The following is a 100,970-nucleotide window of genomic DNA, read 5'->3' as shown; positions in this document are numbered from 1 at the left end:
GCTTAACTGACTGGCATTACCCAATAGGAGCCTCTAAAATCATCACTTTTCAAAGTAGTCGTTTGAAATTCTAGGAGAGCACGCGGAGCTTACGAATGTAAGTGAGCATGCTCGACAACGAAGTACCTCAAAAACAAAAAAGGCCCCTATCAAGGAGCCTTTAAAATCATCATTTTTCAATCAAATAGCTTAAGTTCAAGGAACAGGCGCGGAGTTTTCAGCACCTTTCCCTAAAACAAAAAGAGACTCAATGAGCCCCTTTAAAAGTATTTTTCAAAGTAGTCGTTTGAAATTCTAGGAGAGCACGCGGAGCTTACGGATGTAAGTGAGCATGCTCGACAACGAAGTTCAAATTACTACGAAGAAAAATTAAGCGTAAACCGGTAGACGCTTACAGATATTTAGTACTTTTGCTTTAGTCGCTTCGATAACAGACTCATCGCCCATGTTATCTAGGATGTCACAGATCCAACCTGCTAGCTCTTTCGCGTCTGCTTCTGAGAAACCGCGACGAGTGATAGAAGGAGAACCGATACGGATACCTGAAGTAACGAACGGGCTACGTGGATCATTTGGTACTGAGTTCTTGTTTACTGTGATGTTTGCTGCACCTAGTGCTGCGTCTGCTTCTTTACCTGTGATGTCTTTGTTGATTAGGTCAACTAGGAACAGGTGGTTCTCTGTAGAACCTGAAACGATGTTGTAACCACGCTCAAGGAATTCAGCAACCATTGCTTTTGCGTTAGCAACTACACGTGCTTGGTATTCTTTGAACTCTGGCTCTAGAGCTTCTTTGAACGCTACTGCTTTACCAGCGATAACGTGCATTAGAGGGCCACCTTGACCGCCTGGGAATACTGCTGAGTTCAGCTTCTTGTAAAGGTCTTCGCCTTCGTTAGAAAGGATTAGACCGCCACGTGGGCCTGCTAGCGTTTTGTGCGTTGTTGTTGTAACAACGTGCGCGTGTGGAACTGGGTTCGGGTAAACACCTGCCGCGATTAGACCCGCTACGTGAGCCATATCTACGAATAGGTAAGCACCTACTTTGTCAGCGATTTCACGCATGCGCTTCCAATCACAGATTTGAGAGTAAGCAGAGAAACCACCGATGATCATCTTAGGTTTGTTCTCGATAGCCAGCTTTTCCATCTCTTCGTAATCGATTTGGCCTGCTTCGTCGATACCGTAAGGGATGATGTTGTAAAGCTTACCAGAGAAGTTTACTGGAGAACCGTGAGTTAGGTGACCACCGTGCGCTAGGCTCATACCTAGAACTGTGTCGCCTGCGTTCAGTAGCGCCATGTATACAGCGTTGTTTGCTTGAGAACCTGAGTGAGGCTGTACGTTCGCGTACTCGGCACCAAACAGCTCACATGCACGTTCAATTGCTAGAGTTTCAACTTTGTCTACGTACTCACAACCACCGTAGTAACGCTTGCCTGGGTAGCCTTCAGCGTATTTGTTTGTTAGCTGAGAACCTTGAGCTTCCATTACACGTGGGCTTGTGTAGTTTTCTGAAGCGATAAGTTCGATGTGCTCTTCCTGACGAAGAGTTTCTTCTTGGATAGCTGCGAATAGATCCGCATCGTAATCAGCAATGTTCATGTCACGCTTAAGCATCTGTATCTCCTGACTCAGATTGTACTGAAAGTTTCAAAAAAACCACACAACGACCGAAAGCAAACGTTTCCGTCACCGTTTTGATGTGACGCATTCTACATAATTTGATCTAGGTCATAAAGAGCTAATTGCAATTTTATCATGCAGTTTTTTCATAATCACAAATAAGATTCATCATGGTTATTGGGCTTATCCAACCAAAGATGTTCCTTACTGTCAATTTTACGATTTACACCCTGTAAAACGCAGATTACATAGGTTTACCTTAATTTTGCCCCTCTAGCTACCGAAAGCTTAAGTTTTTCTCTACTATGCACGCCTTTATTGATTAGGTAATTATTAAAACGATGGAAAAATACTCACGTAAAGAAGATTGGATTGCAGTCCTGACGGGCACGTTTTTAGTGGCGTTAGGCGTCTTCTTTTTACAGTCTGCGCACCTGCTTACCGGTGGTACTACTGGTTTGGCTCTACTGTTGAGTCAATTTTTGCCTGTAACCTTCGGTATTCTATACTTTGTCGCTAACTGTCCATTCTATCTATTGGCGTGGAAACGTTTTGGTCGCAGCTTTGCGATCAGCAGTGCGATTTCCGGCGCTTTAGTGTCTGTGTTTGCCGATCATTTATACTTGGTTATTTCGCTCGAAGTTCATAATGAGATCTACTGTGCAGTAGCCGGTGGTTTATTGATGGGCTTGGGTATGCTGATTCTATTCCGTCATCGTTCGAGCTTAGGCGGCTTCAACGTCTTGTGTCTATTTATTCAAGATCGCTACGGCATCTCAGTGGGTAAAACTCAAATGGCGATCGACGCGTGTATTCTGTTTGCCTCGTTCTTCTTTGTATCGCCTTGGGTGATTGCAGTGTCAGTGCTAGGTACAGCAGTATTGAATATCGTACTAGCGATGAATCATAAGCCTACACGCTATTCGGTGAACTACGCGTCTTAACGCCAGCTATCCAATCAATGAATTACTAGCTGTTTTTCATAACGAAAACAGCTAGTATTTAGCTTTTATAAGCTACCCCTCTTTCGTTATGCAAGATTACCTCTCCAGCGCCAAAGACACTCAAACCTCGATCTTCATTGAAGGTTTAGAATTCAACCCAATGACACGTGTCTTGAGTTGCAACGAGCAGGTCATCGATTTAGAGCCTCGTTCTATCGAGTTACTTGAGCTATTTCTCACGAGCGTCGGAGAGCCATTAGCGGCAGAGCAAATTATCGCGACGGTTTGGCAAAGTAATTTCATATCCAAAAACGTACTCACCAACCGAATCAGCACACTTCGCTCGGTACTACAAAAACACTTGCCAGAGAACGACGCTACCAAAATTTTGGTCACTTACCCACGCAAAGGCTACTTTCTTAGCCCTAGCTCGGTCAGTTTATCTAATGCAGCATCTGAAACAGCAGAAACAGTTTTGGAAACAGAACAACCTAAAGCGCGAAAGACTCCGACGCTAGTGACCTCTGTTCTCCTGTTAACGACTCTGGTGTTACTGATCACTACAGCAAGCTTGGGTTACATGTTATGGCATTCGTCGAACCATGCCTCTGAGGTTGAACGTGAACAGAGGTTAATTCCTAAGGTTGAGCTGCTACTCAATCGCATCGATGCGGTCGGTGACAATGCAAGACATTATCGCAAGATGGTTAAAGCTCTGTTGCTTCAACAACAAATTGAGTACGCCTATACCGATTTAGCCAACCAAGATGCCCCAAGTTACTTCCTAGACCCGGTAGATAGCTCTCCTTTCTTCCCTGGCGCAAAGAACATGCGCACCAGTGACTATCTGCTTAATATTCAGCTGAAGGACCAAGAGGTCGACAAACGACTCGCAGCCAAGGTCAGCCTTATCTACCCGAGCTCAGGTAAGCTTGCCTTTCGTGGCGTTTACTCTATTGAGATAGATAATCTCAGCGAGAGCTTGATGGAGATTAACCAAGAACTTGCGAGCTACTTTGCTCTGCCTGCTCCGCTCTATCCGGAATGGTCTGTCGACAATCACGCATTAAGTGCTCTATTGAATGGCACGACTATCGATCTTGAGAACGTACCACTCAACGTGATGACCTCAACGCTGATCGCTCGCCAGCTAGCGCTATTTGAGACAGATCACCAGCGACTGATTCGATTTACTAGCCTAGTGCAAACCCACTTTAAGTTGATTCCAGACGAACTTAAGCTGTGGCTGGGGATTATTCACTTCAAGTTGAGAGATCTGCAAACTTCGAAGGAATTCTTAACCAACACCGCCGGAAACTCGACTATCGAAAATGCTCTGGTTTATATGGTGGTATCTCACATCGCTTATAAGCAAGGAGACATGGATAAGTTTCGCCTCAACTACATGGAGTCTTTGGTTGCCTTACTACGAGTCGTTCCATCGGAAGAACTGTTTGCGCGCTTATCCAAGCCAGAGTCAAAATCGACCTGCCTTCAGCCTTGGAAAAATCTAAAACTCAGTGTCAATGAGCCGCTGATCATCAAGCAGTGGGAGAATCTGATGCTAAATTACTGTACCGCTGTCGGGCATCAACTATCGAACTAAATAATATAAAATCATTAATAACAGCAACTTAAATATAAATTAAGGTTTCATGTATCTTCATTTTTTGCCCTACAAACCCTCATATCAATAGCATTCCTAAAAACATCCGACCGCTCACGGTCAACAACATTATTAGGAATGCTTCACATGAAAAAAACCATGACGCTGCTTGCGACTTCTCTTTTTGCTCTTTATGGCTGTGGCGGCGGAGGCGGCTCTTCGTCTGGTTCAACCAATGGCAATAAAGGCCCAAGCAATCAAGTCGATTACCCAATCAATGACTCTCAATTCGCGCCTCAAGCAAGCACAGCATTAAAATACGCATTTACCAAAGATGGTGAAACTGAAGGCTCGATGACGATGAACTTCACGCCGTTAAGTGGTGAGCTCGTCATTGCAGGTTTAGAATCAGAGTCAGGCAATGAAGCGGAAATTCAAGTTATCAACGACCTGATCAATTACGGCATCACCGAGTTTTATGTCTCTGAAGACATCATGACGAATGCTGAAGGCACACAAGAAGACGGCAGCATTTATTTTGCAGGTCCTGACCGTGGGTTACACGAAATCACCAATGCTTACTTCATTGGTAGCCAATACATCACAAGAATGATGTACAGCAGCCCACTGTTCCGTTTGAAAGGAACAGACGTAAAAGAGAGCAACCCAATTATTGATATCAGCGAAGAAACCATTTCAATGCAAATTACGCTTGATGGAGAAGCCGTCGCGAATATGTTGAGTGACTTTGAGGATCACCAGTGGGTGCAATCACTGCCAACTGATGCGTCATGCCAAGTTACTTGGCAGCAAGAAATCAATGAAACAGGTGTACGTAAAAGCTTCACTGTTTCGGGTAAATCGATCGAAGCTGCGAATCTTACGGAGAAAAACACTTACTACATTGGCTGTGTCGGTATGGATTCAGCAGAGTTTGGCACATCGTCTGAGCGCTGGTTCAACCCAACGATTGGCCTGATTGAGCAGATTGAATTGATGTCAGTGGAACAATCTACTATTGAGGAATCAGCAGCTAAGCTGACAGCAATAGAAAAAACGTAGTGATACTAACTGCAGCACACTGATGTAAAAAAGGCTTTGGGGAGCAATCCAAAGCCTTGTTGGTAAGCTTATGACCTACTGGGGTACTAAAGGTCATGAGCTTTATTTTGTGTTTAGATATACCTTAATAAAGTGACCTAGCTACCTAGCCCTCAATCAACAAAATACGAGTCTCATAAGGGCGCAATACTTGATGATGCGATGTTACTGAGTCGTCTGTCTCTTGATAGTTAGCAAGCAAGCACTTGGCATTCGTCATATCAAAACGTTCCGGTAAAACACATTCCGTCTCTTCACCATAATAGTTATTAACACACAGCAGAGTCTGCCCTTCGCTCTCGCGAGAATACGCAAATATAGATAGGTGCTCAGGTAGCAAATCTTGATAACTACCATGAGTAATCACAGGCACCTCTTTACGAAGTTCAATCAAACTCTTGTAGAAATAGAACACCGAGTCTTTGTCTTCCAGAGCTTGCTCAGCATTGATCTCAGGGTAGTTGTTCGCAACATCCAACCATGGCTGAGCCTTCGAAAAGCCCGCGTGCGCTTCACTGTTCCACTGCATCGGCGTACGAGAGTTATCACGAGATTTCTGTGCAAGAATCGCCATCATATCTTGATGAGCCACACCATCACGGTTAACCATGATGTCATACATGTTGGTGCTCTCTACATCACGATACTGGCTTATCTCAGTATAACCCGGGTTAGTCATGCCAATCTCTTCACCTTGATAGATATACGGCGTGCCTTGCATCATGTGTACAGACGCAGCCAGCATCTTCGCCGACTCAACACGATACTGCTGATCATCACCTAAGCGGCTCACCACTCGCGGTTGGTCGTGGTTACACCAGAACAATGCGCCCCACCCTTTGCCGTTCAAGCCTGTTTGCCAATGATTGAAGATCGACTTGAGCTGTAAGAAATCAAACGGCGCATTAGTCCACTTCTCACCATTGGTGTAATCGACCTTAAGGTGGTGGAAGTTAAACACCATTGATAGCTCGCTGTTATCAACATTTGAGTATTGCTGACAATGCTCCAACGTAGTTGAAGACATCTCACCTACAGTCACGCTGCCGTACTTCTGGAATACTGCTTCGCTGATCTCTTTCAGGTATTCGTGTACACGTGGGCCATCAGTGTAAAAACGACGACCATCACCGATATCATCGTTAGGAAAATCTTGTTGTTTCGAAATAAGGTTGATCACATCCAAGCGGAAACCATCAACGCCCTTCTCTGCCCAAAAGCTGATAACGTCTTTCACTTCTTCGCGTACAACTGGGTTCTCCCAGTTGAGGTCAGCCTGTTCTTTAGCGAATAAGTGTAGGAAGTATTGCCCAGTCGCCTCATCTAGTTCCCACGCATTACCACCGAACTTAGACTGCCAGTTAGTTGGTGCTTGACCATCTACTGGATCTTTCCAGATATAGTAGTCGCGGTATGGGCTGTTTTTGTCACCCAATGCCGACTGAAACCACGCATGTTCTGTTGAAGTGTGGTTTACCACGATGTCCATCACGATACGAATACCACGTTGGTGCGCTTCAGCCAGCAATAAGTCGAACTCTTCCATGGTGCCGAATTGCGGGTTAATCGCGTAGTAATCTGAAATATCGTAGCCGTTATCGATCATTGGGGATGCGTAAACTGGGGTTAACCAAATTGCATCCACACTCAAGTGTTTAAGATAATCCAGTTTTGAAATGATCCCTTTGATATCGCCAGTACCTTTACTGCCACTGTCACAAAAGCTCTTTGGGTAGATTTGATAGATGGTTGCGGTTTTCCACCAACTTTCATCATGCTCAGTCATCGCCATCTCTAACACTCACTTACCAGAAAATATAAAATAAAAATCACCATGCAAATCATGGTCGAATAGCCGTTATAACTAAAAGAAAAAGCTATAACTAAGAGAAAAAGCGATGGCTCACTTTGGAGTCATCGCTTATTTAATGCATTACGCGTTGGCGGTTTCTAGCTCGCCTTTCATCTGTGCTCGTTTATAGAAGAACAGTGTTAACGTGACGGGTAGTACAATCGCCACCAGCATCGCAATTAAGTAAACAGACCAATATTGCGGTTGAATCGATAAGATACCCGGCAAGCCACCAACACCGATACCATTCGCCATCACACCTGCACTACCACAGATTGCAGCCGCTGCAGCACTGCCGATCATTGCGCTCAGCATTGGGAATTTGTATTTAAGGTTGATGCCGTACATCGCAGGCTCCGTCACACCTAAGTAGGCAGAGATTGCAGCTGGAACCGAGATGTCTCGTTCACCTTCGCGTTTGCTTAAGATGATGATGCCAACAACCGCTGAAGCTTGTGCAATATTAGATAGCGCAATCAAAGGCCAGATTGGTGTGCCGCCTAAGTCTTGCATCAGTTGTAGGTCGACTGCGTTGGTTGTGTGGTGAATACCCGTAATAACCAAAGGTGCGTATAGGAAGCCAAATACCACTGAACCAAGAATCGCAAAATCACCCGTCATTGCTGCTTTAGCCGCGAATGCCACGCCATCACCTAACATACGGCCAAATGGACCAATGAAAGCGTGAGCTAAAATCACAGACAAAATAATCGATACAAATGGCACGACAACAAGGTACAAATAAGAAGGTACAATACGCTTAAGGTTAGTCTCAATGAACGCCAGAGCCACACCCGCTAGCATCGCAGGGATCACCTGTGCTTGATAACCGACTTTCTCAATCACGAACAAGCCAAAGTCCCACACCTCAGGTACCGATTTACCTATCATGTAAGCGTTCATCAATTGCGGGGAAACCAAGGTCACACCGAGCGTGATACCCAAAATAGGGGTTCCGCCAAGCTTCTTAACCGTCGCCCAACACACACCAACCGGTAGGAAGAAGAAAATCGCTTCGCCAATCAGCCATAAGAAAGAGTGAACAGTTGCCCAGAATTGGCTGATTTCAACGAGGGTTTTGCCGTCGAACATACGAATGTCGCCAATCACATTACGGAAACCAAGAATCAAACCACCAGTAATGATGGCTGGCAGCAGTGGTACGAAAATTTCGGCTAAATGGGAGATACCACGCTCAAGGAAGTTCATATTTTGACGAGCAGCCAGCTTCGCCTCATCTTTTGATGATGCCTCTTTACCTGTCTGTTCAATCAGAAGTGCGTACACTTCATCAACTTCAGTGCCAATCACAACTTGGAATTGGCCTGCGTTCGTAAAACAGCCTTTTACTAGCTTCAATTTTTCGAGTTCAGCTTTGTTGGCCTGCTCTGTATCGTTCAATACAAAACGCAGTCGAGTCAGACAATGGCTGACACTCGCAATATTTTCTTTGCCACCGACTAACTCGATAAGACGCGCAACGTCTTGCTTCGCTATCTTACTCATACTACCCCACCCTGGTTTCATTCAATTACTCATCTAAACCATGCAGTGATAACCACTCAAGATTCAGACTTATGGGAACATTCCCAATCACAGTTATTATAATGCCCGCACGAATGATAAATTTAAATGGGAACAGTCCCATTAATTGAAAGAGATCACACTCTAATTTTAATCTAAGCGGTTCAATTTCGCTTAATTGAGTGGATTATAGAATCGGAGATTGAGTGTGATGAGAGATCTCTGAATTGCCTAAAAGCTGAGAGATCAATAGATTAGCCGCCAACTTACCTGCAGATTGATAGCCTGGATCAATACTAAATACGCGAGGGAACAAGAAAGAGAGAAGATCATTGCCACCAACGCCTGTTACAACCACATCTTCACGTTGTAGTTCTTGTAGACGCTTGATCACGCCAAGAGCCAATGTGTCACTAGCACAAACAAGTGCTTGAGTTGTAGGAGTCAGTACCTCATCCACCAGCTGATAAGCGCTTTCATGATGAAGTTGGCCAGTACGATAGTTCGCAATCACTCCAGTGCTTTCACACCAATCGAGGTAAGCCTTAAGACGCAACTCACCGGTTGATTTATCGCTAGGATCAACACCAATAAAACCGACATCTAAGATACCCTGATCCGATAGATGCGCTAACGCACTATTGATCACCTGTTGGTTATCATAGTTAATCGACGTTACGTTCTCGGTATCCAGAGCGATAACAACGGCTTTGTGTTCCCACGCTTCGATCGCTGGAATGTCACAGTCCGTAAAGCCAAACACAATAATGCCATCAACGTTACGACGCTTAAGAACCTGAAGATGCTCGTTGGCTTTATCTCTATCGAGTTGGCTTTCCATGATCACCACGTCGTAATCCGCTCGATACAACTCAGCTAGCATGGTGCTAACGGCTTTGTTTTCAGAGGGAGAATCTAAACGAGAGATGATCACGCCGATGACTTTTTGACTGCCACCACGCATTGATTGCGCAGACTTTGAAGGCGTGTACCCAGACTCTTGAATTACTCTTTCCACCCTTTCACGGGTTTCAGGTTTCACTTTTGGATCATTGGTCAGAACGCGAGATACGGTTGACTTACCAACACCGGACAGCTTAGCAATATCGAGAATAGTGAGTTTTTTGCTCATAAAAAGTCTAACGTTAAAGGGAAGAGAAGAAAAAGTGAGGGTAGATTCCCTCACTTAACTGTTTGTAAATCTTAGGAGTTAACTATGACTTACTTTCGACAATTTTTATAGACGACACGACCAAGTTCTAGACGTGCGTTGTCACCTTTGGTACGTAAAGTGACGCTATTGATCAGTTCAGAGGTTCCATCATCTAAGATGTACTTCGTTCCTGAACCTGCCGCTATTTGAGTGAGGCGATATTCATTCTCTGGCAAACGTAATACCGCTTTTTCATTACCAAGGTAAGCGACCTTAAATGAAGCGTCAGACTCACATTGATAAGTCACGAATTGATCGTCCGATACTGCACCATCAGGCGCTGCGGATTTAGAACACCCGAATAACGCTACCGTACATAGAGATGCTATCAACAATGCTTTCATACTGCGTTCCTCATCTTTATATAGTGAACAACACTTATATCTAAGTGAAAGAGACTTAGTGTCTTAACCTTTTAAGAATGCTGGTACATCTTTAATACTGTCAAGCACGACACTTGCAAGTGCTTCACCCTTTTCAGTGATTGGCTTACCGGTTCTTACCAGTACTTTTGTGCCAACACCTGCCGCTTCTGCAGCCATCATGTCTTCAGCTTTATCGCCGATCATGACCGAGTTAGCCATATCAATCTTCAGAAAGTCACGAGCAGAAATGAACATACCTGGCTTTGGCTTACGACACTCACAATCTTGCTTGTAGTCACCAATACCGTGTTCAGCGTGGTGCGGGCAGTAATAGATGCCATCAAGCTCAACGCCGTTATCGACAAAGTTCCAATCCATCCACTGCGTCAGAGAAAGAAAACGGTCTTCACTAAACATGCCGCGAGCAATACCAGATTGGTTGGTCACTAGCACCAATAAATAACCCATATCTTTAAACGCTCTCGCCGCTTCAAACACACCATCGATGTATTCAAAGTCATGCTCATCATGTACGTAGCCGTGATCAACGTTAATCACACCATCACGATCTAAAAAAACAGCAGGTTTAGACAAAATTTTGTTCTCTATCAACTCTCTATTAATCATTAATTATTACACGCTTTATTTGCTTCATCACTATCTATTTAGTTTTGCGTTCGTTAACGATTTGTTTCTAGCTTATCAACACAATCGACGTTTAGCCGTCTAGACGTAAAAATATCTATTGACTTAGATCATAGAACACCATAGCATCGTCTGTAAATCGAGCGAGCTATCGAGATATTATTCTGTTCTACCTGCACGGGTTTCTCTATGATTAAAGTGAATCAAGTCAACAAGGTTTTTTATCAAGGCACTAAAGAAATCAATGCCTTAATTGATATCAACCTCCACATTCCTCAAGGTCAAATCTTTGGAGTCATCGGCTCTTCAGGTGCAGGCAAAAGTACCCTAATCCGCTGTGTAAATATGTTGGAAGCCCCGACTTCAGGTGAAGTGATTGTTGACGGTATCGACCTGACAAAACTCAGCAAATCTGAACTTAGCGAAGCGCGCCGTAATATCGGCATGATATTCCAACACTTCAACCTGCTGTCTTCTCGTACTGTATTTAACAATGTAGCACTGCCTTTAGAGCTTGCTGGTAAAGATAAAGCAATTATTGAAGCGAAAGTGAGTGAGTTACTTGAACTCGTTGGCTTAGCTGATAAGCGTGACACTTACCCTGCAAATCTAAGTGGCGGTCAAAAACAGCGTGTTGCGATTGCTCGTGCCCTAGCCTCTGATCCGAAAGTACTTCTGTGTGATGAAGCGACCAGCGCACTGGATCCTGCAACCACTCAATCGATTCTTGAGCTACTGCGTGAAATCAACCGTAAGCTGAACATCACGATCCTGCTTATTACGCACGAGATGGATGTAGTTAAGAGCATTTGTCACGAAGTGGCGATCATCGGCGGTGGTGAATTGGTAGAGAAAGGCACAGTTGGTGACATCTTTGCTCACCCTAAAACTGAGCTTGCGCATCAATTCATTCGTTCAACGCTGGATCTGACGATTCCCGAAGATTACCAAGCACGCTTGCAACAGACTCGTGTAAACAGCAGCTACCCGCTGGTACGCCTTGAGTTTACAGGCGCAACGGTTGATGCTCCGCTGATGACGCAGATTGCACGCAAATTCAATATCGATGTCAGCATCCTAAGCTCTGACCTTGATTACGCCGGCGGTGTGAAGTTCGGCATGATGGTTGCTGAACTGTTCGGTAATGAAGCAGATGATAATGCTGCTATCCAATTCTTACGCGATAACAATGTAAAAGTAGAGGTGCTTGGTTATGTCCTTTAGTTTCAACGAGATTGCTGACTGGATCAGCCTTAACGGTAACCTTCTATTAGGCGCAACAGGCGAAACACTTTACATGGTTGCTGTCGCTGGCATTGTAGGCTTCGCTGTCGGTATTCCACTAGGCGTGATTCTACACACGACTAAAAAAGGTGGCCTGTTAGAGAACACCAAAGTAAACAAGATTCTAGGTGCGATTGTGAACGTGGGTCGTTCAGTGCCTTTCTTAGTGTTGATGGTTGCGATTATCCCACTGACTAAGATGCTGATTGGTACCTTCATCGGTACAACAGCAGCGATTGTTCCACTGACAATTGGCGCTATCCCATTCGTAGCTCGACTTATCGAAAGTGCACTACTTGAAGTACCAACAGGTCTAGTAGAAGCAGCTCAATCGATGGGCGCAACACCAACACAAATCATCAATAAGGTTCTGCTTCCTGAAGCACTACCGACGATTATCAACTCAGTAACGATTACGCTAGTGACGCTGGTGAGCTACTCGGCAATGGCAGGTACTGTAGGCGGTGGTGGTCTAGGTGATGTCGCGATTCGTTACGGATTCCACCGTTACGATGTGACCATCATGGCTGTAACGGTAGTGATGTTGATTGTGCTTGTACAAATTATTCAATCAATCGGTGATTCATTAGTTCGCCGCGTTGACCACAGATAAAGACTCAACGTTTAAACGCAAACTATCTAAGACAAGAGTCGTCTGAACCAAATTAAATAGATTTATTAAAAGGAGATTATTATGAAATTTAGCCTTAAAGGTTTACTTACTATCGCAGCAGCAGCATCAGCGCTAGTACTAGCAGGTTGTGGTGATAAAGAATTGGATACTTCTAAAGTAAAAGTTGGCGTAATGGCAGGTGCTGAAGCGCAAGTTGCTGAAGTTGCAGCTAAAGTAGCAAAAGAGCAGTACGGCCTAGACGTTGAACTGGTTACTTTTACAGATTACGTAACACCAAACGCAGCACTGGATGATGGCTCTATCGACATCAACGCATTCCAACACGCTCCGTACCTAGATCAGCAAGTGGCTGACCGTGGTTACAAACTGACTATCGCTGGTAACACGTTTGTTTACCCAATTGCTGGTTACTCTAAAGAAGTGAAATCTGTCGACGAAATCCAAGACGGTGCTCGTATTGCAGTACCAAACGACCCTACAAACCTAGGTCGTTCTCTTCTGCTTCTTGAGCAACAAGGTCTTCTTGAGCTTCGTGAAGGTGCTGGTCTTCTAGCAACTGTTCGTGACATCGTTAAGAACCCTAAGAACCTAACAATTGTTGAACTAGACGCAGCACAACTGCCACGTTCTCTTGATGATGTAGCGCTTTCTATCATCAACACAACTTACGCGAGCTCTATCAACCTGACTCCACAAAAAGATGGCGTATTCGTTGAAGACAAAGATTCTCCTTACGTAAACCTAATCGTTTCTCGTGAAGACAACCTAAACGCTGAAAACGTACAGAACTTCGTTAAAGCTTACCAAACTGAAGAAGTGTACAACGCAGCTTCTGATATCTTCCAAGGTGGCGTAGTTAAAGGTTGGTAATCACCTAAACTGCAGCATCGTATAGATACCCGAAGGGGCTGACATAACGTCAGCCCCTTTTTATTTACGGCAGTTTTTTATGTACCGCAATTAGTTAAAAAGGCTCGACTTACCACCAAGCTTCCACTTGCATACCAACGCTCATTTCACTGTTTTTTCCTTCACCGAAGGCATTGTCGTTTTCTGCATCATTTAGGTAAGTGGCGAAGATACGAAATTCAGGACGAGACCAGAAACCCACTTGTGGAACCCAAGCCTGAGCGATTGTAAATTTACCACCCGCCCCATCTTTGTTATCAATCGTTTCTACAAAACCACCAATTTCAAGAATGGTACGCATGCGCTTGTCCCACTTATAAAGCGGACGGATTACAGCACTGAACGACTCGTCATCACTGTTATTCGCACCAACACCCGATGACGCGGCATAACGAACCGTGTGACCAAATTCGATGTTCTCACCGATAGCAAGCACACCCCAGTTAATCAATCGGAAGCCATCCGCATCGTTGTTATTTACATCACGAACGATGCCCTTACCTGTACCAAAGGTTGTCATCTGCTCCGCATAACCAGAGTTAGCCACTTGGAGAATGGTTTTGTTGAAACCACCCGCTAGTTTTTGATTTAGGCTGGCAGTCAGCATCACGCTATCATCCGCGTCCACCGTTTGGCCCTGCTTTTCATTGGCGAAGTTCATATCAATACCGACCTCAAGATCAGCATTTTTCCACAATGGAATACCCGCATAACGTATATCAGCAATCATGGCTGTGGTTTCTTTGCCATCAAACACATCGCCAGTAACCGTGTCTTGAATCAAAGCCACCGATAATTTACCTGGTCCCATATTGATGTGTTCAACCCCCGCACCAATACCGCTTACATCCCAGTAGTAGTTATCAACGATGTGAACATCATGGCGTTGGTAGTAGCGCTCACCCGCCCAAATACCAATATCTTTATCTTCAAAAAGCCCTACTGCTTGAACATTGAGTTGAACTACATCAACGCTTTTATCCGCCGCGTTCTCATCTTGGCCTTGCCAGTACGACAACATGGAATCAACTAAAAATGAAACGTCGTCCTCAGCATACACTTCTTTTCTAAAACCAAACTCGCCATACAGGTCATTTTCGTTGCCGAGTCGTCCAACTTTACTCACCTCCCACTTGCTGTTTGAGCCGCCTTCATTACTCAGGCCAACGCCTCCGCGCATGTAACCATTGAACTCCAATGGCTTGGTTTCATCAGCGTATAAATTAGGGGCAAGTAAAGCAGTAGAGAGTGCAGCAGCAATAGGTAACAGTTTCATCGTCCATTCCTTTCAGATCTAGAATCAGGTTATTTTTATAAATGGGAACACTCCCATGGGATCGATCCCATTTATATTGAGAAGAATATAAATTGAAAGAGAACTGATTGATTATTGTGATCAGGCTAACTATTGAGGTAACTAAAAGTTGATGGGTGTGGAATTATTTCTGTGAATACATGAGGACTACAGAGATAGACATACAGCACAGAATGAGCGTACTTAAGGGCGAAATAGATTCGACAATATTGGAAAAGCCCAATACTGATTAATGCTCAATATGGAGGTCAAAGAAAGAGAAACAGACGAGAAGCTAGCAGAGAGAAAACAGAGGAATAAGTATCGAAGTATTGATCAACACTTCGATACCTTGAATCGAAAATTAAGCTTTATGGATTACTTAAGATGATCCCAAGAGATGTTTGATACCAGACGGCAGTCATCACACTTGAAATAGAAAATATCGTGGATAGGCGCATCTAGCAGCCATTCGCCACCACATTGCGGGCATTTGCGCTCTTTTTCAGCTTTTAAGCTAATGCCACCCACGCGGTACAAGTAGTAATAAGTCGGGATCTTCGTGAGATATTCAATGCGTCCTCTCAAGCCCCAACCGCGTTTGAACAACACACTTTTAGTATCACTAATCTCTGTCAGAGTTGCGTGTTCAGCACGACAACCACCACCCATTTGGACTTCATCACAAGCTTGCCATTCAGTCTGCCATTTCAATACGGCTTTATGGTCACCATTGAAGGTTGGCGGGTTGCGATACAGAGGGATCGGCAACAAGCTGTCACCACTGCGTAGCGGCGAACAGGTATGAACGAACGTCGTGTACAACACCTGCCAGCTTGGCGCTTCGTCTTCGGCCACTTCTTCAGAGTTAAGATCTCGCCCCAGTAAACGCATTTTAGGCGCAAGCAGGCTCGCGTTAGACAAGCGATCAAAACACACTTTTACGAAATCTGAGTGGTTACGCGGGTGCAAGCTGTCTTGCTCTGGGCAGACAACGCGAACATAAAATTCGCCGTCACCCATCACGATAGGAAATTCACGACCCAACACTTGCCCGTTATAACGAAGTGCATCCATTAAGCCATTAACAGCCTTGTCGACAGCGCTTACCGTTGTGTTGTCAAAACACTCAAATTGAAGTTCTAGTACGTACATCTATTTATACCGCTGGTTGTAGCTTTTCTAAAAACTCTGCCAATGTCTCGGCTAGTACATCACGATTTTTGGTGCCTAAGCGCTCCAAAATCACGTTACCCGTTAGGTTACAGATAGAGATAACATCCAGCTCTGCATCGGTCGCGGCAATGAAAACCGTAGGCTTTAGCTTCAAGCGACGCTGAGTCACTAGGTGACCCAAAATGTTTTCTTGTAGGCATTCGAAGTCTTCATCACTCCAAATCTGTAATAGAGTCAGCTCGTTACCATCAAAAGTCGCATTCATATCTGCGCTGAATTGTGCGCCATAGAAAGTCTTGATGTCTTCATGCAGAGTCAACTCAATACCGGTTTCAACGTTGGTGAAATCCGCGAATTGCTCACGTGGATAGTGCTTCCACAACACGGCGTCGCCACTCTTTTCTTCTACGCATGGCGATACGATGTCCACCAACTCCTCATTACGAGGTAAGCTTTGGTGTTGCTGCTGCCACGCGTCAACGTATCGCTGACTGAAAGAAAGTAGTGCGTCTTGAGCACGTTGAGTCATGAAAATCTCCTAAACACATAATAATAAATAGAATCTGGGCCTTTCCTTGCCGAATAAGCGATGACTTAATGACAGGGTAATGGGGATTCAGTAAAATCGACCCCATTCTAATCGAATTTGAAACGAAAGTATGAGCAAATATTCTGACGCAAAAGAGCTAGCGGGTTTAACCCTAGGCCAAAAAACTGAGTACTCTAACCAATACGATGCAAGTTTATTGCAACCAGTGCCTCGTAGCCTTAATCGCGATGATCTTGCGCTAAACGGCGAGCTGCCTTTTGTTGGTCATGATATTTGGACTATGTACGAGCTTTCGTGGCTAAACACCAATGGCCTACCACAAGTGGCTGTTGGCGAAGTTTTCATCCCGGCAACCAGCCCAAATTTAATTGAATCAAAATCTTTCAAACTGTACCTGAACAGCTACAACCAGACTCAATTTGAAAACTGGGAACAAGTCACTGAGCGCCTGACCCAAGATTTGTCAGCATGTGCAGGCGAAACCGTCATTGTGAATGTAAACTCAGTAACCGACTACACCAACCAACCTATCGTAACGATGGAAGGCGAATGTATCGACAACCAAGACATCCACATCACTAGCTATGACTTTGAAGCATCACTGCTTGAGGGCGCTGCTGGCGAACAAGAAGTCGAAGAAACACTGCACAGCCACCTATTGAAGTCGAACTGTTTGATCACTAATCAACCGGATTGGGGCAGCGTTGAGATCGCATATTCAGGTAAGCAAATTGACCGTGAAGCTCTGCTACGCTATTTAGTTTCTTTCCGTGAACACAACGAATTCCACGAACAATGTGTCGAACGTATCTTCACTGACATCATGAAATACTGTGGCCCATCGAAGCTAACCGTATTTGCTCGTTACACGCGTCGTGGTGGTCTGGATATCAACCCGTACCGTTCAACAGAGCAAGATAGACCAAGCCACAACAAGCGTATGGCTCGCCAATAATAGGCATACAAACCACACACTTATTGGAACCTACCTCATCTTTAAAGGGACATTGAAATGCGTTGGTTATACGTCGTTAGCCTATTTATTTTAAGCTTAAGCACATCGGTTAATGCGTCGGTCTACTCGTCGGCGCTGCTCAATGAAGCCAATAACTTGGTTGAGATCGAGCCGAGCCAAGCAAAACAAATGGCCAACAGCTACCTCACGCTTCGTGTCCTTTCCGATCAACGCGAGAAAAGCCCTTCTGCTATTTCTCGCGAAGAGACAGACTCTTCTATTCGAACACCAAACAGCAGTATCGATGCGTATAAGATCTTAGCTAAAGCAGAGTACAACCTTGGCAATATTCGCATTGCTATCAAGCACATCGAAAAGGCCTCTGAGCTAGCGAAAACCTATAAGCTTGATTACCTAAAGCTGGATCTCCAGATCCTAAAAGTTCGCTTGGTTTGGCTTAATGATAGAAAATCAGCCAAAGCAAAATCAGAGCTAGCAGGTATTGAAGCAAACCTAGAATCGGTGAATAAAACCTTACGCTTGACGGAAGGCATCACCTATCGCTTGATCATGTTAAAAGCCGACATCGCCTCTTACGACAACAAGGTCGACGAAGCTGAGAAGTTCTATCAAGAAGCCAAAACCTACCTCGACCAGCGCTACTCTGAAAAAGTCACCATCGACTACCACATCTCAGTCGGTGAGTTTTATCTGACCCACAAAGAGTACAACCACGCGCTGTCTGAGTTGTTGTATGGCTATTGGAAATCAGTCGAAGGCAACCTGAGTTCACGCTTGGCCAAGGTAAACCGCCTACTTGCTCAGCTTTTCTTTGAGCGCCAAGTTTTAGATAAAGCGCTAGAGCACCTTTCTCAAGCTGCTGATTTCTATGATAACTTTGAAAACTCACCTGTCTTAGCGCAAGTGCTTAAGAAAATGGGTGACGTGTACTTCTATCAAGGGAAATATAACCTTGCCCTGGTGCACTTCTTCAACGTTCTTGATCACGAAAGTACTGACCGAGATATCCACGAAGTCATTGATATTCGCCTAAGCCTATCAGCGACTTACCTACGCCTTTATAATTACCCTTTAGCAGAACAGTACCTAACACGTGCCCTTGAGCTGCTGGAATACACCGACATACCAAAGCTGGAAGGTCGTGCCGCACTGTTATCGGCTGGGTTGGCTTATCACCTGCAAGAAAGCGAAGACGTGATTAAGCATGCAACACGCGCACTTGAGATCTCACGCCAGATAGAAAACATGCGCCTTTCACAACGCTCGTACTACTTACTTTCTTTAGGTTATGAGCAGGCTGGTCGTCCACAGCAGGCGCTAGCAAACCTCAAGCAGTACAACAGCCTTGTTTCTTTAGAGCAGCAAAAACTTAACCGTGTTGGCGAAGATGCATTCCGCCAACAGAAAGAGTTTGCCGAGCAGACCTTGCACTATGCAGGCCAAGCGCAAGAGCTAGAAAAATACAAACTGGAGCATCGTAAGTTCCAAAAAATATCGTTCGCCCTATTCTTGTTCAGCATTGTCTTGTTCTTCTTTGTGCTACGCCGAGGCTACCTCATTCAAACCTTGGCCAAAGAAGTGGACTCACTACGCACAGATCTCTTTACGCACTCGCGTTCGAAGCTTCCTAACCTAAGAATGCTCAATGCGAAGCTCTCAAACTCTTTGGAGCAAACCAGCCAAACCTTTGAGCAATGGCAGATGGGTGAATTGATTCATGAACCACTGAACGACCGTTTGCGCTTTGTGATGATTGATTTGCCGTTCTTGCGCAACATGTACACGCAGAACGGTTACAAAGCCGGTTTAGAACTGGAAGATGCTTTCGGTGAATTCCTCAAATCTAAGCTTGAAGGTCCAGCTCGTGTTTACCACTTCTCGGATGCGAACCTGCTTTATATCGAGCCCAACGCCGACCGTGATTTATCGCCTGAGGCCATGTTCAGAAAAATTCAATCTTGGGTGAATGACTTCGAAACAGAGCGTAACATCAACCGAACGGTCCGTATGGGCATCGCTGACTACCCGTTTTTACCACGCGCTTACACCGCAATTAACGATCAAGAGTTGCTCGACGTATTATTGATGTCGACCAATCTAGCTCGTGAGATCAGCCTCAAAGAGCGGAGTAGCCAATGGGTATACCTAAAAGCTATCGATAATGCACCAGCAGCGAGCCTTGCAACTGGTAACATAAGAGAAGCGTGTAAACATGCGATTAATCAAGGGTTAATAAAAATACAATCGTCGTACCAGAATGAGGACAACATCAAAAAAATGCTAAAAGATGACTGATTTGCGAGCGGTTAAGAGCGGCAAGTCGTGACCTTATTTTTAGTTTTGTTATTATCGATGTAACGGAATTTCATCAAAATGATCGAGATCGGTCTACGCGGCGCTAATTAATACATCTATGGGCATTCTTGAAAAAGACATTCAGGCGCAACTCCACCAGCTGAAATCTCAGTTGGAGCAGGTCCGTTTGACGCAAAGAGACACTTCGTTCAAGTTTATTAGAGAACAGAAAGTTCTAAAGCGTATCGTCACATCTTTAAGTGATGCATGTGTTGGCAGTAACAGTCATTTAGATGAAAATCTCATTGCCCTTAGGGAAGAGCTAGAAAAGCAAAAAGACATTAGCTCGATGATCCCAAAGCTGGCAGTATTAGAAAGGATGCTTAAGCAGAAAACGTTGGCTATGGATAAACAGAACGGATATCTGGACGATAGCATTAAGCACAGTGGGGAAACGCTGCAGCGCATAACAGGCCTTCCAGCGCAGCTTAAACGCGACCTACGAAACTTACTTAGCTTCTCCGAATGCAATGGCAGTCAAAAAGTCGATCATGCCATGAAACTTCTCGGTATTTATGAGCGTGCCATTAAGATTATGGCGAATAACTCACGCACTCATTTTGCCGACGCTACGTATTCTCCGGAACAAGAGCTCCTTTCCGACCTATCAAATGAATTACAACATCTGATCACTGAACTTGATTTCGAGGGTGAATCGGGTGATCTCCTTACCGATATTCGAGCGAAGCTGCTGCTTGGTGTTTCCACACAAAACCTACTTGAGTTGACACTTCAGATCCTCAAACTGGTCATTGAAGGCACCAACCTAGAACGTAAGAAGTCTGAACAATTTGTTGATCAGCTTAATTCATCTCTAGCTTCCAGCATCAAAACGGCAGACCAAAATACCGACCAGAGCCAAAGCTACTTTGAGCACCGCCAAGGGCTTAACTCTGAGTTAAATGAACTTGTCACTAAGAGCCAAAACTCTGTAGAGAAAGCAAAAGATATTGATAGTTTAAAGCGCTCGATTAACCCGCTGCTCAGTGAAATAGCCTCTCTTTCGGAAAGATTGAACCACGCAGAGCAAAAAGAACAAGCTCTAATAGAGAGAATGAATTACGGAAAGACTCAGTTAGATTCACTGTATGAAGTCACCCAAGATTACCGTAAGCGTTTGGAAGATCAGGCTCAACGCATGCTGCTTGACCCGCTAACAAAGGTTTACAATCGCACCGCCTTTACTGACCGCTTAGAGCTTGAGTATCGCCGCTGGATCCGCGCACAACACTCACTGCGCGTAGTACTGCTCGATATAGACAACTTCAAAGCGATTAACGATAGCTTTGGTTATACCGCGGGCGACAAAGCACTCAAAATCATCGCAAGAACCATCACCAAAGAAGCAGGCACCACTGATACTGTGGCGCGTTTTTCAGGTGAAGAATTTGTCTTATTGCTGCCAGAGCAAACTGATGAATATTGCCACCAGGTCATTCAAAACATCCAAACTCAAGTAAGTCGTTTGCCCTTTAAGTTCCGTGACCAACAAATCACGATTACCTTGTGTGCGGCAAGCACTCAGTTTAAAGAGTCAGATACACCAGAAGAAGTATTGGAAAGACTCAATAAGACGCTAAACAAAGCAAAACAACGCGGCACTAACCAACTTGTTTGGCACTAAGCCAACCTTAGATTTAATTTATTTCATTTTTTCAAATACTTATCACATACCATTTCCCTCAATGTTTGCTAAGCTAATGATTAACATTCGCTTAACAAGCATTCTTGGCAAGCAACGCTGTCGTATCCGTTTCGTCTGGTTAACTCTCTCCCACCTTTAACCAAACACTTTCAACGTTTGCTTCTCACTCTCGAGCCAGAGGGTCACTTCAACGTCCCCTGCTCTTTTCAACAAGGAGGCACTATGATCACTCATATCAGCCCTGCCGGTAGCATGGATTTACTCTCTCAACTTGAGGTTGAGCGTCTTAAGAAAACCGCGTCTAGTGATCTGTACCAACTGTATCGTAACTGTACGTTAGCGGTACTCAACTCAGGTAGCCACACCGACAACTCCAAAGAGTTACTCGACAAGTATCAATCGTTTGATGTTGAGGTAGTGCGACGTGAGCGTGGTATCAAACTCGAGCTGAGCAACCCTCCAGAGCATGCCTTTGTCGATGGTGAAATCATCAAAGGTATCCAAGAGCACCTATTTTCAGTGCTGCGTGACATTGTTTACGTCAACATGCACCTCGCAGATAACCAAAGGCTCAACCTGACTAATGCCACTCACATTACCAACCTCGTATTTGGTATTCTGAGAAATGCAGGCGCACTTACACCGGGTATCGAGCCTAACCTGATTGTATGTTGGGGTGGTCACTCTATTAATGCCACTGAATACCAATACACTCGCGAAGTGGGTAATGAACTTGGCCTACGTGAGCTGAACATCTGTACCGGTTGTGGACCGGGTGCGATGGAAGGGCCAATGAAAGGCGCGGCTATTGGTCACGCTAAGCAACGTTATACTGATCATCGTTACTTAGGGCTGACAGAACCTTCAATAATTGCCGCTGAGCCACCAAACCCAATCGTGAATGAGCTGGTGATCATGCCAGATATCGAGAAACGTCTTGAGGCATTCGTTCGTATGGCGCATGGCATCATCATTTTCCCAGGCGGCCCCGGCACGGCCGAAGAGCTACTGTACATCTTAGGGATCATGATGCACCCGAATAACGCCGAACAACCAATGCCGATTGTCTTAACCGGCTCGAAAGAGAGTGAAGCCTACTTCCGCTCTATCGATAAGTTCATCGGTGAAACCTTAGGGCCTGACGCGCAGAAACATTATGAGATCGTGATTGATGATCCTGCTCGCGCTGCGAAAATCATGAAACAAGCGATGCCAGATGTGCGCTCTCACCGTAAAGAGACCGGCGATGCCTACAGCTACAACTGGTCACTGCATATTGAGCCTGAGTTCCAACTGCCATTCGATCCGACACACGAATCTATGGCGGCGCTTGATCTTCATATGGACCAAAAAACAGAGAGCCTAGCCGCTAATTTACGTAAAGCGTTCTCAGGTATTGTCGCAGGTAACGTCAAAGCTGAGGGTATTCTGGAGATCGAGAAGCACGGTCCATTCCTGATTGATGGCGACAAAGAGCTAATGACCAAAATGGACCAACTGCTGAATGACTTTGTGGAGCAACATCGAATGAAGCTACCGGGTGGTACGGACTACGTGCCTTGCTATAAGATTGTGTCTAGTAGCTAATAATAGCAAGCGACTGATAACAGGTGACAAGCGTAAAACTAAACAAGTCCTGACGTATACGTCGCTAACGTTTCAACTCACCAAGTGATACGTTACTATAAGGGGCTAGCAGCCCCTTTTTTATTGCCTATTTAGTGGAAACTTATGTCTATCCATCTTGTTATTATCGATGCCTTAAACCTCATCCGACGCGTGCACTCTGTTCAGCCGGACCCAACCGATATAGCAAGAACCATCACCACGACAACTCGCACTCTCAATAAGATTCTGAATGAATCAAAACCCACCCACATCATCGCGGTATTTGATCACCATTTACAAGACCGTGGCTGGCGCGCAGATGTGCTCCCTGCTTATAAGCAGAACCGCAAACCGATGCCAGAGCCATTAATGAAAGGCCTTGATGCTATCCAACAAGCTTGGTGGGAATTAGGCATTGATTCACTGCTGTCTGATGGCGATGAAGCGGATGACCTAGTCGCAACACTGGCAAAGAAAGTGGCTGACCACGGAGAAACCGTCACCATCATCTCGACAGATAAAGGGTATTGCCAACTGCTATCACCTACTCTACAGATCCGAGATTACTTCCAGCACCGTTGGCTAGACAAACCCTTTATCGAAGCTGAGTTTGGCGTTAAGCCTGAACAACTGGCGGATTACTGGGGGTTAACAGGTGTCAGCTCTAGCCAAGTACCGGGAATTCCAGGTGTCGGACCAAAAGCAGCCAAAGAGATATTAACCACCTACCCAGATATTGAAACGGCCTACCAAGCAGAAGATCTACCGAAAAAATACCGTAAGAAGTTCGACGAGCACATCGAATCCGCTCGTGTATGTAAGCAAGTATCGGCACTCAAAACCGATATCGATTTAGGGTTCAATCTGCAAGATATTCGCTACGAAGCACACGCTTAAGTCGCTGTGACTCGATGGTATTGATACAAAAAATGCTCCTTAAAGGAGCATTTTTTCACTGACACCCTAACGTAAATATTAGTGCGGTGAGATGTTTGAAAGCGCCTGAATGTGAACCGTGATCTCTTCGCGATCGTGGTAAAGGTGCTTAGCCTGCATCTTGAACTTCACTTTATTCTCAATAAGGAACACTTTTAGGTTCTCGATATCTTGCAGTACTTCATCGTAACGGCCTTTCATAGGCAGTTTAAGGTTGAATAGTGCTTCTTTCGCCCAGCCTTTGATGATCCACTCACCCATAAGGTGTGCAACGCGCGCTGGCTTCTCAACCATGTCACAGATAATCCAAGTTACGTTCTTACGGTCTGGTTCAAACTTAAAGCCATCCACCATGTGGTGCTTAATTTGACCCGTTTCCATTAGGCTGTCTGCCATCATGCCGTTATCAACACAGTGAACGAACATCGAGCGCTTAACCAATTGGTAAGTCCAACCACCTGGACATGCACCTAAATCAACACCCCACATACCTGGAGCCAGACGCTCGTCCCACTCATCACGAGGTATGAATACGTGGAATGCTTCTTCTAGCTTCAATGTAGAACGGCTTGGCGCATCTGATGGGAATTTCAGACGAGGGATCCCCATAAAGAACTGTGAGTTATTGGTTGGGTAAGAGTAACCCACAAAGCAGTGACCCGGAGCGATGAAGCATAAATGAAGCACAGGCTTCTTAGCGTTATCTTTCGCTGTCATCAGGCCTTTACCACGCATCGCTTGACGCATCGGCACAGTAAACTTACGGCAGAACTTCAAAAGCTCTTTTGCTTCGTTAGTATCTGGTGTTTCGATACGGATATCACCACAACGAGGGAAACCTTCTTTTTCAGAAAGCGCTTCAAGAATTGGAGAGATACGGTCATCGGTTGGCAGGTCTTTGATTTCAACTGCCACTGCTAGCATCTGACGAGCAAAGATCAGTGATTGGAAATCGATCTCTTTGATCAACTTATCCGCTTCACCTGCTTGGTAACATTCAAACAATACAAAGCCTGTATTGTTCTTTAGGCGAGGAAAACCAAACACTTCCAGTTGTGTTGCCTTGTCTTGAATTTCGCCAGCACATTCTTTTTCAAAACCAGAGCGACAATAAAGTAGTACGTGTTTCACTGAGTTACCTCTTTTATATTCAAAGCAGCGAAGGAGAAGACTCCCCAACCAATGATAAATAGTAGACCACCAAACGGTGTTATAGGGCCAAACCATTTTATTCCTGTCAGTGCTAAGCCATAAAGGCTGCCACTAAAACAAAGGATGCCGATGATAAAGCAAATTGCCGCAATGAAAAAATATTTTTGTGATTTAGCGCCAAGTTTCATCTGTAGCAGAGCACCACACGCCAATATCGCTAGAGTATGGATAAATTGGTACTGAACACCGGTCTCGAACACACCCAAAAGATACTCTGGCAAGATAGCCTTCAAACCGTGCGCGGCGAATGCCCCAAGCATCACAGCGATCGCACCAGAAATGCCTGCAAAAGTGAGTAAATACTTACTTTTCATTGAGCACCTCTTTGATAAACGCTGACAACTTCTCAACGGTTAACGCAATATTCTGCTGTTCGGTGTAACCAGAACTCTTACGAGGCTTAAAACTATGGTCGCCATCGGGAATAAACTCAACTCGAATTGAATCCGATAGATTGAAGTCAGCAAACTCTTCACGCTTACCAAAGGTATCGCGCTCGCCCTGTAAAATAAGACATGGCTTAGCTAACTCAGCGAGATGTTCGCCTTTGTATTTCTCTGGTTTGCCCGGAGGGTGGAAAGGAAAACCCAAGCACGCCATCGCTGCCACTTTATCCAGTTCAGACAAATGACTCGCCATGCGCCCTCCCATCGACTTACCACCAATCACAAGCTTATCAGCGTCGCATTGCTCTATGATCTCTTGGTAGGCTTCAAGGAGCTTAGGGGCTCTGTCAGGTGGGCGACGTTTGCCATCTTCAGCACGCTTGATCATGTAAGGGAAGTTGAAACGAATCACTCGTACCCCTTTAAAGGCTAATCCTTTAGCTACCGACTGCATGAACTCGTGGTCCATGCCAGCACCCGCGCCGTGAGCGAAAATAAAGGTGATTGGGTTGTCTTCACCATCAATAATGACGTTATTCATCGAGTAAGTCCTCTTGTTCACTTTGCGCTTTCGCTAGCATCCAGTCACGGAAAGTAGCGATACGCCCCATGTCAGCTTGTTTCTCGTGACAAACCACATAGAAAGCGTTCTTACTCACCAACACTTCATCAAAAGGCGCAATCAAACGACCTGCTTCGATTTCAGGCTGCGCCAACACATTGTTACCAAGAGCAATCCCCTGGCCGTGAGCAGCCGCCTGCAGCACCATGGTTGAGTGACTGAAGATAGGACCGTGATTAACATTAACCCCGTCAATGCCATTTTGCTTAGCAAACTGTTTCCAATCCTTTCGAGAAGTATCATGCAGTAACGTATGACATGCCAAATCGCTGAGAGATTCTAATGGTTTAGCTCCTAGCAGCACGGAAGGTGAGCAAAGAGGGATCAAGTATTCTTGGTAAAGCTTATCGGCTCTAAGCCCTGACCAATTACCTCGGCCATAGTAAATAGCCACATCTACATCATCAGTCAGCGAACCTTCATCCATATCAACGGCTTTGATTCTTACATCAATGTCAGGTTCTTGCTGATTAAAGTCGGCAAGCCTTGGTACCAACCATTGAATGGCAAAACTCGGCGGTAAACTGATGGTCAATGCGCCCTTTTCACTTCGCTCAAGCACTTTGTCCGTCGCTTCTGCCAGTGATGTGAAAATATCTTTGATATCCAAGAAGTAGCTTTGGCCTTCTTCAGTCAGCAGCAAAGAGCGGTTTCTTCGGCGAAACAGCTTCAAAGATAAGAATTCTTCAAGCGCTTTGATCTGATGACTGACCGCCGCTTGAGTAACAAACAACTCTTCTGCGGCACGCGTAAAACTCAAGTGTCGAGCAGCAGCTTCAAACACTCTTAGCGAGTTTAATGGGGGTAATCGACGAGACATAGTTACTCTCTAAATAAGCATTAGTTTTTTTTATCTGAAACATTATAATTTGTCCATTGCCTAGCGGCCAGAGAAATTCTATATTTCATCCCGCAGCAGCTAGCCTGAACGGCTTGATTCTCTCTAGAATCAATTGGCTTAGCTCCTGCGATGTTGTGTTTGCAAACTCGTTCTTTTCGAGTTGGGTAGAGTTCTACCAAATGTTTTGTTGCAGTTCTATACTGAAACGAGGCATGTACTTCCTGTATTTATTTTGACCTGTCTGTCAAATTTGTTTACACCGCCTTATGGGCGGTGTTTTTTTATGTGCAAAGAAATGTAACAACAAGTTTATCAATAGCTGTGCTAATTAATCTTTATTATTTTTCATCGCTAATCACAGAATCAGATACCCACTCAAATAATCAACTGAACACATACAAATAGCACCATTGAGTTGCACTAAAAAGTAACAGAATACTTCAAGATACTCACACTTCTTCGGTACTTATAAACCTGTTTAGAGCTCACTCTCTCTATCAATCAAAAATTTTGAATCTGAGCATGACGATAGCACGCCCAAACTCACGACTCTGTCTGACTACTGTAAATCATTCACAATAGAAAATAAAAAAGCCGCTTACTTTTCAGTAAGCGGCTTTGCAAATGATTAACGGTTGGTCAACACTCCACTATGGGCGGTAAACCTTAACGTTATGGAAGCCTTGCTCTTGTAGGTAGAGCGCCTGTAGACGGCTCATTACACCACGGTCACAGTACAGCAAGTACTCTTTATCTTGGTCTAGGTCACCGAACTGAGTCGAAAGCTTGAAGAACGGAATGTGTTTAATTTCAACACCATCGATCTCTAGTGGGCTTTCGTCTTCTTCTTCTGGGCTACGGATATCAAGAACGATAGCGTGCTCAGCAACAGCTTGAACTTGTTCAACTTCAGGCGCTTGCTCTTGGCTCTCTTTCTCGATGTCACGGATATCCATAACACGAGCGTTCTCGATCACTTGATCCAGCACTTCAAAGTTAAACTTAGCTTCTTCTGCTTCCAGTTTGCCTTTCTTCGCTTTCACTGTTGGCTTCTTAGAGATAACACCACAATACTCAGGCATTACTTTAGCGAAGTCTTCAGTACCGATGATACGAGAAAGGTCAATGATGTCTTCTTTGTCCCAGTTGATAAGCGGACGAAGAATCAAAGTATCAGTCACGTTGTCGATGTGGCGAAGGTTAGTTAGCGTTTGGCTAGAAACCTGACCAAGTGCTTCACCCGTTACTAGCGCTTCAATACCGAAACGCTCTGCAACCATACCACCAGCACGCATGAACATGCGCTTAAGAACAACGCCCATTTGGCCGTCTTCAACGTTCTCTAGGATTTCAGCAACCACGGGTTCAAAATCTACAGAAATGAACTTCACCTTTGCAGATGAGCCGTATTTGTTCCATAGGTAGTGAGCTACTTGCTTAACGCCAATCTCGTGCGCTGGGCCACCAAGGTTGAAGAAACAGTAGTGAACCTTAGAGCCACGCTTGATGTGCAGGTAGCTTGAAACACCAGAGTCGAAACCACCAGAGATCAAGCTCAGTAGGTCTTCTTGAGTACCAAGAGGGAAACCACCTAGGCCTTTATGGCGAGCTAGAACTTGGTTTAGCTTATCGTTAGCCACTTCAACCTTAACGGTTACATCAGGGTTCTTAAGTCGAACTTTAGCTGACTCAACCGCTTGGTTTAGACCACCACCTACGTAGCGTTCAAGTTCAATAGATGTAAAGTCATGCTTACCACGACGCTTAGCACGAACAGAGAAAGTCTTGCCTTCAATGTCAGCACGGCTGCGTTCTAGTACTTGCTCGTAAATATCGTGCAAGTCTTTGAATTCAGACTGTTGTACTTCAAGAGAGTGGTGAATACCTGGAGTGTGAGTCAGAGCCTCTAACACTTCTGTGTAGTACTGGTCACTCTCAGACGTCACTTCTATATGATCGCGACGGTTGAATACCGCAACACTTTCACAGCGACGTTGAATAACGTTACGAATGTTGCACTCTAGAATCCTTGTGAAGCGCTTACGCACCGATTCACTTTTTACAAAAATTTCCGGATGGGGCTTAACAATAAATTTCATAGTACTTTCACAACATTAATGTTCAAAATTTTGAAAACGCTCATCGCCAAACAAATTAGAGAATTTACCCAGCACTTGAAGCAAGAATAGATCATATCTAAATCTAAGGGCGCGAATTATACATGAGAAAGTGAAGCAAGGAAAAGAGTGCTTGCTGCAACACCATCATTAAACTGCCTGTTATTAAAAGTAGCAGGTTTCGAAACGACATAAATACAGCAGAGAGATGATTGAAGACCAGCAAACAAAAAGCCCAACCTCATTGTAAGGTTGGGCTTTCGATGCTATCTGCTCACCACCGCGTGCACATATCGGCTACTCATTAATAACAGGCACTTCATCACTGTAAAGCGGTTCACCCTGCATGATGCTGATTTCAACGCGGCGGTTAAGGCTACGTTGCCATTCAGTATCATTCGGCTCCACAGGCTCAGTATCGGCCATACCACGCACTCTCAAGCGTTGATGAGAGAAACCGCGTACCTTTTCCATCTCTTGAGCGACAGACACTGCTCGCTGTGATGACAAGTCCCAATTTGAGCGATAAAGCTCTGAATCAAGACGTTGGTTATCGGTGTGCCCTGAGATTCGGACAATGCCCGGTACATCTTTTACTAATTCAGCGACCTGTCTCACCAATGGGCGAAATTTAGGTTGTAAGAAAGCAGAACCCGATGGGAATGCGCCTTTCTCACGAATTCGAATCACAATCTGCTGGCCAAGATTTTCCACCTCAATCGCGCCTTGGTCGATTTCTCGTTCCAACGCTTTCTTGATGCTTTCCATCAAGGTTTCCATCTCTTGCGATTGAGCTTCAGCTTGTTGTTGCTGTTGGTCTGACTCAGAATTTTGATTGTCGTGAGTCGAAACCTCTGGCGACTTGCCTCCGGTCATCTTGCCTTGGTCACGCATGGTGCCGCCAGCACGCTCAGATTCACCTTCATGAAACTCAAGCGTTTGCTGCGTAATATCAATAGTCTGCTGCATGATCACATCAATAGGTGTTGGCTCTGGGCGACCAGGGCGGAACTCTTGTGCAATAATGCTGGTGCCTTTAGGAATGTCTTTCACTTCCAAGCGGTTTTGTACACCAAACGCGAATTTCATCGAGCCAGCGATCTGTTTGAACTTCAGTACGTCCATCTCAGAAAATGAGAGCAGCAGTACGAAGAAACACATCAGCAGTGACATCAAGTCAGCAAATGTCCCCATCCATTGAGGTAACCCCGGAGGAGGACATTTACATGGATTCTCTTCATCCATCTTAAACTCCTCTTACGCGGGTTCACCATCAATCGTGCGCTTACCTTCGTTGAGGTAGCTCTTGAGGTAACCATCAATAACTCGTGGGTTCTGACCATCTTGAATAGCCAGTACACCATCCATAACTAGACGACGGTTAAGTGTCTCTTGGTCACGACGTAGCGCAAGCTTGTCAGCAATTGGGAAGAACACCATGTTCGAAAGAATCGCACCGTACAGAGTGGTCAAAAGTGCTACCGCCATCGCAGGACCGATCGCTTTTGGATCATCCATGTTCGAAAGCATGGCAACCAGACCAACCAAGGTACCAATCATACCCATCGCAGGAGCAACATCACCAAATGCAGAGAACACTTTCGCGCCCTGCTCGTGACGTTCAGTCGTTAATGCGATGTCTTTTTGCAATGCTGCACGTACTACATCTCCATCATGGCCATCTACCAACAGGTCGATGCCCTTTTGCATGAAGCTGTTACTGATTTCCATCTCTTCGAGTGCTAAGAAGCCACCTTTACGCGCTGCATCCGCCATCTCTACCACTTTAGCGATAAGATCTTCAGGTTCATCGGCTTTAAACATGAAGGCTTTGCCTGCAATTTTAGTCGCACCAAAGAACTGCCCCATGGTGAACTTCATCAGAACAACAAAGGTTGAGCCACCAACCACGATCAAAATGGATGTCGTGTCATAGAACATCCCGAGGCTTCCACCTAGGATCATTGCCATGATTACAAAGGCAAATCCACCAATCAAACCTATTAGGGTTGCTAAATCCACTGAGCACTCCTCATGCTTTTTTGTAGCTCTATGTCGACGATAATCTTTGTATCGGCAAGACTATAAGATCTTTTAGTAAATTCTTGGCCTAAGTATCACACTTTTCGTTTTTGAATCCCAACTATTGGCTTACTTTGCTCTTATAGGTAGCGCATAAACTCGATAAAGCTAAGGTTATTCAAGCAAAGTGAGTTCAAGCCCCTTAAAAACAAACTTTCTAGCAAAATTTCTTGGTTACATTTGACCATCTTAGCGGCCTAGGGTAACGTTCGTTCATCTTTCCAAACGCAGATTTATTATGGCTACTAAGAAACCTGAAAATATGAGCTTTGAAGCAGCAATCGAAGAGCTTGATGGCTTGGTTGATCAACTAGAAAATGGTGATCTAGCTTTAGATGATGCGCTGAAGAAGTTCGAACGAGGTATCTCCCTCGCTCGTGCCGGTCAAAGCAAACTAAACGATGCTGAACAGCGTGTTAGCATCCTACTGCAAAATGATGAAAACGCAGAACTTAGTGACTTTAACCCACAACCAGAATAACGAATTGTATGAGATCCCCTATGATCGAGACTTTATTGTCTTATCAAGCACGTAATAACGAGCAACTGAACCTTTGGCTTGATCGCCTGCCACACCAAAATCAGAACCTGATCAACGCAATGCGTTATGGGTTACTTTTAGGCGGTAAACGCGCACGTCCATTTCTTGTCTACATTACAGGGGAAATGCTCGGCTGCACCGCTGAAGAACTCGACACTCCAGCCTCTGCAATCGAATGTATTCATGCCTACTCTCTGATTCACGACGACCTTCCAGCAATGGATGACGATGAACTGCGTCGTGGTCATCAGACTTGTCACATCAAATACGATGAAGCAACGGCAATTTTAACTGGCGATGCACTACAAACTCTCGCCTTTACTATACTTGCGGAAGGCACATTAAATGCTGACGGTGAAAGCAATCGCGTTCGAATGATTCAACGCCTAGCAGAAGCCTCTGGTGCACAAGGTATGTGTATTGGACAAGCACTTGATATTGAAGCTGAAAACCGCTCTGTCACGCTAGAAGAGTTAGAAGAGGTTCACCGCAATAAAACGGGCGCTCTAATGAAATGTGCGATTCGTTTAGGTGCACTCGCTGCTGGCGAAAAAGCGTTTGAAGTGATGCCTCAATTAGACAAGTACGCCGATGCCATTGGATTAGCATTCCAGGTTCAAGATGATATTTTAGATATCACCAGCGATACTGAAACTTTGGGTAAACCACAGGGTTCTGACCAAGAATTGAACAAAAGCACCTACCCTTCTTTGCTAGGTTTAGAGGGCGCTCAAGAAAAAGCGCAAACTCTGCTACAGGAAGCGCTTCAAGCTTTGGCTGCAATCCCATACAATACCCAGTTACTCGAAGAGTTCGCCCGATACGTCATCGAGCGCAAGAACTAGACAATAAGCGCGCATTACCTATGACTCTTGATATATCAAAGTACCCTACTCTTGCTTTAGCTGATAAGCCAGAGGATTTGCGTCTCCTCCCGAAAGAGACGCTTACACAGCTTTGTGATGAATTACGTACCTATCTTCTTAACTCGGTGAGCCAATCAAGTGGTCACTTAGCGTCAGGCTTAGGTACAGTAGAGCTAACCGTTGCTCTGCACTACGTGTACAACACACCTTTTGACCAGTTGGTTTGGGATGTTGGCCACCAAGCATACCCGCATAAAATTCTTACTGGTCGTCGCGACCGCTTGTCGACTATCCGTCAAAAAGATGGGCTACACCCATTCCCATGGCGTCAAGAGAGCGTATACGACACCCTTTCGGTTGGTCACTCTTCAACTTCGATCAGTGCTGCACTTGGTATGGCTATCAGTGCAAAGAAAGAAGGCAAGAATCGTAAAGTCGTGAGTGTGATTGGTGACGGCGCGATTACTGCGGGTATGGCATTCGAAGCTATGAACCACGCGGGCGATATTCACAATGACATGCTGGTTATCCTTAACGATAACGAGATGTCGATCTCTGAAAACGTAGGTGCTCTGAACAACCACCTAGCTCAAGTTCTTTCTGGCAGTCTTTACACGTCTATTCGTGAGGGCGGCAAGAAAGTGCTATCTGGCGTTCCGCCGATTAAAGAGCTGGTTCGTCGTACAGAAGAACACCTAAAAGGCATGGTTGTTCCTGGCACCATGTTTGAAGAGTTAGGCTTTAATTACATTGGTCCAATTGATGGGCACGATGTGAATGAGCTGATTAAAACGCTGAAGAACATGAGAGACCTTAAAGGCCCTCAGTTCCTGCATATCATGACTAAGAAAGGCAAAGGTTACGAGCCAGCAGAGAAAGATCCAATCGGTTACCACGGCGTACCGAAATTCGATCCAGCACACTCAAGTCTGCCTAAGAGCACCAGCTCTAAACCAACTTTCTCTAAGATTTTTGGCGACTTCCTGTGTGATATGGCCGCGCAAGATCCTAAGCTGATGGCGATCACGCCTGCAATGCGTGAAGGCTCTGGCATGGTACGTTTCTCTAAAGAATATCCAGAACAATACTTCGACGTTGCTATTGCTGAGCAGCACGCTGTGACGCTAGCAACCGGTATGGCGATTGCGGGTGATAAACCGATTGTGGCTATCTACTCGACTTTCCTACAACGTGGCTACGATCAGTTGATCCACGATGTAGCTATCATGGATCTACCGGTCATGTTCGCGATTGACCGTGCAGGTCTTGTCGGTGCCGATGGTCAAACACACCAAGGTGCGTTCGACTTAAGCTTTATGCGTTGTATTCCAAACATGGTGATCATGGCACCAAGTGACGAAAACGAATGTCGCCAAATGCTATACACTGGCCACCAACACACAGGTCCAAGTGCCGTTCGTTACCCTCGAGGTAATGGCATGGGCACTGAGATCCAAAGTGAGTTTACTGCGCTTGAGATTGGTAAAGGTCGTATCGTTCGTGAAATTGCGAAAGCAAAAGATGGCTCGAAAGTCGCTATCCTAAGCTTCGGTACCTTCTTAGAAAGTGCGCTTCAAACCGCTGACGCTATCGATGCGACCGTTGCAGACATGCGTTTTGTGAAACCGCTAGACGAAGCTCTGATCAAGCAACTTGCTGCTGACCACGATGTACTGGTTACTATCGAGGAAAACGCAATCGCAGGTGGTGCGGGTGCGGGTGTGATTGAATTCTTGATGCAAGAGAAACTACTGATGCCAGTATTGAACCTTGGCCTACCTGACAAGTTCATTGCTCAAGGCACTCAAGGCGAGCTACATGAAGAGCTAGGCTTAGACGCGAAAGGTATTGAGAAGTCTATTTCTGACTACCTTGCTAAATAACTTTCACAAGCAAGCGGCATAAACGACAAAACAAAAAAGGTTGGCCCTAGGGTCAACCTTTTTAGTATCCGTTAATTAGTTTGGTGTACCACCAACTAAGCCTTCAGCTAACTCACACTAACCAACCTGCGAAATGCGCTACGGCATACAACGAAATCGACGCCATAATACCCGCCACAATATCGTCAATCATGATACCCAAACCACCATGAACTCGCGCATCTAACCAACCAATCGGCCATGGTTTTACCATGTCAAAGAAGCGGAAAAGCACAAAACCAGTCAGAAGCCATTTCCAGTCATCAGCAGGGATATTCAGCATCGGCACCAAGCTCATGGTGATCCAAAAGCCCGAAAACTCATCCCAAACGATAGAACCGTGGTCATGCACGCCCATATCATCAGACGTTACTTGGCAGATCTTAATACCAATAATGCAGCTTACAACCACCACAGCAACGTAAGCAGGGAACGGTAGCTGAACCAACAATAAGTACAATGGAATAGACGCGAGCGTACCCATGGTGCCGGGAATAATAGGCGATAAGCCACTACCAAAACCCGTTGCTAAGAAATGCCAAGGGTTTTTAAGAGAAATAAGAGAAAGTGGGTTTGTCATCAATTAACCTTAAAGTGATCGTAACCAGTTAAGTTCCAACTCAGTGGTTCACCATTATTGTGTAATTCAAAATATTCTACAGGTCTTATCTGGCCAATGCAGGTGACTTTTGTGCCAGTGTGTGACAAAGCACTTTCCAATGACCCTTTATTCTCTTCCGGCACAGTAAAGCACAGTTCGTACTCTTCACCACTGGTGAGCGCATACTGTTGAGCCGAAGCGACATCAGAAGCAAACTGGCGCAGCTCTGGAGAGATAGGAAGGCAACTCACATCAATGCTTGCACCAACCTCTGAACGCTTCAGGATATGCTTTAGGTCAGCAATCACGCCGTCAGAGATATCAATAGCAGACGAAGCAAGATTAACGAGCGCCTGGCCCGCGAGCACTCGTGGAGAGCTGATGTAGTGTCTCTCTTCAAGCTCAAGTGCATAAGGCTTAGCTTTGTTCTGTTCAGGGTTAAGTAGCACTTCGAGGCCAGCTTTACTGTCACCTAGGTTACCTGTTACGTAAATCCAGTCACCCACTTTAGCGCCATCTCTACGCAGTGCTCGTCCTTCAGGAACAAAGCCCTGTACAGTCAATGTCAGGCTTAGTGGTCCTTTAGTTGTGTCACCACCAATTAACTGGATACCAAAGTAGTCTGCGAGTTTAAAAAAGGAGTCACAGAAAGGAGCAAGCCATGCCTCATCCACCTCAGGCATTGTTAACGCAAATGAAACCCAAGCAGGCGTCGCCCCCATAGCAGCCAGGTCGCTAATGTTAGACGCCAAGGCTTTATGTGCTACCCATGCAGGATTAGCCTCAGCCAAGAAATGGGTACCAGCCACTAAGGTGTCCGTACTGATCGCTATCTCAACATTGCTTGGCGCTTTGACCAAAGCACAATCATCACCCGCAGCCAGATGTACATCTTTACGTTGTGGTTGTCGATTTACAAAATATTTTTCAATCAGGTTAAATTCGCCAGACATCACATGCCCTATCTTTAGTCTTCATACAAATCACCGTAATTATTGATATTACAGAAATTTAGTTACAAAAAAGGCCAGCATGATAGCTGACCTTTAGATTCAATATACGAACGTCTTATTTCTTACGAACGTGCGGTGCAGCTTTATCAAGCACACCGTTAACAAACTTATGGCTGTCTTCTGCTGCGAATACTTTCGCAAGCTCGATAGCTTCGTTGATAACCACTTTGTATGGTACATCTTCGCGACGAGTCATCTCGTACATAGCTAAACGTAGAAGCGCTAGTTCCATCAGATCCAGATCTTGCATAGGGCGAGATACGAATGGACGAAGCTTGCTATCAAGTTCCATGTGGCTAAGAGCAACACCAGTTAGCAGGTCGCGGAAGTATGCAACGTCTGTTTCTGGCATAGCAAGTGCAGGTTCTGCAGCATGATGCTCTTCTTCATCATACTTACCACCAGATAAGAACTGTTCTTCAACGGTAGCAATATTTTCTTTAGTAATTTGCCAAGAATAAATTGCTTGTAGAGCAAATTGACGTGCGTTACGACGTGCGGCTGGTTTCACACTGGCCCCCATTAGGAATCGATTTCAGAAAGAACGTTGATCATCTCAAGTGCGCTAAGTGCTGCTTCTGCACCCTTATTACCAGCCTTGGTTCCTGCGCGTTCAATAGCTTGATCGATCGTATCAACAGTAAGAACACCAAACGCTACTGGAAGAGAGTATTCCAGAGACACTTGTGCCAAACCTTTATTACATTCACTACAAACATAGTCAAAGTGAGGTGTACCGCCACGAATTACTGTACCAAGAGATACAATCGCATCGAACTTGCCTGTTTTTGCAACGCGCTGCGCTACAAGTGGAAGTTCAACTGCACCGGGGCAACGAACAACAGTGATGTTGTCTTCGCTTACTTGTCCATGACGCTTTAAAGTATCGATTGCACCAGAAAGTAAACTTTCGTTAATAAAACTGTTGAAACGAGCAATAACGATAGCAATTTTTGCATTTGGCGCTGGGAAGCCACCCTCGATCACTTTCATAAGCCTTCCTTTAACTATTTTCATCAAGTGAGAATCGCCGGATTCTAGCACAAAACTGTGAGCAATATCTAATGGTAATTTAGAAGAACAGACACCGGCAATGTAAAGATGATAATGCAGCGCCAATCCCAAGCATATAGGAACAGCGAGTAGCCAAGTTTGTGTATTGAACACGTATTGAGTCGAACTTGGCTACTTTGCTCTTTTGACAAGATTTATCACCAAAAGAGCCACTGAGATTATCGGTAAATTATGTCACTACAAACGGAGAAACGTCTGCTCGTTGACACATATTTTATTCGCAAACATACTCAACAACGTTAAGACCAAAACCACCTAATGCGTGGTAACGCTTAGTGCTCGAAGAAAGCAGACGCATATCGTGCACGCCTAGGTCTTGAAGAATCTGAGAACCGACACCAACACGACGTGAGGTACCTTGCTTCTTAGCCATGGTTGGTTGTTCGTTCTTATCTTGCGCTTCAAATGTCTTCACTTTGTGAATCAAAGAATCAGACGACTCTTCGTTACCAAGAATAACCAACACACCGCCTTCGTCTCCAATGCGCTTCATCGCTTTATCTAGCGACCAGCTGCGCTCGGTACCACGATCTGAATGAAGCAGATCGGTAAACGTATCATGCAGGTGAACACGTACTAAAGGAGCACCTTCAGTTAAGCTACCTTTTTGCATGGCGTAGTGGATCTGGTTATCAATTGTATCGCGGTAAGTCACAAGCTCGAAATCACCAAACTCTGTTGGTAAATGGCATTGTGCAACGCGCTCAATTGTCGTTTCAGTGTTGTTGCGGTACTCAATCAAGTCAGCAATAGTGCCAAGCTTGATGTCGTGCTTTTCTGCGAACACTTCAAGATCAGGGCGACGCGCCATAGTACCGTCGTCGTTTAGGATTTCTACGATAACCGATGCTGGTTCACAGCCCGCTAATCGAGCTAAATCACAACCCGCTTCAGTGTGGCCAGCGCGCGTTAATACGCCGCCTTCTTGAGCTGTCAGTGGGAAGATATGACCAGGTTGAACTAAGTCAGCCGCTTTTGCGTCTTTCGCTACTGCAGCTTGAACCGTCACTGCACGATCGGATGCTGAAATACCGGTTGTTACACCCTCTGCCGCTTCAATCGAAACCGTAAAGTTAGTGGTGTACTGTGCATTATTGTCTTGAACCATAGGTGCTAAACCCATACGGTTTGAACGCTCTTTAGTCAGCGTTAGACAGATCAAACCGCGGCCGTACATTGCCATGAAGTTAATCGCTTCTGGCGTAACATGTTCTGCTGCCATGATCAGATCGCCTTCATTCTCGCGATCTTCATCATCCATCAGGATAACCATTTTTCCTAGGCGAATGTCTTCAATAATTTCTTGAGGAGTACTAATTGGCATTGTTCTATATCCTTTGAAATGGTTCTGCTTCCTAGAACCGACACTATTTAAACCTGATGATATTGCTTCGCTTTACAAAGTCTCGCTTAATTACTTTGTATTGACGGTTAGGCAAAACCATTCTGCTGTAAGAATTCCATCGTTAATCGAGATTCAGGCTCAGATTCTTGTTGCTGACCTTGCAGTAAACGCTCCATGTAACGCGCTAATACATCGACTTCTAAATTCACTTTACGACCTACATTGAATTGGTCGATGATGGTTTCTGAAGAGGTGTGAGGAACGATAGTCAGCTTGAATGCGTTCTTGCGTAAATCGTTCACAGTCAGACTGATGCCATCGACCGTTATTGAGCCTTTTTGAGCGACGTATTTTGAGATCTCTGCTGGCATTTCTACCCAAAACTCAATTGCACGGCCAACTTGGTTGCGTTCAACAATCTCACCCACGCCATCAACGTGACCAGACACAATGTGTCCACCGAAACGCGTGGTTGGTAACATTGCTTTCTCAAGGTTAACTTTATCGCCCGCTTGGTAATCGACAAAACCCGTTTTGTTCAGGGTCTCAAGCGAAAGGTCTGCACTGTAGCTGTGGTCGTTGAATTCAACGACTGTCAAACACACACCATTGGTTGCGATACTGTCGCCTAACTGAACGTCAGCCATATCAAGCTTGCCAACGTTGACCGTTACGGTGATGTCTTCTCCGCGGGGAGTGATTGCACTCAATGTACCTACGGCTTCTACAATTCCTGTAAACATTTTAAAACTCTTTTTGTTGTCAACGACACGTATGCAGTTGGAGTAACTATTTCGAGAGTGGTTTCGCTGCTATTGGTTTAGCCACAATTGGTTTCGCCACAATGCGAATATCCACACCAACCTGTCGAACATCTTTAATTTCTAGGTCAATAACGTCAGACATTGAAGTGAGCCCTAATGCGCCCATCAAACCTCGTCCGTCACTGCCCATAAGTTTAGGTGCTAAATAGAGGATTAGCTCATCCACCAGCTGTTCTTCAATCAAGCTTTTTGCCAATGTTGCGCCCGCTTCGACCCAAATATGGTCGATATGATTGGCAGGTAATTGACGCATCAGATCGTGCAAATCGAGCTGACCTGCATCTGTGGTTCCTACTTCAATATCCGCAGACGCTTCAGCCACTCTTAACACTGGTGTTGGCGACTGATATAACTTGAGCTCAGGACGCAGTTGATTTTGACGATCAAGAATCACGCGAATTGGCTGACGAAGTTCATCTTCAGCGTAATGAGCTTTAATACTGCTTGGCAACTCTGCCCAGCGAACATTCAACGAGGCGTTATCTTCAATCACCGTTTGGCTTGTGGATAACACTGCGCCCGCTTTTGCTCGGTAATTCTGAACATCACGACGCGCTTCTGGCGATGTGATCCACTGGCTTTGGCCATTTTCCAATGCAGTTTGACCATCAAGGCTAGCCGCCATCTTCAACTGAACAAATGGCATGCCAGTTTGCATACGCTTGATAAATGCAGGGTTCAAATCAAGAGCATCTTGCTCTAACAAACCAATTTCAACCTCAATACCCGCGTCGCGTAGCATTTTGATACCACGACCTGCGACTTTTGGGTTTGGGTCCTGCATAGCGCAAATTACTTTTGCAACTTGAGCCTTAATCAAACCTTCGGCACAAGGCGGCGTTCGACCATAATGCGAACAAGGTTCAAGTGTGACATAAGCTGTCGCGCCTTTGGCCTTATCGCCTGCCATTCTCATGGCATGCACTTCGGCATGAGGTTCGCCCGCTTTAGCATGAAAACCTTCACCGACGATCTGACCATCGGTTTGTACGATGACACAGCCCACATTCGGGTTTGGTGCAGTAGTGTAAATGCCGCGTTTTGCTAACTGAATAGCACGCGACATCATTTGAAAATCTAGGGGAGTAAAGTTTGACATGATTGAAGAGTTAATCCTCTAATTTAGCGATTTCTTCGCCAAACTCTCGGATGTCTTCAAAACTACGGTAAACAGAGGCAAAACGGATGTACGCCACTTTGTCCAATTCTTTCAATTGGCCCATCACAAGGTTACCAATCATCTCGCTTGGTACTTCACGCTCACCAGTTGCACGGAGTTGTGACTTAATCGTACTGATCGCAAGTTCAATTGCATCAGCACTCACTGGGCGTTTTTCGAGGGCGCGCTGAACACCACCGACCATTTTATCTTCGTTAAATGGTTCGCGGTTTCCATTCGACTTAATTACTTTAGGCATCACAAGTTCTGCCGATTCGAACGTAGTAAAACGCTCGCTACATGCAAGGCATTGACGGCGACGACGAACCTGATGTCCATCGGCAACCAGTCTTGAATCGATTACTTTAGTGTCGTTCTCTGAACAAAAAGGACAATGCATATCACCTCCAAATAATTGAATATCAGTGTAACGGAATTGCCAAACGTTAGGAAAGAAAAAGGGCCAATTAAGGCCCTTTTGTGTGGTGATTCATTGATTATTGCTACTCGATCGCCATTTCAAAAATGAGCTGAGGAGTAAAATTAACGACCAGCGTTAACCGCGAACTAAATAGTTCGCTTTACCTACCCATTTGTAACTTGTTAGCTCTTCTAAGCCCATAGGGCCGCGAGCATGTAATTTCTGGGTAGAGACTGCTACTTCAGCGCCCAAACCAAACTGCGCACCATCAGTGAAGCGAGTTGATGCATTTACATATACCGCCGCAGAACCTACCGAGTTAATAAAGCGCTCTGAGCTTTCTAGGCTGTTAGTCATGATCGCATCAGAGTGACTCGCGTTGTGTACGCGCATGTGGTCAATCGCTTCTGCAACGTCAGCAACCACTTTTACGCCTAACGTGTAGCTTAGCCATTCAGTGTCAAAGTCACCTTCAACCGCATCACGTTGGTCTTCAAAGCCAGTTAGCAGTGATTTCGCACTCGCATCAGCAACCAAGGTTACCTTGCCCGCTAAACGCTGTTTCAACTTAGTAAGGAAAGCTTCAGCAGCGGCTTCATGCACTAGCAGTGTATCCAATGAGTTACATGCAGATGGACGTTGAACTTTCGAGTTTTCAACCACATCGACAGACTTCTCAAGATCAGCGCTTTCATCAACAAAGATATGGCTGATACCAAAACCACCGATGATCACTGGAATAGTACTGTTCTCTTTACACATCTTGTGCAAGCCAGCGCCACCACGAGGAATGATCATGTCAACATAGTCATCTAGCTTAAGCAGTTGAGATACGAGTTCACGATCCGGTTTTTCGATGTACTGAACAGAAGCCGCAGGAAGTTCCGCTTTCTCTAATGCAGACTGGATAACTTTAACCAGTTCCATGTTCGAGAAAAACGTCTCTTTACCGCCACGTAGGATACTTGCGTTACCAGTCTTCAGACACAATGCCGCAATATCAATGGTTACGTTCGGACGCGCTTCATAGATAACGCCAACCACACCAAGCGGTACGCGACGGCGAGACAATGACATGCCGTTTTCCAGTACCTTGCTGTCAATTTCGCTGCCTACTGGGTCATTCAGGCTAATCACGTTACGAACATCGTTAGCAATGCCTGTTAAGCGCTCTTCGTTAAGAAGTAGACGGTCAAGCAGTGCGTCAGTTAAACCGGCTTCGCGACCTAGTTCGATATCTTTCGCATTCGCTTCTAAAATCGTTGCTGCGTTTGCTTCTAGCTCATCAGCGATGATCGCCAATGCTTTATTCTTTTGCGCCGTAGATGCGGTCGCTAGGTAGAAAGCAGCGTCTTTTGCTGCGATACCCATGTTAGTTAAATTCACGTTTAACTCTCCCTAAATTCTGTCTGTCTTTGGATGTACAAAGGCGATTCGCGATGTCTAAACTCGCTGCTCATCGCCTTATCATCACAAGCTACTCTTGAATCACGACTAGGTCGTCACGGTGAATGACTTCTGACCCGTAATCGTAACCAAGGATGTCGCCAATATCTTTACTGTGCTTGCCTGCTATTTTTGCTAGGTCTTGGCTTGAGTAGCTAGCGATACCACGCGCTACTACTTTGCCTTTGCTGTCTGTGACTTGGGTAACTTCACCACGAGAGAACTCGCCTTTAACTCGAACAACACCTTTAGCCAACAAGCTACTGCCTTTGGTGTTGACTGCGTTTACTGCACCGTCGTCGACCACAATGTCACCAGCTGAAGCAGGACCCGCTAAAATCCAGCGTTTACGGTTTTCAAGCGCTTCGGCTAACGGCAAGAAACGTGTGCCTTGTGGGTTGTCACTCAGTGAGTCAAACACCACATTTTCAGCACTGCCCGCAGCAATAATCACTTCGATGCCAGCGCGACGAGCAATATCCGCAGCCTGCAGTTTTGTCGCCATGCCGCCAGTACCTAACGTCGTACCGCTGCCGCCTGCGATCTTACGCAGTGTGTCATCAATGGTTTTCACTTCTTTGATGAGCTCAGCATTTGGATCTTTACGAGGGTCAGCCGTAAACAAGCCTTTTTGGTCTGTTAGTAGCAAAAGCTTATCAGCACCGCACAAAATACCCACTAATGCCGACAAGTTATCATTGTCGCCCACTTTAATTTCGTTGGTTGCTACTGCATCGTTTTCGTTTACTACCGGAATAATATCGTGTTCAACAAGTGCGTTGATCGTGTCACGTGCATTCAGAAAACGCTCGCGATCATCGAGATCAGCACGAGTCAGTAGCATCTGACCAATCTTAAGGCCATAGATAGCAAACAAAGACTCCCAAACTTGAATCAACTGGCTTTGCCCAACTGCCGCAAGCAACTGTTTGCTCGCCATTGAGTTGGGAAGTGCGGGGTAACCAAGGTGCTCACGTCCTGCTGCAATTGCGCCAGACGAAACCATAACCACAGAGTGGCCTTGTTTTTTTAATTCTGCACATTGACGAACTAGCTCAACCATGTGAGCACGATCTAATGCCAATGTTCCACCAGTTAAGACACTGGTACCCAGTTTAACAACGACAGTTTTACGCTGTGTTGTTGTCCCGCTTTGATGATTTGTTGTCATGAAGTCTTTTATGGATAAAACAAATAAGAGGTGATGTTTTAGCAATCAAAAGGGGAATTCACAAGCAGAAAAGGTGCGAAACCGCACCTTTTTGCTTTATATAGAAGAGTAACCTTTAAAATTAGACGAATTCGACAGACTCTTCGTCTAATTGGATACTGATTTCAAACTTACTTTGAAGTTCATCAACCAGTTTTTTGTGGAAGGCTTCTTGAGTTCGAGAGACCTCAGCGACCGCCTTTTTAGGTAACGGCAAAGAATCCCAGTTACCATCGATGTTGTATTTACCGATATTGTACTTCGCCGAATATCCCTCTTCCGACTTATCTAATTCCAGCCACCAGCCCCAAAACTCGCGTTCTTCTGGTGATTTTTTATCGTTCACACATACAGACAAGCAATCAAAGATATAGTGACCTTCTTCTGATTGCGGTTCCCTCAAGTAAGGCCCGATCGCCTTTAAAACATTCAACAAGCGGTAATGCGTAGGTTGTTGTGTCACTTCTGACATATTGAATCTCCATTTTCAATGTTAAGAATGACGTTACTCAGACTGTTATACGTAGAAACTACGCAATTGGATTTTATAAATTATTACTGAGTATCAGGTACTTAGTTTGTACACTTTTCATGCTTAACTAATTTAGGAGAAATGTCATCTAAATAATTCATCCTCAAGCCACTTTATCGCCAATTCGAGGGATTGCTCATAACCTTGTGTAATTGACTTAGCTTTGATTTTCTTCGCTTTTCCGTAATCACTGTAAATAGCAACCAGTTGATTATCCATCGGTGGTGATACAGGATCACCCTCTAAGGCCAATGCCAAGATAGGAACACTGGTTTTACTGTTTGACAGCAAACCTTGCACCTTCAGTGACCACGCCATCAATTGCCCAGAAAGACTATTGATATCGACCGCCCCTTTACCAAGACGCGAAGCCAACACATCCAAATGCATCTTAGGCATCTGCTTAAGTTTGTCGGCATGAACAAAGATATCGTGAATTGGCGCGCCTAAAGAGATACATGCTTTTATCTTGTGTTGCTCAAGGAAAGATAATCTGACCATCGCATTGCCGCCAAAGCGGAAGCCAAATAAACCCACTTTGTGGTGATCCACCCATGGAATGTTAGGTAGCTCATTCAGCACAGCTTGGTGAAGACAAGACGAGTCTTCTGTCAAAGGCCAATGCGCACTGTGCCCTATCGATGGCATGTCTACCGTTAACATAGCAATGTTCTTAGGTGCTAAATAATCCCTAAACAAGCGCCACATATCAGTTTGTAAGCTATCGAGACCCGCGCTGACAATCACAACTGGTTGTGGTTTGTCTGTTTTAGTTAGATGCAAGTTCGCTTTGATCTTCTTGTTTTGGTACGGAATATCAATCTGCTTGACGATCAACTTGGTGTGCTTAATCGCTTCAGAATAGGCTGCGTTGGCCAACACTTGAGCCTGAGCTGCCAAATTGTCGTTCTTGAGATGTGGGTAACCCGCAATACTGAAACACAACGATGCTGAAAACAGCTCTTCAGCCATCTCTTCACCGTTCTTTTCATTAGAACGATTCTGATGTTGCATACCCAGCTTGGTCCATTCGTATGCCCAATTACCACTTCGGTAACCCATAACCGTATCAAGCCACTCATCGGTTGTACGAGAGTTATCTGATGACGCGATGCGAGCCAATACCGCTTCTTGCTCTATTGGATTAACGCCTTGCCATACCCACTGAAGACGTCTTAGGTTTCGGTACCATGATGAGTTTTGCTGTTCACGCTTCTCATCCAATAACTCTTCAGAGCTTGGCATGTATTGTGTCAACATTGAGGTCTCTTTCGCCTGCTTGTGCTTTACAAACAAGGTTTCCGAAAGGTTCGAGCTCGTTTCTTCTGGTTCAGACATTGGGATACTTAATAAGAAATGGTTGTCACTAATCATATAAAAAAAAATGACCCTATAAAGGGTCATTTCTCAAAAAACTAAGTTTACGCTTATTTTGACTTGCGATTTACTGGCTCAACGTAGCTTAGGCTAGTATCCCAAGGTTGCTCAATCCATGTGTCTTGAGCGATATCAACAATGTACTCGTCTAGCAAATCAGCGCCAGATGGTTTTGCACATACAGCGATCAGTTTCGCTTTAGGGTACATTTCGCGAAGCTTACGTGCAGTGTCACCACTATCAACCAAGTCTTCAACGATTAGGAAGCCTTCGCCGTCACCTTCAGGTGCTTTAACTACTGTCATATCACGTTGGTGATCGTGGTCGTAGCTAGAAATACAAATCGTATCTACGTGACGAATACCTAGTTCACGAGCCAAGATTGCACCAGGAACCAAACCACCACGGCTTACTGCCCAGATGCCTTTCCACTGCTCTGCTGGCATTTGCTTTTCAGCAAGTTGACGGCAGTAAGTCTGCATGTTGTCCCAAGTGATAACGAATTTGTTGCTCATAGTATAAAACCTAATAATTTTGTCATGTTATTAGAGGCTATCTCAAACATAGCCTCTTCAGCGATTAAGCAGAAATCTAGACGATTAAGCGAAAATGTATTTAAGAATAAAGATAGCCGACATTACCCACACAGCAGGTGAAACGTCGCGACCTTTACCACTTAGCAGCTTAATTGCAGCGTAAGCGATGAAACCTAGTGAGATACCCTCAGCGATAGAGTACGTCAGCGGCATAAGCAGACATGTTACCACGACTGGTGCTGCTTCCGTAAGATCACGCCAATCAATGCCAACTAGGCCAGACATCATCAGAATTGCTACATAGAAAAGTGCACCTGATGTTGCGTAAGCCGGAATCATACCTGCAAGTGGCGAGAAGAAAAGAGCCAGTAGGAATAAGATACCAACAACAACCGCTGTTAGACCTGTACGGCCGCCTTCAGCGACACCCGCAACACTCTCAACATAAGAAGTAGTATTTGATGTACCTAGCAGTGCACCAATAGATGTTGCTGTAGAGTCAGCAAGCAGTGCTTTGTTCAAGCGAGGTAGTTTGCCGTCTTCTTTGATTAGGTTTGCTTTCGTTGCAACACCAACCAGAGTACCAGCTGTATCGAACAAATCGACGAACAAGAATGCGAATACCACTGAAATCATACCGATTTCAAATACAGCAGAGAAATCAAGCTGCATGAATGTAGGAGCAAGGCTTGGTGGTGTAGACATGATGCCGCCGTATTGAACGTCACCAATAATAATACCAAGAGCCGTGATTGCTAGGATTGCAATCATTACTGCGCCTTTCACACCACGGTGAACAAGAGCAATCGTAAGGAAGAAGCCTAATGAACCAAGGATAGGAGCAATCGCAGTAATGTCGCCCAGTGAAACTTTAGTTGCTGGGTTAGAAACAACGATGCCTGCATTGCTAAGAGCAATAAACGCTAGGAAAAGACCGATACCTGCAGAGATACCAACACGCAGAGACATAGGGATCGAGTTGATAATCCATTCACGGATCTTAAAGATACTTAAGAAAATGAAGATTACACCTGATACGAAAACCGCTGCCAGAGCAACTTGCCACGTATAACCCATACCCATAACAACTGCGTAGGTAAAGAAGGCGTTCAGACCCATACCTGGTGCTTGAGCGATTGGGTAGTTAGCAACAAAGCCCATGATGAAACAGCCAATAGCAGCCGCTAAACAGGTTGCTACAAATACAGCGCCATGGTCCATACCAGCATCAGCTAGAATCATTGGGTTTACAAAAATGATGTAAGCCATTGTTAGGAAGGTTGTTAGACCTGCGATGATTTCAGTGCGCACATTGGTGCCATTTTCACTGAGTTTGAATAGCTTTTCGAACATTATCGAATCCTATAAGGGTAAAAAGTAAACGGTTGCGTAATCGATTGGCTGTGGATTATAAAGTTATCAAATAACAAATTCCAGATAGAATTAAGGCTCTAATCGATATTTATCAGAATGCCGTATGAAACAAAGCGATTAAAAACGCAGTAATCACCAAGAAATAATCATAATAAACAGTTAATTAAGCCCATTAAGCACAATGAAAAATCTTGGTTACTTTTTCGACCATCTGTTATTTTGATAAAGAATCTAACCATTAAATTCTGAATTCAAACCCACAAGAGTTGTGTATTTTTCAACAGGATCAGTAATAAGGCGCAAATTGATATTTTGGCGTTTAAAAAACAACCACGCAGAGCAGCAGGAAAAGAGACGAGATAAAGCGGTTTGGAAAAGTAGCAGGCAAAAAAAACGCCACTCAAAACTGAGTGGCGGTAGAATCTGTCAACCAAAAGGGCTGTAAAAGAATTCCAATATATAGGGGTGAACAAAACTGTTCGAGTTACATGCTTACGGTATTAGTAACCAAAGCTTGTAGGGTATGCAAAGTTGCTAGTGTAAACAGAGCTGTTAAGCCAGAACATTGCAGATGGTAAACCTTTCATAACTATCACCTTAATAAATCAATAAAAAACAAATTTGATTTCTCGGTTCCTTGGAGGCGATAAAACGGACTCATCCTTTGAGCATTTACTCTTCGTCTCAGAAGTTGGTTATTAATATACCCTAAAGAAAAAAGATTACAAGTATTTTTTGCTATACATCACACTTTTGGCTACTTGTGGTTATTTTGCAAACTTATTTTCGTAATTAAATTACAAAAAAGAATTAAACAAACGTTTGCCCGTGTCATTTATAAGCATCAAAGCGCTTAATCATGATCAGATGGACAAGATCGCTTTCAAAATTTGAGCTATTTGAGGTTTAGAACCGCTACTCGTCAAAACACTCTAGTGGTATGCTGTTGCCATCAAAACAGACCCATATTTTAGATTTTTGTTCTAAGTTTTCACCTATAAAAACCCTAAATATATGGTTATCAAATAAAAAAGGAGTCATCCGTGTCTGAATTCCATTCTGAGATCAGTAAATTATCCCCTGCCCCTATTTGGCAGTTCTTCGATAAGATTTGCTCAATCCCACACCCTTCAAAGCATGAAGAAGAGCTTGCTCAATACATTATTGCTTGGGCAACAGAGCAAGGCCTAGATGTACGTCGTGACCCAACGGGCAACGTATTCATCAAGAAGCCAGCAACGCCGGGTATGGAAAACAAAAAAGGTGTGGTGCTACAAGCTCACATCGATATGGTTCCACAAAAGAACGAAGACACCGTTCATGACTTCGCTAAAGATCCAATCCAACCATACATCGATGGTGAGTGGGTTACAGCAAAAGGGACAACGCTTGGCGCTGATAACGGCATGGGCATGGCTTCTTGCCTAGCGGTTCTTGCTTCAAACGAAATCCAGCACGGCCCTATCGAAGTTCTACTAACAGTAGATGAAGAAGCAGGCATGACTGGTGCTTTCGGTCTTGAAGCGGGTTGGTTAGAAGGCGATATCCTTCTTAACACCGATTCAGAGCAAGAAGGCGAAGTGTACATGGGTTGTGCTGGCGGTATCGACGGCGCAATGACATTTGAAGTTGCACGTAATGCAATTCCTGCTGATTTCGTAACACGCAAGCTAACGTTGAAAGGCCTTAAAGGCGGTCACTCTGGTTGTGATATCCACACAGGCCGTGCAAACGCAAACAAACTGCTTGCTCGCTTCCTAGCGGGTCACGCGAAAGAGCTAGACCTACGCATCGTCGAATTCAAAGGCGGTAGCCTACGTAATGCGATCCCTCGTGAAGGTTTCGTAACGGTTGCAGTACCTGCTGCAAACCAAGAGAAACTGGCTTCTCTATACAACTACTACACAGAGCTTCTTTCAACTGAGCTAGGTAAAGTAGAAGACAGCATTGTTACTTTCAACGAAGAAGCTTCGGTTGAAATGGGCGCTCTTGTAGCAGCTGACCAAGCTCGCTTTATCGCTGCACTAAACGCTGCGCCAAACGGCGTGATTCGTATGAGCGACGAGATTGAAGGTGTTGTTGAAACATCTCTAAACGTTGGTGTTATCACAACAGAAGAGAACTCAATCACTGTACTTTGCCTGATTCGCTCTTTGATCGATTCTGGCCGTAGCCAAGTTGAAAGCATGCTGAATTCTGTTGCTGAACTAGCAGGCGCGAGCATCGAGTTTTCTGGCGCTTACCCAGGTTGGAAGCCAGACGCAGATTCAGAAATCATGCACATCTTCCGCGACATGTACGAAGGTATCTACGGTCACAAGCCAAACATCATGGTTATCCATGCTGGTCTTGAGTGTGGTCTATTCAAAGAACCTTACCCGAATATGGATATGGTTTCTTTCGGCCCAACGATCAAGTTCCCGCACTCTCCTGATGAGAAAGTGAAGATCGACACCGTTGAGCTATTCTGGAACCAAATGGTTGCACTGCTTGAAGCAATCCCAGAAAAAGCATAATTCGATAAGCTATGTTTGTTCAATGAACCGTGCTTTTCAATAAATAGTACTTTTCAGTAAATGCCGTTTATTCGAGACAAAATAAAACAGGTACTCATTGAGTACCTGTTTTTGTATCTAATTTTTGTAATAAGCAAAAAAATTAAGCGCGTGAAGCTGCGTAGTTCTCTAGCTCATCAATTGAAGTTTGTGCAACCACTTCGCCATCGATGAAGTACGTTACCATCTCACCATCACGAACACCGATTAGTGTCGCTCGCTCACCAGATTGGTAAGTGATATCCATTTGGATTGTATTTTCATCAATCTGCTGCATCTGACCTTTTTCGATCATATTTACATTAGTGATTGGGCCTACCGGTGCTTCTGTTAGAGACGGATCTAGCTGATGGTTAATATCAAGGTAAGTATCAACCTTAGTATCAAAGATGTGCGGAGCACCCGTTAGTGGGTTGCTACCTGTCCAGAACTCTAGTGAGTTGAATACTAGGTAATCCGCTGCAACCGTTAGACCGTACGCAGGTGCCAACAGTAAGTTCAAACCGCCACGTGCGTAACGGTTATCAACCGCTTTAAGGTTGAACTTCATTAGGTAACCCGTTACTGCGTTGCTACCAACACAGCCAGACAAAGCAACAGATACCACTGCTAGTGCTACAACTTTTGAAATTGTTTTTTTCATTTTGATCTCGATATTTGAATTTGGCCGCCAAAAAATGGCGGTGGATAATACCAACGAACCAAATGACAAATATCAGCGCTAAATCAATGTATTGTCAGAAAATTCACAATTTGAAACACCCTTCAATTAACCAAATAAAAAACTTAAACCAATTCATAAGCCCTTTCATAAAAAACTTTTGTCGTCACCGTAAAGCGATTGATTCGTACTAAAAATCAACGATTGATACATTCCGTGTTAACGAATTATCACCATGTTGAGAACAACCTAAATGGCAAGACTAAAACCTAATCAACCATTCGAATTACTTGGTTATACTGTTCAGCCAGGACAACGAATGGAGATTGAACTGCAAGCGGCTCAGCTTTACACGCACTCTCCACTTTCGATCCCGATTGAAATTATTCACGGTCGCCAAGCAGGCCCAACACTGATGGTAAATGCGGCGATCCACGGCGATGAGCTAAACGGTGTTGAGATTGCTCGACAACTGACGAATGCTATCGATCCAAAAAAACTGAAAGGTACCTTGATTGTCGTGCCTATCGTTAACGTGTTCGGCTTTATCCATAAGTCTCGTTACCTACCGGACCGTCGCGACCTAAACCGTTGCTTCCCAGGTAGTGAGAAAGGATCGCTAACATCACGTATCGCTTACACTTTCTTCGAGAACGTGGCAAAGCACTGTGATTACATCTTGGATCTACACACGGGCGCGATTCACCGCACCAACCTGCCTCAGATTCGTGCAAACCTATCAAATCCAGAAACAATGCGCATCGCGAAAGCATTCGCAACACCAGTGATCATCGATTCACCACTGCGTGACGGTTCACTGCGTAGCGAAGCAGAAAAACTGGGGATTCCTGTATTAACTTACGAAGGTGGTGAAGCGCTGCGTTTTGATCATCTAGCGATTCGTGCGGGTTATCTTGGTGTGCATCAAGTGATGAAAGAAATCGGCATGCTGCGCCCTAACCGCAAAAAGTTGCCAGAGCCTGTGTTGAGTAAATCCACCAGCTGGATCCGCGCGGAATCAGACGGTATTTTGCGTAACATGGTAAGACTTGGCGAACAAGTTGAAGCAGGACAAACCCTTGCTTACATCAGTTCTCCATTAGGTCACCAAGAGGGCCAAGTGATCACAACCAAAGGCGGTATCGTGATTGGTCAACAAACTCTACCTTTGGTAAACGAAGGTGATGCTGTGTTCCATATTGCTTACTTTAAGCAAGACGATGAAGAAGTAGGACAATCAGTAGAAAGCTACATTGAAGAAGTAGCAGAAGACGATTGGCTAACTGCGCTGAATAACTAATCAGGCAATGCTTAAAAGTTTAAGAGCTCGGCGTTAAAAGCGAGAAGCCAAACCGTGCTCTTAAACACAATAAAACAGAACTCCACAAACTAAAAAGCCCCAATATACTTTTAACTAGAAAGAGAAAAGTTATATCGGGGCTTTTTTTACAAATCCCTTATCTTAAAATTAAGGGATCTATAAATTAATCATGCACTGAATTACTCAGCGTCTTCTTGCTCTTCTGCACGAGCTTTAGCGCGCGCTTCACGTGCTTGCTCAGCTTTAAGCTCTTTAGTGTGACGTAGTTCGTCACGCTCTTTACGCTGCTCTGATTTACGCTCGTTACGTTCAGCTTGGTTAGCGATGAAAGATGCTAGCTCTTTCTCTGCCCACTCTTGTGCTAGAGCTTCAGTTTCGAAACCAGACTCACGCTTAGATACTGTAGTGCTGCGAGACGTTACTTGACGAGTAATCTCTGCACACCAACCATTGCGTTTTTCTGTAAGGCGGATATCAAATTTTTTGTTCTTAGACATGTTCTATTTTTTCCTAAGGGAGATCATTAAGGGATCGGTCAACTTTGATAACTCCATCTAAGTGAGCATCTTTTAACACCATCCCTTGGTAAGCGCGGTATTAGAGCACAAATCAATGAATATTGCTGCAAATATTTGCAGCGGATCACACTCCAATGCTGCAAATCGTTTGCGCTTGATTTCTGTTAGTTCATAACTTCCAATTCATCATCAATTTCTGCCCTGTTTTATCGACAACAATGAAATGAACTATGCTCAAACAGAGATAAATGAAAGAGATACCTGCTTGCTCAGGTTTATAGACTCTACTGCCTCACCTACTCCGCCCATAATTAAAATAGCTAAGGAGTTGCTATGGATAGCTTCATCAAACATTTACCGAAGGTTGAGCTGCACTTACACATAGAAGGTACATTAGAACCAGAGCTGATGTTCGAGCTCACCAAGCGTAATAACGTGTCGATTCCCTTTGAGACCCCTGAACAAATACGAGAGGCGTACCAGTTCCACAATCTTCAATCCTTTCTCGATATCTACTATCAAGGTGCTAACGTACTGATTCATGAGCAAGATTTCTACGATCTGACGTGGGCTTATCTGTTGAAGTGCCAGCAAGATAATGTGGTTCACACTGAGATATTCTTCGACCCTCAAACCCACACTGAACGTGGCATCGCCTTTGACACGATTGTAGGCGGCATTACCCAAGCACTAGAGCAAGCCACACAGGAACTCGGGATCAGCAGCCAACTTATCATGTGTTTCCTGCGTCATCTCGATGAAGGCAGCGCGTTCGAGACACTCAAACAGGCCTTACCTTACAAAGACAAAATCATTGCGGTTGGGCTAGATTCATCAGAACAAGGCAACCCGCCAGAGAAGTTTAAACATGTATTCCGAGAAGCGATCAACCAAGGATTTCTGACTGTCGCGCACGCCGGAGAAGAAGGCCCTGCGCAAAATATTATCGACGCTCTGAGCTTGCTAAGCATTACCCGAATTGATCATGGCGTTCGCTGTATAGAAGATGAAGAACTGATGGAGCAGCTAATAGCCAAACGCACACCGCTGACGGTCTGCCCACTCTCGAATACTAAGCTCAAGGTCTTCGACACCATGCAAGAGCACAACATCGTCGAGCTGTTGAGAAAAGGGCTGTGCGTCACCATCAATTCCGATGATCCCGCTTACTTCGGCGGCTATATGAATGATAACTTCCTCGCCGTCGCCAATGCTCACCCAGTGACGAAAAACGAATTAGCGCAATTCAGTATTAATGCCATCGAAGCCAGTTTCATCTCGCCTCACGCCAAAGAAGATCTCATTACACAGGTACGCCAATACCTTGTTGCAAATACTTAATGAGTTATGAAGATCAAAAAGGGAAGCTCAGAGCTTCCCTTTCAGTATGGGTAGATAACCAATTAGCTTAGCCCGGGTGACCATCCACTCTTGGTGTTAATAGCATCATGCCGAACTTCCAGATAAATAGCCCAAATGCTAACGTCCATAAACCCGCACTGATGTTGACTATCTCAAATAAGTACGCCGGGAAAAAGGTCACACCTAGACTACGTACTAGCGCCGCGATAAAAATAGCCGAGAACGCCAAAGCCATACTTGGCCCTTTATAGATAGCACGACCGGTGTGCCCCATCGTCACGCGTGTAATCATCGCAAGAATTAACCCACTCAGACCACCAATCGCAAACAAGTGCAGCATATTGTGGCTCGCGAACGGGTTGTCCAACAGACCACGTAGCAGCAAGCTTAGAGGGATACATAGGTAAGCCGCATGCAGCGACCACACCAAAGGCTCAGACAAAGTTGTCCAAGGCTTCCAGCGGATAAAGCGTACCAATTGGGTTACACCTGCAAATACCATCAACTCATTGCCGACTTGAGCAAAGGTCAATGGGAAGAAACTCAACACAAATAAACCAACCAAAGGTAGATTCGCTAGCCATTCCAACCAAACTAAGGGTTGAGCTTTTTCAAAATCAAAACGACGCGCCGTGAAGAATGGAATAACTCGCCCACCCATTACAGACAGCAACAACGTAAACCACCACAACATCGCTTGCCATACCGCTGATGAAGGAAATGGAGGCATCCCCTTAATGGTCGCGTAACTAGCAAAGTTCGCCACGATAGCCAATATAAACAGTGGTACAAAGAACAGGTTCTTCCAGCCTTTCGACTTCACGACACGAAAACCAATTTCGTAGGCGGCGAAGATTAAGAACAACGCCTCAACCGACGAGATCAACCATAACGGAGCAGGTGTCCAAAACAGAATGCGAGGTGCGATCCATAAGCCAACAAGGGCAGCTAACCGATAGTGCTTGGTTCCGTTGACACCCGTCCACGTTTGTACCGCCGTTAACACAAAACCGACCACTATCGCCATTGAGAAACCAAACAGCATTTCGTGTACGTGCCACCAAAGCGCCGGTACTTTTAGCATTTCTGGCTGACCGTTTTGGAACATGATGACCCAAGCCACAATCGCGATCACAGCATAGAGACTGCCTAAAAAGAAGAAAGGTCTAAACCCCAAACGAAGATAAGCAGGAATTGCATCTTCTACACTTTTATCTGTGATATTTAACAAACTCGTTCCTCATTTCAGATAACAAGCCAAGTGTGGCTTCTGGGAATTGCTATTTAATAGTCAAATTCGTGATGCAGTAATTTCTACTGCCATATTACTTTCAACAATGCACGAAACGCGCCAAACAGAGAAACCTTTTAAAAACAACAATCAACGCACTTTTTCAAGTCAAAAGCGAGTCAATTAAACACAATCAAAAGAGTCAATTTAACTCGCAAGTGTATAAAAATAAAAACGGCTGACTTTTGATGAAACGACACATATAGTAAGACTAGACTTAAATGGAACAACTCAGACAAGGAATGCGATGTATATTTTTGGTTATGGTAGCTTAATCAACTCATCTTCACGCCAGCTTACCGGTCAGACTGGGCAAGCGATCCCTGCGATTGTTCATGGCTTAATTCGCCATTGGAGCAAGATCGATGACAGTTATGTTTTATCACCTTTGATCGTCAATCTCGGCAAGGGACAGGTGAATGGTGTGTTGCTTGAGGTGGATGATATTGCACTGGCTGAGTTTGATCGCCGTGAGCGAGGTTATCATCGAATCGAATTAAAGGCCTCTCAGATAGAAAGCCAAAATGAGTTCAAACAGGATCAATCGATCTGGGTTTACATCAAAGACGAGATTGAGGCTCCTTGCGAAAACAGCCCTATCGTTCAAACCTATGTCGACACGGTATTGGCAGGATGTTTAGAGGTGTCTGAAAGCTTTGCGGCGCACTTTGTTAAACACACACAAGGTTGGCATCACCCATTAGAAAATGATCGCCACCAGCCTAAATACGGCAATCTTGCTGGGGTTTCCGATCACCACCACAGTGTAATTGATGGCTTGATACTGACTGTACGAAGCTAGCTTATGTACCTTGTTAATGAATATACATAGCGAGTTAATTTAGGTTGGTGAACACATTAGATCACCAACCTAAAGAGAGCTTAAACGACACGAATACCTGCTGGCATCGCACGTTCAGGTGTCAGTAATACACTTTCAGATTCATCTTCCGTTTCGGCACATAACAACATGCACTCAGAAGTGTGGCCTCTCATCTTCGCCTTCGCTAGATTGCACAAAACAACAACCTGCTTGCCCATTAACTCTTCTTCTGTGTAATAAGGTACTAAACTGGTCACCGTTTGTAGCGTTTTGTCACCCACATCCACTTGCACGATGTAAAGCTTGTCCGCATTTTCATGACGCACAACCTCGATGATCTTACCGACACGCATTTCTAACTTAGCAAAGTCACCATAAGAGACAGTATCCATTTCTCACTTCCTATATTGATTTATTTTCACCCATTAAATCATTTACTAAAATTAAGTAAAATGTAAATGTTTACACTAGCATTAAGCCTAATAATTACAAGCGGTAAAGATCTCATTACTGGAAGTAAAATGAGAGTTTCGTTGCCTTACTATCATTGTCGGTGTTAAATAGATGCAGCAATGTATAGAGGTTAAAAATGGCAACAATTAAAGATGTAGCAAAGGAAGCTGGTGTTTCTGTTGCAACCGTATCTCGAGTGATCAACAAGTCTCCCAAGGCGAGTGCAAGCTCGGTAGAGTCTGTAACTAAAGCGATGTCTAAACTCGGCTATCGCCCGAATGCCAATGCTCGCGCTCTGGTAAGCCAAAGCACAAACACTGTTGGTGTATTGGTCGGTGACATCTCCGATCCCTTTTTTGGCACGCTAGTTAAGGCTGTCGATAATGTCGCTCGTGAGAACGGAAAACATATCCTTGTCGGTAATGGCTCACACGATCGTGAAGAAGAGAGACAAGCGATTGAGTTACTGATTAACAGCCGTTGCGATGCTTTGGTGATCCACTCAAAAGGCCTGACAGACGAAGAACTGATTGCCTATGCAAAAGAAGTCAAAGGCTTAGTGCTGATCAACCGTTATATTGCAGAGATTGCCAACCGTTGTATTTTCTTGGACAACAAAAAAGGCGCGTATCTTGCGACTGAATATCTGATCCGCCATGGTCATCAGAATATTGCCTGTATCGCCTCATCGCATAGCATTGAAGATGCCGATGAACGTATCCAAGGTTACTTAGCGGCACTCTCAGATTACAAAATTGCGCTCTCTGACAGCTATATTGAATACTCAGCACCCACCAGTGACGGTGGCGAATACGCCATGACTAACCTTTTGACTAAATCACTGCCAATCACCGGTATTGTGGCATACAACGATTACATGGCAGCAGGTGCTTTATCTGTCCTTGATGAAAACGGTATTCAAGCGCCGGACGAAATGTCGATCATCGGCTTCGATGATGGCTTGATTGCCCGCTATGTTCATCCAAAGCTAACCACCATTCGCTACCCAATTCAGATGATGGCAGAGAAAGCGACACGACTCGCGTTGCACCTAGCCAAAGGTGAAAACACCTCAACTGAGCCAATGATGTTCTCTCCGACTTTGGTACGCCGTAATTCGGTAGAGAAAGTCTAAGCTCTAGTCTACTCACCAAGCAATAAACAAAAAAAAGCCCTAACAGAATCGCTTCTGTTAGGGCTTTCCTACCTTACTCGGATACTCAACAATCGCGCTTAATAAACCGCACTCTTGTTGAGCGCCACTTTTGCTCATCCCCCAAGAACAACGCGATAATTCACATCGTCCTATTCACAAGCAAAAGACATTGGCGTAACCGTTTTGAACTAGAGCGTACTAGTTTGAAGAATCCCCCGAAAATTCAAACTGGTAACAGGTACTGTAGTTATATTCTTGTTCAGGCTTGAGAATACAACTGTCCTGCTTCCACTCTGGGTGGTTAGGAGAGTCAGGTAAGAACTGAGTTTCTAGCGCCAAACCAGCGTAGTCTTCATAGCTACCACCACTTCGGTTTGGTGTGCCACCAAGCCAGTTTCCGGTGTATAGCTGCATCGCAGGTTTGGTTGAAAATACTTTTAGTGTGACGAGCGCATCTGGTGAGGTTACGGTAGCGGCACATTGAGTGCGCTTGCAGCCGTCAGCCAATAAGAAAGAGTGGTCGTAACCCTTTGCTGCTTTCTGCTGTTCATCACCCAACAAACGCTCTGAGATCATCATAGGCTGATTGAAGTCGAAGCTGGTCGATTTCACCGATTTAAGGTTACCTAATGGAATACCCACCGAATTGGTCGGTAAGAATTGATTGGCGTTGATGCTGACAATGTGTGACAAACAATCGTGTCCGGCTTCTGCGCCAAGTAGATTGAAGTAAGCATGATTCGTTAGATTAACCACGGTTGGCTTATCGGTGGTTGCAGAGTAATTAATGGAAACTCGATTGTCTTCGGTGATGTCATAACGCACCGACACATTCAAATTCCCCGGAAATCCTTGGTCGCCATCAGCAGACTCAAGAGTAAACACCACTGACGTTTCGGTTTTCTCGGTAATATTCCAACGACGTTTATCAAAACCGTTCGGACCACCATGCAAGGTATTGCCCGCTTGGTTGGTTTCCAGCTTGTAGTTCTGACCATCAATTTTAAAGCGACCATTGGCAATGCGGTTAGCATAACGGCCAACGGTTGTGCCCATATAGCTGGCTTGCTTCTCGAAATTATCCATTGAGTTAACACCCAATAGCACTTCTCTTCTATTTCCTTTTACTGGCAAGATACAGCTCAACCACGTTGCGCCAATATCCATGAATGTCACTTCCATGCCGTGTACATTCGACAGCGTGACAAGCTGAGCAGGTTGGCCATCATAGGCTGCAGTTTCTGTCATGGATTGATGCAGGTTCTGCGCTTGTGTCATTCTAAATTCCTTCTACTGCCAGTAAAAAGCCTCTACGTTTGAGGTAAAGGCTTTAGTATTTGGCCTACCATGATCTTTTTACTTGGTAAGCTCTATATTAAGTCTCGAAGCAGTTAGATTACTTCAATTAGGCTGGCGCCGTCTTTCGCTTGGCACACATAAATAGATTCTTTTAGACCCGTCGCCGCTTGATATTTCTGCTCCACAGTTGTTTTAATTTCATCAACCAATGCAGGTGGAACCAAAGCCACAATACAACCACCGAAACCACCGCCCGTCATACGCACACCGCCTTGCTCACAGATCACTTCTTTGACCATATCTACCAGCGTATCAATCTCTTTCACTGTGATTTCAAAGTCATCACGCATTGATGCATGCGATTCTGCCATCAGTTCACCCATACGCTTCATGTCGTGAGTACGCAGAGCTTGAGCCGCTTCAACGGTACGGTCATTTTCAGTAATCACGTGACGAGCACGCTTAGCAACCATCTCGTCCAACTCAGATTCTTTCGCTTTGAACTGTTCAATGGTCACATCACGAAGTGCCGGAACACCAAAGATGCGCGCCGCTTCTTCACATTGTTCACGACGCGTGTTGTATTCGCTGTCGACTAAGCCGCGTTTCTTGTTTGAGTTGATGATAACCACAGCCATATCTTCTGGCATTGAAACCGCTTGAGTCTCTAGGCTACGACAGTCCAAAAGCATTGCGTGATTTGCGCGACCTTCTGCAGAGATCATCTGGTCCATAATGCCGCAGTTACAGCCTACAAATTCGTTTTCAGCTTGCTGACCATTAAGCGCCACTTCGGCTTGGCTGATCTCTAGGTTGTAAAGCACCTTGAATGTTTGACCAATCACCACTTCCAGTGCCGCAGAAGAACTTAAGCCAGCACCTTGAGGCACGTTGCCCGTTACAGAGATATCTGCACCTGTAAATTCAAAACCGCGACCTTTTAAGCACTTCACCACACCACGAATGTAATTAGCCCACATCTTGTCTTGTTGAAATGTGATCTCTTGAGTTAGGTCGAATTCATCCACAGCATTGCCGTAGTCCACCGACACTACGCGCACGATGTTGTCGTCACGTTTAGCCGCTGCGACTACCGTCTGGTAGTTAATGGCACACGGTAGAACAAAACCATCGTTGTAGTCAGTGTGTTCACCGATCAGGTTCACACGACCTGGTGCTTGGATAATATGAGTCGCTTGGTAGCCAAGGACTTGCTCAAAAGATGCTTTCACGTTTTGGATTAGGTCAGACATAAGTAAACTCTCTGGTTAAACTCTTTGTTCAATTGGTTATGGCCCCTTCACGGCACCACTTTAATTCTTTTAGATTTCCCTATCTCGTTCATCTCTCACAATAGGGAATGACAACATCGACTCCTAAGTAACGAAGCAACCAAGCTTCTCACCTGCCGTCATTCCAGAATCGAGGGACGAGATATCAGGAATCTCGCTCGTTATCTACGAAGCAACGTATTACTGCTCTTTATAGTGAACGTCACTCAAATCACGAAGACGTTGCGCTGCTTGTTCTGCGGTTAAATCACGCTGAGATTCTGCCAGCATTTCATAGCCAACCATGAACTTACGAACCGAAGCACTGCGTAACAGTGGCGGGTAGAACAAGGCATGCAACTGCCAATGATCGATATCCGTACCTTCTTCAAAGAATGGCGCATAGTGCCAGCCCATCGAGTATGGGAATGAACATTGGAATAGGTTGTCGTAGCGACTCGTTAGCTTCTTAATCGCAAGTGCCAAGTCATCACGTTGTTCGTCAGTCAGTTCACTCATGCGGCGAATGTGTGTTTTTGGCAGCAACATGGTTTCGAATGGCCACGCAGCCCAGTAAGGAACCACAGCAACCCAATGTTCGGTTTCAACGACAGTGCGTGAGCCGTCTTTCATTTCAGCTTCAACGTAATCCACTAATAGGTTTGAACCTTGTTGCTCAAAGTATTCTTTTAGAAGCTTTTCTTTACGTTCAATCTCGTTTGGCAGAAAGCTGTTCGCCCAAATTTGACCGTGTGGATGAGGCTGAGAGCAGCCCATGGTCTCGCCTTTGTTTTCAAACGCTTGAACCCATAGGTAGTCTTTACCTAGCTCTTCAATCTGTTCATTCCATGTATCAATCACACCGCGAATCTTGTTTACTGGTAACTCTGGCAGCGTTTTGCTGTGGTCCGGAGAGAAACAGATCACGCGGCTCAACCCACGTACACCTTGAGTCTTGAATAGAGGGTTATCAGACTCTGGAGCGTCAGGCGAATCAGGCATCAAGGCCGCGAAATCATTACTGAATACATAAGTGCCGTCGTAATTTGGGTTTTCATCGCCCGAGATACGCGTATTGGTTGGGCACAAGAAACACTCTTTCTCGTACTCAGGAAGTTGCTCGGTCGATGGCTTTTCATCTTGGCCACTCCAAGGACGCTTTGCGCGGTGCGGTGATACTAAGATCCACTGACCTGTTAATGGGTTATAACGACGATGCGGGTGATCTACTGGGTTAAATTCAACTTTTGACATGTTTAGATTGCTCTCAAATTTTGTGTCTTGGTCAATTCACCAAGATGAATAATTCTTCTACAAGGAGATTCCCTATCACGCTCGTTCCTCGCTGTAGGGAATGACGTTCAGAAATCGTAGTTTTAAAATTCGTCATTCCAGAATCGAGGTACGAGATATCTGGAATCTCTCTGTTCTCATCTCTTATCTCTGCCTTCCCCAAAGAAATTAGAGATGCAGCTAAGCAGCTTCAATTACACAGGCTAGTAGCCGTTCGGGTTATTCGACTGCCAATTCCATGTATCCGCTGTCATCTCCATCACGCTACGCGTCGCCTTCCAACCAAGTTCGCGCTCCGCTTTTTCTGTGCTTGCCCAACATTCGGCAATGTCACCTGCGCGACGTGGGCAAAGTTCATAAGGAACCGGTTTGCCTGATGCTTGTGCGAAGGCTTCAACCATCTCGAGTACACTTGAGCCTTTGCCAGTACCTAGATTGTAAATGTGTAAGCCCGCTTTCTCGCCAACCACTTTTAGTGCGGCGACATGGCCATCCGCTAAATCCATGACATGAATATAGTCACGAACGCCTGTACCATCGACTGTTGGGTAATCGTTTCCAAAAACAGCCAGTTTTTCACGGCGACCTACGGCTACTTGAGCTATGAACGGCATTAAATTATTTGGGATACCTTGTGGGTCTTCACCCATAATGCCCGATGGATGTGCGCCGACTGGATTGAAGTAACGTAGCAAAGTCACGCTCCAATCGTTCTCCGCGTTGAACAGATCGCTTAAGCACTCTTCAACCATATATTTGCTGCGACCATAAGGGTTAGTTGTCGCGCCTGTTGGTGAAGTTTCAGTAATCGGCACTACTTCAGGGTCACCGTAAACGGTAGCCGAAGAACTAAATACGATGCTTTTTACGCCCGCTTTCTTCATACTTCGAGCTAACACCAATGAACCATTGACGTTGTTATCGTAGTATTCCAAAGGCTTAGCCACCGACTCCCCTACCGCTTTCAGGCCAGCAAAGTGAATCACGGCTTGGATATCGTTTTCTGAAAACACGCTATCTAGAAAAGATTGGTCACGAATGTCGCCAAGATAAAACGTTGGTCGCTTGCCAGTTAACGATTCGATTCGTTCCAGCACTAGCTCTTTGCTGTTGCAAAGGTTATCAACAATGATTGGCTCCATACCTGCCTGTATCATTTGAATGCATGTATGACTTCCGATGTAACCCATGCCGCCCGTAACCAGTACTTTCACAATCAACCTCTCTTTATCGTCATTCGTGGGCTAGCTCAAACTGACATTCAGCTCAATAGCACCGTATGCCAGAAATAGTAGCAGCCATTTTGACTATAATTCTGTGATCAAAACCACGAAGTGTAAACGTTTACACTAACTTTCATCATTGGTACTGAACATGGCATAGAGATAACGTATAGCTGTTAACTTCTAATTCATTGAATTTTAATAAGATAATTATAGATAGTCAGATTTGAGACATCACAGATGAGTTGAGCATTTATTTTACTAAAAGTTAATGCAATGACTTCCAGTTTGATTACAATAGGTCTGTAGAATAAAGAGGTGCATTGCTTTTTTACTAAATACCAATTTCAAAGCAGCGCAATGTTCCAATAACAGGAAGTGAGTATGGCAACGTTAAAAGATATCGCGACTGAAGCGAATGTATCATTGGCTACAGTTTCAAGGGTTCTCAATGAAGATCCAACATTAAGCGTCAAGGAAGAGACCAAAAGGCGTATCTTTGAAATTGCAGAGAAGTTGGAATACAAAACCAGCAGCTCACGAAAAACCGTTAGTAGTAAAAAACAAAACCATCACTTCCTAGCCCTGTATAACTACAAGCAAGAAGCTGAGGTTAACGACCCTTACTACCTATCGATTCGCCATGGGATTGAAACCCAATGCGAAAAGATGGAAATCAAGCTAACCAACTGTTATGAAAGTAAAATACAAATCAACTCAGCGCCGATAACAGGTGTTTTATTGGTGGGTCGAATGACACCAGAGGTTATCGAGCAAGCTAAAAAGCTGAGCGATAATATTTGTTATGTCGATTTTACCGATCACTCAGAACCTTATGACTCTGTCGATATCGACCTGGCTTTGATCAGCAAAGAGATCACCAACTTCTTTATCAACCAAGGCTATGAGCGCATCGGCTTTATTGGTGGCCAAGACGACGTCAACACCCCTGATATTCGTGAAGTCGCTTTTGCTGAATATGGTGGCCTAAAAAATGTTGTCAGTGAGCAAGACATCTACCGTGGTGACTTCTCTAGCTCATCAGGTTACAAGCTTGCAAAACAGATGCTCGCGACGGGCGACTACCCTAAAGCCATGTTTATTGCGTCAGATTCCATCGCAATTGGCGTTTTACGAGCAGTTCATGAGCACGGATTAAACATTCCTGAAGATATTGCGCTGATCAGTGTAAACGACATCCCAACAGCTAAATTTACCTTCCCATCTTTATCGACTGTTCGTATTCACTCTGAACTGATGGGAATTCAAGGCGTTAACCTGCTGATTGAGAAAGTACGCGACGGCCGAACCATCCCATTACGCGTCTATGTACCAAGCAAACTCAAGCTACGCGATACAACAAAATAATTAAATATATCAAGTAGATAAATTAAGGCTACCTTTGTTGAAGGTGGCCTTTTTTGTGCCCATCACATGCATCAATCGACACATATCCCCCTCTTTAACCTGCTGCATAAAACAGCCAATAGCATTCTTTTAAGCGGATCACACAGCACCGCAAAAAGACCATAAAAAACGTGATGAAGTTAAAGTAAAACGTTTTCACCAATTTCATTTAGTAAAACTTTTACTAATAATTACCTCAGTCCAAAAATACTCGTATTCACTACGACCCAATTACGCATAAGAACGTCGGTCAGCAAACTGCATTTAGACCGAGAGAGAGGCAACGTGAACAACTGGGAAAACTTCCTGAACTTACATGAGAACCGTATGGCACCGCGTGCATACTTCTTCTCATACGCATCAGAAAAAAATGCAAAAACGTTTCAGCGTGAACTGAGCAGCCACTTCCAACTATTGAGTGGCCAATGGAATTTCAGCTACTTCACCAATCCGCTATTGGTTCCTGAAGAGTTTTATTCTCAGGAAATGAGCGACTGGGGCAACATCACGGTTCCAAACATGTGGCAAATGGAAGGCCACGGCGATCTTCAATACACAGATGAAGGTTTCCCATTCCCAATTGATGTGCCTTTCGTACCATCAGACAACCCAACCGGCGCATACCAACGCTCTTTCTTCCTTGGCGAAAGCTGGGACGAAAAACAAACCATCATCAAATTTGATGGCGTTGAAACTTACTTCGAAGTTTACGTAAACGGCGAATATGTAGGTTTCAGCAAAGGTAGCCGCCTAACCGCTGAGTTCGATATCTCTAGCCAGGTAACAGCAGGCAATAACCTACTTTCTATTCGTGTGATGCAGTGGGCCGATTCAACCTACATTGAAGACCAAGACATGTGGTGGACGGGCGGTATCTTCCGTGACGTTTACCTCGTAGGTAAAGAACAGCTGCACATTCAAGATGTTACCATTCGCACTGATTTCGACGACGCTTACCAAAGCGCTACCCTGTCGTGCAAACTGGAACTAGAAAACCTTGCAGCAGCGGCAAACGCAACCCTTGAGTACGCATTGCTTGATGGCAGCCAAGTTATCTCGCAAGGCTCACTAGATAACTTAAATGTCGATGGCAATGCGAATACTCAATTCTCTATCGATGTAGTGAACCCAGTTCAATGGAATGCTGAAAACCCGTACCTTTACCAACTGCTGCTTACGTTGAAAGACGCTGACGGAAAAGTGTTGGAAGTGATCCCACAACGCGTTGGTTTCCGCGACATTAAAGTTCGTGATGGTCTGTTCTACATCAACAACAAATACGTGATGCTGCATGGTGTGAACCGCCACGACAACGACCACCTAAAAGGTCGTGCTGTTGGCATGGATCGCGTAGAAAAAGACTTAGTGTTGATGAAGCAACACAACATCAACTCAGTACGTACAGCGCACTACCCGAACGACCCACGTTTCTACGAACTGTGTGATATCTACGGTCTGTTCGTGATGGGCGAAACCGATGTTGAAACACACGGTTTTGCTAACGTTGGCGACTTAAGCCGCATCACTAACGATGCAGCATGGGAAGCTGTGTTTATTGAGCGTATCGAGCGTCATATTCACGCTCAAAAGAACCACCCTTCTATCATCATGTGGTCACTGGGTAACGAGTCTGGTTACGGCTGCAACATCCGTTCTATGTACGATGCAGCAAAAGCAATTGATGACACGCGTTTGGTTCACTACGAAGAAGACCGTGACGCTGAAGTGGTCGACATCATTTCAACCATGTACTCACGCGCTCAATTGATGAATGCCTTCGGTGAATTCCCACACGAAAAGCCACGCATCATCTGTGAATACGCACACGCGATGGGTAACGGCCCGGGCGGTTTAACCGAGTACCAAAACGTGTTCTACAAGCACGATGCGATTCAAGGTCACTATGTTTGGGAATGGTGTGACCACGGCATTCTAGCGCGTGATGAAGCAGGCACAGAGTTCTACAAATACGGCGGTGACTACGGTGACTACCCGAACAACTACAACTTCTGCATGGACGGTTTGATCTACCCGGATCAAACGCCAGGCCCAGGCTTGAAAGAGTACAAGCAAGTGATTGCCCCTGTGAAGCTTCGCGATTTCGATGCACAAACGGGCACCTTCACAGTAGACAACAAGCTTTGGTTCTCAAATGTCGATGACTACACCATCACTGCGGAAATCCGCGCTGAGGGTGAAACCATTGCCGTACAACACATCAAGGTTGAAGAACTGGCTGAGAACTCTAGCCGTGAACTAACGCTTAACTTGCCACAGCTTGATGAGCGCGAAGTGTTTGTCAACTTTACGGTGCGCAAAGATTCTCGTACTTCATACAGCGAGGCGAACCACGACATCGCGGTTTACCAGTTCCAAGTGAAAGAGAACACAGCACAACTTGAAGCCTTCACTAACAACAATGCGACGGCACTGAATGTTGAAGAGTCTCGCTTAGCTTACCTAATCAAAGGCCACAACTTTGCTCTGAATTTCTCAAAAGTGAACGGCAAGCTGACGTCATGGTTAGTGAATGGCGAGGAGCTGATTAAGTCTGAGCCTAAGCTGAACTTCTTCAAGCCAATGATCGATAACCATAAGCAAGAGCACGATGGTTACTGGGAGCCTGCACACCTGCAGATCATGCAAGAGCACTTCCGCACGCTAAACGTGGAAGAGAACAACGGCAAGATTGAGATCACCACCACCAGTATCGTTGCTCCACCGGTATTCGATTTCGGCATGCGTTGTGAATATCGCTACCAAATCAGTGCCGAAGGCCAACTGAACGTTGAACTGAGCGGCGAGCGTTACGGTGATTACCCTCACGTGATTCCAGTCATTGGTTTAGATATGGGCATCAACGGCGATTTCGACCAAGTTCAATACTACGGCCGCGGCCCTGAAGAGAACTACCAAGACAGCAAGCAAGCCAACATGATTGATGTTTACCAATCAACCGTGGCTGACATGTTCGAGAACTACCCGTTCCCACAAAACAACGGCAACCGCCAACACGTTCGTTGGGCTGCGCTTTCAAGCCGTGCTGGCAATGGTATTGCGGTGAAACCACAGCAAGAAATCAACTTCAGCGCATGGTTCTACACCAACCAAAACCTGCATCAAGCACAGCATACGATTGAACTAGAGAAGAGCGGTTACATCACCCTAAATCTAGACCACCAAGTGATGGGCCTAGGTTCAAACTCTTGGGGCAGCGAAGTATTGGATTCTTACCGCGTGTACATGGATGAGTTCCGCTACGGCTTAACTCTGATTCCATTCCAAGCAGGCGATTGCGACGCACAACACCTAATCAATCACAACTTTGGTGATGAGTTCTTCACGGCGAATACGCCAACAACTCAACCACAACAGAACGAGGCATAAGCGATGATCGTTTTAGACAACCTAGAGCAATTTAAAGTCGTTTACCGCGACGGTCGTAAATGGCAACGCTGTGTAGAAGCGATTGAAAACATCGGCAACATTAAAGATAGCGTGATGTATTCGATTGGTGACTCACTGGCTTACATGATTGAAGACGGTGTGGCTCGTAACACAGAAAACTTCACCGGCAACCGTCGTTACTTTGATGTGCACTACTACTTGGAAGGTCGTGAAACGGTTGAGTTTGCTGATAAGTCTAAACTTGAACAGACCCAAGCTTACAGCGATGAAACCGACCGTGAACACCTACTGGGTAACGGTGAAACTCGTGAGTTATCTGAAGGCCAAGTGGCGATCTTTGATAACAGCAAAGCTTACCGCTTCCACGGTGATAACCGAGTTCGCAAGGTGGTGCTGAAAGTGACCATTGAAGACGGTTACTTCCTTAATAAGTAAGCAATAACCCTATTAACTCACAGCGCGTTTGAGCCTTGCCGTTCAAGGCTCAAATAGACTGAACAAAACCTCTGTGCTTCTTCCCTACAAAGAAGCATAGGGAAATAACGACTATAATTATGTGATTCCCTGGAGGACACTATGTCTGAATCTGTACGCGGTAAGTTAGGCAAATTTGCCCTACTCTCCATGACATTTGCAGCGGTATTTAACGTTCGCAACATCGTAAACAACAACATCGAATTGGGATTGAGTTCAGCCCCTATCTTTTTGCTCGCTACCCTTATTTACTTCATTCCATTCGTGTTCATCATTGCTGAATTCGTATCTGCAAATAAAAATTCTGAGTCAGGCATGTACGACTGGCTTAAAAAACCGCTAGGCTCAAAAGCAGCCTACCTAGGTTCGTTCCTATACTGGTTCGTAAACCTTTTCTGGTTTGTATCTCTGCTACCAAACGTAATCGCTTATGCGTCTTACGCGATGTTGGGCTATGAATACGCCTTCTCGCCAGTCGTTACATCGGCTATCTCGATTGCTCTGTTTGCAGCAGCAACTCACATCTCAACCAAAGGCGCAAGCTGGCTAGGTAAGATTGCCGAGATCGTGGCATACGGTGTATTCGCTCTATTTGCAATCTACGTTATCGGTGCACTAATGGCACTGGGCGGCAACCATGAACCAGTAGAACCAATCACGCTTGAAGCAATGACTCCGACCATCAACTGGGCAACGCTAGGTATCATGTGTTGGATCTTCCAAGCAGCCGGTGGTGCTGAAACCGCAGCCGCTTACCTAAACGATGTTAAGGGAGGTCACAAGTCTTTCATCAAGGTTATCATTGGTGCAGGTATCGCAATCGGCGCAATGTACGCAGTTGGCTCTCTTCTAGTAAACGTATTCGTTGCTCGTGATGAACTGACCTACGCTGGCGGCATGGTTGAAATCTTCACAGGTATGGCAAACTACTTCGACATCTCACAATCTCTAACGGGTCGCTTCGTCGGTATTATCCTATTCGTTGCCATGTTCGGTTCGATGATGATGTGGACAGCAGCTCCAGTAAAAATTCACTTCTCTGAAATTCCTAAAGGTGTTTACGGCGAGAAAACAACAGAGCTTAACGAACACGGCGTGCCAGTACGTGCAGCTTGGTGGCAGTTCGCGTTTGTATTCGTGATGCTTGTGGTTAACGGCTTCGGCTCTGAATCAGTACAAGACATGATGAACACAGCAATCAACCTAACCGCTGGTACCGCAATGCTTCCGCCTATCTTCATCATGGTGGCGTACTTTGTATTCCGTTTGAAGCATGACGACACACCACGTGATTTCCGCATGGGTACTCGAGTTCAAGGTATGGCAGTGGTTTCGGTACTGATTGGTATCTTCGTTGTGAGCATGACAGCATCGGCATTCCCGACAGGTGTTGACCTTGTTCAAGCCTTCTTCATCAACGTCTTCATGACAGCGGTATTCTCTGGTCTTGCTTGGTGGTGGATCTCTCGCTTTGAAAAAAAGCAGGCAGGTAAAGACGCAAAGCTAGAAACAGCTAAGCAATCGTAGCTCTCTGCATTACCCCCCAACTTTAAAAGCGCCTACCAAGGCGCTTTTTTTGTTTTAAATCAGACAATTAAACGACAAACCAAAAAATAAAAACGGCGTTCCGTCAATGTTTCAGTTCACGAAAAACACCAATTAATAGGTAATAAAACTCGAATAAAAACCAAGGTAAAACATTAACTAAATTTATTTACTCAAGGTCACATATTTGATCAATTTCGATTAACTTCCCGCCGCTTAATCTTTAATCTTCTTGCTGAAGAGACAAACTGATTTATATGAAAAAAGCGACACAAAGCCCCTACAAGCCTTATAAATCGTCGCACATAAAACCAGCAACCTCTTCAATGAACTTCTTAGTCTTTAACTCTTTGTTTTGGTAATAACTTTACTGAAATACCAGAGAGAAAAAGCCCAAAGAAGTCCGATCGTAAATCTATAAAAACAACAATGAGCCAACCCTGACAAAACAAAGCGGGTGTTTGCCAAACCAACATAACAATAAAAGTGCGGCCTAGAGCTTCCCTCTCTAGGACCAAGTTATAACGATCATCAACGTGATTCACCGGAGAACATCATGTCCGAAAATAAACGCAGTACGATAGGCAAATTTGCCCTACTGTCTATGACCTTCGCGGCGGTATACAGCTTCAATAACATCATTAATAACAACATCGAGATCGGCCTTTCCTCGGCTCCGATGTTCTTTCTAGCAACCATCTTTTACTTTGTGCCATTTTGTTTGATCGTTGCAGAGTTTGTGTCACTGAATAAAGACTCTGAAGCGGGTGTTTATTCTTGGGTTAAAAGTTCTCTAGGCGGCCGCTGGGCGTTTATTTCAGCTTACACCTACTGGTTTGTTAACCTGTTCTTCTTCACCTCTCTGCTGCCTAGAATCATAGCTTACGCGTCTTATGCGTTCTTAGGTTTCGAGTACATCTTCACGCCAATGACCACCGCAATTCTGAGTACCATTTTATTTGCGGTCGCAACTCATATCTCTAACAACGGCGCGAAATTACTGGGCCCTATTACCTCACTAACATCATCACTGATGCTGCTGCTAACGATGTCTTACATCTTGTTATCTGGCGGGGCTTTGGTAGGCGGTATCGAGCCAGCTGATCCAATCACCATCGAAGCAATGACACCAAGCTTCAACTGGGCATTCCTTGGCGTAATCACTTGGATTTTCATGGCGGCAGGCGGTGCAGAATCGGTCGCGGTTTACGTTAACGACATCAAAGGCGGTCACAAGTCTTTCGTTAAAGTGATCATCATCGCGGGTATCTTTATCGGTGCGCTTTATTCGGTAGGATCTGTGTTAGCGAACGTATTTGTTGCTCGTGAAGAACTTAAATTCACTGGCGGCTCTGTTCAGGTATTTGAAGGACTAGCAAGACACTTTGGACTGTCGGAAATCCTGATGAACCGTTTCGTTGGTGTGGTTTCATTCACTGCGATGTTGGGCTCTCTACTTATGTGGACGGCGACACCGGTAAAGATCTTCTTCTCTGAAATCCCTAAAGGCATCTTTGGCGAGAAGACTGTCGCGCTTAACAAACAAGGTGTACCAGAGCGTGCAGCTTGGGTTCAGTTCTTCATCGTGATTCCACTGATGTTCATCCCAACGTTGGCGTCTGACACCGTTCAAGACTTGATGAGCACCATCATCAACATGACTGCAGCAGCTTCTATGCTACCGCCACTGTTCATCATGATTGCTTACCTGCACCTGCGCGTGAAACTGGACCACCTACCACGTGATTTCCGCATGGGTTCTCGTACGGTCGGTATTACTGCTGTGTCGATTCTTATCGCTATCTTCACCGTTGGCTTCTTCGCCTCTACCTTCCCAACAGGCGCAGACATCATGACCATCATCTTCTACAACGTGGGTGGTATTGTGATCTTCCTTGGCTACGCATGGTGGAAGTACGGTCAATACGAGAAAAGCTTATCTCCAGAAGAGAAAAAACTAGAAGCAAAGCCTGAACCGGCGAACGCTTAGTTTTACCCTACACTCAGATCGAAAACTTAAGGCACTCCCATTTGGTGAGTGCCTTTTTATTTACAAGCCTGTTTATTTGTTCAAAATTTTATTCACACTCCAAATACCTCCCACCCCAAGCATTAGCTTACAAATTCAACTAAATACCAAAATAAATTAAAAGTAAAGATTTACTAAAAATAGATCACAATTTTAAACTGAATTAATTTTAAACATCAAAATTATCATTAATATCGGTTTTGCGATCGTAAGTAACCTGACCAATACGCCTTGAAGAGCACCCCATATTAGAAGTCAGAACTGCTTACGAACCTTCATTTATAACCCCGACACAAAAGTGATTAAAATGAATAGTAGTTTTACTAAAACCACTCTTATTACAAGCTGTATTCTTGCTGCCCTAAGTACCAACGTCCATGCGGAAGAATCCGCAGCAAACCACAGTAATACTCAGCCTCCGAAAACAGAAACAGAAACCCTATTTAACTTTTATGGTGAGCTTGGCCTTGGTGGTCACGTTGCACTAGAAGGCGACGACAAAGGCCGTTATGCAGACGGTACTTACATCGAAGCAGGCTTGGCTATCGAGCACGGTAATTGGTTCGGTCTTGCTTACATGGAAGGCTGGACAGTACAAGCTGACGACGAAGGCAATGCTTGGGCAACTGGCCACGGCTGGGGCGGCTTTGAAGGTGGTTTTAACCGCTTTTACGCTGGCTACCGCACCGATGCTAAAACAGAATTTATTGTCGGTCGTATGGACTCGTCTCTGGATGACGTTCAGTGGTGGGGTGACCCTACGGTTGAATACGGTTACGTAATCTCAAACACCCGTGACGTGCATGTTGGCATGAAGATCCAAAACCTAGAAGGCAAACTTCGCTACAGCGTCTCCTTTGCTCCAGAATCAGATTTTTCTGAAGATGATGCACTGATTCACTTTGGTAAATACGACAGCTTCGCAGACCAATGGAAAGACAAAAACGCCATGGTCAATGGCTATGTCCAATATGACCTGACCGACGGCCTAACTGTCATGGGTGGCGCTGAAGTTCGTAATAACGACGGTGGTGAACTTGTACTACTAGGGGCTGAATACAAGAACTTCGCTACGCGTGTTTGGCACGACACCGATAAAGGTAACCAAGAGTCTTTCGGTAGCGAATCTGGTATTCAAACCAGTGCTTGGTACGAAGCAGCACAGGGCGTTTACCTATCAGCTGCTTACAACTACGCCAACTTTGATGGCGATAACGGCGAAAAAGAGATCACCTCTTTCATCAACGCGGGCGTTTGGTACGAATACGGAAATGGCACATTTGCGACTGCTTTCGATAGCCGCTTTGGCGTCGGCAGCGACACTGAAATCGGCGACGCTCAGGTATTCGCAATGCAATACTTCTACTGGTAATAACAGGAACTCACTATGAAACTGAACAAATCATTCGCAGCTATCGCTATCGGTGCAGCACTTGTTGTTACTGGTTGCTCATCAAATACAGGCTCTGAAGAACTTCAAGCAAACCAATTTAAGAACGTTATCGACCGTACTGGCTCACCAGAATACATGCGTGATTACGACTTCGATGACCACCAGCGTTTCAACCCATTCTTCGATTTAGGTGCATGGCACGGTCACCTACTGCCAGACACAGCTGAAGGCATGGGCGGCTTCCCGGGTACTGCTCTGCTTACCGAAGAGTACATCAACTTCATGGCTGACAACTTTGATCGCCTAAGCGTGTTCAAAGACGGCAAAAAAGTCGCGTTCACGATGGAAGCATACAGCCTACCGGGCGCATTGGTTCAGACGCTAAAATCTGACGATGTAACAGTCGAGATGACGATGCGTTTTGCTTCAAACCGTACTTCTCTGTTAGAAACCAAAATCACTACCGACTCGCCGGTTGAGTTAGTGTGGGATGGTGAACTACTAGAAAAGACGCACGCCAAAGAAGGCGTGGCGCAAACCGACAAAACAATCGCTGAAACTTACCCTGAGTATGACCGTCAAATCGTCGCAACCGACGATGGCCTGAAAGTCACCTTTGGTAAAGTGCGTTCAACTTGGGATCTGCTGACTTCAGGTGAGTCTGAGTACCAAGTTCACAAATCGATTCCAACGCAAACTAAAGTGGATGGCCTAACGTTTACTTCAACGGCAAACATTGAAGTATCGACAACTATCTACACCACATACTCACATATTCTAACGGCAGAAGAAGCGCAAGCAGAACAGCCAGAAATCAAAAAGATCATGGTAAACCCTACCGATTTCTTAGCTGCATCAGCAGAGCGTTGGGAAGGCTATCTTGAGATGGGTTTAACCAACCCGAACGCAACACCAGAACAAGAGCGTGTTGCGGTTAAGGCGATGGAAACCCTAAACGGTAACTGGCGCGGCGCTGCAGGTGCGATGGAGTTTGACTCTGTAACACCATCAGTAACGGCGCGTTGGTTCTCGGGCAACCAAACTTGGCCGTGGGACACATGGAAACAAGCCTACGCAATGGCTCACTTCAACCCAGACGTAGCGAAAGATAACATCCGTGCAATGTTCGCTTACCAAATCCAAGCCGACGATGCCGTTCGCCCTTGGGATGAGGGCTACGTGCCAGATCTACTCGCTTACAACCTAAGCCCAGAACGTGGCGGCGACGGCGGTAACTGGAATGAGCGTAACACCAAACCGAGCTTAGCAGCATGGGCGGTAATGGAAGTTTATAAGACCACCAGCGATGAAGCTTGGCTAGAAGAGATGTATCCAAAGTTAGTGGCATACCACGACTGGTGGCTACGCAACCGTGACAACAACGGCAATGGCGTTCCAGAGTATGGCGCTGCTCGCGACAAAGCACACAACACACCTGAAGGTGAAATGTACTTCACCGTGGTTCGTGGCGATAAGCACGAAACAGTCGTAGGACAAGCAGCACTGGATAAAGTGGTAGCAGAAGGCAACTACGATTACATCGAGAGCCCCGCACAAACGGCTGCATCTTGGGAATCAGGCCGTGACGATGCAGCCGCATTTGGCTTCATTGATAAAGACCAGCTAGACGCATACGTTGCAAACGGTGGTAAGCGCAGCGATTGGGATGTTGAGTTCGCTCAAAACCGCGCTGAAGACGGCACACTGCTAGGCTACTCGCTACTGCAAGAATCTGTCGACCAAGCAAGCTACATGTACAGCGATAACAAGTACCTAGCAGAAATGGCTGACATTCTAGGTAAAGACGCAGAAGCAAAAGAGTTCCGTGAAAAAGCAGAACACCTATCGAACTACATCAACACTTGTATGTTCGACGAAGGCACTAACTTCTTCTACGACATTCGCATTGAAGACAAACCACTAGCCAATGGCTGTGCAGGTAAACCGATTGTAGAACGTGGTAAAGGCCCTGAAGGGTGGTCACCACTGTTCAATGGCGCAGCAACGCAAGATCACGCTGATGCGGTTGTTTCTGTGATGAAAGATACCTCAGAGTTCAACACCTACGTTCCGCTGGGTACGGCAGCGCTTTCTAGCCCAGCATTTGGCCCAGATATTTACTGGCGTGGACGCGTATGGGTAGACCAGTTCTACTTCGGCCTTAAAGGCATGGACAGCTACGGCTACCGTGATGATGCGATTGAAATGGCAGGCGCGTTCTTTGACCATGCAGATGGGTTAGTTCAAGACGGTCCTATCCGTGAGAACTACAACCCACTAAATGGTGAACAACAAGGCGCACCAAACTTCTCTTGGAGTGCGGCTCACCTGTACATGCTTTACAACGATTTCTTTACTGACGCAGAGTAAATCAAAACCTATACCTGTCTTCTGGAATTCAATGAAAACATAACCTCATAAATTTCAGACTTTGGCACTCAGTATCTCGCTGAGTGCCTTTTTTATATCTGAAGCCAAATAATCGAACAAACAAGTATTTAGACTATTTAACCTACCATGATCCTTTTACTCTGTTCACTGTACTCCGCAAGCACAGGCAAGCTTTTGTTCACAAAAAACAAAGAGTGCTATTGCTATGAAATTCCGCTCAAAAATTTCATCACTCACACTTAAGTATTAGCTTACGCAGACTTATTCGAATTTTATTTGTCCTTATTAGTCTTCCGGACATTAATTTGATAGTCGTTTACTAAATAATCGCTAAACTATAGTGTCGCCTACCCCTTTTTTGAGAAAACCTAAATGCCTAATGCTGATTCCACCCTAAACAAACGTATGGGAATCGTTGCGCTCACCTGGCCAATTTTTATCGAAGTTCTTTTAAGAACCGCACTCAACACCAGTGATGTATTCATGTTATCGGGATACTCGGACAAAGCCGTGTCTGCCGTTGGTGTTATTTCTCAGATATCCTTTTTCCTGATCATTGTCTCAACTATGGTCAGCAGTGGTACAGGGATTTTAATCGCGCAGTACAACGGTGCCTCCCGCACTCAAGAGAGCGCTCACGTGGGCGTAGCGAGCATCATTCTGGCCATTATTGCCGGTGTGCTACTGAGTGTGATTGCCGTTCTTGTTGCTGAATATTTTATCCCGCTCTATCAACTCGAACCTCAAGTCGAGCAATACGCACAAGAATACCTATTCATCAGTGGTGCTCTCACCTTCAATGTAACCATTGGTGTGGTTCTCACTACTATTCTGCGCAGTCATGGCTATTCAAAGTCACCAATGGTGATCAACATGATTGCTGGCGTCATCAACGTATTCGGCAACTATTGTGCCTTATATCAACCTTTTGGTTTGCCTGTATACGGCGTGCAAGGGGTTGCGACCGCGACTGTAATCAGCCAAGTGATCGGGATGTTGATCTTAATTGGTGTGGTCAGAAGCAAAGGGATAGATCTACCAGTGAAGCAGTTTAAATCTGTGCCGAAAGCCATCTATCAAAAAATCATTAAGATCGGCTCGATGAACGCAGGAGAAGTGCTCTCTTATAACATGGCTCAGATCAGCATTACCTTCTTTGTAGTGCAGATGGGCACCTCTTCACTGGCTGCGTTTACTTACGCACAAAACATCGCTCGCCTCTCTTTTGCGTTTGCACTGGCGATTGGTCAAGGCAGCCAAATCCAAACAGGCTATTACATTGGCAAGGGTTGGATCGACGAGATCACCAAGCGCGTGCAACGCTACTTTGTGGTTGGTTTTATCGCCTCAACTGCGATTACCTGCATGGTTTATGTGTTCCGTTTCGAAATTCTCGATCTGTTCACGCAAGATCCAGAGATCGTTGCGCTAACTGCCGCGCTGATTGCAGGTTCCATCATTCTTGAAGCTGGCCGAGTATTTAACCTGATCTTTATCTCTTGTCTAAAGGCCGCTGGCGACATTAAATTCCCGATCAAAATGGGTATTCTCAGCATGTGGGGCATTGGGGTTGCCATGAGCTACTTGCTTGGCGTGCATTGGGGTTATGGCGTATTAGGGGCTTGGATGGCAATAGCGATGGACGAGTGGTTCCGTGGAATCATCATGGCCTATCGCTGGCGAGCGAAGAAATGGACTCGATTCTCTTTTTAGGTTGTTGTTGATACGTCTAAATTTATCTCGACCAAAAGAAAAAAGCGCTAGGGGGAGCTAGCGCTTTTAAGACCAACTAAGTCCGTTTAGCCTGGTAGATTTTTAAGCTATATCATGAAGATATAACCAATTTTTTTACTTAGGTAAATCAAAAAGCCTATTCTTTGCGACTGCTTTGAGTCGTAAATTAAGTATAGTCGGGTTCTTATAATAAACCGGATTTTTCTAAAATTAATTCATATGAATTTGACGATTAACCGACACAATAAACTATTCGGAAATCACAGATGAGATCGCATTAGTAATCAGCTTTCTAAGTCGTTTATTTTTATCATCTAAATGCTTTGCCTTTCTATAAACAAGCTGGATATCAAAATCTGGAACATCAATTGGTGGCTTCACAGCTAGTAAGGTTTCTTCACTATCAATATCCTTGCGCGCGACTAGCTTGGGGACAATACACAATAGTTCTCTACCACGAATGAGCCGCTTAACAGTTAAAAAGTTACTGGAAGATATCGCGACTTTCCGGCTTAAACCGAGTTCAGCTAAACGAGTATCTACTCCCGTCTTTAAAGCCCCTGCCGGGGAAACGAGTGCGTGCTCGACAGCAACAAATTGTTCTAGCGACATAGGTTCCTCAATAGATAGAACCGATTGGTCAAGTAAACAAACATGTTGCTCCGTGTACAAATGCTTTGTTCGATACTGCTTTGATACCTCACCAAAGCTGCCTATCGTCATATCAAGCTTGGCATCTTCAAAGACTTGCTGGTAGTTACTCCGGTTTACATTGAACAACGCTACTTGGGAGTAAGGAGAGGATTGCTTAATCAGGTCAAACAATATTGGAGCGAACATCTGCTCGGCATAATCAGTGAGACCAATCTTCCAAGTCCCTTTATAAGTTTCTGCATCAAACGATTTTGACAACAGCACCTCAGACTGGATGGTATTCAGTAGCGCATCCACGGTACTTGATAGTTCAATGGCTCGGTCGGTCGCCTCCATTTTGCTACCTACACGCTCAAACAAAGGGTCATCAAACAACTTTCGTAGCCTTTGTAAGCTATGGCTCATCGCAGATTGGCTGACATAACAACGCTCAGCAGCCTTACTCACGCTATTCGTTTTATACAAAGCCTGCAGTGCAATCAACAAGTTAAGGTCGATCCCTTTCCAATTAAAATCAGCCATGCCAAACAACCCATTTCATTCATAGTTATAATTAAAACAATTAATTTGAATCATAGTTTAACTCCACCTAAATTACGCTAAACATTTATCTGGAATCGATCATGCTTTCAATTTTTAAAACCTTTTTCTGGCTTGGCTGGATTAGCTTCGGTGGACCAGCAGCACACATTGGCTACTTCCGTAAAACCTTTGTTGAAAAACTGAATTGGTTGTCCGACGAAGAGTACGGGCAAATTGTCGCCCTCAGCCAATTTCTTCCGGGCCCAGGTTCAAGTCAGGTTGGCTTTGCGGTTGGCTACAAGAAAGGAGGCTTAACAGGTGCGATTGCTGCATTTGTCGGCTTCACTTCTCCATCTGTCATTCTGATGCTGATTTTGGCGTTAGTGAGTAACCAATTGTTGGAAGCTCCGCTGTTCATCTCTGTCATCCACGGGCTTAAGTTACTCGCCGTTGTGGTTGTGGCTGATGCCACTTTCGGCATGTACAAAAACTTTTGCCAATCGAAGATCGCGACCGCCTTATGTGTGATTACCGCAATTGTTCTGCTACTGATTCCTGGCATCTGGCCTCAAGTTTTAGTGCTTCTATTTGCAGCGATCGTTGGCAGTAAGTTCTTAACCTCACAAGAGCTTAAAACGATACCTTCAACACAAAAAATATCGGTAACGCCTCTCGTGATTTTTGTTGCTTTGCTGGTTGGCTTGCCTCTATTCAGTGCTTACTCTCAAGGCATTGAAGTGTTTGGCCTGTTCTATCAAGCAGGCAGCCTAGTATTTGGTGGCGGCCACGTGGTACTTCCACTACTACAAAATGGTATTGGCGACCAACTGTCTCAAGATGCCTTCCTAACAGGTTATGCAGCGGCGCAAGCAGTACCTGGCCCGATGTTTACGTTAGCCACTTATCTAGGTTATGTGTTGATGCCATCAGCACCGATCACCGGCGCCCTACTCGCAACGATTGCTGTATTCTTACCGGGCTTATTATTGCTAATGGGTGTACTGAAGAACTGGCAGGCGATTGCAAGCAAACCTTTAGTGGCTGGTGCACTTACAGGTGTGAATGCGTCGGTTGTAGGTTTGTTATTGGCAGCACTATATCAACCCATCTTCACAAGTGTAGTGAGTAGTGGCTTAGATTTCGCTCTGATCATTGTTGGTGTGTGGTTATTGAAAACCGTGAAGTTACCTATTGTTGGGTTAGTAGGGTTGTTCATTGTCTTTGGCGCAATGACAGGACTGGCGGTCTAATAGGTTTAAGGTAAGAAGTAAGCGAACCGCTTGCTTCTTACTTTCGTCTTTCATAATTTAATCTACCTATCACCCGCTATATAGTTGGTAATTCCATCTCAAAGCTCATGCTCTCGAGGATTGATCTCTTAGCCAAATATCTCAGCTAAGTCATTCATCGTCCTTAAATCTTAAAATAGAGAGTATTCTCATCTCTCGCCTACCTCGTGATACGTTATCGAGTATCAAACCGCAGAAAAAAGACATCACCGCGATCAAAGCTATTGAGCTAGACAAAACAGCTGTAGGTAGCCTCTCAACCAATCCTGTATCAACAAAATCAACAATGACGGGGATACCCAAGATCAATGAAATAAAACCTAGCAATATCGAGAGAGAGCCAAAGAAAAACATCGGCTTTACATCTCTCAATAAGAACAAGATAAAATTTAGAATCTTGAGACCATCGCTCAAGGTGTTCAGTTTGCTGGTAGTCCCTTCAGGTCTAGATTGGTATTGAGTCGAGACTTCTTTGATTGACATATTATGGTGTAACGCATGCACGGTAAGTTCTGTTTCTATCTGGAAACCATCGCTGAAGATAGGTGCGGTTTTGACAAATCTATGGCTCATAATTCGATAGCCAGAAAACACATCATTCAATTGCGCATTGAATGCTAAGTTAATCAGAGATGAAAACATCTTGTTCCCAAGGATATGTCCCTTGGGATAAGCCATTGAAGTTCGCTCGCGACTGCCAATGATCATATCGAGCTTTTCATTATTTAGTTGGTCGATCAGCTCGGGGCATATTGAGGCGTCATAGGTATCATCACCATCAGCCATCACATAGATATCGGCGTCGATATCAGAAAACATCCGCCTCACAACCTCCCCTTTACCTTGGCGCGGCTCATGTCGCACAATCGCCCCTGCTTGTAACGCCTCGTTGACCGTGTTGTCGGTTGAATTATTGTCATAAACATAAATGGATGCATCAGGTAAGGCTTGTTGAAAAGACGTGACCGTTTCACCAATGGCTCCGGCTTCGTTATAACATGGGAGTAATACTGCGACTTTCTGTTTATTCATGCTCACTCCTTACTTTAAAAACTCGATAACCATCCTCAATTCCATCATATGTAACGTCTAACCAAGCCGGGATATTATCCCCATGAAGTCTCCTAACTAAAGAGTCCTCGCTTCCAGAGTCCTTTAGGAGAGTTAAATGAGGGTCATTACCGATCAATATATAATCAACCTTTTTATCGACTATTTTGTTTCTTGCTAGAAGCATGTCCTCTTCTAACATCACTTCGATTAAAAATTGGTTACCCACAATATTTCTATGATAAGGCGCGGCGATTATATTGTTGTTCGTTTTGGCCAATACAGGTGCACCTGTTTCTATTCCTGAAAGAATTGTATGAGAGTTAATACCGTTATCTTTCAGCACCTTAAAGATGACTGGTAACTTATCGGTCTTATCAAGTTTGGTAGTCACTTCCTCTGCTGGAGATAAAGCGAGAATGACAAACGCTAACGCCAATGGAGTACCTGAGAAAATAATCAGCATTTTCAGTAGTGAATACCTAACGTATTCAGACACTTTAATTACAAAATATGCTTGAAAAGGTGCCGCCAAAACAAAACACAACCTCATCACTCTAATCTGCCAAAACATCGCAAGGGCTAAATTAAACATAAAAATGAGATACAAGATTGCACAGTGTGGGTTTTTATTTCGAAAGAATGGATACAACATTGCGGGAACTAATAGCAACAAATAATTATCCACTGAAAAAAAGCCATTCATTGCTATGTATGTTGCGACAGATTTAGCTTCGGCAACTTGATCAAGCCAATACAACTTTAATATCGGTGGGTAATCAATAAACAAAGCACTAGTCAGTGAGGGGTAAAGAATAACAACCGGAAGTAAACACAACAAACCAAGAAAAACAAACAATAAAAATCTTTGAGTTAAGTTTTTTCTATTATTATTCAATAGGTTGTAAGCATTGACAAACACCCAACCACTAAAAAAAAGAATGATGATAATAAATGAGATTTCATCATATTTAAAAGCAAAGAACTCATCATAAGGCCTATTTAATAAAACAGCACAAGCTCCAAAAATCGAACAAGTTACGTATAACTTAGAGACATAACTAAACCACTCGTCACGAACGAAGCAGTAATACACAGTATAAATAATTAAGAAAATCATAAACAACAAAACATTATCCATCCCAGTCCATAGAGATAGAGACACGAAAACGGCCTGAGCATACACTCGCCATGATTGCCTTAGGTTGTTGATAGAAGTCGGTGTTACTGATAAGAAGAGCGTTGCCAAAATAAGTTGAATATTATGATGGTCAATAGAACCAGGTAAGAAGTGTATTATCGCAGGAGAAAAAATAGCAAACATCGTGCTGATAAAGCGGTACTTAGCGCCTAAGAAACGTTCGCATAGGTAAAAGCACGATAATGCGAAGAACAATAAATAAAGCAAAGGGACAATAGAAATCGAGATAGTATAAGCAAGGCTATCATCAACCATAAATATCAATGGGAAAGCGACTGAAGAGAGCATTAGATCAGGAAATCGAGACCAATGAATAATAATACCGTCATCGGCATTAAAGTTACTCATTGGCTCTAGGTACCAATGACCATTCCTCATCCACTCCTGAAACTGAACAAAACGCATATAATCGTCATTGTCATTCAGGTTGAGTATTGAAATGCTCTCCCACTTATAAATAAATATAAAAATGGCACATACGAGCCAAATTACAAAAATAGCTATGATGTCTTTGTTAAAACTCTCACTTTTAGGCAATATGAATATCCTTTTCATTAAGCCAAAATCAATTCACTATTGTTCCATCTCTCTCACTTCCGCTAGTGCTCTGTTTAAGTTTTCATTTGCTACTTTGTAGTAAGATGATTTTTTATCGATAGCTTGCTGTAGATATGGAACCGCCTGATCAGGTTTTCCTTGTAAGATTAGGAAGTAGCCAACATTATTCAACGCTTCCGGGGCATCCATGTGCCTCATGAACACGTTGGTTGCCTTTTTAATATCCCCAGAGGCTAAATAAATAAGTGCTAGATTATTCTGAGCTTTTTCATTATTCGGTTCTAACTCTAAGGCTGAACGCGTGTATTGATACGCTTCCTTGTAGTTACCATACATGTAGTGGGAGTAGCCCATATTCAACAAAGCTTTGACTGAGCTTTTATCTATCGTCAGTGACTTTTTGAAGTACTCTTGTGCGATCTGATGCTTTCCGTCAACATCTTCCAATACACCAATCCCCATATAAGCCAATGCTGGGGACATGCTGTCTACCTTCAAACTGGCCACTTCACTTTGACTCAACGCTTGGTAATTTTGGATAGTTTCGCTGCTTTTTAAACGAACCTGGTCTGAATTAATCGCTTTAAAGAAATAGCTTCGACCTTCATCGGTACGGCGTTGCTTGGTATACAAAACACCTAACTGCTCCAATACTTCGGTGTGGGCAGGATTAAAATCTAGCGCTGCTAGGTAAGCTTTCTCGGCCAACGCATAGTTACCGCGAGACGAATGTATTTGGCCAATAGTGAACAAGGTTTTATCGTGAAACTCTTTTTCAGGGAAGGACAAAGAGCGTATATATTCATATAAAGCCAAGTCTATATTGTTGTCTCGCAGAGCAATGTCACCGCGCATAATTGCTTCTTTTTCATTTAGCGGTGGATCATCACTAGTTAAAGAATCGATTGGTTTACCAGAATACAATTCGGCATCAAATTGATTGGTCGGCTCATCCGAAGAAGCACAACCAAGTAACAAAATAGGCAACAGTAGTAGAAGAAACTTATTGTATAACATCATAAACTTGCTCCCGGCGCAGTTAATGCGTCCATTACGATCAATAGTCCTGGGCCAAGTGCGACAATGAAAAAGCAAGGCCAAATAAATATCAACATGGGGAATAACATCTTAGTCGGTATTTTTGCAGCAATTTCTTCAGCAGCTTGCTGACGTTTATCTCTAAAGTCTTCTGTATAATCACGGAGTGTTTGCGCTAAACTCCCCCCCATTCTCGACGCATGAGAAAGCAAAGAAACCAAACCTTCCAACTCGACTAAACCGGTTCGTTCGATAAGCTGCCTGAGCGCATCAGGCATGGTGACACCCGCTTGGATTTTAGCAAACACAGTCTCTAGTTCATCCGCTAGCTCCGGCTGAGAGACATAGAGCTCAGATGCGACACGTCCAAGGGCAGCATTAAAACCAAGCCCAGACTCGGTACACACAACAAGAAGATCAAGCGCATCAGGGACACCGTTTCTAATTTTTTTCTGACGCTCTTTTTGTAACTTACTCAGTACAATATTTGGCGTAAACGTTCCAAGAAAAACACAGGTCATGATGAGTAAGTTATTGTAGTCTCCACCCAACGATATGTAATAGATCATAAAAGCAGCGACGATACCTATTAAGCTAGATAAAACCTTCAACGCATAGAAAACTGATAATGAACTCTTCTCATGGAACCCAGCATGCATCAGCTTTTCTGAGTAAGTTTCATTATCCTTTTTGTTACCTTTACTTATAAAAGGGCTTAATGATTCAAGCGTATTTGAGAAATCATAGGGTTTGCGGCCACCAACACTTCCCTCTTCAGATATTTGTCTTAGCTTCTTGTCTAAAGGAGATCGAGCTCCTAAAAACAGAAACCCAACAGTCAATGTAAACAAGACAGTAGTGAGCAAAATCATCGCATAAATAACCACCTGAGAGCTGATCCCAAACTCTTCTAACATCTGCTTCCAGACTTCAATATTGAGTAGTTCCATAAGTTAAATCTCTATGCTGATGATCTTTTTAATCCACAAGGCCCCAATGGCCAAAAGAATAATACCGACACTTACCATCGATAAACCGCGTGGGTCTTTATAAAGTGGCTCGATATATTCGGGACTAGCCACCCGTAATGCGAAAAACAAACCAAAAGGGGATAATGTTAAAATCCATGCTGATAAGCGACTTTCAGCAGAGAGTGTTTTTACCTTCCTTTCCAGTTTAAAACGCGCTCTAAGTACTTCTGATACCTTTTGCAGGTTCTCAGATAAATTACCCCCAGTCTCTTTTTGCAACATTACGGCACTAGAAAAAGCCAACATTGATACAGTGGGTACTCGCTCTGTCATCTGTAAAATCGCTAGACGTAAATCATAACCATAATTAAGTAAGTTATAGGTGTTCTTAAATTCGGTACCTATTGGGTCAGGAAGCTCTTCGCCAACCTCATTAAATGATTGAACGAGCGGTTGCCCTGCTTGTAAGGCACGTCGAATAATATCCAACGCCTCAGGAAGTTGTTCTTCAAATCGAGCCATTCGGTAAGTCACTCGGTTTTGCACAAACAAGTAAGCAATAACCCAAACGAAAATGAATGCCGCGACACTTATGAACCACACTTGGTTGGTCATTATCGATATCAATGAGAGCAATACAGCGCAAAGAGAAATAATCAGTAAGAATCGGCTTAATGCCACTTTCATACCTGCCAGTTCCAACATTTTTTTCAAGCCCGCGAAAAAAGAGATAACGATGAGCTTACGATCCAGCGGGGAGAGTTCTTTGTTATAGTGCTCTTTGAGTAATGACAAACTCTCTGCATCGATATTACGTTGCGTCTCTTTCAAGCGACGAGACAGCTCTTTATGCTTCGCTTTCTTACCTGCAGCAGGTAACAACAACGCTTGGGAAATAAAAAGTACTGCGATAAACAATAGGCCTAATGAAACGCTTACATTGTCCATAATCTCTCCTTAACCTTTGGTCTCACTAAAGAGCTCGAAAGGCAGCTCGAGTCCACGTTTGACTAACTGATCATGGTATTGAGGCACAACCCCCGTTGCTGTGAAATAACCGATAATATTGCCATCTTCATCAATACCTTTACGCTGAAAACGGAATATTTCAGACATCGTAATCACCTCACCTTCCATGCCGTTGATCTCTTGGATACTCACCATGCGACGCTTACCATCTTCTTGGCGTTCCATTTGAACAACAAGGTGGATAGCCGAAGCTATTTGAGCTCGTAAGTTTTTGGTTGATATGTTCCACCCAGCCATTGAGAACATGTTTTCGACACGACTCAAGGCATCACGAGGGGTATTCGCGTGAATGGTGGCAAGTGAACCATCATGACCCGTGTTCATCGCCGCTAGCATGTCAACGGCTTCGCTACCACGTACCTCCCCGACCACGATTCGATCAGGTCGCATACGTAAGGTATTTTTAACCAATTCGCGCTGACTGATTTCTCCTTTCCCTTCAAGGTTGGCAGGGCGGGTTTCTAAACGAATGACATGAGGTTGTTGAAGTTGTAATTCCGCCGAGTCTTCTATGGTAATAATTCGTTGATCTCGAGGAATAAAGCCAGAAAAGATATTCAGTGTGGTTGTTTTCCCCGACCCTGTTCCTCCGGAGATTAAGATATTTAATTCACCTTTAACCGCAGCTTCGACAAACTTAGCCATCTGAGGAGACACTGAGTCATAGTCAATCAAGTTATCCATAGTCAAACGGTCAACAGCAAAGCGACGGATAGAAACGGAAGGACCATCAAGTGCGAGAGGCGGGATAATTGCGTTAACACGTGAACCATCAACTAAGCGCGCATCTACCATAGGTGACGCTTCATCTATGCGGCGCCCTACTTGGCTTACTATGCGGTCGATAATGTTTCTCAGATGGCGGTCATCAAGAAAGGTATAGGGCGTTTTTTCGAGTTTACCTCTTCGCTCAACGTAAACACTTTTTGGGCCGTTGACCAATATATCTGACACGGTTTGATCAGCTAATAAAGGCTCTAACGGACCAAGGCCAAAAACCTCATCTTCTATCTGCTTGATAACCCGCTTGCGCCCTTCCGCGCTCAATGCATGGCTACCATCTTCAGCCATTAACTGTACGATGGCTTCGTGTAAATCGAGCTTAGCGCGCTCTTTCTCCAAGCTAGAAAGTAATCCTAAATCTAGGGTCTCCAGCAGCTGCTTATGAAAGAAGTGTTTGATTGAGAGCTCCTGCTCTAAAACCTTTCGAGCCTCATCAATCGCCTTCTCCTTTTCAACGCTCGCTTCCGTATTTCGAGAGTGACTAGACGCCTCAACATTGGATAAACGGTCAACAGGATTGGCATCTTCTGAATCATGCGAAATCTGTTCTACTTTTTTTTCAAACTCTGGATTTACATTTTTTCGTTTAAAGAACATCACAATCCCTCGTGTTTACTTTTCATCAACCCATTATGAAAACAACTTTTTCAGCCACCCTTTCTCTTCTTGTTCTGGTGGTGATAGAACATGAGACAAATCGATGATAGAGCGAGTAATAGAGCTTTTCTTTCTCGACTGAACTAAGGGCTGTCCCAAGTTGGCACTCTCCAGCGCAACTTTAAAATCGTTAGGCATAAGGTGTATATTATGGTTACCCACCGCCTGCTCTACATCTTTTAACTTAATTGAATGTCGCTTTTCATAACGGTTGAGAATGACCTCTATTGAGTCACTTTGTAAGCCGTACTCAAATTTCAGAGATTTAATTAGTCGGCTTGTGTTTTTTACTGACACTAAGCTCTGTTGCAAAACCAAAAGTACTTTCGTCGCAGGTGATATTGCTGATGCAAACACGTGATCTAAGCCTCTAGACAGATCAATGATCACATAAGGGTAAAAGCGACGCAGAATTGGAAGTAATCTGCCAATTTTCTGAGCCTGTTCGAAATCATCTGCGTTATTCTCATGCTTAAAGCTTAGAACATGGAGACCCGATTCGTGTTTATTTACCAATGACCCCAAAGACATTTCATCCAAATCATTAGAACTGTTGATCGCATCCGAAACACTATAAGTGGGGGTTATGTTCAAATAATCAGGTATCACGCCAAATTGAAGATCGATATCGAGTAAAAGTACTTCGTTAGGATGTTGCGTGGCCATCTCAATGGCAGTATTTAACGCTAAGGTGGTTGCACCCATCCCTCCTTTGGTGTTCAAAAACAAGATAAACTCTCCGTAACTGGAGTTCTCAAGCTTTTCAGAGGCCGTTTTCTTCAAGAGTGGCAGTAGGTCTGATAGGGTCACATTGTGAGACAAAAAATCTGAAGCTCCTAAACGCAGTGCGATTTTTAGTGACCCATTATCACTTTCATCACCGAGCACAACTAAAGACAAGTCCTTGTCTTCTAAAGACAAATCATACCCTTGCAACTCAACCATTTTTTGCGCCCAATTCCCGTGAGCTTCAACGAAAATAAGCTCTGGAACATCCGCACTTTTTAAGTACTCCTCACTCATTGCCGCAAGAGAAAACGACGTCACATGAACATTTCGGCATTTTTTTAGCTCTTGAGTCATATGCAAATGAAAGGCGTCAGTGCTGTAGACTAACCAAACCTTTAGATTCGTTCTTAAGCGCGTCATATCCTTATCGCTTTCATTTGGCGTTATTTTGATCGCTTCCCCCATACATTTATCTCCTTTTAAATAACCGCTTATGGGCATCTATTCCATATGTTAGGGCTGGTTTCAGTTTGAGGCCTCACCACTCCCAAACTTTCTGCTGGTAGTATTGTTTCAAACGCAGGGGCTGCAAGAAATCCATTATTTCCTAGAAAGCTTAGGTTACTGATTAACTGAATGCCATAGCCCGTAGCCCTAGCACGCACAAACTTAATGCTGCCAAAGTTAGCTTCAAAATCAGAAGCAATCTCTCCCCCGCTCGCGTCTAAGTAAGCCACTTCTAAATTCGCATTAGTAAACCCAACAAGAGGAATATCATTCACCACCATTCCCGCAATATTATCTCTATCAAGGACGTAGCATACCGTCGCTAATCTAGCGGCTTTCCTCGTCGCCTCACTGACCATTTGCAGCGAAAATATATAGGCACCCAACGCTAAAATGAGAAAGAGCAATAGAAAAATTAACGATGAGACTAAAGTGAACTCAATAATGGCCAGCCCTTTGATTCGTCTTTTAAGCCTTTTCATCACAATACCCTCATCACCGAAGTGACACTTAACGGAATAGAAAAACTTGTGGCGGATAAAGGAATAGACAGAAACAACGGCACATAGTCATATGTCACGCTGACTCGCACATAGCTGTCAATAGAGGGTGGTGTTACTGTTACATCCGATGTCGTCAATGTAGATAGTACTGCCGTCCCCACGCTGCTCTGACCGTAAACCACCACATTTTGAATCTCCAAAGTTGGTGCAATAGTGCCACCTTTGGTATCGTAAACCTCACTAACAGCATATCGTGCGCCATTTTGTACAGATTTAGAAATAACATTGTAGTGAATCAGAATATTGCCAAGCTCAATCACCAACCCCAAAAAAAACAGTAGCACAGGGGTAGCAACAACCATCTCTACAGCAGCAAAACCACGTTGATGTTTATTAGATAGTGTCATAATTACGACTCCCCGCTATCAGGATCCTTATACAAAACAATCCTGTAAGCCCCTTCGGTTGTCGACTGATTACTACTAGAGCCACCAGTAACACTGCAAGAATGTATAAACTCACCAAAAACGGCGGGTGTACCTGAGTTGTTCGTTGGTGCTTTTTGCAACAAGAAAAAGCAGCCAATTTTATTCACTGTAAAGTCGGTAGAGCCGCCACTTTTACCCGAGCAGTCCACCATAGGTATAGGTAAAATACGACGCCAAGCAACACCATTAGATGCGCACCCAGCACCGCCACTTGCTATACAGGCATTGGTATCTAACTTATATTGAGCGTAATCGTAGCTATCATCGAAAGTGATCTCTCCGGTATTGGCATCAATCGTTATTTCATTGGTAGGTTCTGTGGTCACATAATCTGAAGGGTAATCAGATGCCGATAATCCACCGCCATAATCACCAAAACGAGTATTTAAGCCATCGCCTGTTGGACCAACCGTGCCGCCAGGTTTGGTTGTGATATCTTCACCAATTTTAACTGGCTGATCATAACTACCACCTAAGCCTTCTTTGATTGTTTTACCACCGGAACCAAAGTCCAACAGGTGGTAATTACCATTGCCCATTTCAGATAGGCTACTGTCTCCCACCTTCAAGGCATGAACCGTCCCTACCTCATAGCCAAATACATTGGTTATCTCTTCACCGGTCTCATCATGAAAGCCGTCTTCTGGAGAAATGTCGTTATCTGAGGTGCCATCACCAATACACACCCCAATGGGTACAACATTATTATAAGCTAAGCCTGAGCTGGGGCCAGCAACGGCACTTGCTGATACTGCCTTATCAAGGCCAAACATATGAATGAAAAATTCATCCATCTCTAGTGCATCTACGCGAACTCGCACATAAACATCTTCATTTGCACCAAAAGTTGCGCTGCCAGTAAAGTCCTGTGGATCATTGGAATAATCAATACCTATAGAAGCGGTAGAGAAATCAATTTCTTGGTTCCCGGTTGAAGCCGCCATGGCATTAAGTGCCGTACCCACTTCTGCGTCTACAGCGTCTTTATCTTTACTATTGTCTAATATGGTTGCGGCAGCCAACGCTGCAGAGTCGACTGCATTTTGTAAGCGCGTTTTATTCACGACCATATGATTTATGTCTATAGCTAGCGCTGAGACAGCTAGAAAAACCAGCAAAGCAGCAGTAATCATCACCGCAACTAAGCCTTGTTGTTTTTTAGGGCTTTGTGATACTCGATACAACATATGAGTACCTCCAGATTTAGTTAAAATCTTCTAAGATCTGGCTACTACTTCCGGACAGATCGTTTTCACCTCTGCCAACATATCTGTCGTAACCAGTCTGCATCCGCTCCCCTGTACCATCAGGTACTTCGAGTAAATTCTCTTGGGTAGCATTAGGGTTATACGTTTGCTCTGTTTTCACTAGTGCTACCGAATGCCCTAAACGAGCATCGTTCGCACAGCCAACTAATAACATTGCGAGAAAGATCATCATTATTTTAGTCATATCTATCCCCTTATAAATCGTGCCCAAATGAGCCTTCGCTACCACCATCGGTCGGTGATATATCCTGTGAAGCTTGAGATTGCTCTGAATCAGATTCAGACGGTTCAGCTATGTAAGCGCTTCTGCCTAACAAGTAATATTCCAAATCATTAGGATCAACAAAGGCATCAGTTGGTAACGTCACTTTCGTTCGGTCAATAGGTTTAGCGAGTCGAGGAGTAACAAGAATAACGAGCTCTGTTTCACCAGATACATACTCTTGGCTATTGAAAAGCTGACCTAAAATCGGCACATCGCCAAAGCCTGGCATCTTGTTACTGATGTCCCTAACATTCTCACTCAACAACCCCGCAATACCGATGGTTTGACCGTCGGCTAACTCAAGCGTCGACGATGCACTTCTTCGGGTAATTGGAGGGATAAAGTAAGTCGCATTGGTGGTACCAGGATCAATCGTTAACGAGCTACTATTGGCAATCTCACTCACATCAACCGCTAAGTTTAGGTTGATTTTTTTGTCACTCAGTACCGTTGGGATGAACTTTAAACCCACACCATATTCTTTATATTCAATGGTAATACCATCTTCGTCAGGCACCGGAATGGGAAATTCTCCCCCCGCTAAAAACTCAGCCTTTGAACCGCTTAGCGCGGTTAAGTTCGGTTCAGCCAAGACTTTTGCCACACCATTTTGTTTTGCTACGTCCAATGCGAAAGTAAACAATGTATTGCTATCAATGAAAGAACCTAAAATGCCGTAATCGGTAGAGGTAGGAATATTGAAAATTGGGGTTGCACCTAACACTCCGGCAGGGACTGAAGACGCCCCCCAAGAAAAGTCAGACCCACTGGTTTGGAAGAAATGGAAGTTCGCATCAAACTTTCTTACCAAGCTTCTTTGAACCTCAGCAACCGTCACCTCTAACATGACCTGCTGAGCCCCTCCGATCGACATTAAATTAATAACACCTGTCGCTGCAGCTTGTTCACTTCCGCTTTCTTTTGATGCGTCAGCAGCCTGCCCTGACGAATAGGTTTCTGCGATTCGCATCGCCACATTCATTTGTTGTTGGTTGCTGACCTGACCGCTCAATAATAGACGGTTCTGCGCACTGTGCACTTCGATAGTTTCATCAGGAAGGAACTCATATAATTTAGCTTTAAGGCTATTAAGATCATGAGTAACCTCAATGTTAATAGACTCAATCAACCGACCTCGAGAATCCCAAGCCATTAGGTTTGTCGCACCTAATTTTTTACCAATTAAAAACACTTCATTTGATTTTAAAATTACAATATCTAAAACTTCAGGATCACCAAGAGAAACCTTCGCCGCTTTTCCCGACAGCACGACATGCGTAGATTTATGATGTGGAACCGTGACTGTTTTTCCCGTTTGTAACGCCGCAACACTGGCCGTCGAAATACAAATCAGGCTCAAAACACACGCAATTAATATTCTCATATTTCACCTCAATCCTTGACGCGCACATTAGATGTTTCTGTACCTTTGATAATGGTGACACTTGGTCTAGGCACATATCGACGAACCACTTTTTTCTCAACTTCATGTGGGTTTCTCAAAGTCAGCTGAATATCGCCTTTGCTTTTAGCCGTGAGAAGTTTCTCTGCCTCTTTCGGCGTCATCTCAAGTGTTACCGCTCGTACAATAATCGGACTGTTTTCTTTCGTTTTAGCCGTTTGGTCGACAGCCAAAACCTTAATGTCTTTTAATACCGTTTGAGTCGCTGCAGAATTTTTTCCGTAAGAAACGGTATTGAGAATATCAACCTTGTTACCCGGTAATAAGAAACCCGCCACACCAATAACATCATCAACACGTATCGTTACCGCACGTTTATTTTCAGGGATAAGAGCCGCAAGCGTTGACCCTTCTCCTGGTACAGTAAATCGTAACTTGTGAAGCACCTCTCCCGCATAGACAGTATTCGCAACAACCTTGCCAATAAGCTCTGCTTTATCCGAATAGTTATTTTCATTAATCCAATCAACTTCCATCAATCTGGTGGTTAAAAACTGCTCCTCGATAATAGTTCCGGCTTCAATTTCTTGTGATGCGACAACAACGGGGTGACGCTCGACCGTTTCAACTTCAACGGTTGGCTGAACTTGATCATCCATCCACTGCTTAGCAAAAAATACAGCCGCTAAGCCGAATACTACGGACAGTAAAAACAGTAGGAAAACTTGACTCTTATTCATTATTCTCTTCCTCGTGTCCATCAGAGGTAAAATAAACTTCCCATGCCATGGAAAGAATATCGAATGTGATAACAGGTGGTAGCTGCTCAAACGAAAGAATATCTTTGCTTATACCAACGAGATCTTTCGGTAAACATGGGAAAAGTGGCACCTTAAGCAGCGTGTGCATTTGAGACAAACGCTCAAAAAATCCGTCTTGAAGCTCGACCTCTTTATCAGCAACGACGCTCATCCATAAAGCTTCATAATCTCGCTGATTAAGTGGCTTGAATTCAATCTTGTAACCTAAACGACGTAAAAAGGCAGGATCGCTTATTTTCTTGGGGTTTAGATTGGTAGAAAAGGCAAGGGTTAATACAAATGGCATCGTTATCTGCTGACCATTAGGCAGCGACAAATAGTCGAATGAGTACTCCATCGGTACAATCCAACGGTTAAGAAGCGCATCCACCGGCATGGGCTGACGACCAAGATCATCAATGACAAAAATCCCATTATTTGCCATCATTTGAACTGGTGCTAACCAAACTCGACTATTTTCTGAATGATTAACTTCAAGCATATCCATTGTCAGTTCACCCCCAACTTGGATATTTGGCCTTTCACAATTAAGCCAACGCTTGTCGTACTGATCTTTGAGGGAAATACTTTGATCGCTGCCGTTACTATCCAACGGTTTATGATGTTGCGCCGAGAACACCTTGATAATGTTACCTAATGCATAGACTGCATAAGGAATAAATACAGAGGTGTGCAAAGCATTCACAATACGGCTCGCGACAAATGTTTTACCAGTACCAGCGTGCCCATATAACAACAAAGCACGTCCAGAATTGATTGCAGGCCCTAGCACTGAAATCATTTTATCGACACCATATACATCATCCAGTGCTGCTTCGACATGTGGCCGAGTCACTAGCTCTGCTCTCAGGTCTTGCTGCTTTACAACATCACTATATTGGGTAAGTGAAACAGGTGCGGGGCCTAAATAAGCATCACGTTTAAAGGCAAGATCAGCTTCTTCCAGCCCTTTCTCAGAAAGGGAGTAACGGACATGACTATGGGATACTGATGATAGAGAAAGATCTGAGGTAGGCTGAAATACCTCAATTAACGACTTCTTCCTTAAAACGGCCAGAGCACTTTCCACAATATGGGTGACAACACACATATAATTAGAGAGTTCTAATACATCCGACTTAGGGTAAGCAGACAAATGCTTGAGTACGAGGTTTTCAATAACGACTTCAGGAACACCCAACATATCAATAGATGTAGGAACGGCCGGGGCTGAAATTTGAGGCTTCAAAGTTGTTGGAGCAGTACGCCCTATAATATCCATATATTATTCCTCTCCACAAAGCTAACCAACAACAGGTTTAAGTAAAGTAGCTATACATCGCTAATCCCATGACAACAGAGGGTGCAAAAGGCATCGTCACCTTATTTGAATACCTAGCGTGCAAACTAGTACTTTCATTTGATACTGGTGCTACTCCACCAAGCACAATTAGCTTATTTTCAAAATAGCCTTTGATACTAAGACTGTTCGAGTTGGAAAAGTTATATAGCAAGTAGAAAGTCCCGATCACTCCAGCAGAAAGTAAGATAAAGTACGATGCATCAAGTAGTTGTCCCCACCCAAGATACATCCCTACAATACCTAATAGCTTCACATCTCCTGCAGACATAGCTCTTAAAAAATATAAGAGTAATCCAAAACAAAAAAACACCACGAATCCAACTAAGGACATTAAAAAAACATCAAAGGTGTAATTGCGGTCAAACATTGATAAAAAGTACACAAACAAAAACAGTATCAATATTTTGTTTGGTATACGATGTTTCTCAACATCGTATACCGAAACTGCAATTAGCAACGCCCAAAAAACTGAAGGCTCATTAATCATATATTCAATTCATACACTCGAAAAAATGCTCTGGATTTTGCTAAGTAAGGCTGTCGCCATCCCAGAAAAAACCAATCCTATAGCAATGACAAGTAACGCAGCAGCGATAATGTAGGCAACCGAAGTCAGCCCTCTTTGCTGTCTCACTCCTTTTCGATCATAAACCATTGACGATTGTATTGAGTTTAGCTGCCAGTGTAGTCCCTAAACCAGAAAATACGGTTGTTAAACCTAATACCAATAAAGCTGCACCGATTACATACTCGATTACAGTCAACCCTTCTTCATCTTTCATGAATTCTTTACAATTATTCAAAAACTTATCCATGAGAACCTCTCCTTGATTTGCGTATCAGGCTTTGTTTACCTGTAAACTAAATCTAGAGGTGAGAGATATATTAGGTTAGGATTTTCTTGCCATTTACTTGCACTTTCTTGTCGTACTTCTAATCTAATTAAATAAACGAACAATCACAGGTTCACCTTGAACTTTATTTAATTATGATACTAGTTTAATACCAATGAAGATAATTACCCCCTTACTGTCAGATATAGATAGCGAATTTAATTCAATTATTATCAATAAAATTAGTCGTTACTTCGTCATTAATAACTATAAACAGGACATATCTATAATCAGTCACTTAGATGTAAGGTTAGTATTTTTTATATTGAATAAAACGGATGAACTTCAACTACTTACAATGGCACTATCTATTTGTGAAAACTTGAACAAGCGAATTGTTATTATTTGTACAGGTCAGATACCTAATAACGTTCGAAATCATAAGAATGTATTCTTCATTATTGAAACAAGCAGTAATCATCTGACCAGTTCATTCGAAGAACTAAAGCATAAAACCCAACATATCTTTGAAGCACACTTCGATCTCGATAGAGACATGAATAGCAACAACCAGGAGCCGACCAAACAGTTTACTTCTGAAGTTGTTAACTTTGTTATGGATAACATTAACAAGGAAATAAGAGAAACGGACATAGCTGAAAAATGTCACTGTTCAGCAACCTACTTTTCTAAAAAGTTTCATCTACACTTTGGAGTAAGCTTTAGAGACTTTGTGTGCGATAAACGAATCCTGTTAGCCAAAAAGTTGATTGAGGCGGATACCGAATCAAAAATAGCTGTAATTTCTTATCAATGTGGCTACAAGGATGTGTCGTATTTTTCAAGAATTTTTAAGAAAAGGACGGGCGTAACCCCTGCAAGCTACAGACGTGCCTGCACAGATAACAGAAAACGCTAATTTTACTCCCTAAAAGAAAAAATCATGGTACATTTAACATGATTTTAACAAAAATAACCAAAAATAACTTAGCGAAAAACATGGAGTTAGACAATGATTCAGCCTAACGAGTTTAGCCAAGAACAAGCAACAGCTCTCCCTACACCCAATGACATGATTTTAAAATGGGCAGAAGAACGCCCAGATGAAGTCTATTTGAAACAGATTATTAACCGCCAATTTGTCGAATTTACTTATAAAGAAGTAGCCGACAAAGCACTGAAATTGGCGTCAGCATTAGAAGGACTCGGAGCCAAACCTGGCGATCGAGTCGCTCTCGTATCGAAAAACTGTGCAGAGTGGTTCATCTGCGACCTTGCCATGATGTTAGGAGATTTTGTCAGCGTCCCAATCTTTCCAACAGCTGGTGCAGACACCATCCAATACTGTATTGAGCACAGTGAAAGTAAAATAGTGATTGCAGGTAAGCTAGATGATCCGGCTGCTACCCAAAAGGTATTGGATGACAATCCGAACTTGATCAGCATCTCTCTACCATACGATACGGCTGCCAAATGCCAACACACATTTGAACAGCTGATCGATACGCATGAACCATCCACCAAACGTCCCCAACATCACGACGACAAGCTAATGTCATTAGTGTATACATCCGGCACCTCTGGATTACCAAAAGGGGCAATGCTTACATACGGCGCCTTTACATGGTCAGTTCAAAGACTGATCGACCATATTGGTATCCAACCCGGCGATCGCCTGTTTTCTTACCTACCACTTGCTCATATTACAGAACGCGTTTACATCTTTGGTTCTTCAGTCATGGGTGGCGTGGTCACGGCTTTCCCTGAGTCTTTAGACACGTTTATTGATGATGTGAAAATGCATCGTCCTACTCTGTTTATTTCAGTTCCTCGTTTATGGACGCTGTTCCAGCAGCGAATCCAAGACAAATTGCCGCAGAAGAAACTGAACTTCTTACTTAAGATTCCGTTTATCAACAACATCATTAAGAAGAAGCTGGCTGACGGTTTAGGATTAGATCAAGCTCGTGTTCTTGGATGTGGTTCAGCTCCGGTATCACCCGCTCTACTGGCATGGTATGAGAGTGTTGGCTTGCACATTACCGAGGCATGGGGCATGACAGAATCTTTCGCCTATAGCACGCTCAACTATCCATTCAGAGCCGATAAAATTGGTACGGTTGGCAATGCAGGCCCAGGAATCGAACTTAAGATTGCAGAAGACGAAGAGATCTTGGTTCGAGGCAAAGGCCTATTCTCTGGTTACTACAAGAATGACATTGCAACCCAAGAGTCTTTTAACTCAGAAGGTTGGCTGCATACCGGTGATATTGGTGATATCGACAGCGAAGGCTACCTAACGATTCGTGGACGTAAGAAAGATACCTTTAAAACCGCTAAAGGTAAGTTCGTTGCTCCTGTGCCTATCGAAAATAAACTCTTTGAGTACAGCCGCGTAGAAATGATGTGTTTGATAGGTCTTGGTCTACCAGGCCCAATCCTACTGGTGGTACCGCATGACTTCCCTAACTTTGACCGAGCTCGTTATGAGAGAACGACAAAGCGCGTTATCGAGAAAATGAACGAGCAGCTCGGCTCACATGAGAAGATCAAGGGTGTACTGATGATTAAGGAACCATGGAGCATTGAGAATGGCGTGTTAACCCCTACTCTCAAAATCAAGCGACATATTCTTGAGCAGAAATACCATGAAATCGGACATAACTGGCCAAAAGATAAATTGGTGGTTTGGGAAGAATAATCAAAACCGAGAGGGAGCCATTACGGCTCCTTTTTTGTAAGCTCAAATTATAAGTACTTAGTATAATCCGCAGCATCACTACTCTCATTATCCAAACCGATATCATCTCTCATTCGGCTACTTAGCGATTCCGAGCAAATAATTTGTCTCGATTTAGTCACCTTCCTCATCTTATTTTTATCAATAGTTTTAAGTGCCTGAGTAACAAATCTGCCAACCCAACAGGTTATTGCTTTCATTTTCTCTCTCTTGTATTCCCTGTTTATTTGTCGCTATTATGGAAACTACCTGTTCGATAAGCGAACAACCATTATTAACAAGAACTATAAGCTGAGATTATGGACAATAGACTGCGCTACCTTTCAGGTCTCCGTTACTTTGAAGTTGCGGCTCGCTTAAGCAGTTACAGCAAAGCTGCTGAAGAGCTGTTCGTCAGTCAAGCTGCCGTCAGCCAGAAGATTCGACAGTTAGAACAGCAGGTTGGATGTAAGCTCTTTATTCGTAAGGGGCGAGCAATGACTTTGACACACGAAGGACACACGCTTTTTAAACATGTATCTGATGGATTTCAAGAGGTGATACTGGGATTGAACAAGATCCAGTCTGAACCCATTCAAGGGCTACTTGTTGTTAGAAGTCCACCCTCTTTTGCGACGCGTTGGTTGCTACCTAGGCTTTGGAAGTTCTCAGTGAAGCATCCAGAGATCCCGATCAAGGTGCTAACAGGCTGCGACACACCAAATTTAAAGCATGGCGAGATTGATGTAGCTATTCGACAAGGTGAAGACTTATATGTGGAAGAAGGCTTGACTCTTAAGATGCTAATTAACGAGCCTATCTACCCTTTTTGCTCCCCCGAGTTAGCAAAATCTCTAAAATTCACATCACCAGAACAACTCCTCAAGTGTTGGCTGATTCAGTTTGATAGCGGTTGTTTCCCTTGGGAGGAATGGTTTAGACAAGCAAACATATCTACCCAAAGCAGCACCATTCAATGGATGGAAGTCGGTACATTTGATATGGGGCTAACCACAGTCATGGCGGGACATGGCGTTTGCCTAGCAACGGACAGCTTGGCTGGTGACTTCATCGAACGCGGCTTGCTAGTAAAACCCTTTGATATAGGCATGACGCCTGGTGTTCAAGTAAACCTATGTTTTGACCCCAACTCCCCGAGAAAAGAGCGTATTACAGCGTTCACCAATTGGTTACACGAAGAAGTAAACGAGCTATTGGAGAATTAGCTCTCAACTATCGATTCCTCAAATAAGCAATGAGCTTAAATAAGCAACAAGCTTAACTCAACATAGAACTGTAACGTAAACCTCCCGACACCGACAAAACTATGTTGAGCAAAAGCAACGTTGAGTTAAAAGCTACGCTGCCCTGAATCACTCCCAAAATGACTTCTTCAGTTCTTTCTCGACTTGCTCTGAAGTAACCCCGATATCTCTCAATAAATAGTCGGGAAGCTCAGACAACTGCTTTCTGGTTCTACGATTCCGAATATACAGTCTCAATTTAGAATAGAATTTCTTAGTTGATAACGATGACAAAAGTGAATGGTTGGTATTTGCTGTTACTGTGATCGTATTCATACCCTTTCTCCTGTTGATCTTTTGCTTTGTTATGGTCAATAATCGACCAACAGAGCAACATCGACAAACGATAGATACTGGCATTCAGTTAAGGAAAACTAATGTGAGAGAGCGAACTCCACCATTCCAAGGGATCTACTATTTTTATACTGCAGCTGAAACTGGCAGTTTTAAGCTCGCAGCAGAAAAGCTATTTGTTACTGCTGCCGCGGTGAGTCAACAAATTCGTCAACTTGAGGAATGGTTAGGAGCTGACCTCTTTATTCGCCAGCACCGAAAAATAGTATTAACCCATGAAGGCGAAGTACTGTACCTGCAAGCGAAGAAAGGCTTTGCTCATATTCAAGATGGGGTGAGACGAATCAACCAAGATCCTAACCCTACTCAGCTGTCGATCTCTACCGTGCCTTCCTTTGCTCAGCATTGGCTCGTACCCAGAATTGGCGACTTCCGCGATCGCCATCCAGATTTATCTATGTTGATAGAACCGACCAACAAACTGGTCACCTTTGAGGATTCCAATGTCGATATTTGTGTTCGCTACGGTCACGGTAACTACGCAAATATTGAGTCTCGTTGGTTAATGGACGAGGTGGTGTACCCAGTTTGTCACCCAATTTATCAAGAGAAACATGGTATTTATGACATCGACGATCTGCATAAAGCAGAATTGATTGAAGACCGTTGGCCTGATATGGATTGGAATCTATGGTTAGACGTTGCAGGGGCGAAGGCAGGTCGTTCGTCACTGCAATTTGACGGCTCACATTTTGTTTTAGAAGGTGCATTATCCGTTCAAGGCGTAGCCTTGGTTAAGCACAGCTTGGTGTATCGCTACTTGCAGGAAAAGAAACTCGTCCGAATCGGTAACATCGCACTGAAGCCTAAATACAATTACTTTTTATGTGCGCCTCCAGGTTACTTTCATCGAGAAAAGATAAAACGTTTCGAAGAATGGATGCAGGCTCAGGTTAGATTATTTGGTAATACAGGTAGAGAAGAGCTTTCGATTATCCACACCGATTACGAACTAAAATGGTCGGATAATTCATAAAGCGAAACTGGTATACTTAGCTCAAATAAATGGCGAGAACATCTCATGACACAAGACAATAATCCACTTCACGGTATCACTCTGCAGAAGCTACTGACTGAATTGGTTGAACATTACGGCTGGGAAGAGTTGAGTTACATGGTCAACATCAACTGCTTTAAAAAAGACCCGAGCATTAAATCGAGCTTAAAATTTTTGCGTAAAACAGATTGGGCTCGCACCAAGGTAGAGCAGATTTACATCGACTTAAAGCGTTAGTCTCTCCCTGCTTTATCAGTCCCGTGTTGATTAAATACGGGACAACCCCTGTGTCTACTTTTTAGGGACCATATCACATCTCGCATCTCTCGCATCTC

The 100,970-nt window shown here is 44.3% G+C and carries 89 protein-coding genes; 33 read left to right on the top strand and 56 right to left on the bottom strand.

Features of this window, described 5'->3' with window-relative positions; genetic code table 11:
* Positions 1–369: 369 nt before the first annotated feature.
* Positions 370–1,620, bottom strand: coding sequence for a serine hydroxymethyltransferase (gene glyA, locus BCV39_RS09470; RefSeq protein ID WP_102432631.1), 1,251 nt, complete (start codon positions 1,618–1,620; stop codon positions 370–372).
* A gap of 347 nt (positions 1,621–1,967) precedes the next feature.
* On the opposite strand from glyA, the gene BCV39_RS09465 reads away from it, so the two are divergent.
* From BCV39_RS09465 to BCV39_RS09455, 3 genes are all read left to right on the top strand, one after another.
* Positions 1,968–2,570 carry a YitT family protein gene (locus BCV39_RS09465; RefSeq protein ID WP_102432632.1) on the top strand — a complete coding sequence of 201 codons (603 nt, stop codon included), beginning with the start codon at positions 1,968–1,970 and terminating at the stop codon, positions 2,568–2,570.
* A gap of 88 nt (positions 2,571–2,658) precedes the next feature.
* The gene (locus tag BCV39_RS09460; RefSeq protein WP_102432633.1) at positions 2,659–4,176 is read left to right on the top strand and encodes a winged helix-turn-helix domain-containing protein; all 1,518 of its coding nucleotides are present in this window, start codon (positions 2,659–2,661) and stop codon (positions 4,174–4,176) included.
* Positions 4,177–4,323: 147 nt separating this feature from the next.
* Positions 4,324–5,238: a hypothetical protein gene (locus BCV39_RS09455; RefSeq protein WP_102432634.1), complete on the top strand. Its 915-nt coding sequence runs from the start codon at positions 4,324–4,326 to the stop codon at positions 5,236–5,238.
* A gap of 145 nt (positions 5,239–5,383) precedes the next feature.
* On the opposite strand, the gene treC is transcribed toward BCV39_RS09455, so the two are convergent.
* The 5 genes from treC to gmhB form a co-directional block, all read right to left on the bottom strand.
* Positions 5,384–7,069: an alpha,alpha-phosphotrehalase gene (gene treC / locus BCV39_RS09450; RefSeq protein ID WP_102432635.1), complete on the bottom strand. Its 1,686-nt coding sequence runs from the start codon at positions 7,067–7,069 to the stop codon at positions 5,384–5,386.
* Between the two features lie 141 nt (positions 7,070–7,210).
* Positions 7,211–8,635, bottom strand: coding sequence for a PTS trehalose transporter subunit IIBC (gene treB, locus BCV39_RS09445; RefSeq protein WP_017069492.1), 1,425 nt, complete (start codon positions 8,633–8,635; stop codon positions 7,211–7,213).
* Between the two features lie 205 nt (positions 8,636–8,840).
* Positions 8,841–9,785, bottom strand: coding sequence for a trehalose operon repressor TreR (treR, locus tag BCV39_RS09440; protein ID WP_102432636.1), 945 nt, complete (start codon positions 9,783–9,785; stop codon positions 8,841–8,843).
* 89 nt (positions 9,786–9,874) lie between these two features.
* Positions 9,875–10,210, bottom strand: a complete 336-nt coding sequence (locus BCV39_RS09435) for an MliC family protein (protein WP_048664565.1) — start codon at positions 10,208–10,210, stop codon at positions 9,875–9,877.
* Positions 10,211–10,273: 63 nt separating this feature from the next.
* Positions 10,274–10,858, bottom strand: a complete 585-nt coding sequence (gene gmhB, locus BCV39_RS09430) for a D-glycero-beta-D-manno-heptose 1,7-bisphosphate 7-phosphatase (protein WP_198591311.1) — start codon at positions 10,856–10,858, stop codon at positions 10,274–10,276.
* Between the two features lie 207 nt (positions 10,859–11,065).
* Here gmhB and metN point away from each other — a divergent pair, with 207 nt between their 5' ends.
* From metN to BCV39_RS09415, 3 genes are all read left to right on the top strand, one after another.
* The gene (gene metN, locus BCV39_RS09425) at positions 11,066–12,100 is read left to right on the top strand and encodes a methionine ABC transporter ATP-binding protein MetN (RefSeq protein ID WP_048661199.1); all 1,035 of its coding nucleotides are present in this window, start codon (positions 11,066–11,068) and stop codon (positions 12,098–12,100) included.
* A complete protein-coding gene (locus tag BCV39_RS09420) occupies positions 12,090–12,773 on the top strand; it encodes a methionine ABC transporter permease (RefSeq protein WP_017060764.1) in 684 nt (227 codons plus the stop codon). The genes metN and BCV39_RS09420 overlap by 11 nt, the downstream gene beginning before the upstream one ends.
* A gap of 81 nt (positions 12,774–12,854) precedes the next feature.
* Positions 12,855–13,664, top strand: coding sequence for a MetQ/NlpA family lipoprotein (locus BCV39_RS09415; RefSeq protein WP_102432637.1), 810 nt, complete (start codon positions 12,855–12,857; stop codon positions 13,662–13,664).
* A 109-nt stretch (positions 13,665–13,773) separates the two neighbouring features.
* Here the strand turns inward: BCV39_RS09415 and BCV39_RS09410 are convergent, their stop codons facing one another.
* The 3 genes from BCV39_RS09410 to syd all read right to left on the bottom strand — a co-directional run bounded on the left by BCV39_RS09410 (position 13,774) and on the right by syd (position 16,702).
* Positions 13,774–14,979: a carbohydrate porin gene (locus BCV39_RS09410; protein ID WP_102432638.1), complete on the bottom strand. Its 1,206-nt coding sequence runs from the start codon at positions 14,977–14,979 to the stop codon at positions 13,774–13,776.
* A 396-nt stretch (positions 14,980–15,375) separates the two neighbouring features.
* Complete coding sequence (locus BCV39_RS09405; protein ID WP_017630798.1) at positions 15,376–16,152, bottom strand: Zn-ribbon-containing protein; 777 nt, start codon at positions 16,150–16,152, stop codon at positions 15,376–15,378.
* A 4-nt stretch (positions 16,153–16,156) separates the two neighbouring features.
* Complete coding sequence (gene syd, locus BCV39_RS09400; RefSeq protein ID WP_017089736.1) at positions 16,157–16,702, bottom strand: SecY-interacting protein; 546 nt, start codon at positions 16,700–16,702, stop codon at positions 16,157–16,159.
* A 130-nt stretch (positions 16,703–16,832) separates the two neighbouring features.
* Here syd and queF point away from each other — a divergent pair, with 130 nt between their 5' ends.
* The 5 genes from queF (at position 16,833) to xni (ending at position 24,204) form a co-directional block, all read left to right on the top strand.
* A complete protein-coding gene (gene queF / locus BCV39_RS09395) occupies positions 16,833–17,678 on the top strand; it encodes an NADPH-dependent 7-cyano-7-deazaguanine reductase QueF (RefSeq protein ID WP_048658092.1) in 846 nt (281 codons plus the stop codon).
* Between the two features lie 57 nt (positions 17,679–17,735).
* Positions 17,736–19,994: a tetratricopeptide repeat protein gene (locus BCV39_RS09390; protein ID WP_048658093.1), complete on the top strand. Its 2,259-nt coding sequence runs from the start codon at positions 17,736–17,738 to the stop codon at positions 19,992–19,994.
* 118 nt (positions 19,995–20,112) lie between these two features.
* A complete protein-coding gene (locus BCV39_RS09385; RefSeq protein WP_048664561.1) occupies positions 20,113–21,678 on the top strand; it encodes a diguanylate cyclase in 1,566 nt (521 codons plus the stop codon).
* Positions 21,679–21,921: 243 nt separating this feature from the next.
* The gene (gene ppnN / locus BCV39_RS09380) at positions 21,922–23,286 is read left to right on the top strand and encodes a nucleotide 5'-monophosphate nucleosidase PpnN (RefSeq protein WP_102432639.1); all 1,365 of its coding nucleotides are present in this window, start codon (positions 21,922–21,924) and stop codon (positions 23,284–23,286) included.
* Positions 23,287–23,430: 144 nt separating this feature from the next.
* Positions 23,431–24,204, top strand: a complete 774-nt coding sequence (gene xni / locus BCV39_RS09375) for a flap endonuclease Xni (RefSeq protein ID WP_102432640.1) — start codon at positions 23,431–23,433, stop codon at positions 24,202–24,204.
* A gap of 78 nt (positions 24,205–24,282) precedes the next feature.
* Here the strand turns inward: xni and rlmM are convergent, their stop codons facing one another.
* The 7 genes from rlmM to pomA form a co-directional block, all read right to left on the bottom strand.
* Positions 24,283–25,374, bottom strand: a complete 1,092-nt coding sequence (gene rlmM / locus BCV39_RS09370) for a 23S rRNA (cytidine(2498)-2'-O)-methyltransferase RlmM (protein ID WP_017070491.1) — start codon at positions 25,372–25,374, stop codon at positions 24,283–24,285.
* Complete coding sequence (locus BCV39_RS09365) at positions 25,371–25,769, bottom strand: DUF423 domain-containing protein (protein WP_017632369.1); 399 nt, start codon at positions 25,767–25,769, stop codon at positions 25,371–25,373. The genes rlmM and BCV39_RS09365 overlap by 4 nt, the downstream gene beginning before the upstream one ends.
* Complete coding sequence (locus tag BCV39_RS09360; protein WP_102432641.1) at positions 25,759–26,382, bottom strand: alpha/beta fold hydrolase; 624 nt, start codon at positions 26,380–26,382, stop codon at positions 25,759–25,761. Before BCV39_RS09360 ends, BCV39_RS09365 begins: the two co-directional genes overlap by 11 nt.
* Positions 26,375–27,283: a transcriptional regulator GcvA gene (locus tag BCV39_RS09355; RefSeq protein ID WP_017063339.1), complete on the bottom strand. Its 909-nt coding sequence runs from the start codon at positions 27,281–27,283 to the stop codon at positions 26,375–26,377. Before BCV39_RS09355 ends, BCV39_RS09360 begins: the two co-directional genes overlap by 8 nt.
* A gap of 671 nt (positions 27,284–27,954) precedes the next feature.
* Positions 27,955–29,403, bottom strand: a complete 1,449-nt coding sequence (thiI, locus tag BCV39_RS09350) for a tRNA uracil 4-sulfurtransferase ThiI (RefSeq protein WP_048658100.1) — start codon at positions 29,401–29,403, stop codon at positions 27,955–27,957.
* Positions 29,404–29,718: 315 nt separating this feature from the next.
* On the bottom strand, positions 29,719–30,666 hold the full coding sequence (locus BCV39_RS09345; protein ID WP_017060777.1) for a flagellar motor protein MotB: 948 nt from the start codon (positions 30,664–30,666) through the stop codon (positions 29,719–29,721).
* A gap of 12 nt (positions 30,667–30,678) precedes the next feature.
* Positions 30,679–31,443, bottom strand: coding sequence for a flagellar motor protein PomA (gene pomA / locus BCV39_RS09340; protein WP_004734406.1), 765 nt, complete (start codon positions 31,441–31,443; stop codon positions 30,679–30,681).
* 298 nt (positions 31,444–31,741) lie between these two features.
* Here pomA and xseB point away from each other — a divergent pair, with 298 nt between their 5' ends.
* Genes xseB through dxs form a run of 3 tightly spaced genes read left to right on the top strand, consistent with a single transcriptional unit; the run spans position 31,742 to position 34,793 of the window.
* Positions 31,742–31,984 (top strand): exodeoxyribonuclease VII small subunit, encoded by a 243-nt coding sequence (gene xseB, locus BCV39_RS09335; RefSeq protein ID WP_004734405.1) that lies wholly within the window; start codon positions 31,742–31,744, stop codon positions 31,982–31,984.
* A 20-nt stretch (positions 31,985–32,004) separates the two neighbouring features.
* Complete coding sequence (gene ispA, locus BCV39_RS09330) at positions 32,005–32,889, top strand: (2E,6E)-farnesyl diphosphate synthase (protein WP_102432642.1); 885 nt, start codon at positions 32,005–32,007, stop codon at positions 32,887–32,889.
* Between the two features lie 20 nt (positions 32,890–32,909).
* Complete coding sequence (gene dxs, locus BCV39_RS09325) at positions 32,910–34,793, top strand: 1-deoxy-D-xylulose-5-phosphate synthase (RefSeq protein WP_102432643.1); 1,884 nt, start codon at positions 32,910–32,912, stop codon at positions 34,791–34,793.
* A gap of 112 nt (positions 34,794–34,905) precedes the next feature.
* Here the strand turns inward: dxs and pgpA are convergent, their stop codons facing one another.
* The 14 genes from pgpA to BCV39_RS09255 form a co-directional block, all read right to left on the bottom strand.
* A complete protein-coding gene (pgpA, locus tag BCV39_RS09320; protein ID WP_102432644.1) occupies positions 34,906–35,412 on the bottom strand; it encodes a phosphatidylglycerophosphatase A in 507 nt (168 codons plus the stop codon).
* Positions 35,412–36,386 carry a thiamine-phosphate kinase gene (gene thiL / locus BCV39_RS09315; protein WP_055319579.1) on the bottom strand — a complete coding sequence of 325 codons (975 nt, stop codon included), beginning with the start codon at positions 36,384–36,386 and terminating at the stop codon, positions 35,412–35,414. The genes pgpA and thiL overlap by 1 nt, the downstream gene beginning before the upstream one ends.
* Before the next feature lie 115 nt (positions 36,387–36,501).
* On the bottom strand, positions 36,502–36,969 hold the full coding sequence (gene nusB / locus BCV39_RS09310) for a transcription antitermination factor NusB (protein ID WP_004734399.1): 468 nt from the start codon (positions 36,967–36,969) through the stop codon (positions 36,502–36,504).
* Positions 36,969–37,439, bottom strand: a complete 471-nt coding sequence (gene ribE / locus BCV39_RS09305) for a 6,7-dimethyl-8-ribityllumazine synthase (RefSeq protein ID WP_004741508.1) — start codon at positions 37,437–37,439, stop codon at positions 36,969–36,971. Before ribE ends, nusB begins: the two co-directional genes overlap by 1 nt.
* 295 nt (positions 37,440–37,734) lie before the next feature.
* On the bottom strand, positions 37,735–38,844 hold the full coding sequence (ribBA, locus tag BCV39_RS09300; RefSeq protein ID WP_017096788.1) for a bifunctional 3,4-dihydroxy-2-butanone-4-phosphate synthase/GTP cyclohydrolase II: 1,110 nt from the start codon (positions 38,842–38,844) through the stop codon (positions 37,735–37,737).
* Between the two features lie 107 nt (positions 38,845–38,951).
* On the bottom strand, positions 38,952–39,608 hold the full coding sequence (locus tag BCV39_RS09295; protein WP_102432645.1) for a riboflavin synthase: 657 nt from the start codon (positions 39,606–39,608) through the stop codon (positions 38,952–38,954).
* Positions 39,609–39,654: 46 nt separating this feature from the next.
* Positions 39,655–40,758 (bottom strand): bifunctional diaminohydroxyphosphoribosylaminopyrimidine deaminase/5-amino-6-(5-phosphoribosylamino)uracil reductase RibD, encoded by a 1,104-nt coding sequence (ribD, locus tag BCV39_RS09290; protein WP_048664554.1) that lies wholly within the window; start codon positions 40,756–40,758, stop codon positions 39,655–39,657.
* 40 nt (positions 40,759–40,798) lie between these two features.
* Positions 40,799–41,248 carry a transcriptional regulator NrdR gene (nrdR, locus tag BCV39_RS09285; protein WP_004734394.1) on the bottom strand — a complete coding sequence of 150 codons (450 nt, stop codon included), beginning with the start codon at positions 41,246–41,248 and terminating at the stop codon, positions 40,799–40,801.
* 156 nt (positions 41,249–41,404) lie between these two features.
* Positions 41,405–42,655 (bottom strand): glutamate-5-semialdehyde dehydrogenase, encoded by a 1,251-nt coding sequence (locus BCV39_RS09280; RefSeq protein ID WP_102432646.1) that lies wholly within the window; start codon positions 42,653–42,655, stop codon positions 41,405–41,407.
* A gap of 91 nt (positions 42,656–42,746) precedes the next feature.
* Entirely contained in the window at positions 42,747–43,931 is a 1,185-nt protein-coding gene (proB, locus tag BCV39_RS09275) for a glutamate 5-kinase (protein ID WP_170960819.1), read from the bottom strand.
* A 76-nt stretch (positions 43,932–44,007) separates the two neighbouring features.
* A complete protein-coding gene (crl, locus tag BCV39_RS09270; protein WP_017060787.1) occupies positions 44,008–44,397 on the bottom strand; it encodes a sigma factor-binding protein Crl in 390 nt (129 codons plus the stop codon).
* A 144-nt stretch (positions 44,398–44,541) separates the two neighbouring features.
* Complete coding sequence (gene frsA, locus BCV39_RS09265) at positions 44,542–45,795, bottom strand: esterase FrsA (protein ID WP_102432647.1); 1,254 nt, start codon at positions 45,793–45,795, stop codon at positions 44,542–44,544.
* Between the two features lie 89 nt (positions 45,796–45,884).
* On the bottom strand, positions 45,885–46,349 hold the full coding sequence (tet(34), locus tag BCV39_RS09260) for an oxytetracycline resistance phosphoribosyltransferase domain-containing protein Tet(34) (protein ID WP_009847475.1): 465 nt from the start codon (positions 46,347–46,349) through the stop codon (positions 45,885–45,887).
* A gap of 84 nt (positions 46,350–46,433) precedes the next feature.
* The gene (locus tag BCV39_RS09255; RefSeq protein WP_017633422.1) at positions 46,434–47,723 is read right to left on the bottom strand and encodes an NCS2 family permease; all 1,290 of its coding nucleotides are present in this window, start codon (positions 47,721–47,723) and stop codon (positions 46,434–46,436) included.
* Positions 47,724–48,787: 1,064 nt separating this feature from the next.
* Between BCV39_RS09255 and BCV39_RS09250 the strand changes: the two genes are divergently transcribed.
* Entirely contained in the window at positions 48,788–50,260 is a 1,473-nt protein-coding gene (locus BCV39_RS09250) for an aminoacyl-histidine dipeptidase (protein ID WP_102432648.1), read from the top strand.
* A gap of 142 nt (positions 50,261–50,402) precedes the next feature.
* Here BCV39_RS09250 and BCV39_RS09245 read toward each other — a convergent pair whose 3' ends face one another.
* A complete protein-coding gene (locus tag BCV39_RS09245) occupies positions 50,403–50,942 on the bottom strand; it encodes a DUF3332 family protein (protein ID WP_048664552.1) in 540 nt (179 codons plus the stop codon).
* A gap of 271 nt (positions 50,943–51,213) precedes the next feature.
* On the opposite strand from BCV39_RS09245, the gene BCV39_RS09240 reads away from it, so the two are divergent.
* Positions 51,214–52,260 carry a succinylglutamate desuccinylase/aspartoacylase family protein gene (locus tag BCV39_RS09240; protein ID WP_048658111.1) on the top strand — a complete coding sequence of 349 codons (1,047 nt, stop codon included), beginning with the start codon at positions 51,214–51,216 and terminating at the stop codon, positions 52,258–52,260.
* Between the two features lie 200 nt (positions 52,261–52,460).
* On the opposite strand, the gene BCV39_RS09235 is transcribed toward BCV39_RS09240, so the two are convergent.
* Positions 52,461–52,778: a DUF3622 domain-containing protein gene (locus BCV39_RS09235; protein ID WP_017056240.1), complete on the bottom strand. Its 318-nt coding sequence runs from the start codon at positions 52,776–52,778 to the stop codon at positions 52,461–52,463.
* 354 nt (positions 52,779–53,132) lie between these two features.
* On the opposite strand from BCV39_RS09235, the gene BCV39_RS09230 reads away from it, so the two are divergent.
* Positions 53,133–54,140 (top strand): adenosine deaminase, encoded by a 1,008-nt coding sequence (locus tag BCV39_RS09230; RefSeq protein ID WP_102432649.1) that lies wholly within the window; start codon positions 53,133–53,135, stop codon positions 54,138–54,140.
* Between the two features lie 67 nt (positions 54,141–54,207).
* Here BCV39_RS09230 and BCV39_RS09225 read toward each other — a convergent pair whose 3' ends face one another.
* Complete coding sequence (locus BCV39_RS09225) at positions 54,208–55,392, bottom strand: NnrS family protein (protein WP_102432650.1); 1,185 nt, start codon at positions 55,390–55,392, stop codon at positions 54,208–54,210.
* 307 nt (positions 55,393–55,699) lie between these two features.
* On the opposite strand from BCV39_RS09225, the gene BCV39_RS09220 reads away from it, so the two are divergent.
* Positions 55,700–56,254: a gamma-glutamylcyclotransferase family protein gene (locus BCV39_RS09220; protein WP_048668908.1), complete on the top strand. Its 555-nt coding sequence runs from the start codon at positions 55,700–55,702 to the stop codon at positions 56,252–56,254.
* An 80-nt stretch (positions 56,255–56,334) separates the two neighbouring features.
* Here BCV39_RS09220 and BCV39_RS09215 read toward each other — a convergent pair whose 3' ends face one another.
* Positions 56,335–56,667 carry a tRNA-binding protein gene (locus BCV39_RS09215; RefSeq protein WP_017060796.1) on the bottom strand — a complete coding sequence of 111 codons (333 nt, stop codon included), beginning with the start codon at positions 56,665–56,667 and terminating at the stop codon, positions 56,335–56,337.
* Between the two features lie 197 nt (positions 56,668–56,864).
* Between BCV39_RS09215 and BCV39_RS09210 the strand changes: the two genes are divergently transcribed.
* Complete coding sequence (locus BCV39_RS09210; protein WP_048658114.1) at positions 56,865–57,863, top strand: substrate-binding domain-containing protein; 999 nt, start codon at positions 56,865–56,867, stop codon at positions 57,861–57,863.
* 219 nt (positions 57,864–58,082) lie between these two features.
* On the opposite strand, the gene galM is transcribed toward BCV39_RS09210, so the two are convergent.
* The 4 genes from galM to galE all read right to left on the bottom strand — a co-directional run bounded on the left by galM (position 58,083) and on the right by galE (position 62,961).
* On the bottom strand, positions 58,083–59,162 hold the full coding sequence (gene galM / locus BCV39_RS09205; protein ID WP_048658115.1) for a galactose-1-epimerase: 1,080 nt from the start codon (positions 59,160–59,162) through the stop codon (positions 58,083–58,085).
* A 113-nt stretch (positions 59,163–59,275) separates the two neighbouring features.
* Positions 59,276–60,436, bottom strand: a complete 1,161-nt coding sequence (gene galK / locus BCV39_RS09200) for a galactokinase (protein ID WP_102432651.1) — start codon at positions 60,434–60,436, stop codon at positions 59,276–59,278.
* A gap of 219 nt (positions 60,437–60,655) precedes the next feature.
* Entirely contained in the window at positions 60,656–61,708 is a 1,053-nt protein-coding gene (locus BCV39_RS09195; protein ID WP_102432652.1) for a UDP-glucose--hexose-1-phosphate uridylyltransferase, read from the bottom strand.
* Between the two features lie 242 nt (positions 61,709–61,950).
* The gene (gene galE / locus BCV39_RS09190) at positions 61,951–62,961 is read right to left on the bottom strand and encodes a UDP-glucose 4-epimerase GalE (RefSeq protein WP_102432653.1); all 1,011 of its coding nucleotides are present in this window, start codon (positions 62,959–62,961) and stop codon (positions 61,951–61,953) included.
* A 393-nt stretch (positions 62,962–63,354) separates the two neighbouring features.
* On the opposite strand from galE, the gene ebgR reads away from it, so the two are divergent.
* The 8 genes from ebgR (at position 63,355) to BCV39_RS09150 (ending at position 77,330) form a co-directional block, all read left to right on the top strand.
* Entirely contained in the window at positions 63,355–64,338 is a 984-nt protein-coding gene (ebgR, locus tag BCV39_RS09185; RefSeq protein ID WP_017066024.1) for a transcriptional regulator EbgR, read from the top strand.
* A gap of 324 nt (positions 64,339–64,662) precedes the next feature.
* Entirely contained in the window at positions 64,663–67,764 is a 3,102-nt protein-coding gene (gene ebgA, locus BCV39_RS09180; RefSeq protein ID WP_102432654.1) for a beta-galactosidase subunit alpha, read from the top strand.
* A gap of 3 nt (positions 67,765–67,767) precedes the next feature.
* Positions 67,768–68,220 (top strand): beta-galactosidase subunit beta, encoded by a 453-nt coding sequence (locus BCV39_RS09175; protein WP_102432655.1) that lies wholly within the window; start codon positions 67,768–67,770, stop codon positions 68,218–68,220.
* Between the two features lie 141 nt (positions 68,221–68,361).
* Positions 68,362–69,786 carry an amino acid permease gene (locus BCV39_RS09170; RefSeq protein WP_048605567.1) on the top strand — a complete coding sequence of 475 codons (1,425 nt, stop codon included), beginning with the start codon at positions 68,362–68,364 and terminating at the stop codon, positions 69,784–69,786.
* Between the two features lie 574 nt (positions 69,787–70,360).
* Positions 70,361–71,794 carry an amino acid permease gene (locus tag BCV39_RS09165; RefSeq protein WP_048668902.1) on the top strand — a complete coding sequence of 478 codons (1,434 nt, stop codon included), beginning with the start codon at positions 70,361–70,363 and terminating at the stop codon, positions 71,792–71,794.
* A gap of 346 nt (positions 71,795–72,140) precedes the next feature.
* Positions 72,141–73,205: a protein YgjJ gene (gene ygjJ / locus BCV39_RS09160; protein ID WP_102432809.1), complete on the top strand. Its 1,065-nt coding sequence runs from the start codon at positions 72,141–72,143 to the stop codon at positions 73,203–73,205.
* Between the two features lie 15 nt (positions 73,206–73,220).
* Positions 73,221–75,596 carry an alpha-glucosidase gene (ygjK, locus tag BCV39_RS09155; RefSeq protein ID WP_102432810.1) on the top strand — a complete coding sequence of 792 codons (2,376 nt, stop codon included), beginning with the start codon at positions 73,221–73,223 and terminating at the stop codon, positions 75,594–75,596.
* A gap of 393 nt (positions 75,597–75,989) precedes the next feature.
* Positions 75,990–77,330, top strand: coding sequence for an MATE family efflux transporter (locus tag BCV39_RS09150; RefSeq protein WP_019824874.1), 1,341 nt, complete (start codon positions 75,990–75,992; stop codon positions 77,328–77,330).
* 270 nt (positions 77,331–77,600) lie between these two features.
* On the opposite strand, the gene BCV39_RS09145 is transcribed toward BCV39_RS09150, so the two are convergent.
* Complete coding sequence (locus BCV39_RS09145; protein ID WP_048658126.1) at positions 77,601–78,527, bottom strand: LysR family transcriptional regulator; 927 nt, start codon at positions 78,525–78,527, stop codon at positions 77,601–77,603.
* 101 nt (positions 78,528–78,628) lie between these two features.
* Between BCV39_RS09145 and chrA the strand changes: the two genes are divergently transcribed.
* Positions 78,629–79,777, top strand: a complete 1,149-nt coding sequence (gene chrA / locus BCV39_RS09140) for a chromate efflux transporter (RefSeq protein ID WP_102432811.1) — start codon at positions 78,629–78,631, stop codon at positions 79,775–79,777.
* Positions 79,778–79,927: 150 nt separating this feature from the next.
* Here chrA and BCV39_RS09135 read toward each other — a convergent pair whose 3' ends face one another.
* The 16 genes from BCV39_RS09135 to BCV39_RS09060 form a co-directional block, all read right to left on the bottom strand.
* Positions 79,928–80,848 (bottom strand): glycosyltransferase family 2 protein, encoded by a 921-nt coding sequence (locus BCV39_RS09135; RefSeq protein ID WP_048658128.1) that lies wholly within the window; start codon positions 80,846–80,848, stop codon positions 79,928–79,930.
* Complete coding sequence (locus BCV39_RS09130) at positions 80,841–82,622, bottom strand: hypothetical protein (RefSeq protein WP_102432812.1); 1,782 nt, start codon at positions 82,620–82,622, stop codon at positions 80,841–80,843. Before BCV39_RS09130 ends, BCV39_RS09135 begins: the two co-directional genes overlap by 8 nt.
* Before the next feature lie 18 nt (positions 82,623–82,640).
* Positions 82,641–83,645 (bottom strand): tetratricopeptide repeat protein, encoded by a 1,005-nt coding sequence (locus BCV39_RS09125; protein ID WP_019824863.1) that lies wholly within the window; start codon positions 83,643–83,645, stop codon positions 82,641–82,643.
* Entirely contained in the window at positions 83,642–84,613 is a 972-nt protein-coding gene (locus BCV39_RS09120; RefSeq protein WP_102432813.1) for a type II secretion system F family protein, read from the bottom strand. Before BCV39_RS09120 ends, BCV39_RS09125 begins: the two co-directional genes overlap by 4 nt.
* A 3-nt stretch (positions 84,614–84,616) precedes the next feature.
* Positions 84,617–85,582 carry a type II secretion system F family protein gene (locus tag BCV39_RS09115; protein ID WP_019824860.1) on the bottom strand — a complete coding sequence of 322 codons (966 nt, stop codon included), beginning with the start codon at positions 85,580–85,582 and terminating at the stop codon, positions 84,617–84,619.
* A 9-nt stretch (positions 85,583–85,591) separates the two neighbouring features.
* The gene (locus BCV39_RS09110) at positions 85,592–87,043 is read right to left on the bottom strand and encodes a CpaF family protein (protein ID WP_048658130.1); all 1,452 of its coding nucleotides are present in this window, start codon (positions 87,041–87,043) and stop codon (positions 85,592–85,594) included.
* 33 nt (positions 87,044–87,076) lie between these two features.
* A complete protein-coding gene (locus BCV39_RS09105; RefSeq protein WP_102432814.1) occupies positions 87,077–88,297 on the bottom strand; it encodes an AAA family ATPase in 1,221 nt (406 codons plus the stop codon).
* 26 nt (positions 88,298–88,323) lie between these two features.
* Complete coding sequence (locus BCV39_RS09100; RefSeq protein WP_170960818.1) at positions 88,324–88,821, bottom strand: TadE/TadG family type IV pilus assembly protein; 498 nt, start codon at positions 88,819–88,821, stop codon at positions 88,324–88,326.
* Complete coding sequence (locus BCV39_RS09095) at positions 88,821–89,249, bottom strand: TadE/TadG family type IV pilus assembly protein (protein ID WP_102432816.1); 429 nt, start codon at positions 89,247–89,249, stop codon at positions 88,821–88,823. Before BCV39_RS09095 ends, BCV39_RS09100 begins: the two co-directional genes overlap by 1 nt.
* A gap of 2 nt (positions 89,250–89,251) precedes the next feature.
* Positions 89,252–90,517 (bottom strand): pilus assembly protein TadG-related protein, encoded by a 1,266-nt coding sequence (locus BCV39_RS09090; protein WP_102432817.1) that lies wholly within the window; start codon positions 90,515–90,517, stop codon positions 89,252–89,254.
* Positions 90,518–90,533: 16 nt separating this feature from the next.
* Positions 90,534–90,830, bottom strand: coding sequence for a hypothetical protein (locus BCV39_RS09085; protein ID WP_102432818.1), 297 nt, complete (start codon positions 90,828–90,830; stop codon positions 90,534–90,536).
* A complete protein-coding gene (locus BCV39_RS09080; RefSeq protein ID WP_048605622.1) occupies positions 90,793–92,247 on the bottom strand; it encodes a type II and III secretion system protein family protein in 1,455 nt (484 codons plus the stop codon). Before BCV39_RS09080 ends, BCV39_RS09085 begins: the two co-directional genes overlap by 38 nt.
* 8 nt (positions 92,248–92,255) lie before the next feature.
* Positions 92,256–93,005: a Flp pilus assembly protein CpaB gene (gene cpaB / locus BCV39_RS09075; protein ID WP_048658134.1), complete on the bottom strand. Its 750-nt coding sequence runs from the start codon at positions 93,003–93,005 to the stop codon at positions 92,256–92,258.
* Entirely contained in the window at positions 92,998–94,347 is a 1,350-nt protein-coding gene (locus BCV39_RS09070) for an ATPase AAA (RefSeq protein WP_048658135.1), read from the bottom strand. Before BCV39_RS09070 ends, cpaB begins: the two co-directional genes overlap by 8 nt.
* Positions 94,348–94,384: 37 nt before the next feature.
* Positions 94,385–94,915, bottom strand: a complete 531-nt coding sequence (locus BCV39_RS09065; protein WP_048658136.1) for an A24 family peptidase — start codon at positions 94,913–94,915, stop codon at positions 94,385–94,387.
* Between the two features lie 157 nt (positions 94,916–95,072).
* A complete protein-coding gene (locus BCV39_RS09060) occupies positions 95,073–95,243 on the bottom strand; it encodes a hypothetical protein (protein WP_004734461.1) in 171 nt (56 codons plus the stop codon).
* Positions 95,244–95,436: 193 nt separating this feature from the next.
* Between BCV39_RS09060 and BCV39_RS09055 the strand changes: the two genes are divergently transcribed.
* From BCV39_RS09055 to BCV39_RS09040, 3 genes are all read left to right on the top strand, one after another.
* Positions 95,437–96,180 (top strand): AraC family transcriptional regulator, encoded by a 744-nt coding sequence (locus BCV39_RS09055; RefSeq protein WP_102432819.1) that lies wholly within the window; start codon positions 95,437–95,439, stop codon positions 96,178–96,180.
* 93 nt (positions 96,181–96,273) lie between these two features.
* Positions 96,274–97,962, top strand: coding sequence for an AMP-binding protein (locus BCV39_RS09050; RefSeq protein ID WP_102432820.1), 1,689 nt, complete (start codon positions 96,274–96,276; stop codon positions 97,960–97,962).
* 338 nt (positions 97,963–98,300) lie between these two features.
* Positions 98,301–99,206 (top strand): LysR substrate-binding domain-containing protein, encoded by a 906-nt coding sequence (locus tag BCV39_RS09040; RefSeq protein WP_102432822.1) that lies wholly within the window; start codon positions 98,301–98,303, stop codon positions 99,204–99,206.
* Between the two features lie 147 nt (positions 99,207–99,353).
* Here the strand turns inward: BCV39_RS09040 and BCV39_RS09035 are convergent, their stop codons facing one another.
* Positions 99,354–99,560, bottom strand: a complete 207-nt coding sequence (locus tag BCV39_RS09035) for a DUF1127 domain-containing protein (protein ID WP_102432823.1) — start codon at positions 99,558–99,560, stop codon at positions 99,354–99,356.
* A 103-nt stretch (positions 99,561–99,663) separates the two neighbouring features.
* Here BCV39_RS09035 and BCV39_RS09030 point away from each other — a divergent pair, with 103 nt between their 5' ends.
* Together BCV39_RS09030 and BCV39_RS09025 are read left to right on the top strand one after the other, a co-directional pair.
* Positions 99,664–100,614, top strand: a complete 951-nt coding sequence (locus BCV39_RS09030) for a LysR substrate-binding domain-containing protein (protein WP_102432824.1) — start codon at positions 99,664–99,666, stop codon at positions 100,612–100,614.
* 45 nt (positions 100,615–100,659) lie between these two features.
* Positions 100,660–100,872 carry a VF530 family protein gene (locus BCV39_RS09025; RefSeq protein ID WP_012604684.1) on the top strand — a complete coding sequence of 71 codons (213 nt, stop codon included), beginning with the start codon at positions 100,660–100,662 and terminating at the stop codon, positions 100,870–100,872.
* Positions 100,873–100,970: the final 98 nt, after the last annotated feature.

The sequence above is a fragment of the Vibrio sp. 10N.286.55.E10 genome, assembly GCF_002872555.1.
Classification (GTDB): Bacteria; Pseudomonadota; Gammaproteobacteria; order Enterobacterales; family Vibrionaceae; genus Vibrio; species Vibrio crassostreae.
Note: the sequence above shows the minus strand (reverse complement) of the source record. Positions and strands in the feature narration are given on the sequence as shown.

Bases quoted from the DNA above. Each gene is read 5' to 3' on its own strand.
- glyA (WP_102432631.1), bottom strand. From the start codon at position 1,620: ATGCTTAAGCGTGACATGAACATTGCTGATTACGATGCGGATCTATTC.
- BCV39_RS09465 (WP_102432632.1), top strand. From the start codon at position 1,968: ATGGAAAAATACTCACGTAAAGAAGATTGGATTGCAGTCCTGACGGGC.
- BCV39_RS09460 (WP_102432633.1), top strand. From the start codon at position 2,659: ATGCAAGATTACCTCTCCAGCGCCAAAGACACTCAAACCTCGATCTTC.
- BCV39_RS09455 (WP_102432634.1), top strand. From the start codon at position 4,324: ATGAAAAAAACCATGACGCTGCTTGCGACTTCTCTTTTTGCTCTTTAT.
- treC (WP_102432635.1), bottom strand. From the start codon at position 7,069: ATGGCGATGACTGAGCATGATGAAAGTTGGTGGAAAACCGCAACCATC.
- treB (WP_017069492.1), bottom strand. From the start codon at position 8,635: ATGAGTAAGATAGCGAAGCAAGACGTTGCGCGTCTTATCGAGTTAGTC.
- treR (WP_102432636.1), bottom strand. From the start codon at position 9,785: ATGAGCAAAAAACTCACTATTCTCGATATTGCTAAGCTGTCCGGTGTT.
- BCV39_RS09435 (WP_048664565.1), bottom strand. From the start codon at position 10,210: ATGAAAGCATTGTTGATAGCATCTCTATGTACGGTAGCGTTATTCGGG.
- gmhB (WP_198591311.1), bottom strand. From the start codon at position 10,858: ATGATTAATAGAGAGTTGATAGAGAACAAAATTTTGTCTAAACCTGCT.
- metN (WP_048661199.1), top strand. From the start codon at position 11,066: ATGATTAAAGTGAATCAAGTCAACAAGGTTTTTTATCAAGGCACTAAA.
- BCV39_RS09420 (WP_017060764.1), top strand. From the start codon at position 12,090: ATGTCCTTTAGTTTCAACGAGATTGCTGACTGGATCAGCCTTAACGGT.
- BCV39_RS09415 (WP_102432637.1), top strand. From the start codon at position 12,855: ATGAAATTTAGCCTTAAAGGTTTACTTACTATCGCAGCAGCAGCATCA.
- BCV39_RS09410 (WP_102432638.1), bottom strand. From the start codon at position 14,979: ATGAAACTGTTACCTATTGCTGCTGCACTCTCTACTGCTTTACTTGCC.
- BCV39_RS09405 (WP_017630798.1), bottom strand. From the start codon at position 16,152: ATGTACGTACTAGAACTTCAATTTGAGTGTTTTGACAACACAACGGTA.
- syd (WP_017089736.1), bottom strand. From the start codon at position 16,702: ATGACTCAACGTGCTCAAGACGCACTACTTTCTTTCAGTCAGCGATAC.
- queF (WP_048658092.1), top strand. From the start codon at position 16,833: ATGAGCAAATATTCTGACGCAAAAGAGCTAGCGGGTTTAACCCTAGGC.
- BCV39_RS09390 (WP_048658093.1), top strand. From the start codon at position 17,736: ATGCGTTGGTTATACGTCGTTAGCCTATTTATTTTAAGCTTAAGCACA.
- BCV39_RS09385 (WP_048664561.1), top strand. From the start codon at position 20,113: ATGGGCATTCTTGAAAAAGACATTCAGGCGCAACTCCACCAGCTGAAA.
- ppnN (WP_102432639.1), top strand. From the start codon at position 21,922: ATGATCACTCATATCAGCCCTGCCGGTAGCATGGATTTACTCTCTCAA.
- xni (WP_102432640.1), top strand. From the start codon at position 23,431: ATGTCTATCCATCTTGTTATTATCGATGCCTTAAACCTCATCCGACGC.
- BCV39_RS09365 (WP_017632369.1), bottom strand. From the start codon at position 25,769: ATGAAAAGTAAGTATTTACTCACTTTTGCAGGCATTTCTGGTGCGATC.
- BCV39_RS09360 (WP_102432641.1), bottom strand. From the start codon at position 26,382: ATGAATAACGTCATTATTGATGGTGAAGACAACCCAATCACCTTTATT.
- BCV39_RS09355 (WP_017063339.1), bottom strand. From the start codon at position 27,283: ATGTCTCGTCGATTACCCCCATTAAACTCGCTAAGAGTGTTTGAAGCT.
- thiI (WP_048658100.1), bottom strand. From the start codon at position 29,403: ATGAAATTTATTGTTAAGCCCCATCCGGAAATTTTTGTAAAAAGTGAA.
- BCV39_RS09345 (WP_017060777.1), bottom strand. From the start codon at position 30,666: ATGGATGAAGAGAATCCATGTAAATGTCCTCCTCCGGGGTTACCTCAA.
- xseB (WP_004734405.1), top strand. From the start codon at position 31,742: ATGGCTACTAAGAAACCTGAAAATATGAGCTTTGAAGCAGCAATCGAA.
- ispA (WP_102432642.1), top strand. From the start codon at position 32,005: ATGATCGAGACTTTATTGTCTTATCAAGCACGTAATAACGAGCAACTG.
- dxs (WP_102432643.1), top strand. From the start codon at position 32,910: ATGACTCTTGATATATCAAAGTACCCTACTCTTGCTTTAGCTGATAAG.
- pgpA (WP_102432644.1), bottom strand. From the start codon at position 35,412: ATGACAAACCCACTTTCTCTTATTTCTCTTAAAAACCCTTGGCATTTC.
- thiL (WP_055319579.1), bottom strand. From the start codon at position 36,386: ATGTCTGGCGAATTTAACCTGATTGAAAAATATTTTGTAAATCGACAA.
- nusB (WP_004734399.1), bottom strand. From the start codon at position 36,969: ATGGGGGCCAGTGTGAAACCAGCCGCACGTCGTAACGCACGTCAATTT.
- ribE (WP_004741508.1), bottom strand. From the start codon at position 37,439: ATGAAAGTGATCGAGGGTGGCTTCCCAGCGCCAAATGCAAAAATTGCT.
- ribBA (WP_017096788.1), bottom strand. From the start codon at position 38,844: ATGCCAATTAGTACTCCTCAAGAAATTATTGAAGACATTCGCCTAGGA.
- BCV39_RS09295 (WP_102432645.1), bottom strand. From the start codon at position 39,608: ATGTTTACAGGAATTGTAGAAGCCGTAGGTACATTGAGTGCAATCACT.
- ribD (WP_048664554.1), bottom strand. From the start codon at position 40,758: ATGATGTCGCGTGCTATTCAGTTAGCAAAACGCGGCATTTACACTACT.
- nrdR (WP_004734394.1), bottom strand. From the start codon at position 41,248: ATGCATTGTCCTTTTTGTTCAGAGAACGACACTAAAGTAATCGATTCA.
- crl (WP_017060787.1), bottom strand. From the start codon at position 44,397: ATGTCAGAAGTGACACAACAACCTACGCATTACCGCTTGTTGAATGTT.
- frsA (WP_102432647.1), bottom strand. From the start codon at position 45,795: ATGTCTGAACCAGAAGAAACGAGCTCGAACCTTTCGGAAACCTTGTTT.
- BCV39_RS09255 (WP_017633422.1), bottom strand. From the start codon at position 47,723: ATGTTCGAAAAGCTATTCAAACTCAGTGAAAATGGCACCAATGTGCGC.
- BCV39_RS09245 (WP_048664552.1), bottom strand. From the start codon at position 50,942: ATGAAAAAAACAATTTCAAAAGTTGTAGCACTAGCAGTGGTATCTGTT.
- BCV39_RS09240 (WP_048658111.1), top strand. From the start codon at position 51,214: ATGGCAAGACTAAAACCTAATCAACCATTCGAATTACTTGGTTATACT.
- BCV39_RS09235 (WP_017056240.1), bottom strand. From the start codon at position 52,778: ATGTCTAAGAACAAAAAATTTGATATCCGCCTTACAGAAAAACGCAAT.
- BCV39_RS09230 (WP_102432649.1), top strand. From the start codon at position 53,133: ATGGATAGCTTCATCAAACATTTACCGAAGGTTGAGCTGCACTTACAC.
- BCV39_RS09220 (WP_048668908.1), top strand. From the start codon at position 55,700: ATGTATATTTTTGGTTATGGTAGCTTAATCAACTCATCTTCACGCCAG.
- BCV39_RS09215 (WP_017060796.1), bottom strand. From the start codon at position 56,667: ATGGATACTGTCTCTTATGGTGACTTTGCTAAGTTAGAAATGCGTGTC.
- BCV39_RS09210 (WP_048658114.1), top strand. From the start codon at position 56,865: ATGGCAACAATTAAAGATGTAGCAAAGGAAGCTGGTGTTTCTGTTGCA.
- galM (WP_048658115.1), bottom strand. From the start codon at position 59,162: ATGACACAAGCGCAGAACCTGCATCAATCCATGACAGAAACTGCAGCC.
- galK (WP_102432651.1), bottom strand. From the start codon at position 60,436: ATGTCTGACCTAATCCAAAACGTGAAAGCATCTTTTGAGCAAGTCCTT.
- BCV39_RS09195 (WP_102432652.1), bottom strand. From the start codon at position 61,708: ATGTCAAAAGTTGAATTTAACCCAGTAGATCACCCGCATCGTCGTTAT.
- ebgR (WP_017066024.1), top strand. From the start codon at position 63,355: ATGGCAACGTTAAAAGATATCGCGACTGAAGCGAATGTATCATTGGCT.
- BCV39_RS09175 (WP_102432655.1), top strand. From the start codon at position 67,768: ATGATCGTTTTAGACAACCTAGAGCAATTTAAAGTCGTTTACCGCGAC.
- BCV39_RS09170 (WP_048605567.1), top strand. From the start codon at position 68,362: ATGTCTGAATCTGTACGCGGTAAGTTAGGCAAATTTGCCCTACTCTCC.
- BCV39_RS09165 (WP_048668902.1), top strand. From the start codon at position 70,361: ATGTCCGAAAATAAACGCAGTACGATAGGCAAATTTGCCCTACTGTCT.
- ygjJ (WP_102432809.1), top strand. From the start codon at position 72,141: ATGAATAGTAGTTTTACTAAAACCACTCTTATTACAAGCTGTATTCTT.
- ygjK (WP_102432810.1), top strand. From the start codon at position 73,221: ATGAAACTGAACAAATCATTCGCAGCTATCGCTATCGGTGCAGCACTT.
- BCV39_RS09150 (WP_019824874.1), top strand. From the start codon at position 75,990: ATGCCTAATGCTGATTCCACCCTAAACAAACGTATGGGAATCGTTGCG.
- BCV39_RS09145 (WP_048658126.1), bottom strand. From the start codon at position 78,527: ATGGCTGATTTTAATTGGAAAGGGATCGACCTTAACTTGTTGATTGCA.
- chrA (WP_102432811.1), top strand. From the start codon at position 78,629: ATGCTTTCAATTTTTAAAACCTTTTTCTGGCTTGGCTGGATTAGCTTC.
- BCV39_RS09135 (WP_048658128.1), bottom strand. From the start codon at position 80,848: ATGAATAAACAGAAAGTCGCAGTATTACTCCCATGTTATAACGAAGCC.
- BCV39_RS09130 (WP_102432812.1), bottom strand. From the start codon at position 82,622: ATGAAAAGGATATTCATATTGCCTAAAAGTGAGAGTTTTAACAAAGAC.
- BCV39_RS09125 (WP_019824863.1), bottom strand. From the start codon at position 83,645: ATGATGTTATACAATAAGTTTCTTCTACTACTGTTGCCTATTTTGTTA.
- BCV39_RS09120 (WP_102432813.1), bottom strand. From the start codon at position 84,613: ATGGAACTACTCAATATTGAAGTCTGGAAGCAGATGTTAGAAGAGTTT.
- BCV39_RS09115 (WP_019824860.1), bottom strand. From the start codon at position 85,582: ATGGACAATGTAAGCGTTTCATTAGGCCTATTGTTTATCGCAGTACTT.
- BCV39_RS09110 (WP_048658130.1), bottom strand. From the start codon at position 87,043: ATGTTCTTTAAACGAAAAAATGTAAATCCAGAGTTTGAAAAAAAAGTA.
- BCV39_RS09105 (WP_102432814.1), bottom strand. From the start codon at position 88,297: ATGGGGGAAGCGATCAAAATAACGCCAAATGAAAGCGATAAGGATATG.
- BCV39_RS09100 (WP_170960818.1), bottom strand. From the start codon at position 88,821: ATGAAAAGGCTTAAAAGACGAATCAAAGGGCTGGCCATTATTGAGTTC.
- BCV39_RS09095 (WP_102432816.1), bottom strand. From the start codon at position 89,249: ATGACACTATCTAATAAACATCAACGTGGTTTTGCTGCTGTAGAGATG.
- BCV39_RS09090 (WP_102432817.1), bottom strand. From the start codon at position 90,517: ATGTTGTATCGAGTATCACAAAGCCCTAAAAAACAACAAGGCTTAGTT.
- BCV39_RS09085 (WP_102432818.1), bottom strand. From the start codon at position 90,830: ATGGTGGTAGCGAAGGCTCATTTGGGCACGATTTATAAGGGGATAGAT.
- BCV39_RS09080 (WP_048605622.1), bottom strand. From the start codon at position 92,247: ATGAGAATATTAATTGCGTGTGTTTTGAGCCTGATTTGTATTTCGACG.
- cpaB (WP_048658134.1), bottom strand. From the start codon at position 93,005: ATGAATAAGAGTCAAGTTTTCCTACTGTTTTTACTGTCCGTAGTATTC.
- BCV39_RS09070 (WP_048658135.1), bottom strand. From the start codon at position 94,347: ATGGATATTATAGGGCGTACTGCTCCAACAACTTTGAAGCCTCAAATT.
- BCV39_RS09065 (WP_048658136.1), bottom strand. From the start codon at position 94,915: ATGATTAATGAGCCTTCAGTTTTTTGGGCGTTGCTAATTGCAGTTTCG.
- BCV39_RS09060 (WP_004734461.1), bottom strand. From the start codon at position 95,243: ATGGATAAGTTTTTGAATAATTGTAAAGAATTCATGAAAGATGAAGAA.
- BCV39_RS09055 (WP_102432819.1), top strand. From the start codon at position 95,437: ATGAAGATAATTACCCCCTTACTGTCAGATATAGATAGCGAATTTAAT.
- BCV39_RS09050 (WP_102432820.1), top strand. From the start codon at position 96,274: ATGATTCAGCCTAACGAGTTTAGCCAAGAACAAGCAACAGCTCTCCCT.
- BCV39_RS09040 (WP_102432822.1), top strand. From the start codon at position 98,301: ATGGACAATAGACTGCGCTACCTTTCAGGTCTCCGTTACTTTGAAGTT.
- BCV39_RS09035 (WP_102432823.1), bottom strand. From the start codon at position 99,560: ATGAATACGATCACAGTAACAGCAAATACCAACCATTCACTTTTGTCA.
- BCV39_RS09025 (WP_012604684.1), top strand. From the start codon at position 100,660: ATGACACAAGACAATAATCCACTTCACGGTATCACTCTGCAGAAGCTA.